The sequence below is a fragment of the Arthrobacter sp. B0316-1-20 genome, from assembly GCF_059091865.1.
The window spans coordinates 1-114,590 of the sequence record NZ_JBNHHC010000021.1; the positions used below are offsets into that span (position 1 = coordinate 1).

A 114,590-nucleotide genomic window follows, 5' to 3' on the forward strand; every position below is an offset into this window, starting at 1 on the left:
CGCCTTTGGTCGGTCACCGGTGGCGGGGCCTTCGCGGGGGCGCGGGTGCCTTTGGTCGATCACCCGGGGCGGACGGCGGGATCTCCACGCAGGCGCAAGCGCCTTTGGTCGATCACCGGAGACTTACTCGATGACGTCGATGCCGTTGTCGCTGAACTCGGCCAGGGTCTTCTCCACGCGCTCGGCGTTGATGCCCGCCGAGAGCGCCAGGTTCACTGAGGTGGCGTATCCGGCCTGTACGGCATCCAGCGCCGTCTGCCGGACGCAGTAGTCGGTCGCCAGTCCGGCCACCACCACTTCATCCACCTCGTGCTCCTGCAGCCAGTCGTCCAGGCTGAGTGCCTCGGTCTCTTCTTCTTCCTCTTCGCCGTCGCGCTCGCCGGTGGCTACTTCGTCGGCCGGAGCCAGCAGGCCGTCGAAACCGGAGTAGCCGGCGTCGTACTGGCCCTTGCGGAAATAGGCGTCGATCCGGTCGGTGTCCAAGTCAGGGTGCAGGTCGGCTCCGCGCGTGCCTGCCACACAGTGCCGTGGCCAGCTGTCCACGAAGTCCGGTTCGTCGGAGAAATGGCTGCCCGGCTCCACATGCCAGTCCTGGGTTGCCACCACGACGTCGTAGTCATCCGGCCGGCTGTCCAAGTGCTCGCTGATGTCGGCGGCAGTCTTCGCACCGCCGTCGACCGCCAGGGTTCCTCCCTCGCAGAAGTCGTTCTGGACGTCGACGATGATCAGTGCACGTGTCATGACAGCTCCTCGAATTCGGTGGGAATGGCGGGCTCGCCGCGCTGCAGCCGGTGTACGGCGCCGGGCAGTTCGGCCATGGAAGCGGTGTGGCGTTCAGCGGCACGGCGGACTCCTTCGGCGCCGGTCCAACCGTCCGCCAGCTTGCCGTTGGTGACAAATTGATGCAGCAGCGGCCGGTCGTTGCCGTCGTCCAAAGGCCGGTGGCCGATGCCGACTACCTCGGCAGTGGCAGCGCCCTTTGGATTGAGCCGGCGCAGCGCGTATTTGCGTCCGCCGACGGAAATCTTGTTCTTCGACGCCTTCGCCACCGAGACCTGCTCGCCGTCCGGGCCCTCGCGGCTGACCAGTTTGTAGACCATGCTGGCGGTGGGCGCACCGGATCCGGTGACCAGGGCGGTGCCGACGCCGTAGGAATCCACCGGAGCCGAGGCCAGAGCGGCGATGGCAAACTCGTCCAGGTCGGAGGTGACGGTGATGCGGGTGTGATGGTTGCCCAGGTCATCGAGCAACTTGCGCACCCATTGCGCCTGGGCGATCAGGTCGCCAGAATCCAAGCGCACGCCGCCCAACTCGGGACCTGCCAAGTCCACGGCCGTACGGACGGCGGTCTCGACGTCGTACGTGTCCGCCAGCAGGGTGGTGCCCACACCCAGCGAAGCCAGCTGCGCTTCGAAGGCCTGTTGCTCGGTGTCATGCAACAAGGTGAAGGAATGGGCGGCGGTGCCCACCGTCTTGACGCCGTACCGGTAGCCGGCTTCCAGATTGGAGGTGCTGGAGAAGCCGCCAATCACCGCAGCGCGGGCCGCGGCCACCGCTGACTCCTCGTGCGTGCGCCGGGACCCCATCTCGATGCAGGGCCGATTGCCGGCCGCTCCGGTCATCCGCGACGCAGCCGAGGCGATGGCGCTGTCGTGGTTGAGCGCGGACAGGATGAACGTCTCCAGCACGCATGCCTCGGCGAAGCTGGACTCCACAATCAGGATCGGCGAGTACGGGAAGTACGCCTCGCCCTCGGCATACCCGTAGATGTCGCCGGAAAAACGGAAATCGGCCAGCCAGTCGATGGTCTTCGCGTCCACCACGTCCGTGCGGGCAAGAAAATCCAGCTGGTCCTCGGAAAAAGTGAAGTGTTCAATTCCTTCCAGGACCCGGCCCGTGCCGGCCACCACTCCGTACCGTCGCCCGTCGGGCAGCCGTCTGGCGAAGGCCTCGAAGACAGAACGCCGATGGGCTGCCCCGGAGTGCAGGGCGGCCTGGAGCATGGTCAGCTCGTAGTGGTCGGTGTACAGGGAGGTGCTGGGGTGCCCCCAGCCAGCTGCAGTGTTCACATCCCCGACTCTAATCCTGTGTTCGCCGTCTGAGTACTTCGGGGCGGCCGGCGGGTCCCGAAGCAGCGCCTGCCTACAATGGAAGCCATGACCGTGAGCATGCTTCCCTCCTGCACTACCGTGTTGGACGCGGATATCGAGACGTCCCGCCGCACGGAATCGTCCGAACTCACGGCCAAAGACGTCCCGTGGGTCGTCATCGTGTGGAACGATCCGGTCAACCTGATGAGCTACGTCAGCTATGTCTTCCAGAGTTACTTCGGCTATTCCGAGGCCAAAGCACACAAGCTGATGCTCGAAGTGCACCAGCTGGGCAAGTCCGTGGTGGCCACCGGCAGCCGCGAACAGGCCGAGCGGGACACCGTGGCGATGCATTCGTTCGGCCTGTGGGCCACCTACCAGAAGGCGGACCAGGCGTAGATGGCCAAGGCATTCAAGCGCACGCGCAAGGGGATTACCGGCTTCCTCGAGCCGGCCGAGCGGGACCTGATCGGGAAATTGTTCGGGGACGTGATCTCCTTGCTGGAGGTTGACCGGCAGGACGAGGATCCGCTGGCGGCGATGGTGGGGCTGGACCTCGACGCCGCCAAACCCCAGGATGCTGCCCTGCTGCGGCTGCTCCCCGACGCAGTGGAGCACGACGACGGCGAGGCGCTGGAGTTCCGCAGGCTCACCGAGCGCTCACTGCGCGAGGACAAACTCGGGGCGCTGCGCGCCAGTGCGCTGCTGCTGGAACACACGCCGCTGCAACTGACCGATGAGCAGGCCCGGCTGTTCGCACGCGCCACCAATGACGTCCGGCTGGTGCTGGCCGAGCGGCTGAACATCCGCACCGATGAGGACGCGCAGGCGCTGCATGAGATCGACGACTGGTCCCAGGCCGAGGACCTGGAGACCTATCTGGCACTGGTCTATAACTTCATGACCTGGCTCCAGGAAACGTTGATGCAGGCTCTGCTAGACGGACTGGAACGCCAATCCGGCCACGAGCGCTGAGTTCCGCGCCGCCGCGCACGAGCGCTGAGCTCCGCGCCGCCGGCCACCACCGCCTAGCTCCCCGCCGCCGCGCACGAGCGCCTAGCTCCGCGCCGCCGAGAAGCGAGGCCGCTGGACGACGCGAGCGTGTGAGATGGCTTACAGAAGCCGTGCAGAAGTTCGCCCAACCGGCCGCCAACGTCTTATCCTCTAGTGAACATGAGCCCGGAAAGGCAGTGACCCCAAAGATGTTGATCCAACCCGCAGCCCCGATCGGCATCTTTGATTCCGGGGTGGGCGGGCTGACCGTGGCCCGGGCGGTGATCGACCAGCTGCCGAACGAATCCATTTTGTACGTGGGGGACACCGCGAACGGCCCCTACGGTCCGCTGCCGATCGCCGAAGTGCGCGCGAACGCCCTGGGCGTGATGGACGAACTGGTCGACGCCGGCGTGAAGCTCTTGGTCATTGCCTGTAACTCCGCCTCCGCCGCCGTGCTGCGCGACGCCCGGGAGCGCTATACCGCCCGCTACGGCATCCCGGTGATCGAGGTGATCCAGCCGGCCGTCCGCCGCGCCGTCGCCTCCACCCGCAGCGGCCGGATCGGCGTGATCGGCACATCGGCCACGGTCGGCTCCCGCGCCTACGAGGACACGTTCGCCGCCGCGCCACACCTGGACGTGACCTCGGTGGCCTGTCCGCGTTTCGTGGAATACGTGGAAGCCGGCGTGACCGCGGGGCAGGAACTGCTGTCTACCGCCGAAGAGTACCTGGAGCCGCTCAAGCGGGCCGACGTGGACACCTTGGTGCTCGGCTGCACGCACTATCCGCTGCTGACCGGCGTCATCTCCTATGTCATGGGCGACGGCGTCACGCTGGTGTCCAGCGCGGAAGAGACCGCCAAGGACGTCTACCGTTCACTGGTTTCCCACGATTTGCTGAGGCCGGAAGGAACGCCGGGCCAGCACCACTTTGTTGCCACCGGCGATGCCGCCTCCTTCGAGGTGCTGGCCCGCAGGTTCCTGGGACCCGAGGTGATTGCGGTAGAGCATGTGGACCACGTGGCCGCACAATATCCCACCGGTAGCATGGCCCGGATTACTCCGGAAATGATTGCCGCCGCGCGCGCCGGCGTGCCGTCGGAACCCAGAATTTCGCCGTTTGCCGCCACGGCGCGGCAGCCCGGCCAGGGGGAGCGGGCATGAACCTGACCATCATCGGCTGCAGCGGCTCGTTTCCCGGACCACAGTCCCCGGCGTCGTGCTATTTGGTAACTGCCGACGACGGTGAACGCATCTGGCGCATCCTGTTGGACCTGGGCAACGGCGCCCTGGGGACCGCGCAGCGTTACATGGAGTTGGAGGATATCGACGCGATCTTCCTGAGCCATCTGCACCCGGACCACTGTATGGACCTGTGCGGACTCCACGTTGCGGTGCGTTGGAATCCCGGCGGCTGGGCCAAGGGCCGGATTCCGGTGTGGGGGCCGGCGGCCACCGCGGATCGGATGGCTACAGCCTACGGACTGGAGCTGGACCCCGGCATGACCGAGGAGTTCGATTTTCACCACTGGGCCGAACGGGAACCGGTGAAGCTGGGGCCGTTCACCATCACGCCCTATCCGGTGCGCCATCCGGTGGACGAGGCCTACGCCATCCGTGTCGAGGCCACTGAACCCACACCCAATGGGCCGGTGACACGGGTGCTGGCTTACTCCGGTGACACCGACAGCTGCCCCGGGTTGGTTGAAGCAGCCACCGGCGCGGACATGTTCCTCTGTGAGGCCGCCTTCCACGAAGGCCGCGACGACGCGGTCGACGGCGTGCACCTCACCGGGAAGCGCGCCGGCGCAGCCGCCACCGAGGCTCAGGTCCGGCGGCTGCTGCTGACCCACCTGCCGGTTTGGAACGATTCGGTGCGGACCGTCAACGAGGCCCGCGAAACCTACCAGGGCGATTTGGCCGTGGCTGTAGCCGGCGTCAGTTACGTCGTCTGACTCGGGCAGCTTGTGGCGCGGCGCCTGCGCGCCGAAGCCTGCGCCGTCGTGCCTCAGCCGCACGGCCCGCGCCGCGGCGCTTGACTCGCACCACCTGAACCGCGGCGTTGACTCGCCCGGCGCACGGTGCGAGCCGATAGGCTGGTGCCATGACTGATGTTGATTCCAGCTCCGCCCTGCCCGCCGTCACTGTCCGAGCCGACGGCCGGACGCCTGAGCAGCTGCGTCCGATCAGCATCACCCGCGGCTGGTCCAACCAAGCCGAAGGCTCTGCGCTCATCGAATTCGGCAACACCCGCGTGCTGTGCACCGCCTCGCTGACCTCGGGTGTTCCGCGCTGGCTCAAGGGCGAGGGCCGTGGCTGGGTCACGGCCGAATATGCCATGCTTCCGCGAGCCACCAACACCCGTTCCGACCGCGAATCCGTCAAGGGAAAGATCGGCGGGCGTACGCACGAAATCTCCCGCCTGATCGGCCGTTCGCTTCGCTCGGTGATCGACACCAAGGCACTGGGGGAGAACACCATCGTGCTTGACTGCGACGTGCTGCAGGCCGACGGCGGCACCCGCACCGCCGCCATCACCGGCGCCTTTGTTGCCCTCGCCGATTCATTGCACTGGGCCAAAGAGCAGAAACTGGTCGCCCGCTCGGCCCGGCCCCTGACCGACACCGTGGCCGCCGTGAGTGTGGGAATTATCGACGGCGTGCCGATGCTGGACCTTCCTTATGTTGAAGACGTTCGCGCGGAAACCGACATGAATGTGGTGGTCACCGGATCGGGTCAGTTCGTGGAGGTCCAAGGCACCGCCGAAGGCGCGCCGTTCGACCGTACAGAGCTCGACGCCCTGCTGGACCTGGCTCTGGCCGGCACTGCCCAGCTCTCCCAGATCCAGCGCGACACGCTTTCGGAGACGCTCGGAGAAGTCATCCGTGGCTGAAGCAGGGGCTGGACAGGGCGGCGCACTGAGCTCACAGGGCGCCCAAGACCCCCAGAGTGCACCGGGCACCGGACCCCGTCTGGTCCTGGCCACCCACAACCAGGGCAAGCTGCGCGAGCTACGCGAACTGCTGCGGAACCAGATTCCGGGACTCGACGTGGACACCCAGGTGATCGACGCTGCTGCAGCAGGTGCGCCGGACGTTGCCGAAACCGGACTGACCTTTGCGGAAAATTCCCTGTTGAAGGCGCGAGCGGTTGCCCACGCCACCGGCCTCGTGGCGGTGGCAGACGACTCAGGCTTGGCCGTGGACGTACTTGGCGGCGCACCAGGAATCTTTTCCGCCCGATGGGCCGGGAAACATGGCGACGACGAGGCCAACCTGCGCCTCCTGTTGGCCCAGTTGGCCGACATCGCGCCCGAGCATCGAGGTGCCGCATTCGTCTGCGCCGCGAGCGTTGTGTCGCCGCGGCTGGAAGCCGTCGAAGAGGGCCGTCTCGACGGCGTCCTGCTGACCGAACCTCGCGGCTCGGGAGGTTTCGGCTACGACCCCATCCTGCAGCCGGCCGGACTGGACCGCAGCTGCGCGGAACTGCAACCGGAGGAAAAGAACGCCATCAGCCACCGCGGCCAGGCGTTCCGCGCGCTGCTGCCGCACCTCGTCGCGGCCCTGAGCTAGCGCTGCGCTGCGTCTCGGTCGCGGGGCTGAGCTAGCGCGCTGCGCTGCAAATAGACAGGCGCCGCCGGCCAGGCAACCAGATACGCGCGATATTCTGGCATCGCCTAGTTACGGCGCACTCGACGGGCAACTGCGTGCGTTGCTCAGGCCCTTCGTCGAAGCTGGCCGCCTGACACCTGCCTCAGACACCTGGGGCAGGGACGGTAGGGCTCCGTTCGGGCAATCCCGTCCGGTTAGCGAACCAGGGAGCCCCACAAGGGTGGGCCTTTAGTTGGTTTCGTATCGTGGCTCTGCCATCGGACACCGCTTTTCGTCTGCAACAGCCTTCGGCCCTTGGCAGCCCGGTGGCCCACCCGCAGGTAGATCTGTGAACATCTAAACCAGGCCGACGCTAGAGACCCGTGGCACCCTGTCATCCGAAAGTGTCCGACCCGGCTTATAGGCTGTGTTCAGTAAGCAGTTCTGTACCAAATGTTGGCCATCGGGTGTGGTTTTCCGGTGGTGTCTGCGGGCTTTGTCCCGTGAACGTTCGTAGTCGAAGCCGTGCCCCGCGGGGTGCTGAAGATTGAGACGCGTGAGAATGTTTGATCCGGCAGCACCGCAACCTTCCGCCGCAGCCCCGGCTGACCCCGGCACCATGCCTGCGCCCGGCGCTGTCGAACCTGCGGCCGCCGTTCACGGTGTCGCGGTTTCGTTGCCGCCGGTTGATCTTGAGGCGTCCGCGGCGGAGTTGGTGGACCAGCTCACCGCCAGGGAGGATGCCAAGGACGCGATCGCCGCGGACCAGGCCAGGCTGATGGTCGCGCTGGAGCAGCGGATCCGCGCCGAGCGTGCCGCCGCCGGCGTTCCCGCTGCGCGGCGGGGTGAAGGGATCGCCAAGCAGGTCGGGTTGGCGCGCCGGGAGTCCCCGCACCGGGCGGCCCTGCTGCTGGGCCGGGCCAGGGTCCTGGTCAACCAGATGCCGCACACACTCAGAGCACTTCAATCGGGGAGGTTGAATGAGTGGCGGGCGGCGATCCTGGTCCGGGAAACCGAGTGCCTGAGCCCGGAGCACCGCGGCCGCGTGGACCGGGAACTGGCCGGGAACCCGGACCGCCTGCACGGGATGGGGAACCGGCAGCTGGAGGCCGAAGCCAAACGGATCGCGTACCGGCTGGACCCGTGGGCGGTGGTCGGCCGGGCGGCAAAGGCCGAAGCGGACCGGCATGTCTCCTCCCGGCCCGAGCCGGATGTGATGGTCGCGGTCCGGACCCTGCTGCCCGTTTCCCAGGGGGTGGCCGTGATGGCCGCGCTGCATCAGGAAGCGGAGCGGCTGCGCAATGCCGGGGATCCCAGGAGCAGGGGCCAGATGATGGCCGATACCGTGTTTGAACGCGTCACCGGGCGGAGCACCGCCGACCCGGCCCGGTTGGAAGTGCAGTTGGTGATGACCGACCGGGCGCTGCTGCAGGGCGGGACCGAACCGGCCTGGCTGACCGGCTACGGCGTCGTCCCGGCCCAGTACGCCCGCGACCTGATCCGCCTGCCGCAGGCCCCGCCGGACCAGATCCCGCCGGGCCCGCCTTGCAGCGGCTTCGGGCAGAAGGCGCCGCCCGCGGGAACCGAGCCGGGCTGGAAGACCGCCCGCGAGCAGGCCCGGCAGGACAGGCTGCGGAACCTGAAAGTCGGCGGCGTGGAGGATGTCTGGATCCGGCGGCTGTATACCGCGCCGGGGACCGGGCAGCTGCTGGGCATGGACTCGAAGGCCCGGAAGTTCCCCGACGGGATCCGGCGGATGGTCATGGCCCGGGACGCGTTCTGCACCGGTCCGTGGTGCGATGCGCCGATCCGGCACATCGACCACATCGTCGCCTACGCCGAGGGCGGGCCCACCAGCCTGGCCAACGGGCAGGGGCTGTGCGAGCGCTGCAACCAATCGAAGGAAGCCGACGGCTGGTCCGCCAAACCCCTGCCCGGGCCCCGGCGCAGCGTCAAGACCACCACACCCACCGGCCACACCTACACCTCCACCGCCCCACCCCTGCCCGGGGCAACGGTGGACGGACCGCCGCCCCTGCCCATCCGCAAACCCGGAGACATCGAAACGCCGGAACCAACCGAGGGTCGAGCAGGAGGAGGCCAAGCTGGACGAGGCCAAACCGGAGGATCGGGTGACACGGAAGCGAGGCATGTGGCCGAACGCCGCAGCCATGCACGCCAGGAACTGGCGAAGTGCCGCCGACGCGCACGGCTGATGCGCCGTCGTAATCCTCACGCCCGGCGGACCATCGATTTTGGTTGATACGGGCTACGGCGACAGCGTCCGGCTGTCTCTGGTGGTCGGTGTAGCCGAACCCGGTTCGGACTATGGGGCGGGGTAAGGCAAACTTGTAGGCGATGAGCATGATGACCCTTTCCTCCCTGTCAGGCCACCTCCCCGCACAAACCTCTGGCGATACCAGCGCACTCACTGGTGTAGCAGATTGGGCTGTCGGCTTGATGGAGACCATTGGTGCCCCTGGTGCCGGACTGGCCATCGCGTTGGAGAACCTTTTCCCTCCGCTGCCCAGTGAGGTGGTACTCCCGCTGGCCGGCTTCACTGCGAGCCGCGGCAGTTTCAGTCTCATCGAAGCACTGATCTGGACCACACTGGGCTCGGTCTTCGGCGCCTGGGCGCTGTACGGTCTGGGGGCTTGGCTGGGCCGGAGGCGGATGCGCGCCATCGCAGCCAAACTTCCGCTGATCGACCTCGAAGACGTGGACAAGGTCGAGGCTTGGTTCAACCGACATGGCTACAAGGCGGTGTTCTTCGGGCGGATGGTCCCCATTTTCCGAAGCCTGATCTCCATCCCCGCTGGCATCGAACGCATGCCCGTCGCCAAGTTCCTCTTACTGACCAGTGCCGGCAGCCTGATCTGGAACACCATCTTCGTGCTCGCTGGCTTCTATCTGGGGGAGAACTGGCACATCGTGGAGCAGTACGCGGGCATCTTCCAAAAGCTCGTCATCGTCGTCGTTGTTCTTGCCTCGCTCTACTGGCTCACCACGAGGATCCGCAAGATCCGGAACCGCCGGAGCTAGCACCCACGGCCTCTCGCGGGTCTGTTTCTGAAGGCCTGCGATTGGCCAGGGCTGCCCTGCGGTGTGTCGGCTAAGTCCGATACCTTTCCTGAGCGCCCCGCCTGCCGTCGCTGCGGAGCGCCGCTCACGTACCCGTGCACCTTCCGGCCTCCGCCGGCTGCCTCCCGCCCTAGCCCGGCCTCTGTGCGTGCAGCCACCCCGCCAACCTGCCCGAATCTCCCGCTTGCCCATTCGGCAGGGCGCAGCTGCGTGCCCAACGGCGTCACTCCCACTCGCTATCCGGGGAGGCACTCGCGGTCCGAACCAGCGCGAACCCGCCGCCCCGACCAGCGCGAACCTGGCCCTACGCCAGGGTTGACCAATCCGCTCGTCCGGTACACCCAGCGCCTGAATTCACGACCACCTTCTTGACAAGCGATTCCAGCGTTGTATGGTTAGCTACATCAGTAACTAACCCCTGCACCGAACGACCAGTGGGGGCGACCAAGGAAGGAGCGGCTGTGATCGACGATTCAAGGCCGATCTTCCTGCAGATCGCGGAGCTCATCGAGAACGACATCGTGGACGGGACGCTTGCCGAAGAAAGCCAAGTGCCATCCACGAACGAGTTCGCAGCGTTCTACCGGATCAATCCCGCCACTGCAGCGAAGGGAGTCAACCGCTTGGTGGACGACGGGATTTTGTACAAGAAGAGGGGGATCGGCATGTTCGTATCGGCCGGCGCCCGCTCCCGGTTATTGGCCCAAAGGCGCGACGACTTTTTCAGGGAGTACGTCCAGCCAATGACCCGGGAGGCACGAAAGCTGGGCATCAGCACCGCACAGCTGACAGAAATGCTCCACCGCACCGAGTCCACCAGCGACATGACAGAGGGAAGCGTGTCCCGATGAACAACCTGACCACACCCGCCATAGAACTGCGGCAGGTGACCAAGACGTACCGCGATGCCAAGGCGCTGGACAACGTCAGCCTGCGCTTGGAAGGCAACCGGATCTACGGCCTGTTGGGCCGCAACGGAGCCGGCAAGACCACGATGATGTCGGTCCTCACCGGCCAGGGATTCCAGAGCAGCGGCGAAGCGCTGGTCTTCGGCCAGCACCCCTATGAGAACGACGGCGTGCTGTCCCGGATTTGCTTCATCCGTGAATCGCAAAAGTACCCCGATGATTTCAACGCACGGCAGGCCTTCAAGTCCGCGTCCATGTTCTTCAAGCACTGGGATCAGGCGTTCGCGGACCAGCTGGTCGAGGAATTCCAGCTGCCGCTCAAGCGGCGGATCAAGAAGCTCTCACGGGGCCAGCTCTCCGCCGTCGGCGTGATCATCGGGCTGGCGTCCCGCGCAGAAATAACGTTCTTTGACGAGCCGTACCTGGGGCTGGACGCGGTGGCACGGCAGATTTTCTACGACCGGCTGGTCGAGGACTTTGCCGCGCACCCGCGGACGATCATCCTCTCCTCGCACCTGATCGATGAGGTGGCGAACCTGCTGGAGCATGTGGTCCTGATCGACCGCGGCCGGATCATCTTGGATGACGACGCCGAGGCCATCCGCGGCACGGCCGTCACGGTTGCGGGCAACGCCTCTGCTGTCCAGTCCTTCGCCGCCGGCCGGGAGGTGCTGCATCGCGAGTCGCTGGGCTCGTTAGCTTCGTGGACAGTGGAAGGCCGGCTGACGAACGCCGAGCGTGCCGAGGCGGCCGAACTTGGCCTGGAGCTGGCCCCGGTGTCGCTCCAGCAGTTGGTGGTGCGCAAGACCATGGCAGCAACCGATGCTGTCCTCGATACCGACTCCGAGCTGGAGGTCCTGAAATGAACCGCGTCGTCAACGTTGCGCGCATGCAGCTGATCAACAAGTGGACCTTCCTGGGGATCCCAGCGATCATCATGCTGTCAGCCTTCCTGATCACCCTCGCCATCTGGGCGATGATCCCAGCCAGCGGCGAGACGTTCTACTCCGGGGCTTCGCAGGCGGTGATGTGGTATTTCTTCGCGTTAGGCATCCAGTCGCTAACCCTCACGTTCCCGTTCTCGCAAGCCATGAGCGTCAGCCGGAGGACCTTCTACATCGGTACCGTAGGGCTGTTCGCGACCGTGGCGCTGGTCATCAGCGTGCTCTACTACCTGCTGGGCCTGGTGGAAGTGGTCACCAACGGCTGGGGTTTCAACGGACAGTTGTATGCCCTGGGCTGGATCGCCAGTGAGCATGCCGTGGTGCAGATCCTGTTCTACTTCATCGCGATGGTGGTGCTGTTCATGATCGGTTTCTGGTTTGCCACCATCTACAAGCGCTGGCAGGCAACCGGGATGTTGGTCACATGGATCGCCATTGCTGTGGTCCTGATCGGCCTGCTGGGGCTGACCAGCTGGCAGGGTTGGTGGCCGGTGGTGGGGCAGTGGTTCGTGGCCCAGACGCCGCTGAGCGTCTCCGGCTGGACGGCGCTGTTCTGCGCGGTTCTGGCGGTGGGCTCCTACCTGACCCTGCGGCGCGCCACCCCCTGATCCCGGGCCTGATCACCGCGCAAGACAGCAGTCGCACGGCGGTTCCCGCACACCATGCGGGAGCCGCCGCGCCGCGTGGTGGCGGACCGGAACTGTCCTGGCCATCAATTAGGGTTGAGCCCGTGGCAGTTGACTTCACGGCGATTGATTTCGAGACGGCAAACGGGTTCAGGGGCTCACCATGCTCCGTCGGCTTGAGCAAGGTCCGTGGCGGCCGGATCGTCGAGGAAGCCTCGTGGCTGATGCGCCCGCCGGAAGGTTTCGACCATTTCGATCCGCGCAATGTCCAGATCCACGGCATCACTGCCGGCATGGTTGCAGCGAAGCCGCGTTTCGGGGAAGTGTTCGCGGACATGGCAGATTTCATCGGCTCCGACGTGCTGATCGCCCACAACGCCGCCTTCGACATGGGAGTCATTCGGTCGGCACTGGAAGTCTCTGAACTTTCCGGCCCGGCCTACGACTACGCGTGCACGGTCATCCTGTCGCGGCGCAACTACTCGCTGGTGTCCTATTCGCTCCCGTTCGTGGCCGAAGCGGCGGGCGTGCCGTTGCTGAACCACCACGACGCGGTGGCAGACGCCCGGGCCTGCGCCGGCATCATGATCGACATTGCCCGCCGGAATTCGGCCGAGAACATTCCGGACCTGCTGACGGCGATGCAGTTGCGCACCACCCGCCTTGAGGCGTATATCCACGGAACGGCAGCCGTCTCGAAACCCACGCGGACTGCGCTGGAACGCCAAACGCTGGCGTCGGCCGGGGGCGCGGCACCGTCTTCCGCCTGGACGTACTGGCCGGACGAGGGCAGCAATCCCGAACCGAACCAGCACGCCGACGATTCCCACCCGTTGTACGGCCAGACTGTGGTGTTCACCGGCAATTTGGGCCTGTCCCGCCAAGAGGCGAAGAACCGGGCGGCGGAACTGGGCGCGCGGCCGGCCAGCAACGTGACCCGCAAAACCACGGTACTGGTGGTCGGAGACGGCTTCGTCGCCTCGGATCTCAAAAGCGGCCGGGTCACGGCTAAGGCGCATAAAGTGCTGCAGCTGCACGGCAAGGGCCAGCAGATCGAGGTACTCTCCGAAGGCGAGTTCCTGCAGATGATCGGCGGGCGCTGGCCCGCGCACAGCGCCTGACTGGAAGCGCCTGACTGACAGCGCCTGACTTGGAGCGCCTAGCTCAAAGCTGCAGGCGGACCCCGGTGAGCTCTTCGGACAGGTCGATCAGCCGGGAGGCAGCGTTGCGCTCGCGGGCATGCCGCTGCGGCTCAACGAGGGCGGGGTGCCCGGTCATCTGGAAGCGTCTGTCGGGTCCCCAATAGTCGCCGTTATGCACACCGTCGCCGGCCGTCGCCTCCACCAGAGGCCACGCTCCCGCGTCCTTGCCCTGCGCCACCAAGCCGAACAGCAGACGCGGCCAGCCGGTGGCCGGCTGCGACAGCTGAAGTCCGGGCCGGTCGGGCGTGAAGTACCTCCGGGCGTACCCCGGATGCGCCACCACGGACGAGGCGGGCGAGGCCACCGCCTCGAGCCGGTGCGCCAGTTCGAAACCGAAACTCATCACCGCGAGCTTGGACAGGGCGTAGGCCCGGTAGCTGGAGTACTTCGCCGGAATCGCTGCCCGCCGGAAGTCCGGGCGGACCCAGCGGTGGCTGATGCTGCCCACGTGCACCACGCGGCCGCGGCTGAGGGTCAGTGCAGGCATCAGCCGGGCAATCAGTGCGAAGTGGCCCAGATGGTTGGTGCCGAACTGCAGCTCAAAGCCGTCGGTGGTGAATTGCAGCTCCCGGGAGCCGATGACGCCGGCGTTGGCCAGCAGGGCATCAATCCGCCCGAGACCAGCCAGGTCCTCCGCGGCTTGCCGGACCGAGTCCAGATTGGCCAGGTCGAGCCGCTGGAAGCGCACGTCGGCCCCGGCCACAGTGCTCCGGACTGCTTCCATCGCAGCGCGGCAGCGCGCTTCGTCGCGGGCGGCCATCACCACCGTAGCTCCGGCCGCGGCCAGCTGCTCGCTGGCGAAATAGCCAAGGCCGGCACTGGCGCCGGTCACGATGATCGTCTTGCCGTCCTGGCGGGGCAGGGCGGCCGGGTCGTGGCGCATGCCTTAGCCCTGGGTCTGTTCCAGGAAACGCGCCGCCATGCCGAGGATGACGTCGGGTCCCTGCAGGGCTGCCAGCCATTCGGCGGGCAGCGCAGTTTCACCGTAATAAGCGCCCAAAAGGTTGCCGGCCAGGCTGCCGGTAGCGTCGCTGTCACCGTCGTGATTGATCGACGTGGCGACGCCCCTGCGGAAGTGTTGAACCGGCGTCGTACTGTCCGCAGTAGCCAGGACCGCGTACAAGGCGATGGATAGAGCCTCTTCGGCCGTCCGGCCTTCGCCGAGCGCCGCGGTCAGGTCGGCAGGTGCCACGGCTCCGTGGGCGGAGAGCTCGACGGCGGCCCGCAGGCGCGCGGCCAAGTCGGCGGCCCCGGCGTCCTGTTCGGTCCGGGCCAGCATGGCCACGGCGGCGCCCGGCAGGGTGGCTTGTTCATGCACCAGCAGCCGGATCAACGTCGCCAACGTAGCGGCGCTGCGGTGGGCCGCTGGATGGCCGTGGGTGAGCGCAGAGCCGTCGGTGGCCAGCCGCTGAACGGTCTGGTCGTCGACGAACGGCAGCAGTCCGAAGGGCGCGGACCGCGTTACGGTGCTGCCGTCTTGAGCGTCCGGATTGACCGGCCGTGCGCGGGTTCCCATCTCGCCGGTGGCCAGCCCGGACAGGCAGGCCTCGGCCGGCGCGCGCCGCGCATGCAGCACCGACTGGCCGTCGATCCAGCGGGGCAGCGGCTCCGGCGCATTCTCAGGGAAGCGGCCCTCCTGCGTGTTGTACCAGCGGAGGTAGGCGAGCCAGAGGCAGGCGGCTTCGTCCGCGGCGGTGCCGGCGTTGGCCCACTCCAGAGCCTCAGTCAACCCGTCGAGGGTGTACAGCGTCAGTTGCGTGTGATCGGTGAAATGCCCCGGCTCGGGTAGTTGTGAGAAGCCCCGCAGCCCGTCGGGCCCGAAGCGCCCGGCGACCGAATCGTATGAGTCTGATTTAACGGCTGCCCCCAGCTGGTTTCCCAGCGCGCCGCCCAGCAGGCAGCCGCGCACCCGCGAGGCGTAGTCCGGGACAGTGTGCGCAGTCGGGTAGCTGGACCGGGAACCGGGGAGCGGGGCATCGGTAATCACGATTACCAGCTTAGGCGTGAGCTCGGAACATTTCGCCCGCAGCGCTTCCGGGAAGCGTTCAGGGTTTTCCCAGAACCCGGTGACAGAGTGGAGTAGTTTTGAGTCAATCGCCGGCGTCCCGCCGGCCCGGCAGAAGGACAGTATCCATGGCAGCAGCCCATCCGGCGGCGTCGGCCCCGGCCGTCCCCGCCGCCCCACCCCGGCTTGGCGAAGGACGCAGCTACTCGGCCCGGATCGGTGCCGAGCTGGCCGGTTCGTTCTTGCTGTTTTTCGGTGCGCTGGGAATCGGCATGTTCAATCCGCAGGGCACTTTCGGTGTTCCCTTCGGCTTCGGCTTTGCCGTGGTTGCCGGCATGCTCGCCTTCGGCTACATCTCGGGCGGCCACTTCAACCCGGCCATCACGCTGGGCAGCGCGCTCGCGGGGCGCACTTCCTGGAAGTCGGTGCTGCCTTATGTCCTGGCGCAGCTGGTCGGCATGTCGCTGGCAGCCGTGGTGCTGTGGGTCATTATCGGCAGCCATCCGGCCGGCGCGCAGTCGGCCAGTGTGTTCGCTTCGATCGCCAACGGCTACGCCGGCGGTGATGAGCTGGGCTTCTCGATGGCCGGCGTTTTCCTGGCCGAAACCATCGCGACCGGCCTGCTGGTGGCCGTCTACCTGGGCGCGACCTCGTCCCGCGAGCGGCTGCGCACCGCCCCCTTCGCCGTCGGCCTGGTCTTCGCCGTGCTCACCGCGGTCATGCTGCCCATCTCGAACGCCGGCCTGAACCCGGCCCGCTCCACCGCCGCGGTGTACTTCGCCGGCGGCGGCTCGGTGGGCGAGCTGTGGCTGTTCTGGGTGGCGCCGCTGCTTGGTGCCCTGATTGCCGGGCTGCTGTACCGCAGTGCCGAGATGGTGCCGGCGTCGCGTAGGAAAACGGACGACGGCGGTGCCCCGGTTGTGTCTGCCGCCGCACCTGTGGAGGGCGCGACCGCCGGGCTGGAGCCAGGCAGGAGTGATGTTCCCGACGTCGCTGTAGAAGACCAGCCGGACGAGCCCGCTCCCGCGGACGACCAAGGCGCGGCTGAAGCCCGCGATTTCTTTGACCGCAAGTCGAACCGGCCCCGCCCGGACACCGATTAAGCTCAAGCGGTAACGGCAACGGCACGTCCCGATTCGGGGGCGTGCCGTTGCGCTTGCCCGAAACTGTCCTGACCGGCGGTTAGCTTTGAAGCATGAGGTTATTGCACACGTCAGACTGGCATTTGGGGCGCTCATTCCATGGCGTCGGGATGCTGGAGGCGCAGCGCGCATTCGTCGACCAACTCCTGGAAACCGTGCGGGACGAGGAGATCGATGCAGTGCTGATCGCCGGCGATGTGTACGACCGTGCGTTGCCTGGTGTGGACGTTGTCAACCTCTTTTCCGACGCGCTGTCGCGCATCCGTGCCGCCGGAGCCACCGTGATCATGACCAGCGGCAACCACGATTCGGCCACCCGGTTGGGCTTCGGAGCCGGCATCCTGGCCCACGGGGGCGTCCATGTCCGCACCCGGCTGGACCAACTGGCGGATCCGGTGGAGCTGGACCTGCGCGGTGCCACCTTGGCCGTATACGGCATTCCCTACCTCGAACCGCGGATGTGCGCGGAAGAACTTGGCGCTGAAGCCCCCAGCCATACCGCAGTGACGCGCGCGGCCCTGGACCGTGTCCGTGCCGACCTTCGACAGCGGAAAACCCGCGGCCCGGTTCACTCGCTGGTCATGGCGCATACGTTCGCCAGCGGCGGCATCAGCTCGGACAGCGAGCGAGACCTGAGCATCGGGGGAGTGGGAGCGGTTCCGCTGGACCTGTTCGACGATCTTGACTATGTGGCGCTGGGACACTTGCACGGACGGCAGAAGCTGAACGAGACCGTGCGCTATTCGGGCTCGCCCCTGCCGTATTCCTTCTCCGAGGCCGGGCATGAGAAGGGTGGCATCATTGTCGAGTTCACGGCGGACGGGCTCAGCTCCATTGAAAACGTCTCCTGGCCCGCCCGGCGGAAGCTCGCCGTACTCAAGGGGAGCATGAAGGACCTGCTGGAATCCGCAGACCACGCTTGGGCCCAGGATGCGTATTGCCAGATCACCGTCACGGACGACGAACGGCCGCTGAAGGCCATGGAACGTCTGCGCGAACGCTTCCCGGACACCTTGGTGCTGAACTTTGAGCCAGCATCCGGACCGCGGCGGGACACCATGAGCTACAGCCAACGCATTGCCAAGGCCCAGGACGATCTGGAGGTCTGCTGCGGATTCCTGGACCATGTACGCTCCCGGCCTGCTGACGAAGCCGAACGCGCGCTGCTGGCTGAAGCACTGGCTGCGGTGCAGGCTGCGGAGGTATCGGTATGAGAATCCACCGGTTGGAAATACAGGCCTTCGGGCCCTTCGCGGCCCGGGAAATAATCGACTTCGACGAGCTCAGCTCGCAGGGGCTGTTCCTGCTGAACGGCCCGACCGGTGCCGGCAAGACCAGCATCCTGGACGCCATCTGCTTTGCGCTGTACGGGTCTGTTCCCGGCGCCCGCCAGCAGGGCAAGCGGCTGCGCAGCGACCACGCCGCACCGGAGGCAGAACCCGAAGTTGTCTGCGCGTTCTCGGCGCGCGGCCGCCGCTTTGAAGTGACCCGCAATCCGCAATGGGAACGCCCGTCGTCCCGGGCGCGCTCCGGTTCGGTGACGGAGCAGGCGCACACCCTGCTGCGCGAGAAGGTCAACGGCGCGTGGATCCAGAAAAGCGGCCGCAACGACGAGGCCGCCGCGGAACTGCTCTCCGTCTTGGGCATGAGCCTGGAACAGTTCACCAAGGTGGTGCTGCTGCCGCAGGGCGACTTCGCTGCCTTCCTGCGGGCCGACGCCAAGGAACGCCGGCCGTTGCTGCAGCGCCTCTTCGCGACCGACCGCTACGAGGCTGTGGAGCAAACGCTGGTGGAGGAGGCGGCCAGGGCGCGCTCGGCTTATCAAGCCGCCGTCGCGGGAGCGGATCAACTCTTGGAGCGGGCAACGGAGGAAGCGGCACGGCACCTGGCTGCCGAGGACATGCCGAACCAGCCGCTGCCTGCTGCGGACCTGCTCGCCGCTTTTGAAACCTCCATCGCCTCCGCTGCGGCCTCGGTCGAGGCTGCGGCAACCCGCGCCCAGGAAGACCTGGGCCAACTGCGGGACACCATCGGCAGGCGCGAACGGGCGCTGGCTGACCACGCGGCTCTGGCGGAACTGGAGAAACTCTCCGTTGAGCACCGCCAAGCCGCGGACGGCCATGCCGCCTTAACCGAAACTCTGGCCGCGCACCGGTCCGCGGAATTGTTGGCATCGCCGATCCGCCACCGCGACCAAGCCTCGCTCGCGATGGAACGCGCGGCCAAGGAATTCTTGGACCGGATTGACGCGGCAGAGACCCATCCGCTCTATGCGATTTTCGTTTCCAGCAGGCCGGAACCCGACGACGCCGGGCAGGTGCTGCTCGACGAGGCGACCCGTCAACTCTCCGCCGAGCTGGGACGAATCCGGGCTTTGCTGCCTGAGGAACAGCGGCTGCGAACGGCCAGTGTGGAGGTGCAGCGATTGGAGCGCCGCACCGAGCAGCTGGCGCAGGACGTAGTTGCCGCCACCACCGCACAGGAACGGCTCGCCGCAACTCGCCGCGACCTGCAGGATGAACTGGCCGCATTGGCGGCAACCCCTGACGACGTCGGCCTGCTCACGGAGCGGCTGGAACAGGTCCAGCAAATCCGGGATGCCGTGGCCGACCATGCGGCCTGTCTGGCCAAGACAGAAGCCGCTCGCGCAAGCCGCGATGCAGCACACGCCCGGCACCTCGAGTTGAAGGAAGCTTGGCTGTCGCTGCTGGAACAGCGCTTGGACCAGGCGGCAGCCGAGCTCGCTGCCACCCTTGCCGACGGTGATCCCTGTCCGGTGTGTGGCGGCTTCGAGCATCCCCAACCAGCGGTGGCGACCTCCGGCCAGCTCGTCACCCGCGCGCAGGAAGCGGAAGCCCGGGATCAGCAGGCGGCCGCAGAGGCACGCTACTCCGAGGCCCGCGAGGCCTGCGCCAAGCTAGAGCAGCAACTCTCCGCCTTGGCCTCGCGCGGTGGGGCGACCGACGCCGCCGAAGCAGCCGCAGCCGTGGCAACTGCCCGAGCGAGCCTGGACCAAGCACTTGCGGTGCGGGACCGGCGCGCGAAGCTGCAGGAAAGTTCCGCCGCCGCCACGCAGCAGCTCGAAGAAATCGGGCAGCAACTGTCGGCTTTGGCTGTTGCCAAGGCCAGTGCCGATTCCGAGCTCAAGGCTTCCACGGAACGCCGGGACGATCTGGAACGGAAGCTGCGCGAGGCGCTTCCGGACGGGAACAGCCTGCACGAACACGTGGCTTCCTTGTCCCGCCTCGATCAGCTTTTGGCGGACGCCTTGGGCATCCTGGGACAGCACCGCCACTGCAGCAACTCCTTGGAGCAGGCGGAGGCCGATCTCGCTTCGGCGATCGACCAATCAAACTTCGCCACTGAGGACGAGGTACGGGTGTCGCTGCTGGCACGGGCACAACTGCAGGCCCTGGAGCAGCGCCACAGCGCGCATATCGAAGCAGGCCAGCGGCTGCAGGTGCTGGCATCCTCCGAGCCGGTCATCCGTGCCCGCCAGGCCCTCGAGAACGGCGAAGTCGCGCCGGGAACCGAGGAACTGGACGAGGCACGCGCGCAAGCCGAAACCTTGGACCGCAGGGTTCGAGAACACCAGGTCCGGCACGGCGTGCTGGCTGCCTCGCAGGAACAGTTGGCGATCTACCGCCGGCGTTTCGACGAGGAACAAATCCGCTTGGAACCGATTGCCGCGCGACACGAACTGCTCCAATCAGTGGCGGACACGGTCAGGGGGCTGGGCGAGAACGAACGAAAAATGACCTTGACCACTTATGTCCTCGCCGCCCGGTTGGAACAGATCGCGGCCGCGGCTTCCGAACGACTGGTCGCGATGACTGACGGCCGGTACACGCTGGTCCACGACGACTCCAAATCCGGCAATAAAAAGTCCGGACTTGGTCTGCACGTCAGTGACGAATGGACCGGCCAGCGGCGCGACACCGCTACGCTCTCCGGAGGCGAGTCCTTCATGGCCTCGCTCGCGCTGGCCCTGGGCCTGGCTGACGTCGTCCAAGCTGAAGCTGGCGGCGTGGACATTGAAACGCTCTTTGTCGATGAGGGGTTCGGCAGTCTGGATGAGCAGGCCCTCGAACAGGTGATGGATGCCTTGGAGGGACTGCGTGACGGCGGCCGGGTCATCGGCTTGGTCAGCCATGTGGCAGAAATGAAGCAGCGGATCGGCGCTCAACTGCAAGTCACAAAGGGACGCCACGGCTCGACCGTTCGCACGGTGCTCACCGGCGTCGCGTGACCACCGGTATGATGATTGTGTTATCCGGGTTGTGCGCATCGGGAGGCGGGACGATGCGCGGTTAAACCAACGGAAAAAAACTATGACATTTCCTGATTCAGACGCGCCCGCGCGGGAACACGCAGCGACCGGCGGTGCCACTCGTCGACGCAAGCTGCGAAATCCCTTCGGCCGCTACGCTCGTCTGGCCCGACTGGCGGGAACGTCCTTCCTGACCATCGGCTTCCTGGCCCGACTGCCGTTGGCCATGCTGACAGTCGGCGCCCTGACTCTTGTCACCGTGACCACCGGGTCCTACGCCGCGGGAGGCTTCGCCGCCGGTGCCGTGGGAATCGGTTCGGCCGCCGGGGCGCCGCTGTTCGGCTACCTTGCCGACCGGGCGGGACAGCGGCCGGTACTCCTGATTGCCGCCGCCGCTCACACCTGCGCCATCGTCCTGCTGCTGACCTGTGTCTACGTCGGCCCCAGCGGGGCCGGAACCGCGGCCGTGCTGGCCGCGTCATTCCTCGTCGGGGCAACTTGTCCGCAGGTGGGCTCGCTGGCGAGGGTGCGCTGGATGGCGATGACGCGCAGCGACAAGCCTGCGCTGGACACGGCGCTGTCCTACGAAAGCACGGCTGATGAACTGACGTTCGTGTTGGGGCCGGCGCTGGTCGGACTGTTGGCCGCGCTGATTGCGCCATGGCTGCCGTTCGTGCTGGCCGCCGCTCTGACCGTCACCATGGTTACCGCTTTTGCCATCCACCCCACTTACCGCTCGGTGGTCCCGGTGACCCCCGAACTGGTCAAGGCCCATCCGGAAGCGGCTGCGGCAGCGACGCCGGTGCGGATTAACTGGCCGTTGGTCGCCATCCCGGTGCTGGGCATGGTGGCCATGGGCACGTTCTTCGGGGCCACCCAGAATGCGCTCAGCGCTTTCGGCGGCACCTTTGGCGCGGCCGACGCGGCGGGCCTGCTGTACGCTCTGCTGGGACTGACGTCGGCCTTCGGCGCCCTTTCGGTGGCCTACTGGCCAGCGCGGTGGACACTTGCCTGGCGCTGGGTGGTCTGTGCTGCGTTGATGACGGCATTCTGCTTCTTGCTGCTGCTTCCGGCCGATGTGCTGCCGATGATTTTCGTGCTGCTGCTGGTGGGCGTGCCGGTCGGACCGACCATGGTCACGATCTACGGCATCGGCAGCCAGGTCGCTCCGGACGAGCGCCTAGGCACCGTCATGACGCTGCTGGCCAGCGGCGTTGTCCTGGGTTCTGCGCTGGGTTCGGCTTCAGCGGGTGCAATGGCAGAAACCTGGGGACATTCCGGTGCCTTCTTGGTCTCGATTGCCGCCGCCGGGATGCTTCTGGTTCTCGGTTTGGTCGCCGCCGCCGTCGTCAGTCGCCGGCGGCGCTGAGGCCAGTCAGCGCAGTTCTGCCTCGATGGTGGCAGCAGAGCGTTTCAAAGCCGCCGCGATCTCCCGGTCGGGAGTATCGGTGCGGATATAAACCACAGCTATGGCCGCCGGCAGCTGGCCGGGAACGGCAACCGGCACCGCCACCGCGGAGACACCCGGGATGACCTCGTCATGGCTGACGGCATAACCGGTTTCCTTGGCCAGTTGGGCTTCCGGCCGGATCTGTTGTCCCGGAGCATGCTGCTCCCACTGTTCCCGGGTCAGCGCGGACTGGATGGCAATTCCCGGTGCTCCAGCGGCGAAGGAATGACGCGTACCGGGGTGCTGGACCAATGCCGTCGCGTGGCGCGGTTCCACGGTGAACAGCGTGACGCAATCGCGCTGATCCCACACAGCGATAAAAGCGGTCATCATCAGGTCGTTCGCCAACGTGGTCAGCTCCGGCAGTGCTGCCGACTGCAAGTCGCGCGAGACACCGCGTGCCAGCGCGGCCAGCCCCGGCCCCGCCTGCACACGTCCGGCTGAATCCCGCATCAAGAGCGAGTGGTCTTCGAGAGTGCGCAGGATCCGATAGGCGATGGAACGGTGCACTCCCAAAGCTTCGGACAGTTCGGCGATAGTCATTGGCGCCTGTGCTTCGGCCAAGATCTCCAGCGCTTGGATGCCGCGCGACAGGGTCTGCGAGTGTGCGGCGGCGGGTTTGGTGGGAGTCTGGCTCATCGGACCATCCTATGGAGAGTGACTGCGGGAGAGCGGATACCGGGAAGCGGACACAACGTACTGTGCCACGCCTCACATCCTCCATTGTTCTATATCAGGACGAAGCGTCCAAATATAGAACGGGTGTGGCAGGTGCCTTATTCGCTGGTGGAAACATGCAGCCCTGCCGCGCCGGACGACGTTACCCAATTGATATAGCGCCTCTACGTGTTGTGCATTACGGTCCGGTAATATGGCTCGGGTCACATTACCGACCGTTCGGTAAATCCCGTTCTGTGAACACCACGGAGAGAATATGTCCACGTCAGAAGAGCTGGCAGGCAACATCAGCCCAGCAGCCCGCCACGAAGAGCGCAAAGTGCTCGCAGGCACCCTTGTCGGTACCACGATCGAATGGTACGACTTCTTCATCTATGCCCAGGCCGCCGGATTGGTCTTGGCCTCCCTGTACTTTGCCCCTTTGTCGCAGGAGAGCTCCGGCCTGGCCCAGATTGTCTCTTGGGCTTCGCTAGGTATTAGCTTCCTGTTCCGTCCGCTCGGCGCCATCGTCGCCGGTCATTTGGGAGACCGTCTCGGCCGCAAGATGATGCTGGTCTTTACGCTGGTGCTCATGGGTGCAGCCACCGCCCTGATCGGCGTGCTGCCGACCTACGCGCAGATCGGTATCTGGGCGCCCATCCTGCTGGTCTTCCTGCGGATCCTGCAGGGCTTCTCCGCCGGCGGTGAATGGGGCGGTGCTGCCCTGATGTCGGTTGAGCATGCGCCGGTCAACAAGCGCGGTTTCTTCGGCGCGTACCCGCAAATCGGTGTTCCGTGCGGCATGATCCTTGCCACCGGCGTGATGTGGCTGCTCAGCAGCATGCTCACCGAAGAAGCCTTCATGAGCTGGGGCTGGCGCGTGCCGTTCCTGTTCTCGATTGTGCTGATCGTCGTCGGCTACTTCATCCGCCGCTCGGTGGACGAGTCCCCGGTGTTCAAGGAGATGCAGGAGCGCAAGAAGGAATCGGCCGCTCCGCTGGGCCAGTTGTTCAAGCACAATTGGAAAGAGGTCATCCTCACCGCGCTGATCTTCGTCGCCAACAACGCCGCCGGCTACCTCCTGATCGCGTTCTTCGCTTCCTACGCCACCAAGCCGGTGGATGCCGGAGGGCTGGGTATGGACCGCCCGTCCGTGCTGTTGGCAACCACACTGGCTGCCTTCGGCTGGTTGATCTTCACCATGTACGGCGGCATCCTCTCCGACAAGATCGGCCGCATCCGCACCTTCCAGATCGGCTACGTGTGGGTCCTGCTGTGGCAGATCCCGATGTTCATGCTGATCGACACGGCCAGCATTGTGCTGATGGGCATCGCGATGTTCGTCCTGACCATCGGCCTGGGCCTGTCCTACGGCCCGCAGTCGGCGCTTTACGCTGAGATGTTCCCGGCCAACGTCCGCTACTCCGGCGTATCCATCGGTTACGCCATCGGCGCGATTCTGGGCGGCGCGTTTGCTCCGCTGATCGCCGAAGTGTTGCTGGGCGCAACCGGAACTACCATCTCCATTGGCATCTACATCATGGTGCTCTGCGTCATCTCGCTGATAGCCGTCTCCGTGGTCAAGGAGACCAAGGGCAAGAACCTGCGGGTGGAAGACGCCCACCAGGAGTACCTGCAGCAGCATCCTGAGGCGCGGGACTCCTACTAAGGATTCAGCAAGCGAATTCACGCGGACCGCCGCCGGTACTGGTTACCGGCGGCGGTCCGCTGCTTTATGGGCTGCGTGCATCCGCTACTGGGATCGCAGCTACTGGGGGAGCACCGCCAGGACCTCGTCGTCGCTGACTTGGTTGAAGAGCCGGTAGGCCTCACCGACGGCCCGAAAGCCCCGCGGCTGACGCAGGCAAAAGACGGCATCGGCCACTTTTCCCAGTTCTGCGCAGGTCTGGGGAGGCCCTACCGGGACGGCGACGACGATCTCCCGCGGCTTGCTTTGCCGGACGGCTTTGATCGCGGCCTTCATCGTGGCGCCGGTCGCCACTCCGTCGTCGCAAAGGATAACGGTGCGGCCGCCGACCTGTGAGGCCCTTCCGTGCAGGTACGCTTCCTGGCGGCGCTGCAGTTCGGCATGCTCCGCGTCCTGGACGGCTTGGAGGCGCTGCTCGCGGTAATTGCGGCGGCGTAGTTCGGCCACAATGTGGTCCACCATAACGACGGCGGTGTGCCCGCCGTGTGCGGCCAAAGCTCCGAAGGCCACCTCTGGTTGATCGGGAATCCCCAACTTGCGGACAATGAGCGCATCAAAGTCAGCGCCGAGTTCATTCGCCAGAACAGCAGCCACGGGAACGCCGCCACGGGCCAGTCCAAGCACGGTGACGTCGCTGCGCCCGCGGTAGTCAGCCAACTCGGCCGCCAATTGATGCGCCGCATCGGACCGATCGGCAAAAGGGGAAGGCGCCGCGCTCAACAGTCCCACGGCCTCCAGTATCCTCTCCCTTGCGCGAAGGGGCGAGAGATGCGGGACCCGGGGCGAGCGGGCTGTGCCGACTGGGCGAGGACTGGCTGGATGGATGGCCACGGGGCGCGCCGGGCAAGCCCCGCCCCTCGCGAACTCCGGACGGCATCATAGTGGTTGCGCCGGCGCAATCGTTTGAGGACGGGATGGGTAGTTCTCCCCATCGCGGCGGCGGGACCGCCCCGATAAGCTCGAATCAACGGTCGGGCTCGGAACGGGGGCCCGCACCGCATCGGCCGGACTTGGGTCCGGGCGTGGAAGAGCCGGAGCCGCAGGATTCCCCCCAACGCCTGCTGCTCCGGCCCTTTCGTTTAACCGGGGCCTGAAGCCTGGTTGGTGTCTTCAGCCGTAGTTGGCGCCGAATCCGTTGCGCCGATAGGAACTCCGTGCGGTTGACCTTCAGGTAGAGACCAGTGCCAGTGCTGCTGTGCTTGAGTCGATGGAGAGTGCTCTGACGGGTTCACTTGTATCCGGCTTCCCTGGCGCCCGCGCAATGCGGCGAGGATCGTCCCGCAGTTAGCGAGGGGGTGCGAGATGGCATCCAGGGCCTTTGCCTGCGCCGCACCTTGACGCGGGTGGATTGGATGGACAGAAAACTTCCCTGAACGGGTGGATGCCCCTGACGCGCATTAGTGGCGTCAGGGGCATCTACCCGTTCGGATATCGAGAGGCGGCGCTATTTCTTGAGAGCGTCCGCATCTTCGACGAGCAAATCGTCGAACTTCTCTAGATCTTCGCTGAGACCTGCGTACACTTCGGGCTTCTTAGACTTGAGGTAAGCGCCGTAGATGATGCCGCCGACGACGGCGAGCACTAATATCCACGGCAGCACGAGCACATAGGGTTCCTCGGAACCTGCCACGAGCGGGAACTGAACAATCGCCATGATGCTGAAGACCGCTAGTGCGATAAAGCCAATACCTGGTGCGATCAAGGTCGTCCAGAGTCTCGGGTCGTGCTTTTTGCGGAAGTAGACAACGACTGAAAGAGCGGCGATCGCCTGCACGATGATGATCGAGAGTGTCGCGAAGCCGAGACCCACCGGAACGAGTGTGAGGATCGACGGCAGATCCGGGAAAGTGAAACGGAAGATCGCCGCGATGACCAAGGCAAAAATCAGGTTGGTCAGTAGCGCGCGCTGCGGCGCTCCCTTCGAGTTGGTCTTAGCCAGCCACTGCGGCAGCACACGTGCGCGACCGAGCGAGAAGAGGTAGCGTCCGGCCGAGTTATGGAATGCCAGCTGTGCGGCGAAGAGGCTGACCACGACGAGCACAAGGGCGATGACGACGAAAACTGGCCCAAGATGCTTGTCGATGAGCATCAGTGTGAGGTCGCCCGCCTCAAGATGATCCATTGCCGTCGCCTGCGCAATGTCGGGACCGATCGAACTGACGATCGCCCACGCGGCAAACGCATGCATGAGACCGATGATGATGATGGCCGCGTAGGTCGCTTTGGGAATGGTCCTGTGTGGATCCTTCGCTTCCTCACCGAAGAGCGCCGTTGCCTCGAAGCCGATAAACGCGGTGGCCGCGAGCAGCAGGCCAATCCACAATGATCCGCCCATAACGATTTCAGGCGTGAACACCGAAAAATCGAGGCCCTGCTGGAAGAGCACGGAGAAGCCGAACACGAAGACCATGATGATTTCGAGCACGAGCGCGACACCCAGAACGACGGCGCTCACATGAATACCCGAGATGGCGAGCAGGTAAACGAGTACGAAGAGCACCGAACCGGTCAAGAACCAATCGAGCGTGAACGCCTCACCGAAGAGTTCGGGCATGACGACCATGCCGGCGAAGAAGCCGATGGTTCCAAGGGCGCCGGCCACGAAGGCGTTGTAACCGATCGTGGCGATGATTCCAGTGATGAGGCCCGCAGTCTTGCCCAAACCTTTTACCGCGATCGCGTAGAAGCCACCAGCGTTGGTCAGCTCCTTAGTGATCTGCGCGTAGCCGATCGCAAAGAGCAGCAGGGCCGCTGCGACCATAAGGATTGCGACGGGAACACCGCCGCCGTTGCCGTGCGCGATCGCGAGCGGGAGCACGACAATGAGAACCGTGACTGGAGCCACTGCAGCGAGAACGAGAAAGACAATCGCACTTACTCCAAGCTGGTTGCGTGCCAACACTTCGGTGTGTTTCTCAGACAACTGAACTCCATTCGAATGAGTTGTGGTGAATATCGGAAGTGAATCGCACGGCCAGTGGCGAATCTTTACATCGAGGTCTCGGCCTACGACGCAGATGAGCTGTCAGTCAACTACCCTGACCGTGCAGCCCATCTAGCTCCCGGACTAATACAGCCAGTTTGCGCCGGATACCGCGGTTCTGGCTTGTCATTCCGCGCATGAAGCTAGACAATGCGTGCCCGAAAGTCACTGTTTTCCCGGCTGTATGGCGCTGGCGGCGGTTATGCCGGGAAGGAGGAACGGCCGGTGTAGCCATAGTCGGACAGCAGGTTGACTCCGTTGACGGCGCGGGACCGGCGGGAGGCCAAGTAGCCGACGCTCCAGGCAATGTCGTCGCCCGACTGGAGGGGAAAAGACGGGTTATCCATGGATTCGCCCAGGCCGCGGCGCGCCATGGGCGTATCAACAATCGACGGGCAAACACTATTGACCCGGATCCCATACTCGTCGAACAGTTCTACGGCCAGCGCCCGTGTCATTTGGACGAGTGCGCCCTTGGACGCGTTGTACGCGAGCATGCCCGGCACCGCGACGAAGCCGGAGTCAGAGCCGACGATGGTCACGCTGCCGCCCTCTGCGCGCCTGAGGAATGGAAGAGCAAACTTGACCGCAAGGAATGTGCCGACGACGTTGACGTCGAGGACCTCCCGAAAGCTCTTGGAACTGACGTCCTCGCACGCCGCTCCCATTTCACCCTCGATACCCGCGCAGCAGACGAGCGCGTCGATGCCACCCAACTCGCCGGCGATTCCTCCCATCGCCTCTTCCAGTTGAGGGTCTTCGGCGACATCTGCGCGTGCGGACACGACTCGCGACGGTCCGACGAGTTCGAGTTCAGAGATGGCCGCGTCCAGCCGGTCTTGGTTCCGGCCGACGATGCCAACCTGTGAACCTTCCAGTGCGAATAGCCGCGCCACGGCGAGGCCGATGCCGGACGAACCGCCCGTTACGACGACGCGTTGCGGCAGGTTGCTGCCCTGAGTGGCTGAAAGTGACATGTGTGCTCCAACTCCTTAGGCCCGGCGATCGCCTGGCTCTCGGCTTTCGCGGATTGGTTGTGAGACAAGTTACTAACAGTGGGCGCGCGACGGAATAGCAGTCCAGTCACTAGACTTGAAGTCTGAATAGTAGATGGGGGCAGCCCCTATTCCTTTTGACTGGACTGGGGGTATAGTCGCGGTTACACATCCCAGACTTCGGAGCGAGGAGCCCCATGCCACAGCTGTCCCGTGAGGAAGCCCTCACTATCGCCCGCAACGCTCTACCGATGTTCGGGATAGCGGAAGACGCCGTGATCGACTTCGTCAAACATCGCGAAAACGTCGTCTTCCGCGTGTCCGAGGGGTCAGCCGCCTATGCGCTCCGAATTCATCGGCTGGGTCATCGGACTGACGACGAAGTAGGCACCGAAGGCGCTTTCATGACCGCTTTGGGCGCAGAAGGTTTCCCTGTTTCTGCAGTCGTCCGGACCGTTGCGGGCGCCCTGTTCGCGCCTGTTCCTGACAGTAGAGGGCGGACTCACCACGTCGATGTACAGAGGTGGGTTGCAGGCGGCGAGCCCTTGGGCGATGCCGGAGCGGCATGGCTTGGCGAAGAAGCCATGCCGGTAGAAGTTTTCGCGCGACTCGGCGAACTCTGCGCCACGTTCCATCTGGCATCGCGTCGAATTGGGAAGGTTTCCGGTTACTCCAGGCCGGCGTGGGACGCCGAGGGGCTTGCCGGAGCGGCAGCCCTGTGGGGTGATCCCCGCCGGCTGGCGAGGACCAATGATGAACGCGATGCGATCGACGCGGCCGTGCGACGCATCGTCCAACGCCTGGATCAGTTGGGAACTGCGCCCGAAATCTACGGCGTCATCCATGCTGACTTCACGCCCGAGAACGTTCTGACCGCGGGGGGACAGCACGTCCTCATTGACTTTGACGATTTTGGAGAAGGCTGGTGGCTGTTCGATCTGGCCACCATTCTGTTTTGGTACCACCGTCACCCTCAAGCCGTGGAGTATCGCCAGGCGCTGCTGGCCGGTTACCGGAAACAAGCGGACATCCCGGAGCGTGCCCTCGACGACTTGGACACGTTCATCGTCGCCCGGGGCCTCACCTACCTGGGATGGGCCGCCGACCGACCGGGAGATGAGACCAGCGTCTTTCTGCAGTCCGAGGTTCTGCCCGTGGTCGTGGATTTGTGCCGTGAGTACGTGGCTGCCGAAAGGCAGCGGCAGGAAGGGCAGCATACCCCGCAGGAAGCTAGCCTCCTCGCCCGCCGGGCCGCGACCATCGGACCCTACTCGCCACTTTTCTACGACCGGCCGCTACACTTCGTGTCCGGTGACGGAGTGTGGTTGGTTGATTCGGAGGGAAACCGCTACCTCGACGCGTACAACAATGTTCCGCAGGTCGGCCATGCAAATCCTCGGGTTGCAGATGCCGTATGCCGGCAGCTCAAAACGCTCAATGTCCACACGCGATACCTCAGTGAACCAATCGTGGACTACGCCGAGCAGCTCTTGGGCACCTTCGACGCACCGCTTGAACGCGTCTACTTCACGAACAGCGGATCCGAGTCGAACGAGCTTGCCATCCGGATTGCAAGGCATATGACCGGCCGCAGCGGCGTGATCGTCACCGACCACAGCTACCACGGCAACACGATTGCGCTCGCCGCGCTGACGACCGGGTTGACCGTCTCGGAGCCATTTGGCGACCACGTGCGGCCTATACACGTACCGGATCTCGATAGCGAGGGGGAGCACGCGGATTCAGGAGTCATACTGGACCGCGCTTTGGCGGCGATCGACGAGGCCATTGCGTCCCTTGTCGAATCCGGCCACGGCGTGGCTGCCCTCCTCATCGAGCCGGCGTTCTCCACCGAGGGTCTGCCCCGTGTGCCTGCGGGGTACCTCGAGGGGGTCGTCGAACGGATTCGGGCGGCCGGCGGCTTGGTTATTGCAGATGAGGTCCAGACCGGGCTGGGCCGTTTGGGTGATGTTTGGTGGGGGCACCAGGCCACCGGCATCGAGCCGGACCTGGTCACGCTCGGCAAGCCGTTGGGCAATGGCTACCCGCTCGGCGGCGTGGTCACCACCGCAGCAATCCTTGAGTCCTTCAGCAGCGCCAACATGTACTTCAATACTTTTGCCGGCACCGCCACCGCTGCGGCCGCCGGCCAAGCCGTGCTGAACGAGATCACCCAACACGGTTTGATTGCCCGCTCCGGCGCACTCGGACGGCACGTCGCCCGCCGGCTCGAAGACTTGGTGACCAGGCATCCCCGGGCCGCCTCTGCGAAGGGGCGAGGTCTGTTTTTCGGTTTGGAACTTGTTGACGATGCCGGCCGACCGGATTCCGGCTTGGCCAAACGGATCGTCGAAGCTCTCGTGCGGGAAGGGATCCTGATCAGCCGCATCGGCCCGAACGACAACATCCTCAAGATCCGGCCGCCACTCGTGATTGGCCGAGACGAGCTGGACCGCGTCATAGACGCCCTCGACGTGGCACTCGCCGCGGAAACCCGTGCAGAAGCCGTCCACGCATGAACGCCGACGATCGTTCGAGTCCGTCCACGGCACGCCGCGGGGATAGTGAATCGGGAACCCAGCTTGCTGAGCTGCCCCTCCCGCTCCGCAAGCGGCAGCAGTTGCAAACCCGTCACGACTTGGTGCGCTCAGCCATTGACATCATCGATGCCTTGGGAGAGAAGTCGGCCACGATCGATCGGATTACCGCACGGGCCGGAACGTCGCGGGCAACCCTCTACGCACATTTTCCGGGGGGCCGTGCCGACGTGCTGGCCGAGGCCTATAAGACCGTTGGCCAGGATTTGATAGAGGCAGCGGAGCGAGACGCCTCAGGGCAAGACGATTGGATCGAAAAGCTTTGCGCCTACCCGCGTGCCATGCTCGCCCTTGCCGCTCGGCGCGAGCTGGGCTTCTTCTACAACGTCTCGGGGCCCCAGCACTTCGGGATCGGCAAGCGCCGAGGCAGCGCCTCGCAACATACCCTCGACATGTTTGTCGGCGAGCTCCAGCAAGCCCAGGAACGCGGGGACCTGCGTGCGGACATCGATATCGAGGCGGTTGCAGGGCTCCTCATCGGCGCCATCCGCGAAGCCGGAATTGATGCTGCCCGTGAACCAGCAACGGCGTCCCGGAACCTCACAGCGTTCCGTCAGCTTCTGCAAGCCGTCGCCGGCCGCTGACTCGCTCAGCTGCGCCGGTACGTGCTGGGCGGGACCCCGAAAGCACCGCGAAAGACCCGGCTGAAATGGGCCGCATCGGTGAAGCCCCAGCGGGTCGCGATGGCACCGACCGGGCGGTCGGCCTGGAGCGGATCGCGCAGGTCCCGGCGGCAGCGTTCGAGTCGCCGGGCGCGGATCCATCCGGCCACCGTGGTACCGGCGTCGTGGAAAATGCTGTGCAAGTGCCGGGTGGAGATGAAATGGGCTGCGGCGATGGCTGCCGGAGACAGCTCCGGGTCGCCCAGGTTCGCTTCGATGTGCTGGCGGATCCGCGCGAGCAACTCGCCATGGTGGCCGCGCTGTGGGCCGTTCCCACTACGCAGTTCGCTGTCGAAAAGGGTGGCCAGCAGGTCTACCGCGTTGTGGGCCAGCCGGTGGCCGCTGGGGCCCGATAGCAGCTCAAGGTTGTCCGCCAGTTGCACCATGAACGGGCTGATCATCCGGCCGATGCCGGCATCCCCGGCCATCCGGACAGCCGTGAGTTCGGCTACCGACTCGGTCGGCAGATCCAGCGCGTCGTGCGGGAACATCAACACCAGGGTGCGGAAATCGTCGTCGAACTCCAAGGTGTAGGGCCGGTGGGTGTCATAGACCGCCAGGTCACCAGGACGCAGCGTGGCTTCGCGGTTGTCCTGGATAAGGATGCCGGTGCCGGACAGTTGCAGGTTGAGCTTGTAGTAGAGCCGGTCGGACCGCGTGATCAGCGCCGGCGTGCGCAGCACCTTGTGGCTGTTCGCCGTCACTTCAACCACGGACAACTCGTCCAGAACCCGGGAACGCAGGCGGCCCTGGAACCCGGTGGGGGAGTTGGTCCGGGCCTGCAGGGGCACAAAGGACTCGGAAATCAGCGTGTTCCACTCGGCGAACGAACGGGCTTCGGCAACCTGCACCACGGAAGTGGGCTCGGCAGGCAAGGACGGCTCAGAAGACGCAGCGGGCTCGGCAGCCCCGGCAGGCATGGACGGGGCAGCGGGCTCGGCAGGAACGGAACCACGGAAATGGCTGGCGGTCTCGGCTATGCCTGATCGGCTGGGGGTGCTGCGTTCGGGATCGGTAATCGTCACGGTGGCCCCTTCACATGGAACCTGGCTTGGGTGTGTCTTGCGACACAGTCTCCATACCATAGCCTCTGCGCGACCGGGTTGTCATCTATTTTCCACAACCGGCGAAAAAAGAATCGGATCAGGATTCTGCTGAAACCATTCGAAGCCAGCTGTCCAGATGCTCGGTCAGCTGTTCAGGCGAGTGGTGTTCCGGGGTGAGGGAGGCGGTGATCTGCGCACCCAACAAAAAAGACATCAACTGGCCTGCCAGTACGTCATCGCTGGCATGCGTGCGGACGTCGCCAGCCTCCCGCGCCTCGGCCAGAAAGCGCATGAAGTCCACCCGCCAGCGTTCCATCGAATCGGCATGGAGCCTGGCCTTGTCCGGGTCGATGAGCGCCTTTTGCCAGAACGGAATGACCAGCCGGGCCTCGCTGATGGTCACATCGGTGACGGGCAGCACCTCCAGGCAGTAGCGGCGTAAGGCGTCCAAGCCGCTGTGGCCTTGGATCGAATCGGCCACCCGCCGGTTTGTTTGGTCGAAGACGTAGCCGAAGGCAAAGGCCAGCAGGTCGTCCTTGGTGGGGAAGTAAGGCTTGAGGGCGCCGTTGGCAAAGCCTGCCTCCGCGGCAATTTCCCGCATGGTGGCACCGTCGATGCCGTGCCGGGCGATGATCCGCCACGTAGCCTGGACCAGGTCGATCCTGCGCTGGTCGTGGTCGACAATCTTTGGCACCGGCCGCCTCCTATATAAAACGTGCGTAGAAAAACCCTTGCCATGAATCCTACTGAGGGTTATTCTCTACGAACATAGAAAAAAGAACGTGGTGTCGATCACAGCTGTTGTTCGGCTCGCGTCTACCCCCCCAGCCATTTCCGAAAGGGCCGCTATGACCACCGCTGCTGCAGCCACTGTTTCCTCCTATGCTTTGGCCTCCGCCGAGGAAATCACCGCCGTCCGCACCATCCTGGCCGAGGCGGGGCTGGCGGGGGAGAACACCCGCTTCGCCTACCTCGGGCTGCTGGACCCGCCGCGCCGCCGGGACGAAGCGACGGTTGACCGGCGTTTCCGGGCCTTCCTGCTCGACGTCACCGGTGCGGCGCCGAAGGACGTGACCGTCTCCGTTACGTCCGGCAAAGTCCTGACGGTGGCCGAGCTGGACACCTCGGTGACCGGCGAACTGCCCGTGCTGGAGGAGGAGTTCGAGGTGGTTGAAGCCATCCTCTCCACCGATGAGCGCTGGCTGAAAGCCATTGCCGACCGCGGTCTGGAGATCGACAAGGTGCGGGTCGCGCCGCTGTCTGCCGGCGTGTTCGAGTACCCGGAGGAGAAAGGCCGGCGGATCCTGCGCGGCCTGGCGTTCTACCAGAACTTCCCCGAGGACAGTGCCTGGGCGCACCCCATCGATGGGCTGGTGGCCTACGTGGACATCGTGAACAAGACCGTTGACCAGGTACTGGACTTCGGCGTCATGCCCGTTCCCGCCGAGCACGGCAACTACACCGATCCGGAGCTGACCGGCGAGCTCCGCACCACGCAGAAGCCCATTGAGATCACCCAGCCCGAGGGCCCAAGCTTCACGGTCACCGGCGGCAACCACATCGAGTGGGAGAAGTGGTCCTTCGACGTGGGCTTCGACGTCCGCGAAGGTGTGGTGCTGCACAACATCGGCTTTCAGGACGGTGACCGCACCCGCTCCATCATCAAGCGGGCTTCCATTGCGGAGATGGTGGTCCCGTACGGCGACCCGTCGCCGGTGCGCTCCTGGCAGAACTACTTCGACACCGGCGAATACCTGGTGGGCCAGTACGCCAACTCGCTGGAACTGGGCTGCGACTGCCTGGGCGAGATCACCTACCTCTCGCCCGTGATCGCGGACGGCTTCGGCAACCCGCGTGAAATCCGCAATGGCATCTGCATGCACGAAGAGGACTACTCCATCCTGGCCAAGCACTCCGACCTGTGGACCGGGATCAACTACACCCGCCGCAACCGGCGCATGGTGGTCTCCTTCTTCACCACCATTGGCAATTACGACTACGGCTTCTACTGGTACCTCTACCTGGACGGCACCATCGAGTTCGAGGCCAAGGCCACCGGCATCGTCTTCACCAGCGCCTACCCGGGCAAGGGCTATGAGTACGCCTCCGAGATGGCCCCGGGCCTGGGCGCGCCGTACCACCAGCACCTGTTCAGCGCCCGCCTGGACATGGCGCTGGACGGCTTCACCAACCGGGTCGAGGAGGAGGAAGCGGTGCGGGTTCCGCTCGGCAAAGGCAACGAGCGGGGCAATGCCTTCACTCGCCGTCGTACTCTGCTGAAGACCGAGTCCGAGGGCGTCCGCGAGGCGAACATGCCCGCCGGCCGGACCTGGCACATCTCCAACCCGGAATCCACCAACCGGCTGGGCGAGCCGGTGGCTTACAAACTGATGCCGCAGGGCCAGCCCACGCTGCTGGCCGATCCGGAGTCGTCGGTGGCCAAGCGCGCAGCCTTCGCGGCCAAGGACCTGTGGGTCACCCAGTACGCCGAGGACGAGCGCTACCCGACCGGCGACTTCGTGAACCAGCACGCCGGCGGCGCCGGGCTGCCGGCTTACGTCGCGCAGGACCGCAAGATCGACGGCGAGGACATTGTGCTCTGGCATACCTTCGGCCTGACCCACTACCCGCGGGTGGAGGACTGGCCGATCATGCCGGTGGACACGGCCGGATTCAGGCTTCGCCCGGACGGCTTCTTCGACCGCAGCCCCGTGCTGGACGTGCCGGCGAACACGCCTGCCGCCGGCGGGCACTGCCACCGCTAACCAGGCGGTGTGGAGATGACCGCGGTTGCGCAGTGGAAATCCAGGGCAAAGCACGACGGCGGGGCGTGGCTCGTGCGGCTGGCCCGGCTGTGCGCCGTGGTCGCCTTCATCTCCATCGCCGCACACCTGTGGATGGCCTGGCAGCACCTGCACACTCCCTGGCAGAGCCTACTGATGCTGGTCATGGCCGCGTTCTGCCTGCCGTGCGCGCTGAAAACCTGGCGCCACGGCGGGGCGGATCCGGCCCGGATGCTGATGTTCGCTGCCCTGGCCATGGCAGCCTTCCACACCCTGCTGCTGACAGGCACCGGCACCCATGGCGGCGGCCACGCCGGGCACGGTTTCGCTTCAGCCGGGAGCACTGCGATCGCTGCGGGCCCCGACGGGAGCCTAGCCGGGTCTGCAACCACGGCCGCGGTCCTGCCGCACACCGAAATGATGCTGGGCGTCATCCTGCTGGAACTGGCGGCGGCCATGTCGGCCGCCATCTACCTGCACCGGCTTCGCCAGCGTCAGTAGAAGCTGCCTCCCGCCCTTACGTTGAGGCAAACGTAAGGGCGGGAGGCGGTTCATCGTTTGGCAGGCGAGTGCTCCCGGCGTATGAATGAGGAGTGACTCCCGACTCCGACTCTGCTCCAAAAGACCGTCCCGCTGCCGGCATTTCGGTCGGCCCCGACGGCGCCGAGACCGGTTTTGAGCCGGATCCCGGCCGCTGGCGGATCCTGGCGGTGCTGCTGGTGGCCATCTTCATGTCGCTGGTGAGCGTCAGCATCGTTAATGTGGTGCTGCCGTCCATCCAGATCGGGCTGGGTGCCTCCGACTCGGACCTGCAGTGGGTCCTCTCCGGCTATGCCCTGACCTTCGGCGTGGTGCTGGTGGCCGCCGGCCGGGCGGGCGACATATTGGGCCGCGGACCGTTGTTCATCGCGGGCGTCGCGCTTTTCACCCTCTCCTCGGTGGCCGCCGGTCTGGCTCCCGACCCGCTCAGCCTGAACATCGCACGGTTTCTGCAGGGGCTGGGTTCCGGACTGCTGAATCCGCAGGCCGTGGGCATGATCCAGCAGTACTTCCGCGGGGCCGAACGCGGCCGGGCCTACGGCGCACTCGGCAGCGTGATTGGCATTTCGGTGGCCATCGGGCCGTTGCTCGGCGGGATGATCATTGAGCTCGTCGGTGTGCAGCAGGGGTGGCGCTGGACCTTCCTGGTGAATGTCCCGGTCGGGATCCTCGCCATCGTGCTCGCGCTGTTGTGGTTCAAGCCCCGGCGCGCCGACGGCCGCTCCGAGGCAGCCAAAGCCGATCGCGACTTGGACCCTCTCGGCGCGGTGCTCCTGGGTCTGGCGGTGCTGGCGCTGCTGCTGCCTTTTGTGGAACGCGGGAGCGGGCCCTGGATCTGGCTGCTGCTCCCCGGCGGTGCGGCACTGCTGGCGGGATGGACGTGGTGGGAACATGCCTACCGGCGGCGGGGCCGGAGCCCGATGGTGGACCTTCGGATCTTCCGCACGCACAGCTTTTCGAACGGCTCCTTGATCGCCGGGCTGTACTTCATGGGTGTGACCAGCGTGTGGGTCTTGGTGGCGCTTTACATTCAGCAGGGTTTGGGCGGCACCGCGCTCGAGGCCGGGCTGATCGGCCTGCCCGCCGCCCTGCTCAGCGCGTATGCATCGCACTGGTCGGGCAAGCGCGTGCTGGAGCAGGGGCGGCAATCGATCGTCGTCGGGATTCTCTGTGCACTGCTGGGGCTGGGCCTGACCATCGCCGTCATCCAACTCGAGGCGGCCGGCGTGCTCAGCATCTGGTGGATGCTGCTGACGTTGTCCTTCATCGGAATGGCACAGGGCCTGATCATTACTCCCAACCAGACGCTGACACTGGCCGAGGTGTCCTTGGAGTATTCCGGCAGTGCCGGGGGAGTGCTGCAGACGTCGCAGCGGATCGGCACCGCGGTGGGCATCGCGGTGATCACCGCCGTCGCCTTTGCGGTCCAAGCCCAAGCAGGCTGGACCGCTGCGATCACCGCGGGCCTGTGCGTCACCGCCGTGTCGGTCCTGGGCACGCTGGTGATCGCCGTGTCCGATGCCCGTCGCAGCTCGCGCGCCGCCATAGCGGAGTCAGGACGCAGCTGATCCGGACAGCCGCGGATCAGTGCTGGCGGACTTCGATCTGTCCCTCGCGGACACGCGTTTCGTAGGCAGGCTGCTCGGAACTGGCAGGGCCTCTGACTACGCTGCCATCCGCCAGCCGGAAAGTGCTGCCGTGCCAGGGGCAGGTGATGCACCCGTTGTCCACGGTTCCCTCCTCCAGTGGTCCGCCCATGTGGCTGCAGACGCTGTCCAGGGCTTGGAGAGTGCCGCCGCTGCGGTAAAGCACCAGCGAGAGGTCGCCGACCTGCGCTAGGTGCGGCGTGTCATCGGCCAGTTCGCTCTCGGCAAGGACACCGGTCCATTCGGCTGGCCCCTCCCGCCACGCCGTGTGGTTGACGTTGACACCGCGTGAATAGCTTAAATGCCCGCCTAGGTAACCGCCGGTCATGAGTAAACCGAACCCGCCCAAGGCGATCACCTTGGCGATTCCGCGCCGGCCGCTGCGGCGGGCCACCAATGATGCCGTGAAGCAGACCAGCGCCGTCGCGTTCGCGGCGGCATGCACAATTCCCACCCGTCGGTCCTCGCCCTGCGTATCTGACCAGTCGTTGAGCCCGGCCCAGGCTGTGGGCGCAGCCGTCAGGATTCCGGCCGTGACCAGCAGATCGGCGGCCGGTTCAGCGCGGCGGCCGCCCACCGTGTCGAGCAGCGTCGCCATGCTCCACGCGCCGATGGGCAGGTCGGTCATGAGCGGGTGCAGCGGATGCCCCAGGAAGCTGCCGCTGAGGACATTCCTGACCGGCCGCGGCTTCACCAGCCGGCCCACCAGGCCGGCCACCGGCTGGGCCACCTTGTCCAGGGCTTCGGTTTGTTCGATCCGTGCCATCAGCTTGTGCAGAGCAGACATGGGCGTTCCTCTTCCCCGTAGAGTGATGGCCAACGGGAAAGCCCGCTGGCCGACTGACCGGCCCCCAGTAGCTGCCAGTGTTGCACCGGCGGGCGGAAGCGGCAAGGGTAGGCAAACGCCGGTGGGCGGCCTCCGTGCGGAAGCCGCCCACCGGCGTCGTTATTCAAGCGGGCTTGACGGAACTAGACCTGGTTGCCGATCTTGAAGCCCTTGGCGGCCTGGCCGCGGAAGGTGCCATCTTCGTCGTCCTCACGGGTGAAGGAGAAACCGTCGGCACCGATGGTCACCTCCATCTCGGAGTTGTCGGTGCGCTCGACGACTTCCTGCGGGTTGCCGTCGAGGTCCAGCACCAGGGAGGCCTCGGTGTACCAGGACGGGACCACCGGGTTGCCCCACCAGTCGCGCCGCTGGTTGTCGTGCACATCCCACGTGATGACGGGGTTGTCCGGGTCGCCGGTGTAGTAGTCCTGGGTGTAGATCTCCACACGGTGGCCGTCCGGATCCAAAATGTACAGGTAGAACGCGTTGGACACACCGTGGCGGCCCGGGCCGCGCTCGATCCGGTCCGACATGCGCAGCGCGCCCATCTTGTCGCAGATCTGGATGATGTTGTGCTTCTCATGCGTGGAGAAGGCCACGTGGTGCATGCGAGGGCCGTTGCCGCCGGTCAGGGCGGTGTCGTGCACGGTGCCCTTGCGGTGCATCCAGGCGGCGTAGGTCACGCCGTCGGAGTCCTTGATGTCCTCGGTGACACGGAAGCCCAGGTCCTCCAGGTACTTGCGGCCGCGCGGGACGTCCGGGGTGACCTGGTTGAAGTGGTCCAGGCGCACCAATTCGCCGGCGGAGTAGAGGTCGTAGCGCATGTGCAGGCGCTCCACGTGGTCCACCTCGTGGAAGAACTCGTACGGGAAGCCCAGCGGATCCTCCACCCGCAGCGAGTCCCCGATGCCCTTGACGAAGCCTTCCTTGCGGCGCTCGGTGCGGCAGCCCAGCTCCTTGTAGTAGGCCTCGGCGCGGTCCACATCCTCCGGGCTGCGTACCCGGTAGGCGAAGGCGGCGACGGCCGCGATCGGGCCCTTGCGCAGCACCAGGTTGTGGTGGATGAACTCTTCGAACGAGCGCAGGTAGATCGCTTCGTCGTCTTCGTGGGTCACGTGCAGGCCCAGCAGGTCCACGTAGAACGCACGGGACTTGGCCAGATCGGTGACCACGATCTCCATGTAGGCGCAGCGCAGGATGTCCGGGGCGGGGACGGAGGGCTTGGGGATTTCGTTGCTCATGTTCTCTCCTTCGAGCGGTGGGGGTAGGGGTTAGGCGTCCGGGATAGCGGCGGCGTCCTCGGCCTTGCCGAAGACCGGATTGTGCACCTCGCCGAGGTTGATGTGGACAGCCTGCTGGTCGGTGTAGAAGTCGATGGAGCGGTAGCCGCCCTCATGGCCCAGGCCGGATGCCTTCACGCCGCCGAAGGGGGTGCGCAGGTCGCGGACGTTGTTGGAGTTCAGCCACACCATGCCGGCCTCGACGTTCTGCGCGAAGTTGTGCGAGCGCTTGAGGTCGTTCGTCCAGATGTAGGCGGCCAGTCCGTACTTGGTGTTGTTGGCCAGCTCCAGGGCCTCCTCGTCCGTGTCGAACGGGGTGATGGCCACCACCGGCCCGAAAATTTCCTCCTGGAAGATCCGGGCGTCCGGGGCCACATCGGCGAAGACGGTCGGCTGGATGAAGTTGCCTTCCGGGAACTCCGCGGGGCGGCCGCCACCGGCGGTCAGGCGGGCCTCCTGCTTGCCGATCTCCACGTAGGACATGACCTTGTCGAAGTGCTCCGGGTGGACCAGGGCGCCGACCTCGGTGGACTCCTCGTGCGGCAGGCCGACCTTCACTCGCTTGGCCTGCGCCGAGTAGCGCTCGACGAATTCGTCGTAGATGCTCCGCTGGACCAAGATGCGCGAGCCGGCGGTGCAGCGCTCGCCGTTGAGCGAGAAGACGCCGAAGATGGTGGCGTCGATGGCGGCATCCAGATCGGCATCTTCGAAGACGACGGCGGGGGACTTGCCGCCCAGCTCCATGGACAGGCCCTTCAGGTACGGGGCCGCGTTGGCGAAGATGATCTGGCCCGTGCGCGACTCGCCGGTGAAGGAGATCAGCGGGACGTCCGGGTGCTTGACCAGGGAGTCGCCGGCGAAGCCTTCCTCACCGTAGCCGTGGACGATGTTGAAGACGCCCTCCGGCAGGCCGGCTTCCTCGAAGATCCCCGGCCACAGGGACGCGGAGAGCGGGGTGAACTCGGCCGGCTTCAGGACCACGGTGTTGCCGGTGGCCAGTGCCGGGCCCAGCTTCCAGGACTCCAGCATGAACGGGGTGTTCCACGGGGTAATCAGGCCGGCGACGCCGATCGGCTTGCGGTTCACGTAGTTGGCTTGGCGTCCGGGGACCTTGAAGGCGTCGTCGTGCTGGGAAACGATCAGGTCGGCGAAGAAGCGGAAGTTTTCCGCTGCGCGCTGCGCCTGCCCCAGGGCCTGCTTGATCGGCAGCCCGGTGTCGAAGCACTCCATTTCGGCCAGTTCCTGGCCGCGGGACTCGACGATGTCGGCGATCTTGTGCAGCACGCGGGAGCGCTGGCGCGGAAGCATGGTCGGCCAGGGACCGTTCTCGAAAGCGTCCTTCGCGGCGGCGACGGCCGCGGCGACGTCGGCGACCTTGCCGGAGGCTGCCTTGATGTACGGCTTGTTGGTGACCGGGTCCAGCACGTCGAAGGTGTCGCCGTCGATGGAGTCGACGAGCTTGCCGCCGATGTAGTGCTGCAGATGGGTGGGCAGGTTGTCAGGAACAAAGTGCTCGGCCATGATGGTCCTTTCCATTGGGGGTTGCGGTCTCGGGTGGTCGGTGGGGTCTAGAGGGGCGAGGGCGGCATGCCGTCCGCGGCCAGATAGGCATTGAGCGTGTTGGTCCGGTGGGCCCGGGCCGCCTTCTCCACTTCGCTGGTGCTGGCACCGGCGTCGATCAGATCCAGCAGGTGCTCGTGTTCCTCCACGGAGGAGCGGGCACGGCCGGGAATGTGGCTGAAGCTGGAGGCCCGCATCGCGTTGAGCCGGTTCCAGCCCCGGTGGACCAGGTCCAGGATGTGCGGATTGGGGCAGCGCTCGTACAGCACAGCGTGGAACCTGTCGTTGAGCTGGGTGAAGCGGGGCGGATCGAAGTCCTCCAGGCAGCGGCGCAGCTCGGCGTTGATCGCCCGTGCTTCGGCCAAGTCCACCGCGGAAAGCAGCGGAGCGGCCAGCGCAGTTGCCGCTCCCTCGATCACGGCCAGCGTCTCCATCGTGTGCAGATACAACTCGGCATCAACGGCTGCTACAGTCGCGCCGATGTTGCGCTCGAAGGTCACCAGGCCCTCGGCCTCCAGCCGGCGGATCGCCTCGCGCACCGGCACTGTGCTGCAGCCCAGCTCCGCGGCGATGGTGCCGAGGACCAGCCGGTACCCGGGCACCAGCTCGCCCTTGGAGATCCGCTCGTGGAGCAGCTCGTAGGCCTGCTCCGATTTGCTGGGGGCCAGGGTGGTCACTTCGGCTGCTCCGCGACCCATGCGTCGTACCGGGCGCGCCATTCGGCGTTCATCGGGAACAGGCCCTCGATCTTGTGGCCTTCCTTGACCATCTCGAACACGAAGGTGTCCTGGCGTTCCTGCTCCACGACCTCGTCGGCGATCTCCGCGGCCAGTGCCGGCGGGATGACCAGGATCCCGTTGTCGTCGCCGACGATGATGTCGCCGGGCTGAATGGTGGTGCCGCCGCAGGCGACGGTGACGTCGGTGTCCCACGGGACGTGCTTGCGCCCCAGGACCGCCGGGTGGGCGCCGTTGTAGAAGGTGGGGATGTCCAGGGCCGCCACCTCGGAGAGGTCGCGGACGCCGCCGTCGGTAATGATGGCTTCCGCACCGCGCACCTGGGTGCGCAGGGCCAGAATGTCGCCGAGCGTGCCCGAGCCCTTCTCGCCGCGGGCCTCCATGACCAGGATCTCGCCGGGGCCGATGGCGTCGATGATGCGCTTCTGGGCGTTGTAGCCGCCGCCGTGGGACTTGAACAGGTCCTCGCGGTTGGGCACGTAGCGCAGCGTGCGTGCCGTGCCGATGACCTTCTGGCCTGGCTTGGTGGCCAGCAGGCCGTCAACGCTGACGTTGTTCAGCCCACGCTTGCGCAGTGCGCCGGAGATGGTGGCGGTGGCGACCGAGAGCAGCTTGGCCTTGACGTCCTCGGTCAGCGCGGACTTGCCGGTGATGGCCGGGGCCAGCCCGGCGGCTTCTTCGCTGCCGAAGGCATCGATCCGGTCCTGGTCGGTGACCTTCGGGGTGTTGCCGAAGGACGCGAATTCCGCCTCGCCCTGGGTGACCGTGGTGGACAGGCGGCCGGTGCTCAGCCCGGCGGCTTCGTCGGATACCTCAACCTCGACGACGTCGCCCGGCACGATCACGGACGAGCCGGCCGGCGTGCCGGTGAGGATGACATCGCCCGGGTGCAAAGTCATCAGCTGCGACAGGTCGGCCACGATCCGCGCGAAGGAGAAGATCAGCCCGGCGGTGGTGTCGTCCTGGACAACTTCGCCATTGACCCAGGTGCGGATCCGGAGCGCGTCCGGGTTGACCGAAGCGGCCGGCAGCAGGGCCGGGCCGATGGGGGTGAAACCGTCGCCGGACTTCGAGCGGATGTTGGAGCCCTTGTCCGCGTACTTGATGTCGTAGACGCCCAGATCGTTGCTGGCAGTCACGTGGCCCACATAATTCCAGGCCTCCTCCACCGAGACGCGGCGGGCGGGCTTGCCGATGATGAGGGCGATTTCACCCTCGAAGGCCAGCAGCTCGGTGTTGGCGGGACGCTCCACGATGCCGCCCGAAAGGGCCAGCGAGGAGGAAGCCTTCATGAAGTACGAAGGGTTGGCGGGAACCCGTCCGCGCTGTGCCGCCCGGGAATTGTAGGAGAGGTGTACGGCCAGCACCTTGCCGGCGTCCTCCAGGATTTTGGTATCCACCGGCTGCAGCGTGGCGGCAGACTGGGTGACGTTGCCTTCGGACAAAACATCCTCCTGTGAAGTACGAAATCGTATACGATCCATCATCGCGTGTGGCAGAAGCCACGTCAAGGGGGTGGCGAAACATTTCTCGACCGATCGGTCGGCGCCGCCCTGTTTTGCCACAGCCTGACGGCGGGATCGGTGGCGCAACCGTATTTCCCTGGGAGAATGCCGCACCACCTTGGTCGGGTGGGGAGGCTCACGGCCCGGACGTCTTGTTTCTTTCGGGGGGCAGCCTAGAGTGGATGCATACGCATGGATTAGCATGCGTACAGCTCAAGGAAGTGATTGTGTACATGAAGGCTTGGCAGTTTACAGAAACCGACGCACCTCTCTCGCTCAATGAAGTTGCTGCACCGGAACCTGCTGCGGATGAAGTTGTCCTGGACGTCAAGGCCGCTGGGCTGTGCCACAGCGATGTCGGGTTCCTTGATGGCACGTTGACAGCGCTGCTTCCGTTCAGGCCGATCACGCTCGGCCATGAAATAGCTGGTATTGTCTCAGCCGTCGGTGCGGATGTCACCACTTTCTCGGTGGGTGACCGAGCCGTTATTCCCGCCGCGATCGAAGGGCCCGGCACCTCGCTCGACGGCGGCTTTGCGGAGAAGGTGAAGGCCCCCGCACGGCTGGTGGCACCGTTGCCCGAAGGCGTCCCTTTTGACCAGGCAGCGGCCGCGACGGATGCGGGCATGACTTCCTACCACGCCATGATGGTTCAGGGCGGTCTCAAGCCGGGGATGAAGGTCGGGGTTATTGGCCTGGGTGGTCTGGGATCCCTCGGAGCGCAGACGGCGATCGCCAACGGCGCGGAACTTTACGTGGCCGAAATCAATGAGAAGGTGCACTCGATGGCACTCGACATTGATGCCACAGCAGTAGCCAAGGACATCCGGGACTTTGCCGACAAGGAGTTGGACCTAGTGGTCGACTTTGCCGGCTTCGGTACTACCACCGCCGGCGCCGTTGACGTCGTTCGTCGCGGCGGCCGCGTCGTCCAAGTGGGGCTCGGACGGAGCGAGGGCACCATCAACCTCCAGCAGCTCACGCTGAACGAAGTAGAGCTGGTAGGTTCCCAGGCAGGAACGCTGCAGGACTGCGCCGACGTGCTTCAGCTGATGGCAGACGGCAAGCTGTCGGCCCACATCAGCCAGATTTCCTTCGGCGAAATCGGAGAAGGCATCGGCAAGTTGGCCCGCGGTGAGGTTATTGGCCGGCTGGTCGCCTTGATCGACTGATCCAGCGGAGTCTCCAGACTCCTAGCCACTCAGATAAGGCACCTCCAGCCCGGCTGGGGGTGCCTTAGTGGGCTAAGTGCCCGGTTCAGCCCACGCTGGGCGCGCGGTTTGGCGGCGCGGGGATGGCCAGATTCCCGGTCGTATTGCCGCCGGTACGCTCTTCGGGCGACCCTGCGGAGGGCGGCCCGGGGATGGGCAGCCCAGGGGTGGGTAGCCCGGCTATCGGGGCTACAGCCGCGGCGGCTGCGGCAGCACCGTTGACGGCTCCGTCGGAACCGGGCGAACCGAACGAGGGCGAAACCACAACCGACTGTTCGGGCAGCGGGGCTTCGGCCAGGTTCCGCAGGCTCACGGCAACCTCGTGCGCGGTCGGACGCACGTCCGGGTTGCGGTTGGTCATCCGGGTCAGCAGTTCTTTCCAGTGGTCAGGGAGCGAGTCCGGCACCTCCGGGTCGCGCAGCAGCCGGGCCAGGGCGGCCTCCATCGGCGTGCCGGAAAAAGCCTTCTGGTGGGTGAGGCATTCGAGCAGAACCAAAGCCAGGGAATACACATCGCTGGCTCCGGTGACGGGGTGGCCCAACGCCTGTTCCGGGCTCAGGTAGTTGGCGGTTCCGATGGTTGCGCCCTGGGCGGTGGCCATGCTGGCTTCGACCATCCGGGCGATGCCGAAATCCGACAACTTGGGATGGTGGCGCGTGTCTGCGGCGTGCCCGTTGGCCAGCAGGATGTTGGCGGGCTTCACGTCGCGGTGAATCACGCCTTGGTCGTGGATGTAGTTCAGTGCGTCGGCCAAATCGGCGCCAATCTGCGCTGTTTCGACGGACGTCAGCGGTCCGTTGCGCAGTCTGCGCCGGAGGTCGGCTCCTTCAATCAGTTCCATCACCAGGAAACTGGTGGTGGCGCCGTCGTCGGCGGTGTGCAGGCCAGCATCCAGCAAGGTGACCAAGCCGGGGTGGTTCAGCGTGGCCAGCAGCAACGTCTCGGTGTGCTGCCGCCGGTACTCGTCGTCATCGGGCGTCGTCGGAGCGAACATCTTTACGGCCACGTCGCGGCCCAAGGATTCATCCACGGCCCGGTATACGGACGCTGCCCCACCGGTGCCGATGAGCTCCCGTGTCCTGTAGCGCCCGCCCAGGATTGTCTCCATCAAGCCTCCACGCCCCAGGATTTTGCTGTCGTCGGCAATTGTACCGATGATCAGCCTGCTTCGCGTCTACGGTTTGGTGCCAAAAGGGTTATCCGGCGAGGAATTCGATGGCGGCGGTCTTAAAGGTGCGGGAAGTCACCGCATTGGCATGCGTCCGGGCGGGCAGCCACATCAACTCGGCTGCCTCGGCAAGCGCGGCCAGTTCAGGAGCGGTGGTCGCCAGATCGTCCCGGTCGCCGGCCACCAGCAGGACCGGCATTTTCGGCACGGCTTCGGCGGGCACGAACGGTTCCGTCTTGACCGCTTCGATCATGGTCATCAGCGCGAAGATGTCGTTAGTCGGCACCAGCTTGGCCATCCGCAGCAATTCAGCGGTGTTGACGTCGTCGATCGGCGTCCCGTCGGCCAGGAAGCGCTGGGCGGCGTGCAGGTCGAAGTCGGCCAGCGGGTCTGCGCTGCCCGGGCCGCCGAGCACCATCCGCCGGACCAGTTCCGGCTGGGTGGCGCCGAATTCCCAAGCCAGCCGCGCACCCAAGGAGTAGCCGATCAGGTCCACTCCGGTGTCGCCGTCGTCCTCTTTCAAGAGACGGACCTTGGCGTCCTGGATCAGCTGCAGCAGGTCGGCCCGGATCCGGCTGGGCGTGTAGGCGTCCATTTCTTCCGGGGCCGCGCTTTCGCCGTGGCCGGGAAGGTCCACCGTCACGACGCGTCGGCCGGCCTGGGTCAGCGCCGTGATCCAGCCAGCGTCCTCCCAGTTGAGTTTGGCGGAGGAGGCAAAACCATGGAGCAGGATCACTGGCCGGCGAGGGCCTTCGGTGCCCTCGGCGGCCTCGTGCACCCGCACGTGCAGGTGCGGGTCGACGCCTTCAACGGTGTGCACCCGGTGGGTTCCCATGCTTAGTCCTCGTCGTCGAGCGCCGCGGTCAAGCGGACGCGGCGCCTGGGCGCTTCTTCCTTCGGTACGGTGCCCACAATACCGGCGGTGTCGTCGGGAACCTCGAAGACGATCAGCGGTTCGCCCACTTTGATGGTGTCTCCGGGCCCGCCGTAGATTTTCACGACCTTGCCGGCCTGCGGCGAAGGCAGCTCAACGGCCGACTTGGTGGTTTCGACTTCCACCAGCGGGTGGTTGCGCTCGATCTGTTCGCCCTCGGCGACCAGCCACTCCAGCACGGTCGCCTCAATCAGGCCTTCGCCCAGATCGGGCAGGGGGAACGAAATTTCAGCCACGGCGATACTCCAATACTCGCTGGATCCCGAACAGGATGCGGTCAATGTTGGGCACGTACTCGTCTTCCAGATCTCCTGACGGGTACGGTACGTCGAATCCGGTCACCCGCTCAACGGGTGCACGCAAGGTGCCAAAGCAGCGCTCGGTGATCAGCGCCGCCACTTCGGCGCCCAGGCCGGAGGTCAGCGGCGCTTCATGGACGACGACGGCGCGTCGCGTCTTCGCCACGGATGCTGCCAGCCCCTCGGCGTCGATGGGCTTAAGCCAGCGCAGGTCCAACACTTCGATGTCGATGCCGTCTTCGGCGGCGAGCTCGGCCACTTGCAGGCAGCGGGCCACCATGGCACCCCAGGCCACCAGCGTCAGGTGCTTGCCTTCGCGGACAATCCGGGAGCCTTCGGGGGAATACGTGTCCACCCCGGCGGCGGTGTCTACCGGCCCTTTCTGCCAGTAGCGGGACTTCGGCTCCATGAAGATCACGGGGTCCGGCCGGGTCGCGGCGTGCTTGAGCAGGTGGTAGGCCTCGTTCGGGCTGGACGGCGAGACCACCTTCAGGCCGGGTACGTGGGCGAACAGCGACTCCAGCGACTCGCCGTGGTGCTCCGGAGCGCGGATGCCGCCAAAGCTGGGTACCCGCAGCGTGATGGGCATCGGCATGGTGCCGCGGCTGCGGTAGTTCATCCGGCCCACCTGGCAGACGATCTGGTTGATCGCCGGGTAGGCGAAGCCGTCGAACTGCACCTCGGGGATCGGGTGGTAGCCGGCCATGGCCAAGCCCACCGACATGCCCAGAATGCCCGATTCGGCCAGCGGAGTGTCGAAGACCCGGTCCTCACCGAACTGCTTTTGCAAGCCATCGGTGATGCGGAAAACGCCGCCGAGCAGTCCAACGTCCTCGCCCAGCACCAGTGCCTTGGGGTTGTCCTGCAGTACCTCAGCCAGCGCGCGGTTCAGTGCCTGCTGCATGGAGAGGGTTTCGACGGCGGTGGCGGTGGCAAGGCCGGGTTCCACCACGTCGGCGGAGGCCTGCTGGGCATCGGTGTCGGACGTATTGTCGATGGCGGCTTCGAGGTCGCTGAGGGTGGTGTGCTCAGACATGTTCGGACTCCTCTCGCCAGGCGCGTGCCTGGGCCTTCAAGGCATGGGTGGGTTCCTGGTAGACAAAATCGAACATCTCCGTGCCGGGGCGGGAGCCCAGTGCTCCCACACCGTTGCGGATCCGTTCCTCTTCCGCATGGGCTGCTTCGAGGGCTTCGGCAAAAAAGTCCTCGCCGGCGATGCCCTCGGCCAGCAGCCGGCTGCGCATCCGGGCCAGCGGATCCTCGCCGCCGTCGGCGCGTTCCTCGGCCAGCGTGCGGTAGCGGCCGGGGTCGTCGCTGGTGGAGTGCGGGCCGCGGCGGTAGGTCATGGCTTCCACGATGGCCGGGCCGTTGCCGGCGCGGGCGTGGGCCAGGGCGGCAGCCGTCGCCTGGTGGACGGCCACCACGTCGTTGCCGTCCAGCTGGAGGGACGGCATGGCGTAGCCGGCGGCGCGGGCGGCCACCGAGCCGCCGGCCACCTGGCGCTCGGTCGGCACCGAGATGGCGAAGCCGTTGTTTTGGATGAAGAAGACCACGGGGGCCTTCATGACGGCGGCGAAGTTCATCGCTTCGTGCACGTCGCCCTGCGAGCTGGCGCCGTCGCCGAAGTAGGTGATGGCCACGCCAAGCTCGCCGGCAGGGGTGCCGGAGAGCGTCTGCCCGTGGGCCCAGCCGACGGCGTGCAAAACGGAACCGGCCACCACGGCCTGGATCGGCGCGAAGCGGGAGGCCTGGGGATCGTAGAGGCCGCCGTGCCAGCTGGCCTTGTGGGTGGACATGTACTCGACCATGTCCACGCCCACGGTCCGGGCCACGCCCATTTCCCGGTAGGTCGGAAAGACGAAGTCGCGCGCCATGTCCAGCGCGTAGCCGCTGCCGACCTGAGCGGCTTCCTGGCCCAGCTCCGGTGCGTAGCCGGGGATCAGGCCCTGGCGCTGCCAGCGGATGGCCGATTCGTCCAGATGGCGCACCGCCACCATCAGCCGGTAGAGCTCTTTGAGGTCTTCGGCGGACAGGTCGGGCTGGGCCGACGGGTCCAAGGCAAGGATGTCGCTCATGCCTGCTCCTCCACGTAGTTTCGGTGCCGTGGGCCCACCGCAGCAGCGGCGGTCCGACGGCGTCGGTTGCTTACCGTGACGATAGTCACCGAGGGGAGGGTTCGCAATATGCAACAGAATAGCCGCACAACGTGCACAGTTAGTCCGTTGCCATGGGCGACGCTATGGACAGATTGCTAAGAGATTCAGGGGAGGGTGGAACTTTTTGCAGACTTTCTGCGGGCGTTGATTTTCGCCGCTGCGGCGATGCCGGCGATGAGTGCCAAGGTGGAGAGCAGCTGGATACCGGTGGCGGGGGAGAAGAAGCCCAGCACCAGGATGGTGGACAGCAGGGCCAGGCCGATGTAGGTGAGGACCGGGAAGCCGCGCATCCGGAACGGCAGTTCGGCGCCGTCCCGGTCCGCCCTGCGGCGCAGCACCAGCTGGGACAGCAGCACCATCGCCCAGACCACCAGGCAGGTGGAGCCGACCACGTTCAGCAGCACCGGGAGAACCCTTTCCGGGAAGATCAGCTCCAGCACCGTGGCAAGAAAGCCGAACGCCACCGAGGCTAGCACGGCCCGGACCGGCACCTGCCGGCGGGTGAGCAGCCGCAGGCTTCCGGGCGCCTCGCTCCGCTCCGAGAGGGAAAAGATCATCCGGGAGGCGCCGTACAGGTTGGCGTTCAGCGCCGAGAGCAGGGCAATCGCCGCGACCAGAGTGATGGCGACATCCGCCCCGGGGATTTGTGCGGCCGACAGTACCGCAGCGAAAGGCGATGACAGCGCCTCCGAATCCCACGGCACCGTCAGGGCGATCACCAGCACGGACCCGAAGTAGAACACCAGAATGCGCCAAACGACCGTGCGGATGGCTTTCGCGACGCTGGAGCCTGGGTTTTCCGTTTCTGCGGCGGCCACCGCCACAATCTCGGTGCCGCCGAAGGCAAAGATCACTACCAGCAGCCCGGCGCCGATTCCGGCAATTCCATGCGGGGCGAAGCCGTCATCGCCGAAGATCACGCCCAGCCCGGGGGACGGAACGTTCGGCAGCCAGCCGAAGAGCAGGGCGGCGCCGACGGCGAGGAAGGCCAGGATGGCGGCGACCTTGAAGATGGCGAACCAAAACTCGAACTCACCGTAGTTGCGCACGCCAAACAAATTAACCACCGTGAAGACCACCATGAACACCAGCGCCAGCAGCCAGACCGGCAGCACCGGCCAAACCGTTGCCAAGAGTCCGGCTGCCCCCACCGCCTCTGCCGCGATGACCACTACCAGCTGCAGCCACCAGAGCCACCCTATGGTGGCGCCGGCAGTGCGGCCGAGCGCCTTTTCCGCATAGGTGGAGAAGGCCCCGCTGCTGGGGTTGGCCGCCGCCATCTCGCCAAGTGCCCACATCACGATGATGACCAGTGTCCCGGCCAGCAAGTAGGAAACCAGCACGGCCGGGCCAGCGGCCTGGATGCCGGCTCCGGAGCCGAGGAAAAGACCGGCACCGATGGCGCTGCCGAGACCCATCATGATCAGTTGCCGCTGTTTCATGCCGCGGCCGAGTCCCGAGGGCGGCGGACCGCCGGGGGCGCGGTGGTGTGTGGTGTTGGCTAGCGATCGCGGCATCGACTGTCCTGTTGTTTGGTGAAATCAGCCCGTAGGCTGACAATTTGTCTAGATGTTTCCCGCACTTGCGGTCACCGAACGCGAAAGGACGCCCAGCGTCATGCAGATCGACTCTCTCGATGCGGACATCGTCACGCTGTTCACGGAGGACCCCCGGATGTCCGTGCTGGAAGCCTCGCGGGTACTGAAAGTAGCGCGTGCCACAGTACAGGCCCGGTTGGACAAGATGCAACGCGCCGGCGTGACCTCGGGCTGGGGGCCTCGGCTTTCGCCCGAAGCGCTGGGCTATGTGGTGCGCGCCTATTGTTCCTTCGTGATCCGGCAGGAATCGGGCCACGACGCAGTGGCGGCAGCGCTCGCCGACATTCCGGAAGTGTTGGAACTGCATACCGTGTCCGGCGAAAGCGACCTGCTGGCCTGTGTGGTTGCCCGCTCGAACGCCGATTTGCAGCGCGTGCTCGATCAGGTGATGGCGACCAATACGGTGCTGCGCTCTTCTTCCGTGATCGTACTCAACAGCCACTTCCAGGAGCGGACGCTTCCGCTGGTTAAGGCTGCTGCGGATCCTCGCTGACCCTGGTGCTACGGCTGTTGGCGCCGTCGTGAATGTCGGCGTCGGGGATCACCGCCGCTCGGCCGAGCCCGGCGGCGGTTCCAGCGACTGCAGCGAACGTGGCAGGAAAGGCCACTGTGCCCGGAGCCAGCAAGGCGATCGTTCCCCACGTGAGCGCGGCCAATCCTGTGGCAAATGCCAGCACATGGATCCACTGTGGGCGCACGGGGCGGAGCAGCAAGCTGAGTACCAAGGCGAACGGCGCGCCCAGGAGTACGGCAAAGAAGAAGCTGACCATCAGCACCAGCGCCCAGAAGCTCAGGGCCGCCGAGCTGGGGGACACCACCGTATCGATAATGCTCACGGTCAAGGAAAAAACGAACCACGCTCCGAAGGCCACCAGCCAGCCCTTGATGAACGCGTACCGATTCAGCACCACCCGGTGGTTCGCCGGCCGCGGTTTGGCGCCGTAGCGGCGGCGGAGGATCTCGTCATTGTCCGGCCACTCAAATCGACGGCGCTGCTCCTCCGGCTGCATGGCTGAAGCCTAGCGCCTCAGTCCGACGTGGTCGGCTCGGGCTTCTCCAGTCCAGCGAAGGGGGCGAGGTCCCGACGGAAGGCCTCGATGCTGCTTTCCGGCAGCGCGGTGGCGCCATAGCCAAATTCGATCGATTGTGTGGCCCAGCCGTGATTCTCGGCCTCCGTCGCTGCCTTGCCCGAAGGGTCGCGGGATACATCCGTCAAGGTGATCCACAGCCACTGTGAGTCTGTCCGCGCGCTCCCGCTCCAGGCCCAGTATCCATCGGGGTCGTCGGTTCCAAACTGTTCGTCCTGTTCCTGCCGCCAGGATTCCTCGTCGCCGTACGGCGAGGACTCGTGGTCCAGCACCACTGCATCGAAACCATGGTCGGCGACGATTCCATTCACGATGGCAACAAGGCGCCGCCAGTCCTGTGGCGCCGGGGGAACCGAGTCGCTGATGCGGGTGACCGAGTTGTAGGTCAAAAAGGCCGAGTCGCCTCCGTACCCGTTTCCTTCCTGTGGGAACCAGTCCGCTTCACCATGACTCTTCCAATGCAGGTCGAACTCGCTGCTCAAAGCGGATTCCACCTCGTGTACCAGGTCTTCGGCCAGCGGTTCGATCCGCTCGCGGCTCGGGCCTGACAGGATGTCGTCCGCGTCGATGTAAGCGTGGCCCGGATAGTCGCGCCAATCTACTGTGACTTCGCGGCCGTTGGAGTCGACGTACCTCGATGTGGGCGAGGCGGAACAGCCGCTTAGCAGCACCATGGCCGCTAGGACGCTGGCGGTGGGCGCGAGCTTCCCCACCCCGGTTCGTGCGGTTCTCATCCCAGCCTTCCGGTGGCGAAACATGCAGCTAAGACCCACGTTATCCGGCGGGCGGCAAATTCAGGTGAGGGCACGGCAAATCGGTGAGGGCGGGGTCCACGGACCGTGCCTTCACCGATTTACCGTGCCTTCGAGCTCGCCTCCGCGCGGATGGCCGGCCGGCGGGTCTCCCACGTCATATTCGGCGCCCACAGGGAGTCGATGGGGTCAGAATGACCATAACGCGCTACCATCTGTTCTAGTCAAGATGACTTTTACTCAGATCCCGTGAAGGAGGTGGCCATGGCGCTCTCTTCGGCCAACGTGTCCGAGCGCGCACAGCAGCCGCCGGAACTGGCCATTTCCACGGTCATCTTCGCCCTCCGCCCGGACGCTGAGACGGGCCGCCCCACGTTGTGGCTGCCCTTGGTCCGGCGCACCCGCCAGCCGTTCCGGGATCAATGGGCACTGCCCGGCGGCCCCTTGAGTCCGGATGAGTCGCTACAGGACGCTGCCGCCCGGAACCTGCAGGAAACCAGCGGACTTCAGCCAAGCTACCTGGAACAGCTGTACGCCTTTGGCGGTCTGGACCGCTCGCCAGCGCAGCGCGTGGTCTCGATTGTCTACTGGGCGTTGGTAAAGCCGGACGAGGCGGCGATGGCCCACGAAACCGAGAACGTCCGGTGGATGCGCGCCGACGACCTCGGGCAACTGGCGTTCGACCACAACCAAATTGTGGAGTACGCGCTGTGGCGATTGCGCAACAAAGTGGAATACAGCTCCATCGCCTATTCCTTCCTGGGCTCTACCTTCACCCTCGCGCAGGTCCGGGAAGTCTACGAGGCTGTGCTGGGCAAGCAACTGGACCCGGCGAACTTCCGCCGCCAGCTGCGTGCCACGCCGGATATTGAGCAAACCGACGAGTACCTGCAGGGCGGCCGGCACCGGCCGCCCAGGCTCTACCGCTACACCGGCAGCGCCGCCCGGCTCAGCGGCAGCCCGCCCGCCTAACGCCATCCCCACCAATCCAGGCTTGACCAACTGCTCAGAACAACGGAGAACACCATGCCATCGGTCAACAGCACCATCCAGCTGATCACCCGCGAGGAAGCGCAGGCCGTCGGCCCGGGCGCGCCCGCTTCCACCTGCACCCCCGGGCTGGACAAGGGGCCATGGTCCTTTGACGCAGCTTCGGCGAGCGGGGCATGGGCGCCGTCGTACGGGCCGGGCGCCTCGTTGGCTGACCTGGCACCGGCGGCGACCCCGCGGCAGGGCGAGATTCCCGCCGAATACCGGCTGGCCAGCGACGCAGAGCTGGAGCAGCGGATCCTCGCCGCCAAGGACAAGCTGGGCGAGAAGCTGGTGATCCTGGGCCACTTCTACCAGCGCGATGAAGTGGTGAAGTACGCCGACTTCGTGGGCGATTCCTTCCAGCTGGCCCGGGCCGCCAAGGAGAAGCCGGAGGCAGAGGTCATTGTGTTCTGCGGCGTGCACTTCATGGCCGAAACCGCGGACATGCTCTCCGGCCCCGACCAAGCGGTGATTCTGCCGAACCTGGCGGCCGGCTGCTCGATGGCAGACATGGCGGACATTGATTCCGTGCAGGCCTGCTGGGACCAGTTGACCGGCGTGCTTGGCAGCGGGCCGGACGCGGATGGCAAGGTCCCGGTCATTCCGGTCACCTACATGAACTCCTCGGCAGCGCTCAAGGGTTTCTGCGGCGAGAACGGGGGGATCGTCTGCACCTCGTCCAACGCCGAGACCGTGCTGGAATGGGCCTTCGAGCGCGCCCACCGCGTGCTCTTCTTCCCGGACCAGCACCTGGGCCGCAATACCGCCAAGGCCATGGGTGTGCCGCTGGAGCAGATGCCCATGTGGAACCCTCGCCAGGCGCTCGGTGGCAACGACGAAGCCACGCTGCTGGACTCGCGGGTGATCCTCTGGCACGGTTTCTGCTCGGTACACAAGCGCTTCACGGTGGACCAGATCGACAAGGCCCGCGCCGACTACCCGGGCGTCCGGGTCATCGTGCACCCCGAATGCCCCATGCCGGTGGTCGACGCCGCGGATGAAGCCGGCTCCACGGACTACATCCGCAAGGCCGTGGCCGCGGCCACCGAACCGACCGTCTTCGCCATCGGCACCGAGATCAACATGGTCAACCGGCTGGCTGCCGAATACCCGCAGCACACCATTTTCTGCCTGGACCCGGTGATCTGCCCGTGCTCCACCATGTACCGGATCCACCCGGGCTACCTGGCCTGGGTGCTCGAGGCCTACGCCGGCACCGGCGGGCTGCCCGGCGGCGAAGTGCTCAACCGGATCACCGTGCCCGACTCCGTGGCCGTCCCCGCCCGCGTGGCGCTGGAACGGATGCTGGCAGCCAAACCATGAACAGCAATCCGGCCCGACGCATCGCGGTGGTGGGGTCCGGCATCGCCGGGCTCTACGCCGCCGCGCTCGCCGCGGAACGGGCGGATACCGCCGTCACGCTGATCACCAAGAGCTCGCTCGCCGAGTCCAACACCTGGCATGCGCAGGGCGGCATCACGGCGGTGACCCCACAGGGCATCGCGGCGGGGGATTCCGTGGCGGCCCACAGGGCGGACACGCTCACCGCGGGCGCGCAACTGAACGACGACGGCGCCGTCCGCCTGTTGTGCGACGGTGCGGCGCGGGAGATCACCACCTTGGAAGAGTGGGGTGTGGCCTTCGACCGGCACGACGGCGGGTTTTCGCTGGGGCTCGAAGGCGCGCACTCGGCGCCGCGGATTCTGCATGCCGGCGGGGACCGGACCGGCGCCAGCATCGCCGAAGCGCTGATCCGGGTGGTCCGCCGCTTGGCCGAAGCCGGCCGGCTGGACATTTTCGAGCACACCCTGGTGCGGCGGCTGCTGACCGACGCCGGCCGCGTCACCGGGGTGGAGGTGGCGGAGGTGAGGTCCGAAGGCGGCGGTGCGGTGCCCACGGAGCTGGACACCGACGTCGTGATGTTGGCGACCGGCGGGGCGGGGCAGCTCTTCCCGGCCACCACCAACCCGGCCACGGCCACCGGCGACGGCGTGGCGCTGGCCTGGCACGCCGGTGCGGTGCTGGCCGACCTGGAGTTCATCCAGTTCCACCCCACCCTGCTGGACCCTGCGGCCACCGGCGGCAAGCCCTTCATGATCTCGGAGGCGGTACGCGGTGAGGGCGCCGTGCTGGTGGATGCTGCAGGGGAGCGGTTCATGCCAGCGCTGCACCCGGCCGCCGAACTGGCTCCGCGGGACGTGGTCTCGCGTTGCATCCACCAACAGCTCAGGCTGCAGGAGGAACGCGGACTGCTGCCGCAGGTCTTCCTGGACGCCACCGGCGTGGAGCAGGAGAAGGGCCCGGGATTCCTGGCCGCGCGGTTCCCGCTGATCGACGCGACGGTCAGGTCGCTCGGTTTCGACTGGGCCAGCCAGCCGCTGCCGGTCCGCCCGGCGTCGCATTACTGGATGGGCGGCGTCCAGACCGACGCCGATGGACGGACCTCGGTGCCCGGACTCTTCGCGGTGGGCGAGGTGGCCTGCACCGGAGTGCACGGTGCCAACCGGCTGGCCTCGAACTCGCTGCTCGAGGGGCTGGTCTTCGCCCGCCGCGCCGTCGCCGCGATGGACCGGCCGGAGAAGACGCCGGTGTTCGAGGCGGTGCCGCTGGAGGTGGGCGTTCCGCTCCGTGAAGCAGGGGTCGACGATCCCGGCACCGTGCCGGCCGCCGGAACCACACCGTGCAGCCGGAAACAGATCCAGGCCGTGATGGCGGCCGCCGCCGGCGTGGTCCGCGACGGCGCGGCGCTGCAGCAGGCGGCCCGTCAGCTGGCCCGTTGGCACCTGCCGGCCACCGGCGCCGGCTCGGCCGAGGACACCGCCCTGCTGACGGTGGCCCGGCTGGTGGTGACGGCCGCCGCCGCACGGCGGAACAGCATCGGCGCCCACTTCCGCAGCGACCACAGCCAGGCACCCGCGGACCGGGCGCGGCTGGCCTTCGTGAATGCCCGCACGGTTGGTGCGCTCGCCGACCAGTCCCCAACGTCCCAACGAATCCTGCAGGAGCAGCCATGAAACAGATCCAGCCGATCGACGGCACCGCCTTGGAGCGGATTGTCGCCGGGGCGCTCGCCGAGGATGCGCCGTGGGGCGACATCACGTCCAGCACCCTGATTCCGGCCGACGCCACGGCCACGGCGGAGCTGGCTGCCCGTGAGCCCGGCGTCTTCTCCGGCGGTCCGGTGCTGGCCGAGGTGTTCCGGCAAGTGGATCCGTCCGTGCAGGTGGAGCTGAAGACCGAGGACGGTGCCGCCTTCGACCTCGGGGAAGTGCTGGCCGTGCTGTCCGGAAACGCCCGCGCCCTCCTGCTGGGCGAGCGGGTGGCCCTGAATCTGCTGCAGCGGCTGAGCGGGATCGCCACCCAGACCGCGGCCTTCGTTCGGGAAGCTGCCGGTACCGGGGCCCGGGTGGTGGATACGCGCAAGACCACGCCGGGACTGCGGGCGCTGGAGCGCTACGCGGTGCGCTGCGGCGGCGGGCACAACCACCGCTATTCGCTCTCCGATGCGGTGATGGCCAAGGACAACCACCTGGCGGTCCTCACGGCGGGCGGCAGCCGCGACCTGACCGAGGCGCTGCGGGCGGCGAAGGCCAAGCTACCGCACACCGTGCACTTCGAGGTGGAGGTAGACCGGGCCGAGCAGATCGAGCCGGTGCTCGCCGCGGGAGTGGACACCATCATGCTGGACAACTTCAGCGTGGACGAGCTCCGATCCGGCGTCCAACAGGTGGCCGGCCGGGCGTTGGTCGAGGCCAGCGGCAATGTCCGGCTGGAAACCGTGGGCGCGATCGCACGCACCGGGGTGGACATCATCTCCTCCGGCGCGCTGACCCACAGCGTCCGGTCGCTGGACCTGGGCCTGGACATCCGCATTGCCGCGGATCCCGCTCACGGCGAGGCACCGTCGTCGTGATTTATCTGGATGCCGCGGCCACAGCGCCGGTGCGCCGCGAGGTACTAGAGGCCATGTGGCCGGCGCTGACGCAGGACTTTGGCAATCCGTCCAGCCACCACACCGTGGGAGAGACGGCACTGCGGGCGCTGGACTATGCCCGCGGCAAGGCGGCGGGGGTGCTGGGCTGCCGGCCCGCGGAGATCATCTTCACCTCCGGCGGGACCGAATCCAACAACCTGGCGATCAAGGGGATCGCGCTCGCTGCCCCGCGCGGCAGGCACATTGTCACCAGCGCGGTGGAGCATCCGTCGGTGCTGGAGGCGGTGGACTACCTCGTCCGGTTCCACGGCTTCGAGGCCACGCGCGTGCCGGTGGATGCCGCGGGCACGGTCCGCGTAGACGCATTGGAAGCAGCGCTGCGCGAGGACACCACGCTGTGCACGGTGATGTACGCGAACAATGAGGTGGGCACTATCCAGCCGATCGCCCGGATCGGCGGACTCTGCCGGGCCGCGGGAGTGCCGTTCCACACTGACGCCGTGCAGGCCGCCGGCTGGCTGGACCTGGACGTCTCGGCTCTGGGCGTGGACGCGCTGAGCGTGTCCGGGCACAAGCTGGGCGCCCCCAAGGGCTGCGGCCTGCTCTACGTGGCCGGCCGGGTTCCGCTGGAGCCGGTGCTGCACGGCGGGGGACAGGAACGCGGCCGGCGGTCCGGCACCGAAAACGTGGCCGGCGCGGTCGCCGTGGCCACAGCGCTGTCGCTGGCCAACGGAGACCGGGCGGCCGACGTGCAGCGGCTCACCGGCTACCGCGACTACCTGATCGACACCGTGCTGCGCGAACTGCCGGGGACGGTGCTGACCGGGCACCGGACCGATCGGCTGCCGGCCAGTGCCTCCTTCTGCTTCCCCGGAACCTCCGGCGAGGCGGTGCTGCTGGAGCTGGAACGCCGCGGCGTGGTCTGCTCCAGCGGTTCCGCCTGCGCGGCCGGGTCCGACGAGGCTTCGGCCGTGCTGCTGGCCATGGGCATCGACCGGGCGGTGGCGCAAACCGCAGTGCGGCTGACGTTTACCGCCGGCGTGAAGGAATCCGAGATCGCGCTGGCAGCCCGTTCCGTGGTCGCCGCGGTCAAAGAGGTCCAGTCGCTGCGGCGCTGAGACGGTCCCGGAGCACGGGGGAATTGAACCCCGACCCGGATACCGCTGTCCGCCCTCCGGCGGGTAGGCTCCTGCCTCGGCCGTGGGTGGGCCCAAGGCTGCGCGCCGCAGGCGGCGAATGGGACACGGCACGGGGAGCTCTACCGGACGGTCAGCACTGTGGCTACGGTAGGAACCTAACCGGAGGGGGAGCAGGCCATGAGGACAGGGAATGTACTGGGCCGTGGTGCTGTTGCGGCCCTCTGCCTGGCGCTGGTTTCCGGGTGCGGTCTGCTGCCAACCAACGACGGCGGTGCCTCGGCCAGCGCGGATGCGTCACCTGCGGCGGTGGCGGGCGGCGGCGGTACCCCGGGACCCGGGGCGCCGCAAGCGCCGGTGCGCAAAGCCACCATCGAGGGCTGGAAGGTGTACACCGACCCCGGCCGCGTGCTCAGCTTCGAGCTACCCGCCGACTGGGTGGTGCAGCGGCAGGTCAAGCCCAGCCAACCCTCAAACCACGGACTGCATCTGGATATCCGAGATTCGTCGGGCAAGCTGGCCGCCCAGCTGCACACCCGGCTGAAGCTGCCGAAGGCCACCTGCGGGGCGGGCGGCGTGACCGAACTGCGCGTGCTGCTCAGCAAACCGGCGAAGGTGCCCGCCGTGAAGTCCGCTGACACCGTGGAGCCGGTGTTCGTTTACCGGACGCTGCTGGGCTACAAGTACTTCGGTTCGTATGGGCTGACTGACAAGCCGGCCGGCGACGGTTTCCAGGCCTGCACCGTGGAAAACACCGTCGACGGCCCGAAATCTGTGGGTACCTACTCCTTCGGCACGGCAGTGCGCCACGGCACGCCGGCGCCAGGCGAAAAGACCGACCTGCTGGACACGTACGGACTGATCGCGGAGGCGGAGCGCCTCATCACCACCAAGCACTTCAAGACCGTGCAGCAGATCATCATGACGTTGCAGATTTCCGACGACGGTCCTGCCTGAACCTTTGCGGCTGGCACGGCTCGCGGACGCCATGCGCACTAAGGCCCGGTTGCTGCCGCATCAGCGGCAGCAACCGGGCCTTTCCCCTGCACCTACTCACCCGGCGGGCCTGCAGCCAAGCACTGTGGCGCCGGGCGCACGCAGCGCTGGTTCGCTCGGGTCAGTCGTTCTTCAGTCCGGCTTGCAGTTTGTCGGTCAGCCCCTGGAGCTGGCCGAATTCATCCTCGGTGAGCAGCGGCGCCAGCATGGAGTGCAGGTGCTTCACATGCTCGCGGCCGATTTCCTTCTGCAGCGCGCGGCCTTCGTCGGTCAGCGAGATCTCAATGCCCCGCTGGTCGTTCTGCGCCGTGCGACGGAGTACCAGGCCTTTCTTTTCCAGCCGGTCCACCATCCTGCTGAGGCTCGGCTGGCTGATCAGCAGCGCTTCATTCAGCTCGTTCAGCCGGCTCCAGCCGCCCGGGCACAGACTCAGGTTGAAGAGCACGTCGTACTCCCGCATCGCGAGCTTCTTGAACTCGGGCAGCTGCTGCATCCGGCGCATGACCGCCACCTGGGTGCGGAACAGCGATTCCCAGGCAGCCGCCGTCGTCCTGATATCAGGGATGGTGGATTCAGCCATTGGCCACCGACTCGGTGGCAGCCTGCTTGGCGTAGCGCGCGGCCTTGCGGCTGGCGTGCGTGGGGGCGTCGGGGACATGGGCCGGCTTGCGGGCGGCGAATTCCTTCTTCAGTACCGGCAGCACCTCTTCGCCGAACAGGTCCAGCTGCTCCAACACGGTCTTCAACGGCAGACCGGCGTGGTCGATCAGGAACAGCTGGCGCTGGTAGTCGCCAAAGTAGTCGGCGAAGGCCAGGGTCTTTTCGATGACCTGCTCGGGGCTGCCCACGGTCAGCGGAGTCTGCGCGGTAAAGTCCTCCAACGACGGGCCGTGCCCGTAGACCGGTGCGTTGTCGAAGTACGGGCGGAATTCGTTGACCGCATCCTGCGAATTCTTGCGCATGAAGAACTGGCCGCCCAAGCCCACAATGGCCTGGTCGGCGGTGCCGTGGCCATAGTGCTCGTAGCGCTCCCGGTACAGGCCGATGAGCTGCATGTAGTGCTCCTTCGGCCAGAAGATGTTGTTCGCGAAGAAACCGTCGCCGTAGTAGGCGGCCAGTTCGGCGATCTGCGGGGTGCGAATGGATCCGTGCCAGACGAAGGGCGCGACGCCGTCCAGCGGCTGCGGGGTGGAGGTGTAGTTGTGCAGCGGCGTGCGGTGCTTGCCCTGCCAGTTGACCACCTCTTCATCCCAGAGCTTGCGCAGCAAGGCGTAGTTCTCCACGGTCAGCTCCAGCGAGTCCTGGATGTTCTTGCCGAACCAGGGGTACACCGGGGCGGTGTTGCCGCGCCCCAAGACCAGGTCCACGCGACCATCGGCCAGCTGCTGGAGCATGGCAAAGTCCTCGGCGATCTTCACCGGGTCGTTGGTGGTGATCAGCGTGGTGGCGGTGGAGAGCGTGATGCGCTCGGTTTGCGCGGCAATGTAGGCCAGCAGGGTGGTGGGGGAGGACGAGAAGAACGGCGGGTTGTGGTGCTCGCCGATGGCGAACACATCCATGCCGATTTCTTCGACCTTCTTCGCGATGGCCATCGCTGCCTTGATCCGCTCGCGTTCGGTGGGCATGCGGTTGGTGGTCGGGTCCAGGGTGACGTCGCTGACGCTGAATACGCCGAGTTCCATGATCTACCTCTCGTGGTGCTTGCTTCGGAAACAGTTTACATGCATTTGCATTCACTGATTCAACGGCCCGCAAGGTGTCGAAAATTCCCGCGGCGGCGTGGGGCTGGTCACGCCACAATCCACGCCAGCGGCTTGCCTGCCCGGCAAAGCCGGCGCGAGCGTCCGGTATCCGGGCCCGAAGGCTTACCAAGGATCCGAGGCGCTGTTACCTTGGAACCGTCCGAGCAGGCCCAGTTGTCAGGAGGATGAATGAACGACGCACCGAACCGTAACGCGTTGCCTCTCCCGGATTACGACCACATTCCCCAAGGGACGCTGCCCACCAGGATTACCGGGCTCACGGAAGATCAAGTTGGCGAACTGCTGGCCTATGAACGGGAGCACGGTAACCGGCTCCCGGTTGTCCAGGTCCTTGAGCAGCGGATGGAAGCGCTCCGCAACGGCGCTGAACCGTCGGGACCAGCGGTACCGGATATGCCCGAGGTCAGCGGCGGCCGTTCCGGATCCCAGGTCTTGCCGGAGACCAGCGGACCAAACGTTGTCCCGCCCTTCCACGGAAATCCTGCCCACCAGTCGCAGCCGGAAAAGTAAACGGGCCCGGGTCGCCGGTCGGCACCCAGTCAGGCAGGACCCGGGCCAGCTTTCAGCCTTGCTGGTCCGCGAACTCGGCCAACTGGCGGCGCAATGCGGTCAGGATCCGGTCCAGGTTGACCGCGATGTAGCCGGCTGCGGTGCCCGGGGTTTCCGTGCTGACTGAACCGACCAGGTCCTGTACCAGCTGCTGATGGGCCGCGCCGGCGGCGTCCAGCTTCTCCTCCAGGTCCTCGGCAGCCAAGCTCCTGACTGCCTCTGCGGTGGCAGCCAGCGCCTGGGACATGGGTTCCAGCACGGGCGAGGGGATGTGCAGGTGATCGTGCCAGATCACCGCGCCGAGCACATCGGTGATGTCCTGGGTGTGGAACGCTGCCCGTTCCAGCGTGCGCAAATTGCTCCAGTCTGCCTGCAGGTCCCGGTCCTGGAACCTGCGCCGCGGGTTTGCCTTGCGGCTGCGGTCGGCGGTCTGCACGGCCTGCCGCACCTGCTCGCCCAGCCGGACAATGTTCTCTCCGTTGGAGGCCCAGTCCTCGCGTTCGGGCGGCCAGTCCTCCAGCAGGGCTTCGGACATCTCCTCCAGTTGGCCCGCCAAGTCGGATTGCAACTGCTGCAAGCTGCGGCCCACTGCGCTGAAGTTCAGCGGCGGGAACAGCAGGAAGTTCACGGTAATGCCGACGAGGACTCCCACCGCCATCTGCACGGCGTAACCGAGCGAGTAGTCGCCGGCGTCGGAGCCGCCCACCAGCAGGACGAACAGCGCAGCCATCGGAACCCAGTCCCTCCCGGCGCCGAGCCGGGGCAGCCCGGCGACCAGAACGCCCAGGAACACCAGCAGGCCCACGGTCAGGACGTGCGGACCAACCGTCAGCAGCAGGAGCCAGGCCAGTCCGATACCCAGCAGCAGTCCGGCCAGCGTCTGCAGGGACGTCTTCAAGGAGTCCGCAACGGTGGAATACATGCTGATCAGCGCACCGAGTGGGGCGTAGTACGGGTAGTCAGCCACCTCGCCGGGCATCTGCAGGGCGATGAGCCAGGCAAGGGCGCACGCCAAGGCCGTCTTGAAAGCCAGCTGGATCCGCTGCCAGCCGCCTATCTGCTGGCCGTACCTGCGCACCGGCGCTGGAAGGCGGTCCACGAACCCGCTAATGGCCCGGGCCAGCCTACCGGGCGCGCCGGCGTGCGCGGCGTCAGATTCGGGCATGCACTGCACCTTCCGGGGCTCGCGGCACCGGCCGGGGTCAGCGCCCGGCCGGAATCAGTTCTGCCTCGAGTGTATTGGTCTTGCTCGCCCGGCGCTCGTGCCTGCCCTCAACCAGCCGGTACAGCACCGGGACCAGCACCAGCGTCAACGCGGTGGAGGAGACCAGGCCGCCGATCACCACCACGGCTAGTGGTTGCGAAATAAAGCCGCCTTCGCCGGTCAATCCCAGCGCCATCGGCGTGAGCGCAAAGATGGTGGCCAGCGCGGTCATCAGGATGGGCCGAAGCCGCCGCCGCGCACCGTGAGTGATGGCATCCGCCACGCTCATGCCGGGCTGCCCGTCGTGCGGGCGCCGGTACTGGTTGATCAGATCGATCAGCACGATCGCATTCGTCACCACGATGCCCACCAGCATCAGCATGCCGATCAGCGACGGCAGCCCCAGTGGAATCTGCGTGAGCACCAGCAGCCCGATCGCGCCGGTGGCCGCGAACGGAATGGAGACCAGCAGGATCAGCGGCTGGACCAAAGACTTGAAGGTCGCCACCATGATCACGTAGACAATCGCGACGGCGGCCAGCAGCGCCCAGCCCAGCTGCGCGAAGGATTCGGCCTGCTGGGTGGCCGCGCCGCCCAGGCTCGCCGTGACGCCGGCTGGCAGTTCGGTGCCGTTCAGAGCCGCCGCTACCTCTGAGCTGAGCGCACCCAGATTGTCCCCCTCCGGGGTAACGGAGACGACGGCGGTGCGTTCGCCTCCGCTGGCACTGATCGACGTCGGCACATCGGTTTCCTTCACCGTGGCCAGATCGGTCAGCGGCACCGGTCCGGCAGCCGTCGGCAGTTCGACGTCGCGCAGTTCCTCGATGCTGGAGAAGTCGCTGCCTTCGCCAATGAGCACCGGGAAGTCGGTGGTGCCGATCCGCACGGTGCCGCCAGGCAGCGGGCTGATCGATGACGCCAGCAGGCCGGCGACCTGTTCCTCGTCCAGGCCGGCAGCCACGGCCTTGGCCCGGTCCACAGACACCTGCACCACGGGTTCGGCCGCCGACAGGTTGCTGGACACCTCCGCGGCTCCCGGCAAGGCCCCCAGCCGGTCCACCAGCTGGTCGGAGGCGTCCTGCAACTGGCCCGGCTCGCTCGCGGAGATCTCCACATCCACGGTGCTGGAGGTGCCGAAGCCACCGCCCTGCGTGCCCAGCGTGAACGTCGCGTCACCGGGCAGATCCTCGACGGCGGAGCGCACCTTGTCGCGCAGCGCCGCCTGGTCGATGCCTTCCTCGGTGATCACGGTGTACTGGGCCACCGAGGCACCTGCGGAAAGGAACGTGCCGACGCTGCCGCCGGCGTTGCCCATGGTGACCTGGACGTCCTGGATGCCGTCCATGCCTGCCAGCAGCTTCTCGACCGGCACCGACGCCTTATCGGTGGACTCCAAACTGCTCCCGGCCGGCATCTGCAGCCGCAGACTGAAGCTGTTCTGGCCGCTGTCGCCCAGCAGATTGGTCTGCATCAGCGGAACCATGGCAGCGGTGCCGGCCAGCACCAGCAGGGCCGCTAGGGTGGTGACCACCGGGTGCCGCTGTGTGCCCGCGAGCACCGGCAGGTAGCCGCGCTGCAGCAGGGACCGCCGTTCTTTCTCCGAAGCCGCTTCACGCACCGCCAGCGCGTCGGGGCGCGACTGCGGCTGTGGCGACTTTACGAACCAGTACGCCAGCACCGGCACGATGGTCAGCGACACCGCCAGCGAGGCGAGCAACGCCAGCGCCGTCGTGACGGCGAAGGGGCGGAACAGTTCACCGGCCAGATCGCCGACGAAGGCGATGGGAAGGAAGACCGCCACCGTGGTCAGCGTGGAAGCGGTGATTGCACCGGCGACTTCGCGCACGGCCGCCAGGATGGCGTCTCGCTTGGCTTCGCCGTAGTTCAGGTGCCGGCGGATGTTCTCGACCACTACGATCGAGTCGTCCACGACGCGGCCGATGGCGATGGTCAGCGCGCCGAGGGTGAGGATGTTCAGCGAGTAGCCCAGCGCATTCAGGCCGATGAACGTGGCCAGCAGTGACAGCGGGATGGAAATCGCGGTGATCAGCGTGGCGCGCACGGAGAGCAGGAAGATCAGGATGATCAACACCGCGAAGCCCAGCCCCAGCAGGCCCTCGGTGGTCAGGTCCTTGATGGACTTTTCAATGAACGGGGCCTGATCGAACACGGTGGTGATCTGCGCGCCGTTGCCCAGTTCCGCCTCCAGCTCGGGCAGCATCTCTTTGACGGCATGCGAGATGGTCACCGTGTCGCCGTCCGGCGTCTTGGTGACGGCCAGCGCCAGCGTTAGTTCTCCGTTGGTCCGCGTGATCGAGGTCCGCTCGTCGTCCGCGAGGGAAACTTTGGCCACGTCGCCGATGGTGGCCGGGGCTGCACTTGTGGCCTCCGGTTGCTGGCCGGGCTGTGCCTGGCCCGGCACGGTGTCAGGGACCGGAACCTGGCCTTGGTCCGCGGCGTTACCGGGCGGAGCTGGCTGGCCTTGGCCGGGGAACTGTCCCGGAGCCTGCCCCGCCGCCCCCGGTGAGGAAGGAGCGGAAGGCTGCTCCGCCGTCCTTGGTTCAGCCGGGGCGAGCGGCAGGTTTTCGATGGCTTTCAAGCTGTCCAGCGGACTGCCGATCTGCACCGAGAGGCTCTTGCCGTCCTGCTGCACCGCCCCGGCGGGGACCAGCCCGCCGCTGCTGGCCAGGCTGTCGACCAGCGCGGACACGCCGACGCCGGCCTTCGCCATGGCCTCGTCGTCGGGCAGGATGGCGATGTGCCGGCCGGGGCCGCCGGAGACCTCGGCGCCGCGCACGCCGGCAATGTTCTGCAGCCGGGGCACGGTCAGCCGGGTCAGCTCGGTGCTCAGCTCGCTCAGGTCCACGTCGGAAGAGACCGCCATGAAGACGATGGGGAAATCGTCGATGCTGCCGGCCAGCGACAGTGGCGAGACGTCATCGGGCAGCTGCTGGCGGACGTTGGAAATGGCGCGGTCCACCTGGCTGCGTGCACGGTCCAGATTGGTGCCGTAGACGAACGTAAGGTTGACGGTGGAGAACCCGGTGCGCGACACCGCCGAGGACGACTCGAGGCCCTCCACGGCGGTGAGCGCGCGCTCCAGCGGTTCGCTGACCTGCTTGTCCACCACTTCCGGGGACGCGCCGGGCATGGAACTGACCACAGTGACCCGCGGAAACTCCAGCGAGGGGATCAGTTCCTGCTTCAGCGAGCCCATGGTAATCACGCCGAAAACGGCCACAAAGACCGTAATCAGCGCGATCAGCGCCCGGTTCGCCAAGGACAGCGTTGCCAGCTTGTGCATGGGTTGAAGCTTAGTTTGTCAGGGCCGGGCCGCCGCAACGGGACCGGAGTCAGGCGAGCTCGAGCACCTTGTTGGTGTCGGCGGTGATCTCGGCCAGCAAGGAGGGGTTTTCGTTCAGCTTGGCGCCGTAGCCGGGGATCATTTCCTTCAGCTTGGGCTCCCAGCCCTTGAACTCCAGCGGGAAGCAGCGTTCCAGCAGGCTGATCATGATAGGCGCCGCGGTGGAAGCTCCGGGAGAGGCACCCAACAGCGCGGAAATGCTGCCGTCGGCGGAGGCGATCATCTCGGTGCCGAACTGCAGGGCGCCGCCCTTCTTCGCGTCCTTCTTGATGACCTGGACCCGCTGGCCGGCGGTGATCAGTTCCCACTGGTCGCCCGCAACCTCGGGGTGGAAAGCACGCAGGGCCTTGTTCTTGCCCTCGCGGGTCTTGAGCACCTCGGTGACCAGGTACTTGACCAGGCCGAAGTTGTCCTTGGCCACGGCGAGCATGGGGACCAGGTTGGACGGGCGCACGGACAGCGGCAGGTCCAAGAACGATCCGGTCTTCAGGAACTTCGGCGAGAAGCCGCCGTACGGGCCGAAGAGCAGGGAGCGCTTGCCGTTGACGAAGCGCGTGTCCAGGTGCGGCACGGACATGGGCGGGGCGCCCACGGAAGCCTGCCCGTAGACCTTGGCGTTGTGCGCGGCAATGACGGTTTCGTCCGTGCAGCGCAGGAACTGGCCGGACACCGGGAAGCCGCCGAAGCCCTTGGACTCGGGGATGCCCGAGCGCTGCAGCAGGTGCAGTGCGCCGCCGCCCGCGCCGATGAAGACAAAGCGGGCGTTGACCTTGGTCTTTTCGCCGGTGGCGTTGTTCTTGACTTCCAGCGTCCAGCGGCCGTCGGTGTTGCGGGAGACGTCCAGCACGCGGTGGCCGTAATTCAGTTCGACGCCGTTGGCCACCAGGTAGCTGGCCAGTTTGCGGGACAGCGAGCCGAAGTCCACATCGGTGCCGCCGATGACGCGGGATGCTGCCACACGCTGCTGCGGGTCGCGGCCGCCCATGATCAGCGGGGTCCACTCGTTGATGGTGGCGTGGTCTTCGGTGAACTCGATCTGGTCAAACAGCGGTTCGTTCTTCAGCGCTTCGTAGCGGCGCTTGAGGTAGTCCGCGTGGTCATCGCCCCAGACAAAGCTCATGTGCGGCAGCGGGTTGACGAATTCCTTGGGCGAAGAGATGTTGCCTTCGCGGATCATGTGCGACCAGAACTGGCGCGACACATGGAACTTCTCGTTGATGCCCACGGCCTTGGCGGTGGGCACGGACCCGTCAGCAGCGGCAGGGGTGTAGTTCAGCTCGCAGAGTGCGGCGTGCCCGGTGCCGGCGTTGTTCCACGGGTCCGAGGCTTCCATGCCCACCTCGTCCAGGTTCTCGAACAGGCTGATGCTCCAGTCAGGCTGCAGCTGCTTGATGAAGGAGCCGAGGGTGGTGCTCATGATGCCGCCGCCAATCAGCGCGACGTCGACGTTGTTGGATGATCCCGAGGGGGTGTTTGCAGTCAACTTCAATCTCCAATAGCAGCTTTGCCAGCATTGAGAAGCCTAGCGCGATGCCACAGCGAGACTAAAATCTGCCGTCTCCGTTGTGACCCAATAGACAGACGCAGCGGGGATGCCGTAGTGAAGCAGCAGGGAAACTGCACGGTAAGCCGCTGCGGCAGCAGCTTCACCCAGTCTAGGCCGGGACCAGCTGAATCAGGTTGTAGACCTCGTCCAGCATCGGGCTGGCCGGGTAACTTTGCACCCGTGGCCCCATGGCCAACGCCGAAATCGGGAACGCCAGCGGCACGGCGGGGACCGCGCGGGCCAACTGCTCGTTGATGCTGTAGTAAGCGTCCACGCGGTCTTCGCCCTCAGGCAGGGTTTTGGCGCGGGCGATCTTGCTGCGGATCTGCGCGCTGTCATAGCCGAACTCCAGCGACTCGCTGCCGAAGAGCGGGCCCACGAAGTTGTCCGGGTCGCGGTAGCTCCCGCTGATGCCGGCTAGATGCAGGGCATGGTCGTCGGTGCCTTGCACCGCTTCCAGATAGCCCTCGTCCCACGGTACCGGCATCGGCTTGATAGTGATTCCGACGGCGGTGAGCTGCCGGCTCAGCTCCGCGTACACCTTCTCCGGCGTGGGCAGGTAGGCCCGGGTGACGTCTAGCGGGTAGTAAAAGGTGAGTTCAGCGCCGTCGTACCCGGCCTCGGCCAGCAGCTGCCGCGAACGCTCCGGGTCGTACTCGTAATACGGGATGGTCTCGTTGGTTACGCCCAGGCTGCGCGGGATGAACTGCTTGGCCTCGGTGGTGCCTTGCAGATAGAAGCTGTCGATCAGCGTCTTCCGGTCGATGGCATGGGCGATGGCCTGGCGCATGGTGATGTCCTTCAGCCCGTCGGCAGCCTGGTTCATGCCCAGATAGGCCACCGAGAACGGGTCGCGCTGGAGGACCTGCATGCCGGCCCGGACCAAGTCCGCGTAGGTGGCCGGGGTGACCAGGTCGTAGCCGTCGATGTCCCCGGCGGCCAGTGCGCGCAGCCGGGCGGCCGGATGCGGCAGCGTCTTAAAGACCACCGTGCGCACGTCTCCGGCCGCACCCCAGTACCCGTCGTAGGCGGAGAGCACCACACGGTCCTGCTCCCAGTTGGCGAAGGCGAACGGGCCGGTGCCTACCGGCGCCAGCCCGTAGCGGGAGACTTTGTTGCCGCTGCGCTCCTCGGTCAGCCGGTCGGCCGCCCCCGACTTCAACGCGGCCGGCGAGGAAATGGCGAAGGCCGGCATGGCCAGCGATGCCACCAGCCCGGTGAACCGGCGTCTGAGGTTCAGCTGGACCTCCAGCGGCCCCACCACGTCACAGCCTGCGTAGAGCGATTCGCCCTCGTCATCGGCCAACGCGCCGAAGACCGACCGGAAGGCCAGTCCGCCTTCCACCGGCTGGGCGCCCTTCGGCAGCCGGTACCAGCGTTCGAAATTGGTGCGGACCGCTTCGGCGTCGAATGCGGTGCCGTCGTGGAAGGTGACGCCTTGGCGCAGCTTGAAGCGATAGGAGCGGCCGTCGTTCAGCTCGGTCCATTCCACGGCCAGCCGCGGCGCCGGCACACCGGTCGCCGGATCCACGCCGATCAAGGTTTCCAGCATCTGCCGGGTCACGCGGTACGACTCGGTGTCCAGTGCCAGCGCGGGGTCCAGGGTTACCGGAGCGGCGGCGATGCCCATGGAGAAGGTGGTGTCCTCGGGCGATGCCGTCCGCGGGCCGGCCGTCGTCGTGGTCGGGAGGGGCCGGGTGGGTCCCGAGGTGCAGCCGGCGAGCAACACAGCCGCTGCCGCTGCGCCGGCCTGCAGCACGGTGCGGCGCGCGGGAAGTGGTGTCACGCTTCGGGCTCCTCAGGGCAGGGCGGGAATGATCCTCAAGTCTAATCGACGCCGGTCCCGCGCCTGAGCGCCGAATTCCCGATGAGAGGTAGGCCACATCCGGCTCCTGATGGGGCAGGATGGACTCATGACCGAACATGCCGACGATGCAGCGCTGCTCGAGGTCCGCGACCTGGCCGTTACGTTCCGCACGACCTACGGGGAAGTCGCCGCCGTGGAGGGCGCCTCGCTACGCTTGGAACAGGGCCAGACGCTGGCGATCGTGGGGGAGTCCGGTTCCGGGAAGTCCACCACAGCCATGTCCCTGATCGGACTGCTGCCGGGCAACGGCCGGGTGACCGCCGGGAGCATCCGCTTCGACGGCCAGGAGCTGGTGGGGCTGCCGGAGCACCGGATGCGGGCCATCCGCGGACGCCAGATCGGCCTGGTCCCGCAGGATCCGATGTCCAACCTGAATCCGGTCTCCAAGATCGGCTCGCAGGTGGCGGAGACCCTGCTGGTGCACGGCATGGCGACCAGGCGTGATGTTGACCGGAAAGTGGTGGAGGTGCTGGAGGCCGCGGGGCTGCCCAACGCCAAGGAGCGTGCCAAGCAGTACCCCCATGAGTTCTCCGGCGGCATGCGCCAGCGCGCCCTGATCGCGATCGGCCTGGCCTGCCAGCCGCGGCTGCTGATCGCCGACGAGCCCACGTCCGCGCTGGACGTGACCGTGCAGCGCACCATCCTGGACCAGATCGATTCGATGACCCAGGAACTGGGGACGGCCGTGCTGCTGATCACCCACGATCTGGGGCTGGCAGCCGAACGGGCCGCCGAACTGGTGGTGATGCACCGGGGCACGGTGGTGGAGGCCGGGCCGGCACGGCAGCTGCTGGAGGACCCACAGCACCCGTATACCCAGTCGTTGGTGAAGGCGGCGCCCAGCGTGGCGGCGGTGCGCCTGTTGCCGGGCGCTTTTATCTCCAGCCCGGAGACGCGGGCGGATCGTGCCGAGAAGGTCTTCCACCACGACGCCGGAGCACCCTCCTACGCGGCGTCTACCTTGGCGGAGCACGCCGCCGCCCGGCCCGTGGCTGAAGCGGTGGCCGGGCCACCCGCTGGAACCGGAACCCGGACCGCAGACAACATCGTGGAGCTGCGCGACCTGACCAAGGTGTACAAGATTCGCGGACAGGCCGAGGATTTCTATGCCGCAAAGAACGTCACACTGGATGTTCCGCGCGGACAGACCGTCGCGATCGTCGGCGAATCGGGCTCCGGCAAGACCACCACGGCGCGGATGCTCCTGAAGCTGATCGAACCGACCAGCGGCACTATGACCTTCGACGGCATGGATGTGGCCACCCTGTCCAAGCCGCAGCTGCGGGAATTCCGGCAGCGGGTGCAGCCGGTGTTCCAGGATCCTTATTCCTCGCTGAACCCGATGTTCACGGTCGAACGGATCGTGGACGAGCCGCTGTCCACTTACAAACGCGGCAACGCCAAGGAACGCGCTGCCCGGGTCCGTGAACTGATGGATCAGGTGGCCCTGCCGCAGAGCATGCTGCGCCGCTATCCGTCCGAGCTTTCCGGAGGCCAGCGCCAGCGCGTCGCGATTGCCCGGGCGTTGGCACTGAAGCCGGACCTGATTGTCTGCGACGAGCCGGTGTCGGCTTTGGACGTGCTGGTCCAGGCCCAGATCCTGAAGCTGCTCGGCGACCTTCAGTCGGAGCTGGGGCTGAGCTACCTCTTCATCTCGCATGATCTTGCGGTGGTGCGGCTGATCTCCGACTACGTCTGCGTGATGAAGGACGGCGAACTCGTCGAGGCGGCCAGCTCGGAGGAAGTCTTCACCAATCCGCGGCACCCCTATACCCGGCGGCTGCTGGCCTCCATACCGAGCAACGAACTGGAGATCGACGCGGAGGATCCGGAGATTGCGTCCTGAGCCAGCCAAGCCCGGCTCCAACCCGGAGCCAGAAGATCACCGGCCGGAAGGTTTCGGCTTCCGGACGGGCGTGAGAAGCGCCGCCGTCGCCACCGGTTTCGCAGTCTTCGTGCTGCTGATCGGCACCGTGCTGCTGGCTTTCGGCGCGATCATCTTCGTGGGGCAGGGCCAGTGGGGCGCCGTCTGGCTGTTGGTGGTGCTGGAACTATTCTTCATCGCGGGCTTTGCGGCCATGCTGCATATGGCCCGCCAGCGGCGCCGCAACGGAGGGCAGCCGCCGGCAACTCCGGCCGGCTGAACCACTTCAGCCAAGGGGCCGCAGGCGCCGTGGGATTACTTGGCCCGGGTCTTCGGATCCAAGGCTTCGCGCAGCGATTCGCCCAGCAGCGTGAAGCCCAGTGCGGTGATGGCAATGCAGAGGCCGGGCAGGAAGGCCAACTGCGGGGCGATGCCGAGTTCGGCCTGCGCATAGGTGAGCATCCGGCCCCATTCGGCGGTTTGTGGCCTCCCGCCGCCCAGGCCCAGGAAGGAAAGGGCGGCGGCATCGATCACCGCGGTGGCCAGGGTCAGCGTGGCCTGGACGATCACCGGGCCCAAACTATTGGGCAGCTGGTGGTTCATGATGATGGCGCCTCGGCTGAGGCCCAGCGTCTGCGCCGCCAGCATGTATTCAGCGCTGCGCTGCGAGATCATCGACGAGCGCAGCAGCCGTGCGAAGATCGGCACCTGCGCGACGCCGATGGCAATCATCACCGCGAAGGCACCCTGGCCCAGGATGGCCGCAATCGACACTGCCAGCAGCAGGTTCGGCACAGAGAGCAGGATGTCGACGGCCCGCATGATCAGGTTGTCGATCTTGCCGCCGACGCCGCCGGCAATGATGCCCAAGAGCATGCCGCCGGCCAGTCCGATGGCCGTGGACATGACGCCGATGATCAGCGACGCCTGCGCGCCCCAGATCAGCTTGCTCAGAAGGTCGCCGCCAAAGCGGTCCAGCCCCAGAGGGAAGCCTTCCACTTCGCCGAATCCGGGGATATGGGTGGGCGTGATGTAGGTGCGGCCGGGCAGCTCTTCGCCGCCGTAGCGGGCCAGCAGCGGGGCCAGAAGCGCCACAAGCAGGAACAGTCCCACAATGACGGCGCCGGCGATGGCCTGCGGGTTCTTGCGCAGCCGGCGGAAGGCGTCCTTCCAGAGGCTCGTGCCGCCACTGTCGCGGACGACGGGCACCGGAGCGGCGACGTCAGTATCGCCGCCGGGCTGGGGAGGAAGAGTTGTGCTCATCAGACACGCACCCTCGGGTCGATGATGCTGTAGGAAACGTCCACCAGCAGGTTGATCAGTGAATAGATCAAGGCAATGAAAATAATGAACCCCTGCAGTACCGGATAGTCCAGATTGAAGATCGCGTCGCGCAGGAACCTGCCGATCCCGCTGAAGGCGAAGACCGTCTCGGTCAGCACCGCGCCGGAGACCAGCAGTCCCAATTGCAGTCCAATCGTGGTGGTCACCGGAAGCATGGCATTGCGTAGCACGAAGCGGTTGCGGATGGTCTTTTCCTGCAGCCCTTTGGCTCTGGCCGTGCGGACGTAGTCGGCGTTCTGGACCTCCAGCACGGAGGCCCTGGTGATGCGGACAATAATGGCCAACGGAATCGTGCCCAGGGCGATGCCGGGCAGGATCAGATGCATGAACGCGTCCCATGCTGCGTCCCACTCGCGGGTGAGGATGCCGTCCAACACGTAGAAGTCGGTCACATGCGTTGCATCGATGCGCGGATTTTGCCGCCCGTCGGTGGGGAACCAGGGCAGCTTGATGGCGAACAGCCACTTGAGGATGAAGGCCAGGAAGAAGACCGGCACGGTGATGCCGATCAGGGACAGGACGACCGAGGAATGGTCCGGCCATTTCCCATAATTCTTGGCTGCCTGATAGCCCAGCGGAATTCCGATTCCGACGGCGAAGATCAACGCCACGACGGTCAGCTCAAGCGTCGCCGGAAACCGGCTGCCGAACTCTTCAAGCACCGGCCGGCCGGTCAGGATCGAGGTGCCGAAGTCACCTTGGAGCAGCTTCCCCATGTAAACGAAGTACTGCTCGATCAACGGCCGGTCGAAGCCGTAGAGCTCATTGATCCGTGCCACGGCATCGGGAGTGGCACGGTCGCCCAACAGTGCGGTGGCCGGGCCGCCGGGCAGGCTGCGCACCCACAGGAAGAGCAGCAGCGAGAGCCCGATGAGCGTAGGGATGAGCAACGCAAGGCGTTTGCCAATGACTCTGAGCACAGTATCCTTCCGGCGCCCGGTGGACGCGGCGCCTCGTCCTGTTGCCGTGGGGTGGTAACGCCGGGACCCGCAGCTGGCGGGTCCCGGCGGCTGGAGTTACTCGGACAGTTTGATCATGTTGAAGACCTCGTCATTCACCGGGCTGGCCGGGTAGGTCTCCACCCGGGGCGCGAAGGCGAGCGACGGGGCCGGGTGCGCCAGCGGGATGGCCGGGACGTATTCAGCGATGTCGGCGTTGATCTCCTCGTACAACGGCGTCTGCTCTTCCACCTTGCTGGTGCCGCGGGCCTCGGCCAGCTTGTCGAACAGTTCCTTGTTGTCGAAGCCGAACTCCGGCTTCTCCTGGCCGAAGAACACACCGACGAAGTTGTCAGTGTCGTTGTAGTCGCCGGTCCAGCCCAGCAGGTGGATGCCATGGTCCTCGCTGGCTTGGACCTTGTCCAGGTAATCCGGCGCCCACTTATCCGGCTGCGCCTTGATGGTGATGCCCACTTCCTCCAACTGGGCGCTCAGGTTGGTGAACACCTGCTCCGGCGTCGGCATGTACGGCCGTGAAACGCCCGTCGGGTAGTTGAACTCCAGCTCCAGCCCATCCGCGTAGCCGGCCTCTGCCAGCAGTTCCTTGGCCTTCGCCGGGTCGTAGGGGTAGGTGGTGACGTCCTCGTTGTAGCCGTTGACCATGTCCGGCACGAACTGCGAGGCGACCTTGGTTCCCTCGGGCAGCGTCTGCTTGACCAGCGCGTCCTTGTCAATCGCGTAGGAGAGCGCCTGGCGGACCTTCAGGTCGGCCAGCGGCTTCACCTTCTGGTTGAGCCCCAGATACAGGATGGTGAAGGGATCGCGGGGGACGATCTTGAAGCCGGCGTCCGCGAGTGCCTGGGTGTCGGCCGGGGCGACCAAGTCGTAGCCGTCGACCTGTCCGGCCTCCAGGGCCTGGCGGCGGGCGTTCGGGTCGTCGATGATGCGGAAGATGATCTTGTCGATCTGTCCGCGGTCGCCCCAGTAACCGTCGAAATAGGACAGCTCAAGCGACTGGCCGGCCTCCCAGCTGTCGAACTTGAACGGTCCGGTGCCCACCGGATGCCCCTCGGCGTATTCGCTCAGCACCGGCGCCTCGGCCGAGCCGCCCACTTCGTCGGCCTTGAACTCTTCCATCGCTGCCGGGCTCTGCATCGCGAAGGCGGGCAGCGACAGCGCGGCGATGAATCCCGCGAACGGCTTGGCCAGCTTGACGGTGACTTCGGTGTCACTGGCTGCTTCACACGAGTCGTAGACGGCGGTTTCGGGGGAGTCGGAGTAGCCCTTGAACAGCGAGCCGTAGTAGTAACTCACAGCCTGGGACTGCTGGACGCCGGTGAAGTTGTACCAGCGGTCGAAGTTGAAGCACACCGCGTCGGCATTGAAATCGGTGTCGTCGTGGAACTTCACGCCTTCCTTCAGCTTGAAGGTGTAGGACAGGCCGTCGTCGGACGCTTCCCAGGATTCGGCCAGCAGCGGTGCCGGATCGGCCGTACCGGGCTCCACTCCCACCAGGCCCTCGAAGATCTGCCGGCTCACGCGGAACGATTCGCCGTCGCTCGCGTACGCCGGATCCAGCGACTTTGGATCGGAGGATGCCGCGAAAACGAACGTCGAGTTGACGCCGCCTTCGCTTGCGGCGTCCGTTCCGCCGCCGCGCTCGCTCTCGGCACAGCCGGACAGGATGAGTGCGCCGGCGGCCAGGCCGGCTATAGCGGCTGCTGTGCGCCGGCCTCGGCGCGGGCCACCTGAAGTGGTTCCAGTGAATGACATGGACTGCTCCTCGTGGACGTGAGGTGGGGCGCCGACCGTGTGTGCGGCGACCGGCGGAGCCGCGCTATGGCACGGCTCCGCTTGATGAGAGCTTAGTCACATGAAAGATCGAAAGCATCGGTTTCACGTTCCGGCGTGGGACAAATAGCATCACAATTTGATGACAGCGCCCTGCAAGCACGACGGCGGCGCGCGTCTACCGTCGGCAGGCGCGGGGCCGGCGCGGGGGTGGTGCGGCCGGGGCGTTAACCCGAAGAGCCCCGCAGCGTCCAGGCTGCGGGGCTCTTGCCGGCGGTGCGCAAGGCGGGACTTGAACCCGCACGTCCGAAGACACTGGAACCTAAATCCAGCGCGTCTACCAATTCCGCCACTCGCGCATGTGTTCCGGGCAGGAACGGAACAGCAATTAGTCTACCGGCATCGAGGCAGACCTCCGGCAGGGTCGCCGGACGAAGGCGGGCCTAGTTGTCCAGGCCCAGATCGCGGCGCAATTTAGCCACATGCCCGGTGGCGCGGACGTTGTACTGGGCCAGAGCCACCTTTCCCGCCGGATCCACCACGATGGTGGAACGGATCAGGCCCTCGTAGACCTTGCCGTAGTTCTTCTTTTCGCCCCAGGCTGCATAGGCCTCGGCCACTGCATGGTCCTCATCGGAGAGCAACGGGAAGTTCAGTTGCTCGTTCTCGGCGAATTTCACCAGCTTGGGCAGCGGGTCGGGGGAGATACCCAGCACCGCGTAACCGGCGCCCTTTAACGAGGCGAGGCTGTCGCGGAAATCGCACGCTTGCTTCGTGCAGCCCGGTGTTGACGCAGCCGGATAGAAGTAGACCACAACGTTTTGGCCACGATAGTCGGCCAGCGATACGGTGTTGCCCGCCGAGTCCTGAAGTGTGAAATCCGGCGCGATGTCGCCGGTAGACAGTCGTTCGGCCATGGGGCAGCTCCTTAGCGATTTAGGGTTTCATCACCAGCATAGCCAAGCCAGACCACTGACAGGGCGGGCAAGGTACGTATACTTGAGGGCATGCCAGATTTGAAAAATTGGCCGATGCCACGGTTGCTCTCCACCGCTGCGCGGCTGGTCGAGCACGAGTGGAACGACAAGCTGGCCGGCCTCGGACTCACCCACGCCGGTGTCATCGCCCTTGAGGTGCTGGCCGCCGACGGCGAGATGACCCAAGCACAATTGGCCAACCGAGTACGCGTACAGGCCCAGACCATGGGGAAGACGCTGGGCCGGCTTGAAGTTCACGGGCACATTGTCCGGGCTCGCAGCGAGGTAGACCGACGGCGCCAAATCGTGCAGATCAGCGACGAAGGGCGCCTGGCGCTCAAGCAGGCCGCCGAACTGGAGCGCCAGCTAAGCAGTGGCAGCGGCGACCAGATGGACGAGCTCAAAGAACGCCTGACGATCATTATCCGCAGACTGGGCAACACCCGTTTCGGCATCGGGGCGGCCGAAACCATCGACTTGGGCGAGCTCGAAAGCTTCGAGGACGGCGACTGACCCGCCCCTCTCGCAGACGCGGCCAAGACCTTTACCAGCGGGACGCTGACGCCCGCAGGTAGGTGCGGAACCCAGCAAGATCCGCCACCACGTCGGCGGCCGATTCCCCTCCGTGCGTGATGCCAGCAGACTGGCCGGCGTAAACAGGAGCCGTGGCGACGTCCGCATTCCGGCGTGCTCCCTCCATCTCCTCCGTGATCGACGACGACCCGGCCACTTCGTCCTGCAGCCCTTCCAGGTCGCCGGACCAGCGGTCGCTGAACTGGTTGCGCAGCGCCCGGCCGCCGAACTCGGCAGGCCACGGCACCTTCTGGGCGATGTCGAAAGCACGGGTGTAGACCGTCTCTTCCGTGCCGGCGCGGGCGATGGCTTCCTTGACCTGGGCGGGGCTGATTGATTCGGCGCAGGCCGCGAAGCGCGTGCCGATCCATGCCCCCTGCGCGCCGGCAGCCAGCACAGCCGCCACACCGCGCGCCGTGGCGATCCCGCCGGCCGCCAAGACCGGCTTGTCCGTCTGGTCCAGCGCCAGCTGCAGCAGCGGTAGGGTCGCCACGTCATTTCGCCCGTGTCCGCCGCCTTCGCTACCGCGGACCACGACGACGTCGATGTCGCCTTCCAGCGCACGCTGAAGATCCGCCGCGTTACCCACTTGCATGGCAACCAAGGCACCGGCCTCGTGGGCCATCGACGCGGCCGCTCCGGGATCTCCGAAGCTGACAGAGAGCAGGTCCGGTTGGTGCTCCAGCACCACGCGCAGCGGCTCCAGCGACTCCTCCAGCACCCATGCCATCAGCCCCGCTCCCCATGGCTTGCCCGAGGCTGCAGCCAAGGTGAGCTCGCGCTCCAGCCAATCGGTGGCCACGCTGCCGCCGATGCCCACCATGCCCAGTCCGCCGGCGGTCGAAACCGCCGCAGCCAAGCGGCCGCCGGCGGCCCCGGCCATCGGGGCGTTGAGCAGCGGTTGGGTCAGGCCAAGGCGGCTGCACAGATCAGCGGAAGCTGGGGAAGCGCTCATGCTCGGGGGTTCACCAGGATTTTCACATGCTCCTCGTTGTTATTGATGAGCTGGTCGAAGCCGCCGGAGATCAGGTCGTCCAGCGGGATCTTCGCGGTGATGAACGGGGCCAAATCGAGCTTGCCCTCCTGTACCAGCTTGATGGTGCTGGGATGGTCGTTCGCGTAGCCGATGGTGCCGCGCAGGTCGATCTCTTTGAGCACCAGGGAAGGCATGTCCACGTCGGGTTTGTGGCCCCAGATGGAAACGTTGACAATGACGCCGCCCGGCCGGACGGCATCCATCAGCATGTTCAGGACAACCGGGACCGAGCTGCACTCAAAACCGACATCGGCTCCCTTTCCATCGGTTAGGTCACGGACCCGCTGGGCGACATCGCCTTCCCTCGGGTCGAACACCTGATCCGCGACCCCAGTGTCCCGGGCCATCTTTTTGCGCGCCTCGCTGAGTTCCGAGATGTAGACGGTCAAACCGGAGGCTTTGAGGACGGCGGCGGTCAGCAAGCCGATGGGCCCTGCTCCGCCGACAATAGCGGTGTCGCCAGACTGTGCCTGGCTGCGCACGAAGGCGTGGTGTCCCACCGAGAGCGGTTCGATCAGCGCCGCCTGGTCCAACGGAATATCCCCGATCGCATGGACCCAACGCCGCTCCACCACGATTTTCTCGGACAGTCCGCCGCCCCGTCCGCCCAAGCCAATGAAGTTCATGTCCTTGGACAGCTGGTATGCATGGCCGGGGCCGGTCTCGACGCCGCTATGGATGATGTAGGGCTCCACAACGACGTTCTGGCCGACTTCCAGGTCGGTGACTCCGTCGCCGAGGGCCGTGATGGTTCCAGAGAACTCGTGCCCCATGGTCACCGGTGCCTCTTCGCCCGAGATGGGGTGCGGAGAGCCCTTGGGCGGAATGAAGATCGGTCCTTCAAGGTACTCGTGCAGGTCGGTGCCGCAAATGCCGCACCACGCCACGTCGATGGCAACCGTTCCGGCTTTGAGCTCCGGTTCTGGAATGTCCTCGATCCGGATGTCCCTCTGATCGTAGTAGCGCGCAGCTTTCATCACGGACCCCTCCAACGCAGGCTGGACCTTCATCCTACTGACGATGCGCAGCTTGGTGAATGGGAAATCCGTGCGGGTACAAGCTGGCGTCACTGGTAACGGCGGTGCGGAGTTTCTGCGCGGGTAGTCCGGCGGCCTTGCTGCCTCGGGGCAAAAAGAAACCCCGTCCGACGAAGCGTTTCGCTTGATCGGACGGGGCTTGTCCGTGCACCCCCCGGGACTCGAACCCGGAACCCATTGATTAAGAGTCAATTGCTCTGCCAGTTGAGCTAGAGGTGCATCTGTTCCTGAAGGTTTCAGCAGCGGTTTCCCTCTGCTTTTTCCCTCGCAACGACATGTAACTCTAGCAGGACATTTCCGCGAAAGTGAAATCGAGCGGGCCTTTGTAGCCTACTTCACAGGAATGGACAGCATCCGGTCATTGCCGGTGCCGTTGGTCAGAACCCAGAGCCCTCCGCCCGGGGCAGCAGCGACGTCGCGCAGCCGGCCGTAGGTGCCAGCGTAAAACGCCTCGGGCTCGCCGGCCTCGGTGCCGTCCAACTCCACCTTCCACAGCCGCTGGCCGCGCAACGCGGCGATCCATGCGGTGCCGTCCACCAAGGCCATGCCGCTGGGGGAAGCGTCCGCAGTGGACGGCCAGACCACTTTGGCGTCGATAAAGCGATCGTCGCCGGGAGCGCCGGTCACCTCCGGCCAACCGTAATTGCCGCCGGCTTCGATCAGGTTAAGCTCATCGTCCCGGTCCGGGCCGAACTCGGTGGCCCAGAGCCTGCCGTCCGCGTCCCAAGCCAGCCCCTGCACGTTGCGGTGGCCGTAGCTGTACACCGGGCTGTCACCGAATGGGTTCCCGGGCGCGGGGTCGCCGTCGGGAGTGACGCGAAGGATCTTGCCGCCAAGCGAGGATCGATCCTGCGACCGGGAGGAGACTGCGGCGTCACCGGTGGCGATGTAAAGGTAGCCGTCCGGGCCGAACTTGATTCTGCCTCCGTTGTGGTTCCCGGCTTTGGGGATTCCCGTCACGATGTCCCGAGGGTCGCTGAGCTGGTTGTCTTTCCAGCGGTAGCTGACCACACGGTTGTCCTCCGGCGAGGTGAGGTAGACGTAGAGCCGGGCATCGGCGTCGAAATCCGGGCTGGGCTCCAGGCCCAGCAAACCTCCCTCGCCGGTGGTTTCCAGCGGGGACTCCACAGGTACTGAGGCCACGGTTTTGCCGTCCACTACGTGCTTGATCAGGCCGGTGTTGTTCTCCGAGATGAGGGCGCTGCCGTCCGGCAGCACCGCAATGGACCAGGGCTCGTCCAGCCCGGAAGCGGCCGTGCCCACCTCCGGGGCGGACGCGGCGCTGCCGCCGGTGTTCGGGGTCCCGCTTACGCCGCCGGTGCACCCGGCCAAGACGGAGGCAAGCACCACTGCCAACCCCAGCCCGGCACATCGCAGCGGCGTGGCGCGGTTTTTCCTCTCGGCGTGCACTCGTTATCCCCTTCGCCGGTCCGGCTCGTCTCCGTTCTCAGCTGCGACGGTCGGTTCGATGACCGCTTCGCCGGCATAGCCGAGCCATTCGGTTTCATCGTAAAGCGGTTCGGCGGTGGGCGGCGATTGCTCGGCCGCGGCGTCCTCGACCTCGGCTGGCGGCGGTTCCTCGGCGCCGGCACCCTGCGAGGTGGTGGTGCCGGCCGGGGAGTCCGGCATCGTCTCTTCCACCACCATGTCTTCCTCGGTAGCCGTCTCGGGGACTTCTTCCTCGTACATGGCGTCGGCGACGTGCTCTTGCCGGTTGCCCGCGTCCCCAAGCGGCCGGTCGGCGTCGGTGTCGCGGGCCTGCCGCTCCTGGTCCCGGGCTGCAGCGGTGATATCGCCGTCGTTCTGTTGGTGGCCGGCCGTGGCCGGCTGCTGGGCTGCGCGGGGTCCACTCTCGGCGGAGGGGAGTTTGCGTTTGGTGAGGTTGGCCGGCGCGTGGGCCAGGGCTCCGGCGTCGGTGGAGTTGCGGGAGAACCGCCACCAAAGCAGGGCGGCGACGCTGGTGACGACGACGAACCCGATGGCCCATCTCCTGTCCACGGACTTCACCTTCCAGATGATGGTTATGGTGCAACTGGACCCGACGTTACGTGCGGTGGAGAACGATGTCCATAGAGCCGGCGGCCCGGTCCGGAGGACTGGCCCGTGGCTGGCCAAGGCCGGAAAATCAGCCCTGAATGCGGCTATTGAGGCCGGGGGAGCGGCAGCCTAGGCCCGGAAGATCAGCTCCGCCATGAAGCGGTGGAAGTCGGGCTGGTCCTCGGACTGGTCGATCGTGCGCCCCTCACCTGGCAGCTTGCCGTCGGCCTGCACGCCGAAGCGGAACGTCTGGCCAGTGCTGGTGCCCACTTCGTACTCACCGCCGCCCAGCTGGACGGCGTGCGACAGGTTGGTCATGTTGATGGCCACGGGGATCCCGCCGGCGGTCAGACCGGTGCCGTCAAACGGCGCGACGACCAGTTCCTGCGGCCGCCAACGGTAGCCGATCACGTAGCAGTGCCCGGTGCCGCCACCCGGTGCACCGTGCACGGTGTCACGGCGGCTGCTGCCGAAGACCAGGTTGTAGTCTCCGTAGTTGGGAATTTGGGAATCAAAGATGGCGCTGAGCGCGTCCTTGAGTTCATCGCTGGTGGGCATGGTGGCCTTCAAATCTGCGGGGATGGGCTGGGTGGACGGCGCCTGCAGTGGCGGAAGCGAGCAATGCTTTCCGCCAGCCTGGGCGCCGGACCCACAAAAAAGCGCCTGGCCCTTGTGGTGCCCGGCGCTCGATTGCGGTGGTGGAGGTCAGACGGCGTCGACCGCTTTCACCGGCATGGCCGAGTGGTCGGTCTGCCACGCGTGGCTGCGCGGTACGGGCCCGTGGTCACGGCGAACAACTACGGCGAGGCGCGCCAGGACGGCGGCTATCCCCATTACGGTCAGGGCTACTGAGACTGTCATGCCTACATTCTCGACTGCTCAGACCGTCAAGTTCAATCTAATGTTTCTTAGCACACTCTGTAGGATCGCTTTATGGACATCAGGCGGCTCCAAATTCTGCGGGAACTCGGCGACCGGGGGTCCGTCGTCGCGACAGCGGCTGCGATGAAGGTCACAGCTTCCGCAGTGTCGCAGCAGCTCAAGGTGCTGCAGGAGGAAGTGGGCGTCACACTGGTGGAAAAAGCCGGCCGGGGAGTGCGCCTGACCGAGGCCGGGCTGGCGATGGCAGCGGCTGCCTCGGACGTGTCTGCCGCGATGGAGCGGGCGCAGGCCACCGTGGACGGTTACCGCAGCGGCTGGCAGAACCAAATCCGTGCCGCGTTCTTTCCCAGCGCCGCAGAAATGTTCCTGCCGGGCTTGATGTACCGGCTGCAGGAGATCGAGGGACTGCACTTCGAACCGTGCATGGAGGATCCCTCCGTGGACGGCTTCCTGCGGCTGGCGGCTGACTATGACCTGGTGCTGGCGCACAGCCAGCAGGGCGTGGAGGCCTTCGCCCGGAGCGGCATCACCGTGTTGCCTTTGCTGGACGAACCACTGGATGTGGCCCTGCCAGTCGGGCATCCGTTGGCCCAATTCGACGCCCTCAAGCCCGAGGATGTGGTCAGCTATCCGTGGATCGGCGTGCCCCCGGGATTTCCCTTTGAACAGGTGTTGCGGCAGATCGAAGCGCGCACCGGCCGGCTGGCCAAGCGGACCACGCGCTACGCGGACCTGCGCGTCATGGAGGCCATGGTGGCCGCCGGGCACGGGCTGGCAATCGTGCCGCGCTTCACATCGCGGAAGGCGCAGACGGCCCGCGGTTTCGTGATGCGTCCGCTGGAGGGAATCCGTGCCAACCGAAGCATCGTGGTGTTGGCCCGCAGCGATGTAGCCGAACGCAGCAGCGTTCACCGGGTCATCGGCATGCTGCAGCAGGAGGCTGCCGCGATAGCCAGTCAGCAGGGCTGAGGGGCGGGCCCGATGAAGTCGCCTGTCCACGGTGTGCTGCTGGCGGCGGGCGCCGGGCGGCGGCTGGGCCGCGGGCCGAAAGCGTTGCTGGCCGGCACAGACGGGGTCCCGCTGGTTTCGAGGATCGCGGAGGTGCTCCGGCAGGGCGGCTGCGCCAGCGTGGCGGTGGTATTGGGCGCCGGCGCGGCCGAAGTGCAAACGGCCACGGACCTGGCCGGCTGCGCAGTTCTGGTCAACGAGCAGTGGAGCGAAGGGATGGCCGGCTCGTTCCGCCTCGGCGTGCAGAGCGCTCGGCCGGAGCAAGCGGTGCTGGTTGCGCTGGTGGACCAGCCCGGAATCAGCCCGGAACTGGTGGCCCGCCTGATCCACACGGGTCTGCCGGGGCGGATCATAGCCGCCGGCTACCGCGGCCCGGACGGAAAGCTGCGCCGCGGCCATCCGGTGCTCTTCGCGCCCGGCTTGGCAGCCCAGGCAGCAGAGCAGGCGACGGGCGACGCCGGTGCGCGCCCCTTCTTGTCGGCGCACCCCGAACTGGTGGAACTGGTGGACTGCTCGGACCTGTCCGACGGCGGAGACATCGACACGCCCTCTGATCTGGGCCGGCTCGGTTAGCGGCCGGCGGCCGGATCTCGGCGCGGTTGGATCTCGATGCGCCCGCAAGCGGCCTTACTCGATCACCGGGGTGCGGAGGCGGGCCGCCTTACTCGATCACCGCCCGGCCGATCCGTCAGCTTTTTCGTCAGGGCGGGGTAAATCGGTGAGGGCAGCGTCCATGGCCCCTGCCCTCACGGATTTAGCCCGCCCTCGCCGCTGGGACAGGGGGCAACTTCGGGTGCAACCTTGCTCGATCACGGCGCGGGTCAGTACTCTACTTTGTCCGGCAGCCGGTCCCAGAGTCGGAACGGGGCCAGGTAATCGGTGGTTTCGTAGCCGTCTCGGACCACGGGCATCAACTGCTTGTCGCCCTCGGGGCCGAAGTAGTCGTAGAACAAGGCATCGTCGAAGCCGGAGCTGGCGGCGTCGTCGCGGTCGGCCGCATACACAACCCGATCGATCCGCGCCCAGAGCGCAGCGGCCAGGCACATCGGACAAGGCTCGCAGCTGGAATACAGCACCGCGCCGGCCAGATTGAACCCGGTCGCCGCGGCGGCGCGGCGGATGGCCACCACTTCCGCATGCGCCGTCGGATCGTTCGTGGCGGTCACACGATTCACTCCGTCGAAGATCTGTCCGTCCCGCGTGACCACCGTGGCGCCAAAGGGGCCGCCGGACTTGCCGACGTTCTCCACGGCGATTTCAACGGCGCGGGCCAAGTACTCGTTGTTTCCGGCTTTCATGGGCGCAGACTAACAGGAGAGCGTGGCCAACACCACAGATGTGGGCGCGCCGGTGCCGCCTTGGCAACCGCGGCAAGGCACCGCCGTCGTAATATGCCCTGAACACTGCGGCGTGGGTCATAGAATCAAACCCATGAGCGCGGACGTAACCCCTGATATCAAGCCCCGTAGCCGGGTAGTCACCGATGGCATCCACGCCGCTCCGGCGCGCGGGATGTTCCGAGCAGTGGGAATGGGGGACGACGACTTTGCCAAGCCGCAAATCGGCGTCGCCAGTTCCTGGAACGAGATCACCCCCTGCAACCTGTCCCTGAACCGCCTGGCCCAGGGCGCCAAGGAAGGCGTGCACGCCGGCGGCGGCTTCCCGATGCAGTTCGGCACCATCTCCGTCTCCGACGGCATTTCCATGGGCCACGAAGGCATGCACTTCTCGCTGGTCTCCCGCGAGGTCATCGCGGACTCGGTCGAAACCGTCATGCAGGCGGAGCGGATCGACGGTTCGGTGCTGCTGGCCGGCTGCGACAAGTCCCTGCCCGGCATGCTGATGGCTGCCGCCCGGCTGGATCTGGCGTCCGTCTTCCTCTACGCCGGTTCCATCATGCCCGGCTGGGTCAAGCTTGAGGACGGCTCCGAAAAGGAAGTCACCCTCATCGACGCGTTCGAAGCCGTCGGTGCGTGCGCTGCCGGGAAGATGAGCATGGAAGACCTTACCCGCATCGAAAAGGCGATCTGTCCCGGCGAAGGTGCCTGTGGCGGCATGTACACCGCCAATACCATGGCGTGTATCGGAGAGGCGCTGGGGATGTCCCTGCCCGGCTCCGCCGCACCGCCCTCCGCCGACCGCCGTCGTGACGAATTTGCCCGCAAGTCCGGCGAGGCGGTGGTTAACCTGCTCCGTAAGGGCATCACGGCCCGCGACATCATGACCAAGAAGGCGTTCGAGAACGCGATCGCCGTCACCATGGCCTTCGGCGGCTCCACGAACGCCGTGCTGCACCTGCTGGCCATCGCCCGCGAAGCGGAGGTGGACCTGACGCTCGAGGATTTCAACCGGATCGGCGACAAGATCCCGCACCTGGGCGACCTCAAGCCGTTCGGCCGCTACGTCATGACCGACGTCGACAAGATCGGCGGCGTCCCCGTCATCATGCGCGCGCTGCTCGACGCCGGCCTGCTGCACGGCGACTGCCTGACCGTCACCGGCAAGACGGTGGCCGAGAACCTGGCCGAGATCAACCCGCCGGACGTCGACGGCAAGATCCTGCGCGCGCTGGACAACCCGATCCACAAGACCGGCGGCATCACCATCCTGCACGGCTCGATGGCTCCCGAGGGTGCCGTGGTCAAGAGCGCCGGCTTCGACGCCGATGTCTTCGAGGGCACTGCCCGCGTGTTCGAGCGTGAGCAGGGCGCGCTGGATGCGCTGGACAACGGCCAGATCAAGGCGGGTGACGTGGTGGTGATCCGCTACGAAGGCCCGAAGGGCGGTCCGGGCATGCGCGAAATGCTGGCCATCACCGGCGCGATCAAGGGTGCCGGGCTGGGCAAGGACGTGCTGCTGCTCACCGACGGCCGGTTCTCCGGCGGCACCACCGGCCTGTGCATCGGGCACGTGGCGCCGGAAGCGGTCGACGGCGGCCCGATCGCCTTTGTGCGCGACGGCGACCGGATTCGCGTGGACATCGCGGCCCGCAGCTTCGACCTGCTGGTGGACGAAGCCGAACTGGAAACCCGCCGGGTGGGCTGGGAGCCGTTGGCGCCCAAGTTCACCACCGGCGTGCTGGCCAAATACGCCAAGCTCGTGAATTCCGCCTCCACCGGCGCCTACTGCGGCTAGCCCGCGGCGGTTCAGCCATGAGTGCTGAACCACGACGGCGGGGCGAGCCGCCCGGCGCAGGCGCGCCCCGCCGTCGTACTGAGGGGAGTTGGGTTAAGTCCATCTTTTGGACTCGAATGCCCAAATAATGAGACACTGATGTCTCAGGTTGACACTGATATCTGCGTGGCAGAAACTGAAGCCATGCAAAGCGTATCCGTGGTCGTCCTTATCAAGCGCGTGGCGTAAACGCCCGTCTGGTTCGACCACGTCACGCGCTAAACCCCATCGGAGCCAACCGGCTCGACGGGGTTTTTTTATTTGCAGAAGAGCACAGGGCCTTCTTCCGCTCGCGGAGGACGGCAAGCACATCGCCAGAAACGAAAGATCCGCAAAGGAAAATCCGATGACTAAGGGATCGCCAATCAGCCCCTCGCTGATGGCCAACAAGGCGCCGGCCGCGGCCGACGCTGTCAGAACCAAAGATGTAGCTGCCTCTGTCTCTTCCGTCGTGGACGGCCTCAGCCCGGTAGTCGGGCCGAACAACATCGTGCCGCCCACGGAAATGACCGGCTCACAAGCCGTTGTCCGTTCGCTGGAAGAACTGGGCGTCGAAGACGTCTTCGGGTTGCCAGGCGGGGCTATCCTCCCCACCTACGACCCGCTCATGGATTCGGCCAAGATCAACCATGTCTTGGTCCGTCATGAACAGGGTGCAGGCCACGCCGCACAGGGTTATGCCATGGTCACCGGCCGCGCCGGGGTCTGCATTGCCACCTCCGGGCCGGGCGCCACCAACCTGGTCACCGCCATTGCCGACGCGCACATGGATTCGGTGCCGATGGTGGCGATCACCGGGCAGGTGTCCTCGGCCGTGATCGGCTCGGACGCGTTCCAGGAAGCGGACATCGTCGGCATCACCATGCCGGTCACCAAGCACTCCTACCTGGTCACCAAGGCGCAGGAGATTCCGCGCGTGCTGGCCGAAGCCTTCCACATTGCCACCACCGGCCGCCCCGGCCCGGTGCTGGTGGACATCGCCAAGGACGCCCAGCAGTCCATGATGACCTTCTCTTGGCCGCCGAAGATCGACATCCCCGGCTACCGCACGGTGGTGCGCGGTCATTCAAAGCAGGTCCGCGAGGCGGCCAAGCTGATCGCCGCGGCCGAGCGCCCGGTGTTCTACGTGGGCGGCGGTGTGATCAAGGCCCACGCCGCCCGGGAGCTGCGTGAGCTGGCCGAGCTGGTGGGCGCCCCGGTGGCCACCACGCTGATGGCCCGCGGCGTGTTCCCGGATTCGCATCCGCAGCATGTGGGCATGCCGGGCATGCACGGCTCCGTCTCCGCGGTGACCGCGCTGCAGCAGTCCGACCTGCTGATCACGCTGGGCGCCCGCTTCGACGACCGCGTCACAGGCGTGCTGAGCACGTTCGCCCCGGGTGCCAAGGTGATCCACGCGGACATCGATCCGGCGGAAATCTCCAAGAACCGCACCGCCGATGTGCCGATCGTGGGCTCCGTCAAGGAGATCATTCCGGAATTGGCCGATGCCTGCCGCGAGCGGTTCGCCGCCGAAGGCACGCCCGACCTCTCCGCATGGTGGGCCATGCTGAACCGGCTCCGCGAGACCTACCCGCTGGGCTTCGCCGAACCCGACGACGGCTTGGTGGCCCCGCAGCAGGTGATCCAGCGGATCGGCGAGCTGACCGGGCCGGAAGCCGTCTACGTTGCCGGCGTGGGCCAGCACCAGATGTGGAGCGCGCAGTTCATCAAGTACGAGCGCCCGCATGCCTGGCTGAACTCCGGCGGCCTGGGCACCATGGGCTACTCGGTGCCGGCCGCGATGGGTGCCAAGGTCGGCAACCCGGACCGCGTGGTCTGGGCCATCGACGGCGACGGCTGCTTCCAGATGACCAACCAGGAACTGGCCACCTGCCGGCTGAACAACATCCCCATCAAGGTGGCGGTGATCAACAACTCTTCGCTGGGCATGGTCCGCCAGTGGCAGACCTTGTTCTACGACGGCCGGTACTCCAACACCGACCTGAACACCGGCCACGACACCGTGCGCGTGCCGGACTTCGTCAAGATGGCGGATGCTTACGACTGCGTGGGCCTGCGCTGCGAACGGGTGGAGGACATCGACGCCACCATCCAGCAGGCACTGGCGATCAACGACCGTCCGGTGGTGATCGACTTCGTGGTCAGCCCCAACGCAATGGTGTGGCCGATGGTCCCCTCCGGCGTGAGCAACGACCTCATCCAGATTGCCCGCGACATGACCCCCGTATGGGAAGAGGAGGACTAGGCATGGCCCGCCATACCCTTTCAGTGCTGGTGGAGGACGTCCCGGGTGTGCTGACCCGCGTCGCCAGCCTCTTCGCCCGCCGCGCGTTTAACATCCATTCTTTGGCAGTCGGCCCCACGGAAGCTGACGGGTTCTCCCGCATGACCGTGGTGGTCGAGGCCGAGGGGGACCTGCTGGAGCAGGTCACCAAACAACTGAACAAGCTCGTCAACGTCATCAAGATCGTCGAGCTGGTTCCCGAAACTTCCGTGCAACGCGACCACATCCTGGTCAAGGTCCGCGCGGATGCCGCAACACGGCTGCAGGTAACCCAGGCAGCAGATCTGTTCCGTGCCTCCGTGGTCGACGTGTCCACCGACTCGTTGGTTGTGGAGGCCACCGGCACCGCCGATAAGCTCGAGGCCCTGCTTGCAGTGCTGGAGCCGTTTGGCATCCGCGAAATTGTCCAATCCGGAACGCTGGCCATTGGCCGCGGCTCCCGCTCGATGAGCGACCGCGCGCTGCGTTCCGCCTGATTCCTTTCCACGAAATACCCAACAGGAGAAACTTAAGTGACTGAGCTGTATTACGACGACGACGCCGACCTCTCGATCATCCAGGGCCGCAAGGTCGCTGTCATCGGTTACGGCAGCCAGGGCCATGCCCACGCCCTGAGCCTGCGCGATTCCGGCGTGGACGTCCGCGTTGGCCTGGCCGAGGGCTCTAAGTCCCGCGCCAAGGCCGAGGCCGAGGGGCTTAAGGTCCTCTCCGTCGCCGACGCGGCCGCCGAGGCCGATGTGATCATGATCCTCACCCCGGACCAGGTCCAGGCCAAGGTCTACGCCGAATCCATCGCGGACAAGCTCGAAGAGGGCAACGCCCTGTTCTTCGGCCACGGCTTCAACATCCGCTACGGCTTCATCAAGCCGCCGGCCAACGTCGACGTCGCCCTGGTCGCCCCCAAGGGCCCGGGCCACATCGTGCGCCGCGAGTTCGAAGCCGGCCGCGGTGTGCCGGACCTGATCGCGATCGAGCAGGACTTCACCGGCGGCGCCAAGGCGCTGGCCCTGTCCTACGCCAAGGGCATCGGCGGCACCCGCGCCGGCGTCATCGAGACGACCTTCACCGAAGAGACCGAGACCGACCTGTTCGGCGAGCAGGCAGTGCTCTGCGGCGGCGCTTCGCAGCTGGTGCAGTACGGCTTCGAGACCCTGACCGAGGCCGGCTACAAGCCGGAAATCGCCTACTTCGAGGTGCTGCACGAGCTCAAGCTGATCGTTGACCTGATGGTCGAGGGCGGCATCGCCAAGCAGCGCTGGTCCGTCTCCGACACCGCCGAGTTCGGCGACTACGTTTCCGGCCCCCGCGTGATCACCCCGGAGGTGAAGGAAAACATGAAGGCTGTCCTCGCGGACATCCAGAACGGCTCCTTCGCCAAGCGCTTCATGGACGACCAGGCCAACGGCGCCAAGGAATTCCTGGAACTGCGCCAGAAGGGTGAAGACCACCCGATCGAGGCCACCGGCCGCGAACTGCGCAAGCTGTTCTCCTGGATCAAGTCCGACGACGACTACACCGAGGGCGTCGCAGCCCGTTAGTCCCGTGCCACGGCCGGCGCCCGCTGCGGGCGCCGGCCGTCACTTTTTGGCTTCCGGTGGTTCCGGCGTTACCCGCGCCGGGTCCGCCGGTGCCGGTAACAACTGGGGGAGAAGGCCGCAGCCGTTCTAGACTGGAGGCACCCCCATCGATACGCACGGCCATCACCATGCATGCAGCGAAGGAACAACCCCTGTGGAAAAACCAGTAGTTCTCCTTGCGGAGGAACTCTCCCCAGCTACCATCGAAGCCCTCGGGCCCGACTTCGAGATCCGACAGACCGATGGAGCCGACAGGTCCCAGCTGCTGGGTGCGATTGCCGACGTCGACGCCATCCTGGTTCGCTCCGCCACCAAGGTGGACGCCGAGGCCATTGCCGCGGCCAGGAACCTGAAGATCATCGCCCGCGCCGGCGTGGGCTTGGACAACGTGGACATCAAGTCCGCCACCCAGGCCGGTGTCATGGTCGTGAACGCGCCGACCTCCAACATCATCTCCGCCGCGGAACTGACCATCGGACACATCCTGGGCCTGGCCCGCCACATCCCGTCCGCCAACGCCTCGCTCAAGGGCGGCGAGTGGAAGCGCTCCAAGTACACCGGCACCGAGCTCTACGAAAAGAAGATCGGCATCATCGGCCTGGGCCGCATCGGCGCCCTGATCGCCGCGCGGATGCAGGCTTTTGAGACCCAGATCCTGGCCTACGACCCGTACGTGACCAGCGCCCGCGCCGCCCAGCTGGGCGTTCAGCTGGTCAGCCTGGACGAACTGCTCGAGCAGTCGGATTTCATCACCATCCACATGCCGAAGACCCCGGAGACCGTGGGCATGATCGGCGCCGAGGCCTTCGAGAAGATGAAGGCCAGCGCCTACGTGGTCAACGTGGCCCGCGGCGGCCTGATTGACGAAGCCGACCTGTATGACGCGCTGAAGGAAGGCAAGATCGCCGGCGCCGCCATCGACGTCTTCGTCACCGAGCCCAGCACCGACCTGCCGTTCTTCGAGCTGGACAACGTAGTGGTCACCCCGCACCTGGGCGCCTCCACCGCTGAAGCCCAGGAAAAGGCCGGCATCTCCGTGGCCAAGTCGGTGCGCCTGGCGCTGGCCGGCGAGCTGGTGCCAGACGCCGTGAACGTCGCCGGCGGCGTGATCGCGCCGGACGTCCGCCCAGGCATCCCGCTGATCGAAAAGCTCGGTCGCATCTTCACGGCGCTGACTCACGACTCGGTGACCCAGATCGACGTCGAGGTCGCCGGCGAAATCGCCGAGTTCGACGTCAAGGCGCTGGAACTGGCCGCGCTCAAGGGTGTGTTCAAGGACGTCGTTTCGGAGCAGGTCTCCTACGTCAATGCCCCGGTACTGGCCGAACAGCGTGGCATCAACACCCGCCTGATCACCACCACCGAGTCCGAAGAGTACCGCAACGTGCTCACCATCCGCGGTGCGCTGTCCGACGGTTCGCAGATCTCCGTATCCGGAACGCTGACCGGCCCCAAGCAGATCCAGAAGATCGTGGCCATCAACGGCTACGAAGTGGAAATGGCGATCAGCGAACACGTCATCGTGTTCCTCTACGAGGACCGTCCCGGCGTCATTGGCACGCTCGGCCGGCTGCTGGGGGAGCAGGACATCAACATCGCCGGCATGCAGGTCGCCCGCAATGAGGACGTCAAGCAGGCGCTGGCCGTGCTGACCGTGGACAGCGCCCTGCCGCAGGACCTGCTGGACCAGCTCAGCGCTGAAATCGGCGCCGTGGTAGCCCGCGAAGTGGACCTGAAGGACTAACGTTTCCGACGCGCTCAAGCCCGCCCGGTCCTTGCTGTACACGTAGGGGCCGGCGGGCTTAAGGCATGCACGCGGGTCGATTCCTCGACAGCGCGCACCTCATGAGAACCTTAATGCCGGGTTAATGTGACCTTTGACCTCATTGCCGCCGTATGGAGTGATTTTTTGGAAATCCGGTTCAACGCCGCGTCGCGCTTTCTGCGCAGCCGGTCGCTCGTGCTCACGGTTGCCGTCCTCATAGCCGCGATGGTTCTTTCCATTTTTGTCCAGGGCCGGGCACAGGCAGCGTTGACCCGGGTGGTGGACGAAAACACCCGCGGCGTCTACGACATCCTGGTCCTTCCCGGTGGCACTGGCGGGGACGAACTGCGCCAGCCTGACTTCCTTTCCGGCACCGGCGGCATTGCTGCGTCTGACCTTGACCAGGTCCGCGGGATCGACGGCGTTTCCGTCGCCGCACCGATTTCGCTGGTGTCCAAGGTGGTCCAGGACATCGAGTTCCCGCAGCTGAAGGCCACGGACTACGTCGGCTACAACCCGAATATCGAGCAGTACCTGAAGTCGCAGGGAATCCAGGACGCCGTGCCTGAAGCCGAGTGGCCGGAGCCAGCCTCCGTGTTCAACGAGGAAGCGACCAACTACCGGATCACCGCCAAGGCCGTCAGCTCCGACGGCCTGAACGACACCGTCTTGTTCGAAACCGCCGCCGAAGGCTCACTGGGCCAGGCGAAGCTGGAGGAACTGGACGTTCCCGGCGGCACCAGCCTGCGCACCGTGGCTCCCAAGGGCGAGACCGGAATCAAGTTCCCGGACCCGGCCGGTGGCAGCATGCACGGCGACTTTGACACCACCATCGCGCTGCCGATGCTGCCGCAGATCACCGAAACCGTTGTTGCCGTGGATCCCGCCGCCGAATCCGCGCTGCTCGGCGAGGCCGGCGACTTCCTGGCTCCACTCAAGCAGGCACCGGAAGCCAGCGACCGCAACGCCCAGGAACTGGGCCAGTATTTCTCCTCGCAGTTCGGCATGGGCATGTTCGCCGAGGGCGGCGAAGGCGCCGCTATCGATGGGCACCCGTTCCAGTTCTGGAGCCCGTTCTTCGTCCAGTACCAGAACGCGGTGGAAGCCGGCACGCTCGACGACGAGTCGCAGGTTATCCCCATGGTGGTCCGGTCGGGCACCGAACTGGACCTGACCTACTCGGTCACCATCGAAGAACTGGACGACGCCGGCAACACCGTCAAGGAAGTCGGCACCGTCAGCAAGGAGCTGGGGGAGGGCTACCTGCCCTTCGCGTCCAGCAAGCCGTTCCAGCTGCGCTGGCCAGGCGGCGAGGACTACAACTACCTGCTCGGTTCCGGCGGCGTCCAGATGGTCGCCGGGCTGCACCAGCCTCCGGTCTGGACCACTGACTTCATGTCCAACCCGGACTACGCCCTCGGCGACGCCGCCAGCAACGGCAGCGCGGAACAGACTGCCAAGCCCCAGGGCTGGATCCAGGTCAACAAGCTGCCGGAGAAGACCCTCCAGTGGCAGCTGGAACCGGACCAGAGCCAGCGCGCACCGGTGGAAGAGCAGTCGTACCGCAGCACCGTGGATTCCGGCAGCGATTCGGCCACTCCGCTGCCCTTCGTCTACGGCACCTTCGACGCCGCGGCCGTCCGGGAGGCCGCCGGCGACGTGAACTACCTGCCGTTGGGCGGTTACGACCCGACGCCGGTGACGATCACCAAGGACGCCGACGGCAAAAAGATCGACGAAACGGTGATGAAGCCGGGCCTCAGCGGTGCCGGCCTGGCCGTGCAGTCCGCCGGCGCCATCACCGACTTCGCCGGGCTTGCCGCAGTACGCGGCACCAGCGCGGACGAAGCCGTGATCGACGCCGTCCGGGTCCGCGTCAACGCCGGCGGTTCATGGGCCGACGCCGAAGACCAGATCAACGCCGTCGCCGCCGCCATCGAGGACCTTGGACTGGATACCCAGGTCGTCGCCGGTTCGGCGCGCGAAGACGTCTCCATCTACGTTCCGGACTACCACAAGGACGCATCCGGCACGGTCAGCGACCTCGGCACCGTGCAGCAGTCCTGGGTCCGCCAGGGCGCCGCCGGCGAAGTCCAAGGTGCCCTGAGCGCCTCCAGCGCAGCGCTGCTGGCCCTCACCGTCGGCGGTGCCGCCCTGTTGACCGCCGCAAGCTCCGTGGCCTTCACCCGCTCGCGCCGCACCGAAGCCGTGACGCTGCGGGCCATGGGCTGGAACCGGCGCCGCATCCGGTCCTGGTTCCTGAACGAGTTGCTGGTCGGCGGCGTGGCCGTGCTCGCGGTGGCGGTCATCGCCAGTGCCATCAGCCGCAGCGCTGTGACCTTGTGGGTGTCGCTCATCGCGCTGGTGGTTTACGGTGCCTCCGCGTTCATTTCGGCCGCCATGCTCAAGCCGCACCCGAAGGCGGATACCGAACCGTCCGGTGCCGCCGGCGTGCCGTCCGTCAAGACGCCGCTGCAGTTCGCCGCCCGGCAACTGAGCACTAATCGGTTCAACACCGTGGCCATTGCCTTGGCCGTGGCCGTACTTGGTGCCGCGTCCGGAGCCCTGGTCGCAGTGCTGGCCGACATCCCGCGCGCAGCCGGCAGCACCGCGCTCGGGTCGCTGGCGGCGTCGCAGCTGAGCGGCCTCAACGTTGCGCTGGCGCTGCTCGGCGTCGTGACTGCGCTGCTGTTGGCGCTAATGACCACCCGGTTTGAAGCCCAGCGCAAGCGCGAACAGTTCGCCATCCTGGGCGCCATGGGCTGGACGCCCACGCTGCTGCTGCAGGCCCGCCGCGGCGAAGCCGGCATCACCGCAGCCATCGCGCTGCCGCTGGCGATCATCGGCGCCGTCGTAACTGCCCTGTTTATTGCACCGCACGCCGCGGTGTGGGCCGCTGCCGCTGGCATTGTGGCAGTGCTCCTCTGGTTTGTTTTGATGACAAGGACTCGGAAATGATTGAAGAACGCCTGACCCGCGCTGCCATCAAGGAGCGCACCGAGGACCACGCCATGCCGGTGGAGCTGCGAGGCATCACCATCCGGTACGATGGCGGCGCCGAACCTCTGGTGATCGCCGAGGACTTCGACCTTGGCCTCGAAGCCGGGACCATGCACTGCCTGGCCGGCCGCAGCGGCTCCGGCAAGACCAGCATCCTCACCGTGGCGGCCGGGCTCCAGCAGCCCACGGCCGGCGAGGTGTTCTGGCAGGGCGACGCGCTCAGCGCCATGGATGACGACGAGATCTCCGACCGCCGCCGTGCCCTGATCGGCTACGTGGACCAGGGCGGGGCGCTGATCGACGGCATGAGCGCGTTGGAGAACGTGCTGCTGCCGGCCGTTCCCGACGGCCAGGTCGAAGAGCGCACCGAGATGGCCAAGGACCTGCTGGACCTGGTCGGTCTGGGCCGCCGCATGCGGCACCGCCCCGGCCAGCTCTCCGGCGGCGAACGCCAGCGCGTCGCCATCGCCCGCGCTCTGATCCTGGGCACCAAGGTCCTGGTGGTGGATGAGCCCACCGCCAACCTGGACCGCGAACAGGCCAACAAGATCATCCACATCCTGAAGGACACCACCCAGGACGGCATCGCCGTGCTCGTGGCCTCCCACGACCAGGAACTCATCAAGGCCGCTGACAGCAGCACCAAGATGAACTAAGGCCAAACCAGGTCACTTCTGGCTGACGGAGTCTGGACCCCGCCAGCTTGGGGAGCCTTAGGCCCGCGGACTCCGGCGGGCCTGGAGACTTGGCAGGCGCGGGCCCGCCGGAGGCTCCGCCCCTCTGCCCTCTGCCTGCGAAGGCGGGGAAAATCTGTGAGGGCAGGGCCCATGGACCCTGCCCTCACAGATTTTCCCCGTCTCGGCGGCGTACTGTTCCAGAACGGGGCACGGCGAACGGTTTCCAGCTACGCCGCCGGCTGGCTGGCCCGGAGCGCCCTGTTGTACGCATGGACAAGACGGCCCCTCAAGGCGTCGTCGTCGCTCAGATCCTGCCAGCGGACGCGGATAAAGTTCCAGCCATCCTCCATGAGCGACGTCTCCCTTTTCCGCTCTTTGAGCAGTACGGACCCCGTGGCCACCCCGCCGCTGTATTTGGTGTCGCCGTCGAACTCGAGAATCAACTTGATGTCAGGCCAGGCCATGTCGGCCCGGTACCTGCCGTGGGACGTCTCGAGCTCATACTGCAATACCGGCGGGGGAAAGCCCCATCCGATGACTTTCAGCCGCAGCCGGGATTCGCCAGGAGACTCGCTTAATCCGCTCGCATCCGACATCACCTGCCGCGCCTTGCTGATGTTTCGGAACCCTGCCTGGTCCTCGATGATGGCCCAGATCTTTGCCTGCTGAGCTCCGGACCGGAGCGCGGAATCAGCAATGACAGTCGCCAACTCAAACGGCAGCAGCTTTGCGCAATCAACCACGGTACGTTCCCTGGTCGTTAGGAGGAGTCCGTCCTGCTCAACCCACTGACCAGCTGGGATAGTCATCTTGTGGCGTACCACTCCCACTGAATTGTCCCCGTGCCGCGACCTCTGGGCTACGTGTATTTCCGTCGGTGCGTTCCATACGTCTAAGCCCCATAGCCGTGCCGCCGAAACATGGCTGTAGATCAAGGCTGATCGCGTTGCTCGGTGATGAGCCCGCACAACCCAGGTATCGCGTTCCCACGACTTCAGCGTTCGCCAGAAGGGGGCGGAAATGTAGACCCCGTGCCTCAGCCGGAAGATGTTTCGCTCCCGCAGCGCGGCGCGGACGTCGCTTTCTTCAAAGCCAGCAGTGCGCAATTCCGAAAATGTTTTCAGCTGGCCGGGAGGAATATCCAGCCGCGGCGTCATTGAGGAAGGCATGGCAACAATCTGCCTGCGCGCGGGACCTCAGTCCATAGCCCCGCAGATGCTGTGGATGACCTCCCTCGGTCAAGTTGCCGTATTGGTGCGGTGGCCATTGATCCACTACTCGAATCCAGCCCCGGGCCTTTTTCGACAACCGCCGAACGCAGAGGGTAATTTCATAGGGTGACCTCCTCTGAGCCCAAGACCCCGTACTACATCACCACGGCCATCACGTACCCCAACGGCGTGCCGCATATCGGCCATGCCTACGAGTACATCGCCACGGACGCGATGGCCCGCTTCAAGCGGTTGGACGGCTACGATGTGATGTTCTTGACCGGCACCGACGAGCACGGCATGAAGATCGCCCAGACGGCGGCCAAGGAGGGCATCTCGCCCAAGGAACTGGTGGACCGGAACACGGCGGCGTACAAGTCCGCCCACCAGGTCCTGGAAATCTCCTACGACCGGTTTATCCGCACCACCGATCCCGACCACTACGAGGCCTCCCAAGCTGTCTGGAAGAAGATGGAAGAGGCCGGGGACATCTATCTGGGTAAGTATGAGGGATGGTACTCGGTCCGCGACGAGGCCTACTACGCCGAGGACGAGACCGAGCTCCGCGAGGACGGCAAGCGCTACTCCATCCAGACGGACACGGAGCTGACCTGGACCGAGGAGGAGAGCTACTTCTTCCGGCTCTCCCAGTATCAGGACAAGCTACTCAAGCTCTATGAAGAGCAGCCCAGCTTCGGCGCGCCCCGGAGCCGCTTCAACGAGGTCATCAGCTTCGTCAAGAGCGGACTGGAGGACCTGTCCATCTCCCGCACCACGTTCGACTGGGGCGTCCCGGTGCCGGGCAATGACAAGCACGTCATGTACGTCTGGGTGGACGCGCTGACCAACTACCTCACCGGCGTCGGCTACCCGGACACCGAGTCCGAGTCCTTCAAGAAGTACTGGCCGGCCGATGTCCATGTGATCGGCAAGGACATCTCCCGTTTCCACGCCGTCTACTGGCCGGCCTTCCTGATGTCCGCCGGGCTGGAATTGCCCAAGCGGGTGATGATCCACGGTTTCCTGAACAACAACGGCGTCAAGATGTCCAAGTCGCTGGGCAACGTGGTGGCGCCGGCTGATTGGGTTGCCCAGTACGGCCTGGACCAGGTGCGCTTCTTCCTGCTGCGCGAGGTCCCCTTCGGCGCGGACGGTTCCTACAGCCACGACGCCGTAGTGGGCCGGATGAACGCGGACCTGGCCAATAATTTGGGCAACCTGGCCCAGCGTTCGCTGTCCATGGTGGCCAAGAACTGCGAGGGCAAGGTCCCGCAGCCCGGCACGTTGGCGCCCGAAGACCACGAACTGCTGGCCCGCGCCGAACGCCTGTTGGAGAAATCGCGCGCGGCCTACGAGGTGCAGGACTTCCACGGCTCGCTCGAGGCCATCTGGACCGTGCTCGGCGACACCAACGCCTACTTCGCGGAGCAGGCTCCCTGGGTGCTGCGCAAAACGGACGTGGAGCGGATGAACACGGTGCTCTACGTGACGCTGGAGGTGCTGCGCATTGTCTCCATCCTGGTCCAGCCGGTCATGCCCACGTCCGCCGGCAAGCTGCTGGACGTGCTGGGACAGCACGACGACGGCGCCCGCGACTTCGCGGCGATCGGCTCGGCGTTGGTGCCCGGCACTCCGCTGCCGGCTCCCACGCCGATCTTCCCGAAGTACGAGGAACCGGCCGCCAGCTAGCCCCGGCCCGCGGCAAGCAACCTGCCCCGCGGTCCTCGCTTCGCACGAAGCGGCTTCGCCTAGGACGAAGCGAGGAAACGCCGGGCCGCAGTGGAATTCATCATCCGTTCCACGCGTTTCTGCTGGGCCACCGCCTGCGCCTCCAGTTCTTGGAAGCGGAGCGCATCCAAGCGGGGATCGCTGGGCGCCAAGGCAGCCAGGAGTTGCCACATGCACTGCTTGCCGCGCAGGGCGGACATCAGCGACTCAAGCTCCAACTGGGTTCCCACGCCGCCTGACGCACGCGTCGGATTGAGCGGATTCAGCTTGCTGATGGCGGCCCCGGCCATCGAGCCGAGCCGCTTGAGCTTGTTGCGCCGGTGGCCGAAGCTGCGGTGCAGCGCCTTCAGTTCCTTGCGCTCGGCAGAGAGTTCATCCCGCAGCTTCCGGAACTCGGCTTCGTGGGGAGTGCCCGCCCAAGCCTGGCGGACGGCGTCGAACAACTGCACGCCGGCCGCCGAGCCCAGCAGGTGGTAGTCCAGATACGACGCGATGTCCTTCTGGTTCAGCGTGCCTGTCACCAGTTTGTCAGCGGCCATGGCCTTCCTTTCTGCTGCCTGTCATCTTGAGCGGACGGATTCCGCCGTCGTTGTTACGAGTGTCCTTACCCACCAGAGCCCGAACTCATTCGCCCAGTTCCTCCGGGCGGCGGAACCTGGTCCTCCTGCCGTGGGCACCGCGGTTCCAGAGCCAAGTGATCACCCAGAGCACCAAGCCCAGGCCGATCATCAGGCCGGCAATCTGGTACTCGATGGGATCCTGCGCCCACGGACCCACCAGGAAGAGGCAGGTGAACATGCCCAGGAAGGGCAGCACCGTGGGGGTCCGGAAGTGCTTGCGGTCCACCGGGTTCCGGCGCAGCACCAGCACGGCCAGATTCACGACGGTAAAGACGCCCAGCAGCAGCAGCGCGGTGGTGCCGCCGAGGGCAGTGACGGTCTCGGCGCCCATCACATTGGTGACCACGAAAATCAGGACAAAGGCGATCAGCGTGGTGAAGATGATCGAGGCCCACGGGGAACGGCGGTTCGAATGCACTTTGCCCAGGAAATGCGGCAGCACGTCTTGGCGGGCCATGCCGTAAAGCAGGCGGCTGGCCATCAGCATGTTGATCAGCGCTGTGTTGGCCACCGCGAACATGGACAGGAACGGATAGAGCACGTCCACCGGCAGGCCCGGCGCGCCGACCTGCACAACTTCCAGCAGCGGCGTTGGGCTCTCCGACAACTGCCCGATCGGCACAATGGCCACCGCGGTGATGGACACCAGAAGATACACAATCATGGTGATGCCTAGGCCGGTGAGCATGACCTTGGGGAAAATTTTGGACGGGTCCTTTGTTTCCTCGGCCATGTTGACCGAATCCTCGAACCCCACGAAGGAGAAAAAGGCCAGGGAAGTGGCGGCGGTGATGGCAAGGAAAACGCTCTTATCATTCGAGGTTTCGAAGACCATCACCCGGCTAAAATCCACATTGCCCTGGCTCATCGCCCAGAATCCGATCAGAATCACGATCAGCAGGCCGGTGAACTCCACCAGGGTCAGCACCACGTTGAACTTCACCGATTCGCTGACGCCGCGGAAGTTGATGGCGGCCAGGACGGCCATGAAGATGATGGCCACCCAGGTCACCCCGGTCTGGTCCCAGTCCAGATTGAAGCCGGCAATGAAGTTCTCGCCCAAGAACTTGGCCGCGGTGGAGGCCGAGGTGATGCCGGAACTGAGCACGGCGAACGTCACTAAAAAGGTGAGGAAATGGATCCCGAAAGCCTTGTGCGTGTAGAGCGCTGCGCCCGCCGCTTGCGGGTACTTGGTCACCAGCTCCAGATAGGAGAACGCGGTGATGGTGGCCACGACGAAGGCCAGCAGCAGCGGCGCCCAGGCCGCGCCGCCCACTTCGCCGGCCACCTGCCCGGTCAGCGCATACACGCCGGTTCCCAGGATGTCGCCCACGATGAATAGCAGCAGAAGTTTGGTGCCGAGGGCCCTCTTCAGCTCCGGCTGCTTCTTGGTTGCGGTGGATCCGCTCACGATCGACCTCCGTCCACGCGGCGCTTGTCGCTGGTTATCGGGCCAACGTAGCACTCGGCACAGACGATGTCTGCGGCGCGGACCCGCGCGGGGGAGGAGCACGCCCAATTGCTGTTGCCTAGGCCTGCAGGGGTCCAATCGGTAGAGTGTCGGCTACTCCGTTGTGGAAGGACGTTCCGATGACTTACAAAACGTTGTCGCTCAACAGTCTGCGCCCTGCTGCGGGCGCTGCGGTCTTCCACGGCTCCGAACACGGCGCGCATGCGTCCTTCTTCGTCAATTCCCGCGGTGCCGAACGCCACCGCCACCCGTATGAAGAGATCTTTGTGCTGCTCGACGGCGAGATCGACTTCACCATCGACGACGAGTCCGGCCATGCAATCTCCGGGACCGTGATTGTCATCCCCGCCCATACCTGGCACGAGTTCACGGCCACCACCGCCGACGGCGTGAAGATGGTCAACATCCACCCCGTCGCAGAGATGAAAACGGAATGGGCCCAAGTGAGCCCGTAACCTCGGGAAGCACTATTCAGCAGGCGCCCTTGTCGAGTGTGAAAAGGGCGCCTGCTGATTCTTCATGCGCGGACGGCGCGGGCCTCGGCTGTGTAGGACGGCGACGACGGTGTCCGGCTTGCCTGCCCCAGTCCCGGTCAGCCGACTAGAGCGTCGCCAGGCCTTCCACGGGGGAGAGGCGCGCGGCGCGGCGGGCCGGCATCACGGAGGCCAGCAGCCCGGCCACGACGGCGACGGCCAGCACGGCCAGCAGTTGCAGCCACGGCACGTCCGGCACCACGGTGGCGAAGGCTCCCAGCGCGGACTGCGCGCCGAGCCAGCCGTACACCGCGCCCAATGCCGCCCCGATCAGCGCGGCGACGCCGGCGATCAGCACCGCCTCCAGTGCCAGCATGCCGCGCAGCTGCGACTTGGTCAGTCCCAGTGCCCGGAGCAGCGAGGACTCCTGCGTGCGCTCCAGCACGGAGAGCGAAAGCGTGTTCGCCACTCCGACCAGCGCGATCAGCACGGCCACGGCCAGCAGCCCGGTGACCACCAGCAGCAGCACATCAATCACCTGGTTGAATGCGGCCCGCTCCACCGCGGCGCCGGAGATCTGGTATTCGTTGACATCCAGTCCCGCTGCCAATTGGGCGCGCAGGTCAAGCAGGGCCCAGGAGTCCAGCTCGCGGTCCACCGAGACCCACAGCTGCGGCAAGGACGAGTAGTAGTCCTCGCTGTCGGCGGCCGGCAGCTGCGGCACGCCGATCTCCGCGGCCACAGCGGAGGAGATCAGCGGCGGCAGCGTCCGGCTGTCCGCCTCCACCACGGTCAGTTCCTTGGAGCCGTGGCTGCCGGTGACGGTCAGGGTCTTCAGTTCGGAGCCCTGCGGCATCAGCACGGTGTTCCCGTCCAGCACCAGCGTCTTGTCCTGCAGCAGGTCCAGCTGCTCCGGCGCCAGCTGGTACACCCCGGTGCGCGACCCGTGCACCTCGGCGTATCCGCCGTTCGTGACCAAGCCGGCGGCCGCAACGCCGTCGTAATTCAAAGCGGTGGCCGCCGCCGAAGCATCCAGCGGCCGCCCCTCCAGCGTGAGGTCGCCAACGGACAGGTCCACCGGATACTCCGCACCCAACTGGCCGTCGAAGGCGGTCCGCGAGGTCTGCGCGCCGGTCATCATCATCGCCACCAGGGTCACACCGATCAGCAGCGCCGTGGCGGTAGCGGACGTGCGGCCGGGGTTGCGCACGGCGTTGACCGCCGCCAGCTTCCCCGGGACGCCGGCCGGCTTCGCCAGGGTTCCCACGGCGGTGACCAGCGGCGGGATGAACAGCGTGGCGCACATGAGCAGCCCGATGAAGGAGAGCATGCCGCCGGGCAGCGCGATCAGCAGGTTCGCCGAGGCCGCGCCCAGAGCCAGCACGACGGCGCCGCCCACCGCAAGCGCGACGCCCACCGCGAGCCGCACCTTGCCCTTGCGGTTGCCGGCGCGGGCCTCGTCTGCGGGGCGCAGGGCGGCCAGCGGGGCCACGCGCGTGGCGGCGCGGGCCGGAGCCAGCGCGGCCAACACCGTCATCAGGATCCCGACCACCAAACCGATGATCACGGCGGACGGGGGAACGGCGAGCGTGGCGAATTCGGTGTCGGGCTGCCGCTGGAGTACTGCTACGATTCCGGCCATCAGGCCCACCGCGCCGAGCACGCCCACCACGGAGGCGGTAATGCCCACCAGCACGGCCTCTGCCAGCACGGACCGGCGGATCTGCCGGCGGTCGGCGCCGATGCAGCGCAACAGGGCCAGCTCACGGGTCCGCTGGGCGATCAACACCGAGAAGGTATTGGCCACCACCAGGGCGGAGACCAGCAGGGCCACCAGCGCGAACGCCAACAGGACAATGGTCAGCTGGTCGGCGCCGCCGGTCAGGCTGGCCACCACTGCCTTGGTCTGTTCGGCGGCCGTGTTCACCGTGGCCTCCGGGAACCCGGCGTCGGCCAGCGCGGCGGCCACAGTTTCCTTGACCCCGGTGGCGTCGGCGTCCGCGGCCAGATCCAACTGGATGTTGCGCAGCCACATGTTGTCCTCGCCCGCCAACTGCTGCTGCAGGGCGTCGCTGGCGAAGAGCTGAGGCTGGCCCATCATGAACGGGTCCTTGGACGGCTTGACGATGCCGGAGACCGTCAGCGCGGTCCCCGCGCCAGCCACGTCCTCGGCGGCGACCATGCCGGCAGGCGGAGCCAGCTCCAGCTGGTCGCCCACAGACAGGCCCTGCTTCTCGGCGGTTCCGGCGTCCACGGCAACCTCGCCGTCGCCCGGGAGCGCGCCGTCGAGCAGTTCCAGGTTTTCCAGCCCGGCCGGCGCGGTGTTCTGCAGAGCGCCGTAGCTGGCACCGGCGGCGGAGCCGAAAGCGATGGAGGCCTGCCGGTGCGGGTACGCCTCGGCCACGCCCGCCGCTCCGGCCGCGGCATCGACCGCGGCGTCGTCCAGCTGCTTGTCCGGGCCCTCCGAAACCACCAGGTCGGCGTTGCGGAACGTGGCGCCGATGCTGTTGCCCAGCGAGGCTTCCGTGGAGGCGTTCACCATCAGCGTGGCGGTGAGGAACCCCACTGCCATCACCACGGCCAGCCCGACGGCGATGAACCGCCGCGCGTGCTGCCGCACCTGTGCGAGTGCTACCTGCAGCATGGCTTAGGCCCCCAGCTTGGCCAGCGCGGCCAGGATGGCGTCGGTGTCCGGGCGGTCCAGCTCGCCGACCAGGGCGCCGTCGTTCATCAGCACCACACGGTCCGCGTAGGAGGCCGCCACCGGGTCGTGCGTGACCATGATGATGGACTGGCCCATCTCCTGGCAGGACCGGCGCAGCAGCGAGAGCACTTCGGCGCCCACCTTCGAGTCAAGGTTGCCGGTCGGCTCGTCGCCGAACACCACGTCCGGGCGGGTCAGCAGCGCCCGGGCCACGGCCACCCGCTGCTGCTGCCCGCCGGACAGCTCGTGCGGGCGGTGCGCCAACCGGTCGGTCAAACCCAGGGTCTTGGTGACGTAGCTGAACCATTCCTTGTCCACCGTGCCATTGGCCAGCGAGATGGGCAGCGTGATGTTCTGCTCCGCGGTCAGCGTGGGCACCAAGTTGAACGCCTGGAACACGAAGCCCACGCGCTCGCGGCGCAGCTTCGTCAGTTGGGCGTCGTTCAGTCCGGTGATCTCCGTGCCGCCGATCCAGATGTTGCCCGAATCGGCGGTATCCAGCCCGGCCAGACAATGCATCAGGGTGGACTTGCCGGAGCCGGACGGGCCCATGATCGCGGTGAACGTGCCGGCGTCGAAGCTGGCGTCCACATTCTTCAGGGCGTGCACGCGGGTATCGCCCGTGCCGTAGGTCTTGTTCAGGCCGCGCGCGACCGCGGCCGAGGCGGCGCGGTCCGGGGCAGCGCCGCCGAGTGATGGCTCAGTTCTTGTGGTCATACCCCTACGGTAGGGAATCGGTGCCCCGGTCCGGATCCGCCGCCGGGCTGGTCTTTTGCGCCGCGCCGCTCATACCCAGGGTGGAGAAACCGCGCCCGGTGCCTGCGTATGGATCCCGGACGTGGCCACCGGCAACCGCACGGCAGCGCCCATCAGCAACCGCACCGGCATCGCCCATCAGCAACCGTCAGGCAGCAGCGCCCTCCGGCAAACCGCCAGGGCGGGGTAGATCGGTGAGGGCGCCGTCCGTGGAGGGTGCCCTCACCGATCTACCCTGCCCTCGCCGGAACGGACGGCTCCGAAGGCTGGACCGTACCGGCCGCGAAGACCGGCCGGTGGTCGACCAAGCGAGCGCCAGCGAGTGCGTGGAGACCCGAACTGTGCTCACCAAGCGAGCGCCAGCGAGTGCGTGGAGACCGGACCGGCACGAAGGCAAAATCTGACCAGGACACGCGGGAAGTGGTGAAACCTTTGTGCTTTGAGCGGCGCGACGGAATTATGGGGGCATGAAGCTTGCCCGACTCGCCGCCGTGCCCCTTGTCTCCCTGCTGGTCCTGACCGGCTGTGCCCCGAAGGAGCAACCTGCCCGGCCGCTGACTTCGGCCACGGCAACCCCCACACCGACCTCCGGCGTGGAAACAGGAAAAATGCCGGCCGCGCTGGCCGAACTGGCTACCGCAATCTACGAGGGCGGCGATCTGAAGGCCAACAAGCGGACCGCCGCTGCGCTCGCAGACCGCAAACCGGTGAACTCCAAGATCACCGTGAAGGCGGCCACCGGCGAATGGAACAAGCAGAAGATGGCCGTCCTGACTTCGGGCAAGGACGTGACCCTCGCCGTCGACAAGGACGGCACCTGGACCGCAGTCGGTGGCTGGTGGCCGTCGCTGGACATCAAGAAGCCCGTCCTGGGCGGCAAACGCCACGTCCTGGTCATCGGTTCCGACGCCCAGAAGAGTAAGGGCGAGAAAGTTCGCGAAGCGCGGGCCGATGCCCTTCAGGTGGTCGGCGTGGACGGCAGGGGCGGCGGCGGAATCCTGGGCATTCCGCGTGACCTCTGGGTGAAGATGCCAGGCGGCGGGCAGGCGAAAATCAACGCGGCCATGATGCAGGGTGGGCCCGAGGCGCAGCAGAAGGTCGTCAGGGACGTGACAGGCCTGAAGGTGGAGGGTTACATCCTCACCGGTTTCAAGGGCTTCGAAAGACTGGTCGATGACATAGGCGGAGTTACCGTCGACGCCCCCATGCCGGTGCTTAACGTCAAGGCGGGAAAGAGCAAGCTCGACGGCGAGACCGCGCTGGACTTCGCCCGGGAACGAAAGACCCTGCCGGGCGGCGACTTCGACCGCTCGGCGCACCAGGGCGTCCTGCTGCTCGGATTCGCCGCACTGGCAAAGATGAACGGTCCGGCCGGGCTCGTCGACCTGCTCTCCGCCGCAGATCCGCTGGTCGAGACCAATTTGACCGCGGAGCAGGCGCTGACGCTCGGCGCCTGGGCCTACAAGGCGGATCCGCGCAAGGTCGGCGGCGAAGTGCCCGAGCCCCCATTCGGGTACAGCGCAGACGGCCAGTTCATGCTGCCCCTGGATGCGAAGACACGCCAGATCTTCGACTCCTTCGCCGACGGCAACCTGTAGCCCGGACGAGAGCCTGGCCGACTGAAGCCCGGTCAACCGTAGCTCGAACCGGTCGGGTCCCCGGGCGCGCGGCACCTTACGGCGCAACCACCCCGGTCTCGTAGGCGATCAGCACGGCCTGCACCCGGTCGCGCGCGTTCAGCTTGGCCAGAATGTGGCCCACATGCGTCTTCACCGTCGCCTCGGACAGGAACAGCTGCCCGGCGATTTCCGGGTTGGACAGTCCCTGCGCGATCAGCGCGAACACTTCGCGCTCCCGGGGCGTCAGCGTCTCGACGGCGGCCTGGCTGCGGCTGGCCGCCGGGCTCGGCGCGCGCAGCAGCGGTGCCACGTGTTCCAGCAGCCGCCGGGTGGTGGACGGCGCGATGACCGCGTCGCCCCGGTACACCGTGCGGATAGCGCCTAGCAGTTCCTCCGGTGGTGCGTCCTTGAGCAGGAACCCGCTGGCGCCGGCCTGGATGGCGGCCAGCGCATATTCATCCAGGTCGAACGTGGTCAGCACCACCACCTTCAGCTGCGCCCGGTCCGAACCGGCCGGCTGCGCGGCGGCGGTGTCCAGCAGCCTGGTGGTCGCCTCAATCCCGTCCATGCCCGGCATGCGCACATCCATCAGCACGACGTCGGCGCGCACCTTGCCGAGTGCGCTCACGGCTTCGCGCCCATCACCTGCCTCCGCCACCACCTCCAGGTCCGGCTGGGAATTGATCAGCATCTTGAAGCCTCCGCGGACCAGCTGCTGGTCGTCAACAAGGGCAACGCGGATAGGGGAGTCGGTCATCGGGATCTTTCTGGGTCGGGCTGGGGGAGCAAGGTGGTGTGGCGGACAGCTTGGGACCGGCGGGGAGGTTGCCGCCGGCCACGTCCGGCCTCAGGCTTCGGTGTACGGGATGAAGGCGCGGACCTGGAATCCGCCGCCGGTGCGCGGTGTGGCCACGACCGTTCCATCGTAGAGCGCCAGCCGTTCGGCCATCCCGGTGAGGCCCTGCCGGCTCCCCGCGGTGGCCGGATCAGCGGCGGCGCCACGGCCGTCGTCGTTAATCTGCAGTTCCAAGCCGCGGACGGTCCACTCCAGGCGTACCTGCGCGGAGGCCTCGGTCCCGGCGTGCTTGAGGACATTGGTCAGGCCTTCCTGCACCACCCGGTAAGCGGTCAGCTCGGCACCCGCCGGCATCAGGCGCCTGGGTTCGCCGAACTGCTCCAACTGCACGCCCAGCCCGGACCGGCGGACCGTGTCAACCAGGGTTTCCACGTCGGCCAGCGTCGGCAACGGCCGGGTGGACGCGATTTCGTCTCCGCGCAGCACGCCGAGCAGCCGGCGCATGTCCTGCAGCGACGTCCGGCCGGTTTCGGCGATGGTGGCCAGGGTCCCGGTGGCAATGGCGGGGTCCTGCGCGCTGGCGTACCGGGCGCCGTCGGCCTGCGTGATGATGACGGAGAGCGAATGCGCCACGATGTCATGCATCTCGCGGGCAATGTGGCTGCGCTCATCGGCGGCGGCCAGATCGCGCTCCTGCTGCCGTTCCACCTCGAGCCTGCGGGCCCGGTCTTCCAGCGCTTGCACAGTCAGCCGCCGGTTGCGGACCAGATCGCCAAACATCCAGCAGGCGAGCACTAAGGCGTCGACCGCTACCAGGGCCAGCAAGTAGAACGGCGCGGTGCCGCCGGTGAACGGGTCGGTGATGCCATAGCGGATCACATACATTGCCCCGCCCAGCAGCGCCAGCACCAAGCCGCCCAGGCTGGCCCAGCGGGGGCCGTACGCCGCCAGGGAGTAGACGGTGACCAGCACCAAAACCTGCGCGGGCAGCGGCTCGCCGATGAAGGCCACGTTGAGCAGGGCCGCCGTCGCCATTGCCAGTCCCGACTGCCCGGGATGCGTGCGGCGCCACGCCAGCGGAACAACCAGCATGGCGGACAGCACGAAAGCCGCCAGCTGGGCCATCGCCACATACGGCAGCACAAACACCACCAGCGCGGCCAGCATCACGATCAGGTCGACCTTGCCGGTGTTGGCCTGGAGCCAGCGGTAGATTTTGTGGTGCACGCCCATGATTCCCAACTCTAGGATGCCTGCTTCGGCCGCCGCGTCATGCCCAGGTCTGAGACTGGCTGTCGTCCCTCCCCGCTGCCGTTCACATAGTGGGACGGTTTGCCCAGAATGTGGACTCCATCCCTAAAATAAGTCCATGAGCGCAGCGACTAAGGCATTCTCTTTGGCAGTTATCCCCGGCGACGGCATCGGTCCGGAGGTCGTGGCGGAGGCGGTGAAGGTCCTCGAGGCGGCAACCGCCGGCGGCGAGGCCACCTTCGAGCTGACCGAGTACCCGCTGGGCGCCGAGCATTGGCTGGCCACCGGGGAGACCCTGCCGGAGGAAACGCTGGAGCAGCTCCGCAAGCATGACGCCATCCTGTTCGGCGCCGTCGGTGCTGCCCCGGGTGACACCCGCATCCCGTCCGGCATCATCGAACGGGAGATGCTGCTCAAGCTGCGCTTCTCGCTGGACCATTACGTGAACTTGCGCCCGGCCAAGCTGCTGCCCGGGGTAGCCAGCCCGCTGGCGAACCCCGGCGAGGTCGACTTCGTCGTCGTCCGCGAAGGCACCGAAGGCCCGTACGTGGGCAACGGCGGTGCGCTGCGCGTGGGCACACCGCACGAAATCGCCACCGAGGTCTCGGTCAATACCGCTTACGGCGTTGAGCGTCTGGTCCGCGATGCCTTCCGCCGCGCCTCCGCCCGCCGCAAGAAGCTCACGCTGGTGCACAAGCACAACGTGCTGGTCCACGCCGGCCACCTGTGGCGCCGCACCGTGGAGACCGTCGGCGCGGAGTTCCCGGACGTCGCCGTCGACTACCTGCACATCGACGCGGCCACCATTTTCATGGTCACCGACCCGGCGCGTTTCGACGTGATCGTCACCGACAACCTGTTCGGCGACATCATCACCGACCTCGCAGCGGCGATCACCGGCGGCATCGGCCTGGCGGCGTCGGGAAATATCAACATGGACCGCACCGCGCCGTCGATGTTCGAACCGGTCCACGGCTCGGCGCCGGACATCGCCGGCCAGCAGAAGGCCGACCCCACGGCGGCCATCCTGTCCGTGGCGTTGCTCCTGGAGCACCTGGGACTGGCGGACTGCGCCGCCCGTGTGCAAAAGGCGGTGGAGGACGACGTCGCAGCCCGGGGGAGTGCCTCCCGCACCACCGCGGAAATCGGCGATGCCATCAGTGCCGCTTTGGCAGTAGGCTAGTTAGCGGTTACTAACCAAAACCCTTTATTGACGCACAAGGGCGTGCCCTCACCGCGGAGGAACCCATGACTGAAACCCTCGAATTCACCCAGCAGCTTTCGGAGCGTCCGAAGAGTGCCGAGGAGCGCGCCGCCATTTTGGCGAACCCGGGCTTCGGCAAACACTTCACGGACCACACGGCCGTGGTCGACTACAAGGTCGGCGCAGACGGCAGCGGCGGCTGGACGAATGCGCGGATCGAGCCCTACGGGCCCATCATGATGGACCCGGCCGCGGCGGTGCTGCACTACGGCCAGGAGATTTTCGAGGGCCTGAAGGCCTACCAGCACGACGACGGATCCGTCTGGACCTTCCGTGCAGAGGCGAACGCGGCCCGGCTTAACACCTCGGCCCGCCGGCTGGCGCTTCCGGAGCTGCCCGAAGAGACCTTCATCGAGTCGCTGCGCCAGCTGGTCACCACCGACAAGGCGTGGGTTCCCACCGGCGACGGCGAAGCGCTGTACCTGCGTCCGTTCATGATCGCCACCGAGGCGTTCCTGGGCGTGCGCCCCGCGCGCGAGGTGTCCTACCGCGTGATCGCCTCGCCGGCCGGCAACTACTTCGGCGGCGAGCTCAAGCCGGTATCCATCTGGCTCTCCGAGCGCTACTCGCGCGCCGGCGAAGGCGGGACCGGAGAGGCCAAATGCGGCGGCAACTACGCCGCGTCGCTGGCTGCCCAGCTGGAAGCCGAAGCCAACGGCTGCCAGCAGGTGCTCTTTTTGGACAAGTTCAACGACAACGCCATCGAGGAACTCGGCGGGATGAACGTGTTCTTCGTCTTCAAGGACGGCAGCCTGGTCACGCCGGAACTCAACGGCCACATCCTGCATGGCGTCACCCGCTCGTCGGTGATCGAGCTGGCCAAGGACCGCGGCCTGGATGTGCAGGAACGCAAGATCACCATCGACGAATGGCGCGACGGCGTGGCCGCCGGTGACATCACCGAAGCGTTTGCCTGCGGCACCGCCGCCGTGATCACGCCGATCGGTGAGCTGAAGGCCGACGGCTGGTCCATCGCGTCCCCGAGCGCCGGTTCCGGCGAAGTGGCCATGTCCATCCGGCAGGAACTGCTCGGCATCCAGACCGGCGCGGTGGAGGACTCGCGCGGCTGGCTCACGCGCCTGGCCTAACCACCGCTTCCTTTCCAAAGCCCACCGGGCCACACTGGGTCCATGACCGGGGTGGCTTACCTGCTTGCCGTGATCTTCGGCTTGGTCCTGATCGCCGTCGGGATCGCTGAGGCGTTCTACTTCCGCCACCCGCGCTTCCACAGGCTGTTCCTGATCCGACCGCAGGATGTGGCGGCGGTCCGGCTTTGGACCATCAACCTCGGCTTCTACAACATCGTCTGGGGACTGGTCCTCATCGTCGGGGTCTTCATCGCCGCCGGCGGCAGGACGGCCATCGGCGAGACCATGGTGGTGTTCACCTGCATCGCCCACGTGGTCCTCGGGGTGGTGCTCTGGTTCTCCGAACGGCGCCTCTGGCAGAGTGCTCTGGCCCAGGCCATCCTGCCGCTGATCGTCCTCCTCCTGATTCTGTTCTGAGCCAGGAGGAGGACGACGGCGGGCCCGCCTTCCGCAGGAACCTCCGCCGTCAGTGCGGTTACCGCGACCGGGCAGCAGCCTTGCGCTCGGCGGCCTTCCGGGCCTTCTTGGAAACCGGCTTCAGCGCCTTGCGCTCTGCCTCTTCGGCGGCAATCCGGTTTTTCCGGGCATCCACCAGATCGTTCCACAGCGCGGAGGCAAAGCTGCCGCCGTCGCGCGCGTACACCTCGTACGGGAAGGACGCGAAGATTCCGGCCGGCGCGGCCGCACCCGGAAGCTCCTTGCCGCTCGTCAGCGCGTAGGCGTCACCCAGCGCCCACGTCTCCGACAGGTAGCGGGCCAGATTGTCGCGAATGAAAACAATGGCGTCCTGGGCGTCCGCAGCCTGCTCCAGCAAGGTCTGCAGGCGTGCCGCCAGCAGACCCGATGCCGCGTCGGAGAGACTCGCACCGCCTGCCGCCGCAGCCTCAAGCTCGGCGGTGAATTTTTTGACCGCGGTTTCCCAGTCGGTCGTCTCGCGGTTCTTCCGCCAGGTGGGAAACCAGACAATGTCCCCATTGGCGTGGTTGTGGATGTGCTGCATCCCGCTATTGCGCTCTGCCGCCGCATGGTCATGCTCGGCCACGTCGTACTCGGCCAGCAGTTCTGCCAGGGACGTGGTGTTCTTTGTATTCGCCATGGAATTTTTCCTATCGTGCAGCAGCAATGGGTCCATCAGGGCAACCCCGCTGCCGCGCGGACTTATTCCGCGGTGAATCCTGCAAGCCTGGCCTGGCTGGCCTGGTGCCCCGCTGTTACACGGCGGTTTTGTCGACCTCCAGCGTCGCCAGACGTTGGGCGTGTGCCGCCAGCCAAATCCGCGCTTCGGCCTCGTCGTCGAAGTACCGGGCAAAATCCTCATCGTCGAAGATCCGCAGAAAGAAGTTCGCCAGCACGCGGTCCACCGGCCCATTGCCAAGCACCGCCAGCGCCACGGAGGGCGTGAAGGACTGGGCGATCAACCGCACCTCCGATGTTGCCCAGCGCACGCCGGCGATCCGCAGCAGCACCACCACCCGCCGCTCGCCGACCACGTCGAAGAGGCGGTCAACTACCTGCTGTGCCAGTTCGGCGTCGATGCTCAGGCCGCGATGGAGCGTCAGCACCAGCAGTCCGTCGTCGTCCAGTTGCACATCGAATGTCGAGTGAACTTCCTCCAGCACTGATCCCCCCGTCCGCCGGTGATGTGGTCACCCTCCGGCCATCGTCGTGCCGCCGTCAGCGGCCCGTGCAGGCCCTTAGCTTATGCGACCGATGTCACATTTCCGCTCGGTCCGGGCGAATATGAACCGATCCCTTCATATGGCGTGCATATTTACGACGGCGCCGCGGCGTCCGGTCAGCAGTTCTGAGACGCTGGGCCGGGGAGATGCGAGGATGGCTCTGTGACCGCTGAACAGAACCCCGTCTTCGTCCGTAGCAGCGACTTGACCCGCTACCGCTTGGCACCCAACCCGGGGCCGATGAGCTTGGATGGTACGCAGTCGTACCTGATTGCGGCGCCGGAGAGCAGCGGAGTGGTCGTGGTGGATCCGGGGCCGCTGGACGAGGTCCATCTGGCCGAACTGGCGGCAGCAGGTGACGTGGAACTGGTCCTGATCACCCACCACCACATCGACCACACCGAGGCCAGCGAGCGTTTCCATCACCTGACCGGTGCCCCCGTGCGGGCGCTGGACTCGGCGCTGTGCTTCGGTGCGGAACCGCTCAGTGAAGGCGAGGTGATCAGGGCTGCCGGCGTCGACATCCACGTTCTCGCCACGCCGGGGCACACGGCCGACTCGGTCAGTTTCCATCTGCCCGCCGACGGCCCGCACGGCTCGGTCCTCACCGGCGACACCATCCTCGGGCGCGGGACCACCATCATTGCCCACCCGGACGGCCGGCTCGGCCCGTACCTGGATTCACTGGCCCGGCTGGAGGTCCTCGGCCCGGCCCAGGTGTTGCCGGCCCACGGCGGCACGCTGCCGGATCTGTCCGCAATCTGCCGTGAGTACGCCAGCCACCGCCAGCTCAGACTGGACCAGATCCGCGCCGCCCTTGAGCAGCTCGGCGCCGACGCCAGCGTCGACGACGTGACCGACCACGTCTACACCGACATCGACGCCGCCGTCCGGCTCGCCGCCGAAACCTCCGTCGCAGCCCAGTTGGAGTACTTGCGCGGCGACGGAGGCGTTCCCGAGTAAAGGTTTACTTGATCTTGGCTGTAGACTTGGACGTCACCGAAACGGACATGTAGCCCGACTTCGCTGCGGTGACCTTGACGCTGATCTTCTTACCTCGGTCCTCTGCCGATGCCTTGTAGCTGGACTTGACTGCCCCCTTGATGGACTTGCCGTTGCGCAGCCACTGGTGGGAGTACTTTGAACCGGACGTCCATTTGCCGGCCGTGGCGGTCAGCTTCTTGCCGACTTTCGCCGTGCCCGAGATTGTCGGGCTCTTGCTGTTGCTCAGCTTCGGGTTGACCACCTTCGCGGTCTTGGCTGTGGTTACTGTGAGGGGCTTGTGGTGTGTCTTGGTACCGGTCACGGTCAGGGTGACGCGCTTGCCCACATCAGCAGTGGCGAGCTTGTACGACGAACGGGTGGCGCCCTTGATTGTCTTGCCGTCTCGCTTCCACTGGTAGGACAGTTTAGTCCCGGCCGTCCAATCGCCGGTCGAGACCTTCAGCGTCTGGCTGCGGATAGCCTTGCCCGAGATTGCTGGGCGCTTGCTGTTCGAGACGTTGTATTGGGTGATGACTGCGGTTTGCGGCGTTGTT

The 114,590-nt window shown here is 66.2% G+C and carries 99 protein-coding genes, 2 tRNA genes and 2 pseudogenes (1 of these 103 running past the window's edge); 51 read left to right on the forward strand and 52 right to left on the reverse strand.

From position 1 onward, the window contains the following. Positions 1 to 123 precede the first annotated feature (123 nt). Positions 124 to 741 (reverse strand): isochorismatase family protein, encoded by a 618-nt coding sequence (locus tag AC5RW2_RS27045; protein WP_493964336.1) that lies wholly within the window; start codon positions 739 to 741, stop codon positions 124 to 126. After that, positions 738 to 2,069 carry a nicotinate phosphoribosyltransferase gene (locus tag AC5RW2_RS27050; RefSeq protein ID WP_493949875.1) on the reverse strand — a complete coding sequence of 444 codons (1,332 nt, stop codon included), beginning with the start codon at positions 2,067 to 2,069 and terminating at the stop codon, positions 738 to 740. The genes AC5RW2_RS27045 and AC5RW2_RS27050 overlap by 4 nt, the downstream gene beginning before the upstream one ends. Positions 2,070 to 2,156: 87 nt before the next feature. Between AC5RW2_RS27050 and clpS the strand changes: the two genes are divergently transcribed. From clpS to AC5RW2_RS27110, 12 genes are all read left to right on the forward strand, one after another. Beyond that, entirely contained in the window at positions 2,157 to 2,489 is a 333-nt protein-coding gene (clpS, locus tag AC5RW2_RS27055; protein ID WP_414958557.1) for an ATP-dependent Clp protease adapter ClpS, read from the forward strand. Beyond that, entirely contained in the window at positions 2,490 to 3,065 is a 576-nt protein-coding gene (locus tag AC5RW2_RS27060; protein ID WP_493964335.1) for a DUF2017 domain-containing protein, read from the forward strand. Between the two features lie 227 nt (positions 3,066 to 3,292). Then, entirely contained in the window at positions 3,293 to 4,249 is a 957-nt protein-coding gene (murI, locus tag AC5RW2_RS27065; protein ID WP_493964334.1) for a glutamate racemase, read from the forward strand. Next, positions 4,246 to 5,040 carry an MBL fold metallo-hydrolase gene (locus AC5RW2_RS27070; protein WP_493964333.1) on the forward strand — a complete coding sequence of 265 codons (795 nt, stop codon included), beginning with the start codon at positions 4,246 to 4,248 and terminating at the stop codon, positions 5,038 to 5,040. Before murI ends, AC5RW2_RS27070 begins: the two co-directional genes overlap by 4 nt. A gap of 149 nt (positions 5,041 to 5,189) precedes the next feature. Then, a complete protein-coding gene (rph, locus tag AC5RW2_RS27075) occupies positions 5,190 to 5,978 on the forward strand; it encodes a ribonuclease PH (RefSeq protein ID WP_493938889.1) in 789 nt (262 codons plus the stop codon). A 25-nt stretch (positions 5,979 to 6,003) separates the two neighbouring features. After that, positions 6,004 to 6,657, forward strand: coding sequence for an RdgB/HAM1 family non-canonical purine NTP pyrophosphatase (gene rdgB, locus AC5RW2_RS27080; protein WP_493964349.1), 654 nt, complete (start codon positions 6,004 to 6,006; stop codon positions 6,655 to 6,657). A gap of 580 nt (positions 6,658 to 7,237) precedes the next feature. After that, positions 7,238 to 8,938, forward strand: a complete 1,701-nt coding sequence (locus AC5RW2_RS27085) for an HNH endonuclease (protein ID WP_493964348.1) — start codon at positions 7,238 to 7,240, stop codon at positions 8,936 to 8,938. 104 nt (positions 8,939 to 9,042) lie between these two features. Continuing rightward, positions 9,043 to 9,717: a DedA family protein gene (locus AC5RW2_RS27090; protein WP_493964347.1), complete on the forward strand. Its 675-nt coding sequence runs from the start codon at positions 9,043 to 9,045 to the stop codon at positions 9,715 to 9,717. A 500-nt stretch (positions 9,718 to 10,217) separates the two neighbouring features. After that, positions 10,218 to 10,607 (forward strand): GntR family transcriptional regulator, encoded by a 390-nt coding sequence (locus tag AC5RW2_RS27095; protein ID WP_493949880.1) that lies wholly within the window; start codon positions 10,218 to 10,220, stop codon positions 10,605 to 10,607. Next, on the forward strand, positions 10,604 to 11,530 hold the full coding sequence (locus AC5RW2_RS27100; RefSeq protein WP_493964332.1) for an ABC transporter ATP-binding protein: 927 nt from the start codon (positions 10,604 to 10,606) through the stop codon (positions 11,528 to 11,530). Before AC5RW2_RS27095 ends, AC5RW2_RS27100 begins: the two co-directional genes overlap by 4 nt. After that, on the forward strand, positions 11,527 to 12,216 hold the full coding sequence (locus AC5RW2_RS27105) for a hypothetical protein (protein ID WP_493949882.1): 690 nt from the start codon (positions 11,527 to 11,529) through the stop codon (positions 12,214 to 12,216). The genes AC5RW2_RS27100 and AC5RW2_RS27105 overlap by 4 nt, the downstream gene beginning before the upstream one ends. Before the next feature lie 122 nt (positions 12,217 to 12,338). Next, positions 12,339 to 13,355, forward strand: a complete 1,017-nt coding sequence (locus tag AC5RW2_RS27110; protein WP_493949883.1) for a 3'-5' exonuclease — start codon at positions 12,339 to 12,341, stop codon at positions 13,353 to 13,355. A 43-nt stretch (positions 13,356 to 13,398) separates the two neighbouring features. On the opposite strand, the gene AC5RW2_RS27115 is transcribed toward AC5RW2_RS27110, so the two are convergent. Both AC5RW2_RS27115 and AC5RW2_RS27120 read right to left on the reverse strand, forming a co-directional pair. Next, entirely contained in the window at positions 13,399 to 14,319 is a 921-nt protein-coding gene (locus AC5RW2_RS27115; RefSeq protein ID WP_493964331.1) for an SDR family NAD(P)-dependent oxidoreductase, read from the reverse strand. Between the two features lie 3 nt (positions 14,320 to 14,322). Next, positions 14,323 to 15,423 (reverse strand): ADP-ribosylglycohydrolase family protein, encoded by a 1,101-nt coding sequence (locus AC5RW2_RS27120; RefSeq protein ID WP_493949885.1) that lies wholly within the window; start codon positions 15,421 to 15,423, stop codon positions 14,323 to 14,325. Between the two features lie 146 nt (positions 15,424 to 15,569). Here AC5RW2_RS27120 and AC5RW2_RS27125 point away from each other — a divergent pair, with 146 nt between their 5' ends. The 4 genes from AC5RW2_RS27125 to AC5RW2_RS27140 all read left to right on the forward strand — a co-directional run bounded on the left by AC5RW2_RS27125 (position 15,570) and on the right by AC5RW2_RS27140 (position 22,222). Further along, complete coding sequence (locus AC5RW2_RS27125; RefSeq protein ID WP_493964330.1) at positions 15,570 to 16,544, forward strand: MIP/aquaporin family protein; 975 nt, start codon at positions 15,570 to 15,572, stop codon at positions 16,542 to 16,544. Positions 16,545 to 16,636: 92 nt separating this feature from the next. Then, positions 16,637 to 17,797, forward strand: a complete 1,161-nt coding sequence (locus AC5RW2_RS27130; RefSeq protein WP_493964329.1) for an exonuclease SbcCD subunit D — start codon at positions 16,637 to 16,639, stop codon at positions 17,795 to 17,797. After that, entirely contained in the window at positions 17,794 to 20,832 is a 3,039-nt protein-coding gene (locus tag AC5RW2_RS27135; RefSeq protein ID WP_493964328.1) for an AAA family ATPase, read from the forward strand. Before AC5RW2_RS27130 ends, AC5RW2_RS27135 begins: the two co-directional genes overlap by 4 nt. A gap of 82 nt (positions 20,833 to 20,914) precedes the next feature. Beyond that, positions 20,915 to 22,222 (forward strand): MFS transporter, encoded by a 1,308-nt coding sequence (locus AC5RW2_RS27140; RefSeq protein ID WP_493964327.1) that lies wholly within the window; start codon positions 20,915 to 20,917, stop codon positions 22,220 to 22,222. A gap of 6 nt (positions 22,223 to 22,228) precedes the next feature. Here AC5RW2_RS27140 and AC5RW2_RS27145 read toward each other — a convergent pair whose 3' ends face one another. After that, positions 22,229 to 22,942, reverse strand: a complete 714-nt coding sequence (locus tag AC5RW2_RS27145) for an IclR family transcriptional regulator (RefSeq protein ID WP_493964326.1) — start codon at positions 22,940 to 22,942, stop codon at positions 22,229 to 22,231. A gap of 295 nt (positions 22,943 to 23,237) precedes the next feature. Between AC5RW2_RS27145 and AC5RW2_RS27150 the strand changes: the two genes are divergently transcribed. Further along, complete coding sequence (locus AC5RW2_RS27150; protein ID WP_493949891.1) at positions 23,238 to 24,629, forward strand: MFS transporter; 1,392 nt, start codon at positions 23,238 to 23,240, stop codon at positions 24,627 to 24,629. 99 nt (positions 24,630 to 24,728) lie between these two features. Here AC5RW2_RS27150 and AC5RW2_RS27155 read toward each other — a convergent pair whose 3' ends face one another. The 3 genes from AC5RW2_RS27155 to AC5RW2_RS27165 form a co-directional block, all read right to left on the reverse strand. Beyond that, positions 24,729 to 25,397: a phosphoribosyltransferase gene (locus AC5RW2_RS27155; RefSeq protein WP_493964325.1), complete on the reverse strand. Its 669-nt coding sequence runs from the start codon at positions 25,395 to 25,397 to the stop codon at positions 24,729 to 24,731. A 715-nt stretch (positions 25,398 to 26,112) separates the two neighbouring features. Further along, positions 26,113 to 27,591, reverse strand: coding sequence for an APC family permease (locus AC5RW2_RS27160; protein WP_493964324.1), 1,479 nt, complete (start codon positions 27,589 to 27,591; stop codon positions 26,113 to 26,115). A 260-nt stretch (positions 27,592 to 27,851) separates the two neighbouring features. Then, positions 27,852 to 28,628: an SDR family NAD(P)-dependent oxidoreductase gene (locus tag AC5RW2_RS27165; protein WP_493964323.1), complete on the reverse strand. Its 777-nt coding sequence runs from the start codon at positions 28,626 to 28,628 to the stop codon at positions 27,852 to 27,854. Positions 28,629 to 28,897: 269 nt separating this feature from the next. Between AC5RW2_RS27165 and AC5RW2_RS27170 the strand changes: the two are divergent. The 3 genes and pseudogenes from AC5RW2_RS27170 to AC5RW2_RS27180 all read left to right on the forward strand — a co-directional run. After that, positions 28,898 to 29,620, forward strand: a pseudogene (locus tag AC5RW2_RS27170) (phosphotransferase enzyme family protein); the annotation flags it as partial. 6 nt (positions 29,621 to 29,626) lie between these two features. Beyond that, positions 29,627 to 31,165 carry an aspartate aminotransferase family protein gene (locus tag AC5RW2_RS27175; protein WP_494074782.1) on the forward strand — a complete coding sequence of 513 codons (1,539 nt, stop codon included), beginning with the start codon at positions 29,627 to 29,629 and terminating at the stop codon, positions 31,163 to 31,165. Then, positions 31,162 to 31,827, forward strand: a complete 666-nt coding sequence (locus AC5RW2_RS27180; RefSeq protein WP_493964321.1) for a TetR/AcrR family transcriptional regulator — start codon at positions 31,162 to 31,164, stop codon at positions 31,825 to 31,827. Before AC5RW2_RS27175 ends, AC5RW2_RS27180 begins: the two co-directional genes overlap by 4 nt. Before the next feature lie 5 nt (positions 31,828 to 31,832). On the opposite strand, the gene AC5RW2_RS27185 is transcribed toward AC5RW2_RS27180, so the two are convergent. Further along, positions 31,833 to 32,825: an AraC-like ligand-binding domain-containing protein gene (locus AC5RW2_RS27185; RefSeq protein ID WP_493964346.1), complete on the reverse strand. Its 993-nt coding sequence runs from the start codon at positions 32,823 to 32,825 to the stop codon at positions 31,833 to 31,835. A gap of 223 nt (positions 32,826 to 33,048) precedes the next feature. Continuing rightward, complete coding sequence (locus tag AC5RW2_RS27190; RefSeq protein ID WP_493964320.1) at positions 33,049 to 33,645, reverse strand: TetR/AcrR family transcriptional regulator; 597 nt, start codon at positions 33,643 to 33,645, stop codon at positions 33,049 to 33,051. Positions 33,646 to 33,799: 154 nt separating this feature from the next. Here AC5RW2_RS27190 and AC5RW2_RS27195 point away from each other — a divergent pair, with 154 nt between their 5' ends. The 3 genes from AC5RW2_RS27195 to AC5RW2_RS27205 all read left to right on the forward strand — a co-directional run bounded on the left by AC5RW2_RS27195 (position 33,800) and on the right by AC5RW2_RS27205 (position 37,842). Further along, entirely contained in the window at positions 33,800 to 35,716 is a 1,917-nt protein-coding gene (locus AC5RW2_RS27195; RefSeq protein ID WP_493964319.1) for a primary-amine oxidase, read from the forward strand. A gap of 9 nt (positions 35,717 to 35,725) precedes the next feature. Further along, complete coding sequence (locus tag AC5RW2_RS27200; RefSeq protein ID WP_493964318.1) at positions 35,726 to 36,235, forward strand: hypothetical protein; 510 nt, start codon at positions 35,726 to 35,728, stop codon at positions 36,233 to 36,235. A 140-nt stretch (positions 36,236 to 36,375) separates the two neighbouring features. Beyond that, positions 36,376 to 37,842 carry an MFS transporter gene (locus AC5RW2_RS27205; RefSeq protein WP_493964345.1) on the forward strand — a complete coding sequence of 489 codons (1,467 nt, stop codon included), beginning with the start codon at positions 36,376 to 36,378 and terminating at the stop codon, positions 37,840 to 37,842. A 16-nt stretch (positions 37,843 to 37,858) separates the two neighbouring features. On the opposite strand, the gene AC5RW2_RS27210 is transcribed toward AC5RW2_RS27205, so the two are convergent. From AC5RW2_RS27210 to AC5RW2_RS27230, 5 genes are all read right to left on the reverse strand, one after another. Further along, the gene (locus AC5RW2_RS27210; RefSeq protein ID WP_493949901.1) at positions 37,859 to 38,707 is read right to left on the reverse strand and encodes a Rieske (2Fe-2S) protein; all 849 of its coding nucleotides are present in this window, start codon (positions 38,705 to 38,707) and stop codon (positions 37,859 to 37,861) included. A gap of 182 nt (positions 38,708 to 38,889) precedes the next feature. Next, positions 38,890 to 39,987: a 3,4-dihydroxyphenylacetate 2,3-dioxygenase gene (gene hpaD / locus AC5RW2_RS27215; RefSeq protein WP_493949902.1), complete on the reverse strand. Its 1,098-nt coding sequence runs from the start codon at positions 39,985 to 39,987 to the stop codon at positions 38,890 to 38,892. Between the two features lie 30 nt (positions 39,988 to 40,017). Beyond that, positions 40,018 to 41,547: a 5-carboxymethyl-2-hydroxymuconate semialdehyde dehydrogenase gene (hpaE, locus tag AC5RW2_RS27220; RefSeq protein WP_493964317.1), complete on the reverse strand. Its 1,530-nt coding sequence runs from the start codon at positions 41,545 to 41,547 to the stop codon at positions 40,018 to 40,020. A 47-nt stretch (positions 41,548 to 41,594) separates the two neighbouring features. Further along, positions 41,595 to 42,284, reverse strand: coding sequence for a GntR family transcriptional regulator (locus AC5RW2_RS27225; protein ID WP_493949904.1), 690 nt, complete (start codon positions 42,282 to 42,284; stop codon positions 41,595 to 41,597). Next, positions 42,260 to 43,732, reverse strand: a complete 1,473-nt coding sequence (locus tag AC5RW2_RS27230) for a fumarylacetoacetate hydrolase family protein (RefSeq protein ID WP_493964344.1) — start codon at positions 43,730 to 43,732, stop codon at positions 42,260 to 42,262. Before AC5RW2_RS27230 ends, AC5RW2_RS27225 begins: the two co-directional genes overlap by 25 nt. A 47-nt stretch (positions 43,733 to 43,779) precedes the next feature. Here AC5RW2_RS27230 and AC5RW2_RS27235 point away from each other — a divergent pair, with 47 nt between their 5' ends. Next, positions 43,780 to 45,000, forward strand: coding sequence for a zinc-binding dehydrogenase (locus AC5RW2_RS27235; protein ID WP_494074781.1), 1,221 nt, complete (start codon positions 43,780 to 43,782; stop codon positions 44,998 to 45,000). A gap of 85 nt (positions 45,001 to 45,085) precedes the next feature. Here AC5RW2_RS27235 and AC5RW2_RS27240 read toward each other — a convergent pair whose 3' ends face one another. The 6 genes from AC5RW2_RS27240 to AC5RW2_RS27265 form a co-directional block, all read right to left on the reverse strand. Then, positions 45,086 to 46,147 carry a serine/threonine-protein kinase gene (locus AC5RW2_RS27240; RefSeq protein WP_493964315.1) on the reverse strand — a complete coding sequence of 354 codons (1,062 nt, stop codon included), beginning with the start codon at positions 46,145 to 46,147 and terminating at the stop codon, positions 45,086 to 45,088. 88 nt (positions 46,148 to 46,235) lie between these two features. Beyond that, entirely contained in the window at positions 46,236 to 47,042 is an 807-nt protein-coding gene (locus AC5RW2_RS27245; protein ID WP_493964314.1) for an alpha/beta fold hydrolase, read from the reverse strand. 2 nt (positions 47,043 to 47,044) lie between these two features. Then, positions 47,045 to 47,377, reverse strand: a complete 333-nt coding sequence (locus tag AC5RW2_RS27250; protein WP_493941388.1) for a biotin/lipoyl-containing protein — start codon at positions 47,375 to 47,377, stop codon at positions 47,045 to 47,047. After that, positions 47,370 to 48,344 carry an alpha-ketoacid dehydrogenase subunit beta gene (locus AC5RW2_RS27255; protein ID WP_493950097.1) on the reverse strand — a complete coding sequence of 325 codons (975 nt, stop codon included), beginning with the start codon at positions 48,342 to 48,344 and terminating at the stop codon, positions 47,370 to 47,372. The genes AC5RW2_RS27250 and AC5RW2_RS27255 overlap by 8 nt, the downstream gene beginning before the upstream one ends. Before the next feature lie 124 nt (positions 48,345 to 48,468). Further along, positions 48,469 to 49,515, reverse strand: coding sequence for a thiamine pyrophosphate-dependent enzyme (locus tag AC5RW2_RS27260; RefSeq protein ID WP_493949909.1), 1,047 nt, complete (start codon positions 49,513 to 49,515; stop codon positions 48,469 to 48,471). A 185-nt stretch (positions 49,516 to 49,700) separates the two neighbouring features. Further along, positions 49,701 to 51,113 (reverse strand): amino acid permease, encoded by a 1,413-nt coding sequence (locus tag AC5RW2_RS27265; RefSeq protein ID WP_493964313.1) that lies wholly within the window; start codon positions 51,111 to 51,113, stop codon positions 49,701 to 49,703. Between the two features lie 100 nt (positions 51,114 to 51,213). Here AC5RW2_RS27265 and AC5RW2_RS27270 point away from each other — a divergent pair, with 100 nt between their 5' ends. Continuing rightward, positions 51,214 to 51,687 carry an Lrp/AsnC family transcriptional regulator gene (locus tag AC5RW2_RS27270; protein ID WP_353917095.1) on the forward strand — a complete coding sequence of 158 codons (474 nt, stop codon included), beginning with the start codon at positions 51,214 to 51,216 and terminating at the stop codon, positions 51,685 to 51,687. Here AC5RW2_RS27270 and AC5RW2_RS27275 read toward each other — a convergent pair. Both AC5RW2_RS27275 and AC5RW2_RS27280 read right to left on the reverse strand, forming a co-directional pair. Continuing rightward, a complete protein-coding gene (locus AC5RW2_RS27275) occupies positions 51,662 to 52,204 on the reverse strand; it encodes a hypothetical protein (RefSeq protein WP_493964312.1) in 543 nt (180 codons plus the stop codon). The genes AC5RW2_RS27270 and AC5RW2_RS27275 overlap by 26 nt on opposite strands. Positions 52,205 to 52,221: 17 nt before the next feature. Then, positions 52,222 to 53,016 carry a hypothetical protein gene (locus tag AC5RW2_RS27280; RefSeq protein WP_493964311.1) on the reverse strand — a complete coding sequence of 265 codons (795 nt, stop codon included), beginning with the start codon at positions 53,014 to 53,016 and terminating at the stop codon, positions 52,222 to 52,224. Between the two features lie 282 nt (positions 53,017 to 53,298). Here AC5RW2_RS27280 and AC5RW2_RS27285 point away from each other — a divergent pair, with 282 nt between their 5' ends. From AC5RW2_RS27285 to AC5RW2_RS27310, 6 genes are all read left to right on the forward strand, one after another. Next, positions 53,299 to 54,006 (forward strand): NUDIX hydrolase, encoded by a 708-nt coding sequence (locus tag AC5RW2_RS27285; protein ID WP_493949913.1) that lies wholly within the window; start codon positions 53,299 to 53,301, stop codon positions 54,004 to 54,006. A gap of 54 nt (positions 54,007 to 54,060) precedes the next feature. After that, positions 54,061 to 55,389, forward strand: a complete 1,329-nt coding sequence (nadA, locus tag AC5RW2_RS27290) for a quinolinate synthase NadA (RefSeq protein WP_493964310.1) — start codon at positions 54,061 to 54,063, stop codon at positions 55,387 to 55,389. After that, positions 55,386 to 57,080, forward strand: coding sequence for an L-aspartate oxidase (gene nadB / locus AC5RW2_RS27295; protein ID WP_493964309.1), 1,695 nt, complete (start codon positions 55,386 to 55,388; stop codon positions 57,078 to 57,080). Before nadA ends, nadB begins: the two co-directional genes overlap by 4 nt. Further along, a complete protein-coding gene (gene nadC / locus AC5RW2_RS27300) occupies positions 57,077 to 57,979 on the forward strand; it encodes a carboxylating nicotinate-nucleotide diphosphorylase (protein ID WP_493964308.1) in 903 nt (300 codons plus the stop codon). Before nadB ends, nadC begins: the two co-directional genes overlap by 4 nt. Then, positions 57,976 to 59,118: a cysteine desulfurase family protein gene (locus AC5RW2_RS27305; RefSeq protein WP_493964307.1), complete on the forward strand. Its 1,143-nt coding sequence runs from the start codon at positions 57,976 to 57,978 to the stop codon at positions 59,116 to 59,118. Before nadC ends, AC5RW2_RS27305 begins: the two co-directional genes overlap by 4 nt. 198 nt (positions 59,119 to 59,316) lie before the next feature. Then, the gene (locus AC5RW2_RS27310; RefSeq protein ID WP_493964306.1) at positions 59,317 to 60,093 is read left to right on the forward strand and encodes a hypothetical protein; all 777 of its coding nucleotides are present in this window, start codon (positions 59,317 to 59,319) and stop codon (positions 60,091 to 60,093) included. 160 nt (positions 60,094 to 60,253) lie between these two features. Here the strand turns inward: AC5RW2_RS27310 and AC5RW2_RS27315 are convergent, their stop codons facing one another. Then, positions 60,254 to 60,712 carry a MarR family winged helix-turn-helix transcriptional regulator gene (locus tag AC5RW2_RS27315; protein ID WP_493949919.1) on the reverse strand — a complete coding sequence of 153 codons (459 nt, stop codon included), beginning with the start codon at positions 60,710 to 60,712 and terminating at the stop codon, positions 60,254 to 60,256. Next, entirely contained in the window at positions 60,705 to 61,814 is a 1,110-nt protein-coding gene (locus AC5RW2_RS27320; protein ID WP_493964305.1) for an LLM class flavin-dependent oxidoreductase, read from the reverse strand. Before AC5RW2_RS27320 ends, AC5RW2_RS27315 begins: the two co-directional genes overlap by 8 nt. Positions 61,815 to 62,063: 249 nt before the next feature. Here AC5RW2_RS27320 and AC5RW2_RS27325 point away from each other — a divergent pair, with 249 nt between their 5' ends. Then, on the forward strand, positions 62,064 to 62,405 hold the full coding sequence (locus AC5RW2_RS27325) for a DUF8129 domain-containing protein (RefSeq protein ID WP_493964304.1): 342 nt from the start codon (positions 62,064 to 62,066) through the stop codon (positions 62,403 to 62,405). A 52-nt stretch (positions 62,406 to 62,457) separates the two neighbouring features. On the opposite strand, the gene AC5RW2_RS27330 is transcribed toward AC5RW2_RS27325, so the two are convergent. The 4 genes from AC5RW2_RS27330 to AC5RW2_RS27345 form a co-directional block, all read right to left on the reverse strand. After that, on the reverse strand, positions 62,458 to 63,609 hold the full coding sequence (locus AC5RW2_RS27330; RefSeq protein ID WP_493964303.1) for an FUSC family protein: 1,152 nt from the start codon (positions 63,607 to 63,609) through the stop codon (positions 62,458 to 62,460). A gap of 37 nt (positions 63,610 to 63,646) precedes the next feature. After that, the gene (locus tag AC5RW2_RS27335; RefSeq protein WP_493964302.1) at positions 63,647 to 66,952 is read right to left on the reverse strand and encodes an efflux RND transporter permease subunit; all 3,306 of its coding nucleotides are present in this window, start codon (positions 66,950 to 66,952) and stop codon (positions 63,647 to 63,649) included. Between the two features lie 49 nt (positions 66,953 to 67,001). After that, on the reverse strand, positions 67,002 to 68,495 hold the full coding sequence (locus tag AC5RW2_RS27340; RefSeq protein ID WP_493964301.1) for a malate:quinone oxidoreductase: 1,494 nt from the start codon (positions 68,493 to 68,495) through the stop codon (positions 67,002 to 67,004). Positions 68,496 to 68,667: 172 nt separating this feature from the next. Further along, entirely contained in the window at positions 68,668 to 70,344 is a 1,677-nt protein-coding gene (locus AC5RW2_RS27345; RefSeq protein ID WP_493964300.1) for an ABC transporter substrate-binding protein, read from the reverse strand. A 127-nt stretch (positions 70,345 to 70,471) separates the two neighbouring features. Between AC5RW2_RS27345 and AC5RW2_RS27350 the strand changes: the two genes are divergently transcribed. Further along, positions 70,472 to 72,271, forward strand: coding sequence for a dipeptide ABC transporter ATP-binding protein (locus AC5RW2_RS27350; RefSeq protein ID WP_493949925.1), 1,800 nt, complete (start codon positions 70,472 to 70,474; stop codon positions 72,269 to 72,271). Further along, a complete protein-coding gene (locus AC5RW2_RS27355) occupies positions 72,261 to 72,569 on the forward strand; it encodes a hypothetical protein (protein ID WP_493964299.1) in 309 nt (102 codons plus the stop codon). Before AC5RW2_RS27350 ends, AC5RW2_RS27355 begins: the two co-directional genes overlap by 11 nt. A gap of 35 nt (positions 72,570 to 72,604) precedes the next feature. Here AC5RW2_RS27355 and AC5RW2_RS27360 read toward each other — a convergent pair whose 3' ends face one another. The 5 genes from AC5RW2_RS27360 to bcp form a co-directional block, all read right to left on the reverse strand. Further along, entirely contained in the window at positions 72,605 to 73,552 is a 948-nt protein-coding gene (locus AC5RW2_RS27360) for an ABC transporter permease (RefSeq protein WP_493964298.1), read from the reverse strand. After that, positions 73,552 to 74,553, reverse strand: a complete 1,002-nt coding sequence (locus tag AC5RW2_RS27365; protein ID WP_493949928.1) for an ABC transporter permease — start codon at positions 74,551 to 74,553, stop codon at positions 73,552 to 73,554. The genes AC5RW2_RS27360 and AC5RW2_RS27365 overlap by 1 nt, the downstream gene beginning before the upstream one ends. Positions 74,554 to 74,649: 96 nt before the next feature. Next, positions 74,650 to 76,344 (reverse strand): ABC transporter substrate-binding protein, encoded by a 1,695-nt coding sequence (locus AC5RW2_RS27370; protein ID WP_493949929.1) that lies wholly within the window; start codon positions 76,342 to 76,344, stop codon positions 74,650 to 74,652. A 295-nt stretch (positions 76,345 to 76,639) separates the two neighbouring features. Beyond that, positions 76,640 to 76,721, reverse strand: a tRNA-Leu gene (locus tag AC5RW2_RS27375). A gap of 84 nt (positions 76,722 to 76,805) precedes the next feature. Then, a complete protein-coding gene (gene bcp, locus AC5RW2_RS27380; protein ID WP_493949930.1) occupies positions 76,806 to 77,279 on the reverse strand; it encodes a thioredoxin-dependent thiol peroxidase in 474 nt (157 codons plus the stop codon). A gap of 90 nt (positions 77,280 to 77,369) precedes the next feature. Between bcp and AC5RW2_RS27385 the strand changes: the two genes are divergently transcribed. Continuing rightward, positions 77,370 to 77,852, forward strand: coding sequence for a MarR family winged helix-turn-helix transcriptional regulator (locus AC5RW2_RS27385; protein WP_493949931.1), 483 nt, complete (start codon positions 77,370 to 77,372; stop codon positions 77,850 to 77,852). 31 nt (positions 77,853 to 77,883) lie between these two features. Here the strand turns inward: AC5RW2_RS27385 and AC5RW2_RS27390 are convergent, their stop codons facing one another. From AC5RW2_RS27390 to AC5RW2_RS27420, 7 genes are all read right to left on the reverse strand, one after another. Then, a complete protein-coding gene (locus AC5RW2_RS27390; RefSeq protein WP_493964297.1) occupies positions 77,884 to 78,867 on the reverse strand; it encodes an NAD(P)H-dependent flavin oxidoreductase in 984 nt (327 codons plus the stop codon). Beyond that, positions 78,864 to 79,925: a 2,3-butanediol dehydrogenase gene (locus AC5RW2_RS27395; protein ID WP_493964343.1), complete on the reverse strand. Its 1,062-nt coding sequence runs from the start codon at positions 79,923 to 79,925 to the stop codon at positions 78,864 to 78,866. Before AC5RW2_RS27395 ends, AC5RW2_RS27390 begins: the two co-directional genes overlap by 4 nt. Before the next feature lie 206 nt (positions 79,926 to 80,131). Continuing rightward, a tRNA-Lys gene (locus tag AC5RW2_RS27400) sits at positions 80,132 to 80,204 on the reverse strand. Between the two features lie 111 nt (positions 80,205 to 80,315). Continuing rightward, positions 80,316 to 81,395 carry a PQQ-dependent sugar dehydrogenase gene (locus AC5RW2_RS27405; protein WP_493964296.1) on the reverse strand — a complete coding sequence of 360 codons (1,080 nt, stop codon included), beginning with the start codon at positions 81,393 to 81,395 and terminating at the stop codon, positions 80,316 to 80,318. 3 nt (positions 81,396 to 81,398) lie between these two features. Then, the gene (locus AC5RW2_RS27410; protein ID WP_493964295.1) at positions 81,399 to 81,983 is read right to left on the reverse strand and encodes a hypothetical protein; all 585 of its coding nucleotides are present in this window, start codon (positions 81,981 to 81,983) and stop codon (positions 81,399 to 81,401) included. A gap of 168 nt (positions 81,984 to 82,151) precedes the next feature. Further along, positions 82,152 to 82,580, reverse strand: coding sequence for a hypothetical protein (locus AC5RW2_RS27415; RefSeq protein ID WP_493964294.1), 429 nt, complete (start codon positions 82,578 to 82,580; stop codon positions 82,152 to 82,154). A 147-nt stretch (positions 82,581 to 82,727) separates the two neighbouring features. Next, entirely contained in the window at positions 82,728 to 82,883 is a 156-nt protein-coding gene (locus tag AC5RW2_RS27420; protein ID WP_493964293.1) for a hypothetical protein, read from the reverse strand. A 72-nt stretch (positions 82,884 to 82,955) separates the two neighbouring features. Here AC5RW2_RS27420 and AC5RW2_RS27425 point away from each other — a divergent pair, with 72 nt between their 5' ends. Continuing rightward, positions 82,956 to 83,873 carry a LysR family transcriptional regulator gene (locus tag AC5RW2_RS27425; RefSeq protein WP_493949938.1) on the forward strand — a complete coding sequence of 306 codons (918 nt, stop codon included), beginning with the start codon at positions 82,956 to 82,958 and terminating at the stop codon, positions 83,871 to 83,873. Between the two features lie 12 nt (positions 83,874 to 83,885). After that, positions 83,886 to 84,485, forward strand: a complete 600-nt coding sequence (locus AC5RW2_RS27430; protein ID WP_493964292.1) for a nucleotidyltransferase family protein — start codon at positions 83,886 to 83,888, stop codon at positions 84,483 to 84,485. 248 nt (positions 84,486 to 84,733) lie between these two features. Here the strand turns inward: AC5RW2_RS27430 and AC5RW2_RS27435 are convergent, their stop codons facing one another. Beyond that, the gene (locus AC5RW2_RS27435) at positions 84,734 to 85,210 is read right to left on the reverse strand and encodes a nucleoside deaminase (protein ID WP_493949940.1); all 477 of its coding nucleotides are present in this window, start codon (positions 85,208 to 85,210) and stop codon (positions 84,734 to 84,736) included. A gap of 133 nt (positions 85,211 to 85,343) precedes the next feature. On the opposite strand from AC5RW2_RS27435, the gene ilvD reads away from it, so the two are divergent. The 7 genes from ilvD to AC5RW2_RS27470 all read left to right on the forward strand — a co-directional run bounded on the left by ilvD (position 85,344) and on the right by AC5RW2_RS27470 (position 96,371). Further along, positions 85,344 to 87,047, forward strand: coding sequence for a dihydroxy-acid dehydratase (ilvD, locus tag AC5RW2_RS27440; protein ID WP_493964291.1), 1,704 nt, complete (start codon positions 85,344 to 85,346; stop codon positions 87,045 to 87,047). A 385-nt stretch (positions 87,048 to 87,432) separates the two neighbouring features. Then, a complete protein-coding gene (locus AC5RW2_RS27445) occupies positions 87,433 to 89,334 on the forward strand; it encodes an acetolactate synthase large subunit (RefSeq protein ID WP_493964290.1) in 1,902 nt (633 codons plus the stop codon). Positions 89,335 to 89,336: 2 nt separating this feature from the next. Then, positions 89,337 to 89,849 carry an acetolactate synthase small subunit gene (ilvN, locus tag AC5RW2_RS27450; protein ID WP_493949943.1) on the forward strand — a complete coding sequence of 171 codons (513 nt, stop codon included), beginning with the start codon at positions 89,337 to 89,339 and terminating at the stop codon, positions 89,847 to 89,849. Between the two features lie 36 nt (positions 89,850 to 89,885). Further along, positions 89,886 to 90,911 carry a ketol-acid reductoisomerase gene (gene ilvC, locus AC5RW2_RS27455; RefSeq protein WP_493949944.1) on the forward strand — a complete coding sequence of 342 codons (1,026 nt, stop codon included), beginning with the start codon at positions 89,886 to 89,888 and terminating at the stop codon, positions 90,909 to 90,911. Between the two features lie 193 nt (positions 90,912 to 91,104). Beyond that, the gene (serA, locus tag AC5RW2_RS27460) at positions 91,105 to 92,694 is read left to right on the forward strand and encodes a phosphoglycerate dehydrogenase (protein ID WP_493964289.1); all 1,590 of its coding nucleotides are present in this window, start codon (positions 91,105 to 91,107) and stop codon (positions 92,692 to 92,694) included. A gap of 126 nt (positions 92,695 to 92,820) precedes the next feature. Then, positions 92,821 to 95,673, forward strand: coding sequence for an ABC transporter permease (locus AC5RW2_RS27465; protein WP_493964288.1), 2,853 nt, complete (start codon positions 92,821 to 92,823; stop codon positions 95,671 to 95,673). Then, positions 95,670 to 96,371, forward strand: coding sequence for an ABC transporter ATP-binding protein (locus AC5RW2_RS27470; RefSeq protein ID WP_493964287.1), 702 nt, complete (start codon positions 95,670 to 95,672; stop codon positions 96,369 to 96,371). Before AC5RW2_RS27465 ends, AC5RW2_RS27470 begins: the two co-directional genes overlap by 4 nt. Positions 96,372 to 96,619: 248 nt before the next feature. Here AC5RW2_RS27470 and AC5RW2_RS27475 read toward each other — a convergent pair whose 3' ends face one another. Continuing rightward, positions 96,620 to 97,561, reverse strand: a complete 942-nt coding sequence (locus AC5RW2_RS27475) for a hypothetical protein (protein ID WP_493964286.1) — start codon at positions 97,559 to 97,561, stop codon at positions 96,620 to 96,622. A 168-nt stretch (positions 97,562 to 97,729) separates the two neighbouring features. On the opposite strand from AC5RW2_RS27475, the gene metG reads away from it, so the two are divergent. Beyond that, positions 97,730 to 99,292 (forward strand): methionine--tRNA ligase, encoded by a 1,563-nt coding sequence (metG, locus tag AC5RW2_RS27480; RefSeq protein ID WP_493964285.1) that lies wholly within the window; start codon positions 97,730 to 97,732, stop codon positions 99,290 to 99,292. A gap of 59 nt (positions 99,293 to 99,351) precedes the next feature. On the opposite strand, the gene AC5RW2_RS27485 is transcribed toward metG, so the two are convergent. After that, positions 99,352 to 99,870: a hypothetical protein gene (locus AC5RW2_RS27485; RefSeq protein WP_493964284.1), complete on the reverse strand. Its 519-nt coding sequence runs from the start codon at positions 99,868 to 99,870 to the stop codon at positions 99,352 to 99,354. A gap of 85 nt (positions 99,871 to 99,955) precedes the next feature. Next, positions 99,956 to 101,362 carry an APC family permease gene (locus AC5RW2_RS27490; RefSeq protein WP_493964283.1) on the reverse strand — a complete coding sequence of 469 codons (1,407 nt, stop codon included), beginning with the start codon at positions 101,360 to 101,362 and terminating at the stop codon, positions 99,956 to 99,958. Positions 101,363 to 101,541: 179 nt separating this feature from the next. Here AC5RW2_RS27490 and AC5RW2_RS27495 point away from each other — a divergent pair, with 179 nt between their 5' ends. Continuing rightward, complete coding sequence (locus tag AC5RW2_RS27495) at positions 101,542 to 101,877, forward strand: cupin domain-containing protein (protein ID WP_493964282.1); 336 nt, start codon at positions 101,542 to 101,544, stop codon at positions 101,875 to 101,877. A gap of 145 nt (positions 101,878 to 102,022) precedes the next feature. On the opposite strand, the gene AC5RW2_RS27500 is transcribed toward AC5RW2_RS27495, so the two are convergent. Then, positions 102,023 to 104,539 carry an FtsX-like permease family protein gene (locus AC5RW2_RS27500; RefSeq protein WP_493964281.1) on the reverse strand — a complete coding sequence of 839 codons (2,517 nt, stop codon included), beginning with the start codon at positions 104,537 to 104,539 and terminating at the stop codon, positions 102,023 to 102,025. Positions 104,540 to 104,542: 3 nt separating this feature from the next. Then, the gene (locus tag AC5RW2_RS27505; RefSeq protein WP_493964280.1) at positions 104,543 to 105,316 is read right to left on the reverse strand and encodes an ABC transporter ATP-binding protein; all 774 of its coding nucleotides are present in this window, start codon (positions 105,314 to 105,316) and stop codon (positions 104,543 to 104,545) included. 506 nt (positions 105,317 to 105,822) lie between these two features. On the opposite strand from AC5RW2_RS27505, the gene AC5RW2_RS27510 reads away from it, so the two are divergent. Continuing rightward, a complete protein-coding gene (locus AC5RW2_RS27510) occupies positions 105,823 to 106,953 on the forward strand; it encodes an LCP family protein (RefSeq protein WP_493964279.1) in 1,131 nt (376 codons plus the stop codon). A gap of 76 nt (positions 106,954 to 107,029) precedes the next feature. On the opposite strand, the gene AC5RW2_RS27515 is transcribed toward AC5RW2_RS27510, so the two are convergent. Both AC5RW2_RS27515 and AC5RW2_RS27520 read right to left on the reverse strand, forming a co-directional pair. Continuing rightward, positions 107,030 to 107,731, reverse strand: a complete 702-nt coding sequence (locus AC5RW2_RS27515) for a response regulator (protein ID WP_493964278.1) — start codon at positions 107,729 to 107,731, stop codon at positions 107,030 to 107,032. A gap of 90 nt (positions 107,732 to 107,821) precedes the next feature. Further along, the gene (locus AC5RW2_RS27520) at positions 107,822 to 109,003 is read right to left on the reverse strand and encodes a sensor histidine kinase (RefSeq protein ID WP_493964277.1); all 1,182 of its coding nucleotides are present in this window, start codon (positions 109,001 to 109,003) and stop codon (positions 107,822 to 107,824) included. Positions 109,004 to 109,139: 136 nt separating this feature from the next. On the opposite strand from AC5RW2_RS27520, the gene AC5RW2_RS27525 reads away from it, so the two are divergent. From AC5RW2_RS27525 to AC5RW2_RS27535, 3 genes are all read left to right on the forward strand, one after another. Next, positions 109,140 to 110,204 (forward strand): 3-isopropylmalate dehydrogenase, encoded by a 1,065-nt coding sequence (locus AC5RW2_RS27525; RefSeq protein WP_493949965.1) that lies wholly within the window; start codon positions 109,140 to 109,142, stop codon positions 110,202 to 110,204. 65 nt (positions 110,205 to 110,269) lie between these two features. Then, complete coding sequence (locus AC5RW2_RS27530; RefSeq protein ID WP_493949966.1) at positions 110,270 to 111,373, forward strand: branched-chain amino acid aminotransferase; 1,104 nt, start codon at positions 110,270 to 110,272, stop codon at positions 111,371 to 111,373. A gap of 42 nt (positions 111,374 to 111,415) precedes the next feature. Continuing rightward, entirely contained in the window at positions 111,416 to 111,790 is a 375-nt protein-coding gene (locus tag AC5RW2_RS27535) for a DUF1304 family protein (protein ID WP_493964276.1), read from the forward strand. 58 nt (positions 111,791 to 111,848) lie between these two features. On the opposite strand, the gene AC5RW2_RS27540 is transcribed toward AC5RW2_RS27535, so the two are convergent. Beyond that, positions 111,849 to 112,469 (reverse strand): hypothetical protein, encoded by a 621-nt coding sequence (locus AC5RW2_RS27540; RefSeq protein WP_493964275.1) that lies wholly within the window; start codon positions 112,467 to 112,469, stop codon positions 111,849 to 111,851. A gap of 115 nt (positions 112,470 to 112,584) precedes the next feature. Continuing rightward, positions 112,585 to 112,992 (reverse strand): DUF7793 family protein, encoded by a 408-nt coding sequence (locus AC5RW2_RS27545; RefSeq protein WP_493964274.1) that lies wholly within the window; start codon positions 112,990 to 112,992, stop codon positions 112,585 to 112,587. Between the two features lie 222 nt (positions 112,993 to 113,214). Between AC5RW2_RS27545 and AC5RW2_RS27550 the strand changes: the two genes are divergently transcribed. Beyond that, positions 113,215 to 114,015 carry an MBL fold metallo-hydrolase gene (locus tag AC5RW2_RS27550; protein ID WP_493964273.1) on the forward strand — a complete coding sequence of 267 codons (801 nt, stop codon included), beginning with the start codon at positions 113,215 to 113,217 and terminating at the stop codon, positions 114,013 to 114,015. Between the two features lie 4 nt (positions 114,016 to 114,019). Here the strand turns inward: AC5RW2_RS27550 and AC5RW2_RS27555 are convergent. Continuing rightward, positions 114,020 to 114,590 (reverse strand): annotated as a pseudogene (locus AC5RW2_RS27555) (hypothetical protein) (its annotated part continues 386 nt past the right edge of the window); the annotation flags it as partial.

Bases quoted from the DNA above. Each gene is read 5' to 3' on its own strand.
- AC5RW2_RS27045 (WP_493964336.1), bottom strand. From the start codon at position 741: ATGACACGTGCACTGATCATCGTCGACGTCCAGAACGACTTCTGCGAG.
- clpS (WP_414958557.1), top strand. From the start codon at position 2,157: ATGACCGTGAGCATGCTTCCCTCCTGCACTACCGTGTTGGACGCGGAT.
- AC5RW2_RS27060 (WP_493964335.1), top strand. From the start codon at position 2,490: ATGGCCAAGGCATTCAAGCGCACGCGCAAGGGGATTACCGGCTTCCTC.
- murI (WP_493964334.1), top strand. From the start codon at position 3,293: ATGTTGATCCAACCCGCAGCCCCGATCGGCATCTTTGATTCCGGGGTG.
- AC5RW2_RS27070 (WP_493964333.1), top strand. From the start codon at position 4,246: ATGAACCTGACCATCATCGGCTGCAGCGGCTCGTTTCCCGGACCACAG.
- rph (WP_493938889.1), top strand. From the start codon at position 5,190: ATGACTGATGTTGATTCCAGCTCCGCCCTGCCCGCCGTCACTGTCCGA.
- AC5RW2_RS27085 (WP_493964348.1), top strand. From the start codon at position 7,238: ATGTTTGATCCGGCAGCACCGCAACCTTCCGCCGCAGCCCCGGCTGAC.
- AC5RW2_RS27090 (WP_493964347.1), top strand. From the start codon at position 9,043: ATGACCCTTTCCTCCCTGTCAGGCCACCTCCCCGCACAAACCTCTGGC.
- AC5RW2_RS27100 (WP_493964332.1), top strand. From the start codon at position 10,604: ATGAACAACCTGACCACACCCGCCATAGAACTGCGGCAGGTGACCAAG.
- AC5RW2_RS27105 (WP_493949882.1), top strand. From the start codon at position 11,527: ATGAACCGCGTCGTCAACGTTGCGCGCATGCAGCTGATCAACAAGTGG.
- AC5RW2_RS27115 (WP_493964331.1), bottom strand. From the start codon at position 14,319: ATGCGCCACGACCCGGCCGCCCTGCCCCGCCAGGACGGCAAGACGATC.
- AC5RW2_RS27125 (WP_493964330.1), top strand. From the start codon at position 15,570: ATGGCAGCAGCCCATCCGGCGGCGTCGGCCCCGGCCGTCCCCGCCGCC.
- AC5RW2_RS27130 (WP_493964329.1), top strand. From the start codon at position 16,637: ATGAGGTTATTGCACACGTCAGACTGGCATTTGGGGCGCTCATTCCAT.
- AC5RW2_RS27135 (WP_493964328.1), top strand. From the start codon at position 17,794: ATGAGAATCCACCGGTTGGAAATACAGGCCTTCGGGCCCTTCGCGGCC.
- AC5RW2_RS27140 (WP_493964327.1), top strand. From the start codon at position 20,915: ATGACATTTCCTGATTCAGACGCGCCCGCGCGGGAACACGCAGCGACC.
- AC5RW2_RS27145 (WP_493964326.1), bottom strand. From the start codon at position 22,942: ATGAGCCAGACTCCCACCAAACCCGCCGCCGCACACTCGCAGACCCTG.
- AC5RW2_RS27150 (WP_493949891.1), top strand. From the start codon at position 23,238: ATGTCCACGTCAGAAGAGCTGGCAGGCAACATCAGCCCAGCAGCCCGC.
- AC5RW2_RS27165 (WP_493964323.1), bottom strand. From the start codon at position 28,628: ATGTCACTTTCAGCCACTCAGGGCAGCAACCTGCCGCAACGCGTCGTC.
- AC5RW2_RS27180 (WP_493964321.1), top strand. From the start codon at position 31,162: ATGAACGCCGACGATCGTTCGAGTCCGTCCACGGCACGCCGCGGGGAT.
- AC5RW2_RS27185 (WP_493964346.1), bottom strand. From the start codon at position 32,825: ATGCCTGCCGGGGCTGCCGAGCCCGCTGCGTCTTCTGAGCCGTCCTTG.
- AC5RW2_RS27195 (WP_493964319.1), top strand. From the start codon at position 33,800: ATGACCACCGCTGCTGCAGCCACTGTTTCCTCCTATGCTTTGGCCTCC.
- AC5RW2_RS27210 (WP_493949901.1), bottom strand. From the start codon at position 38,707: ATGTCTGCTCTGCACAAGCTGATGGCACGGATCGAACAAACCGAAGCC.
- hpaD (WP_493949902.1), bottom strand. From the start codon at position 39,987: ATGAGCAACGAAATCCCCAAGCCCTCCGTCCCCGCCCCGGACATCCTG.
- hpaE (WP_493964317.1), bottom strand. From the start codon at position 41,547: ATGGCCGAGCACTTTGTTCCTGACAACCTGCCCACCCATCTGCAGCAC.
- AC5RW2_RS27225 (WP_493949904.1), bottom strand. From the start codon at position 42,284: ATGGGTCGCGGAGCAGCCGAAGTGACCACCCTGGCCCCCAGCAAATCG.
- AC5RW2_RS27240 (WP_493964315.1), bottom strand. From the start codon at position 46,147: ATGGAGACAATCCTGGGCGGGCGCTACAGGACACGGGAGCTCATCGGC.
- AC5RW2_RS27245 (WP_493964314.1), bottom strand. From the start codon at position 47,042: ATGGGAACCCACCGGGTGCACACCGTTGAAGGCGTCGACCCGCACCTG.
- AC5RW2_RS27255 (WP_493950097.1), bottom strand. From the start codon at position 48,344: ATGCAGCAGGCACTGAACCGCGCGCTGGCTGAGGTACTGCAGGACAAC.
- AC5RW2_RS27260 (WP_493949909.1), bottom strand. From the start codon at position 49,515: ATGAGCGACATCCTTGCCTTGGACCCGTCGGCCCAGCCCGACCTGTCC.
- AC5RW2_RS27265 (WP_493964313.1), bottom strand. From the start codon at position 51,113: ATGCCGCGATCGCTAGCCAACACCACACACCACCGCGCCCCCGGCGGT.
- AC5RW2_RS27270 (WP_353917095.1), top strand. From the start codon at position 51,214: ATGCAGATCGACTCTCTCGATGCGGACATCGTCACGCTGTTCACGGAG.
- AC5RW2_RS27275 (WP_493964312.1), bottom strand. From the start codon at position 52,204: ATGCAGCCGGAGGAGCAGCGCCGTCGATTTGAGTGGCCGGACAATGAC.
- AC5RW2_RS27280 (WP_493964311.1), bottom strand. From the start codon at position 53,016: ATGAGAACCGCACGAACCGGGGTGGGGAAGCTCGCGCCCACCGCCAGC.
- AC5RW2_RS27285 (WP_493949913.1), top strand. From the start codon at position 53,299: ATGGCGCTCTCTTCGGCCAACGTGTCCGAGCGCGCACAGCAGCCGCCG.
- nadA (WP_493964310.1), top strand. From the start codon at position 54,061: ATGCCATCGGTCAACAGCACCATCCAGCTGATCACCCGCGAGGAAGCG.
- nadB (WP_493964309.1), top strand. From the start codon at position 55,386: ATGAACAGCAATCCGGCCCGACGCATCGCGGTGGTGGGGTCCGGCATC.
- nadC (WP_493964308.1), top strand. From the start codon at position 57,077: ATGAAACAGATCCAGCCGATCGACGGCACCGCCTTGGAGCGGATTGTC.
- AC5RW2_RS27310 (WP_493964306.1), top strand. From the start codon at position 59,317: ATGAGGACAGGGAATGTACTGGGCCGTGGTGCTGTTGCGGCCCTCTGC.
- AC5RW2_RS27315 (WP_493949919.1), bottom strand. From the start codon at position 60,712: ATGGCTGAATCCACCATCCCTGATATCAGGACGACGGCGGCTGCCTGG.
- AC5RW2_RS27320 (WP_493964305.1), bottom strand. From the start codon at position 61,814: ATGGAACTCGGCGTATTCAGCGTCAGCGACGTCACCCTGGACCCGACC.
- AC5RW2_RS27325 (WP_493964304.1), top strand. From the start codon at position 62,064: ATGAACGACGCACCGAACCGTAACGCGTTGCCTCTCCCGGATTACGAC.
- AC5RW2_RS27330 (WP_493964303.1), bottom strand. From the start codon at position 63,609: ATGCCCGAATCTGACGCCGCGCACGCCGGCGCGCCCGGTAGGCTGGCC.
- AC5RW2_RS27335 (WP_493964302.1), bottom strand. From the start codon at position 66,952: ATGCACAAGCTGGCAACGCTGTCCTTGGCGAACCGGGCGCTGATCGCG.
- AC5RW2_RS27350 (WP_493949925.1), top strand. From the start codon at position 70,472: ATGACCGAACATGCCGACGATGCAGCGCTGCTCGAGGTCCGCGACCTG.
- AC5RW2_RS27360 (WP_493964298.1), bottom strand. From the start codon at position 73,552: ATGAGCACAACTCTTCCTCCCCAGCCCGGCGGCGATACTGACGTCGCC.
- AC5RW2_RS27370 (WP_493949929.1), bottom strand. From the start codon at position 76,344: ATGTCATTCACTGGAACCACTTCAGGTGGCCCGCGCCGAGGCCGGCGC.
- bcp (WP_493949930.1), bottom strand. From the start codon at position 77,279: ATGGCCGAACGACTGTCTACCGGCGACATCGCGCCGGATTTCACACTT.
- AC5RW2_RS27385 (WP_493949931.1), top strand. From the start codon at position 77,370: ATGCCAGATTTGAAAAATTGGCCGATGCCACGGTTGCTCTCCACCGCT.
- AC5RW2_RS27390 (WP_493964297.1), bottom strand. From the start codon at position 78,867: ATGAGCGCTTCCCCAGCTTCCGCTGATCTGTGCAGCCGCCTTGGCCTG.
- AC5RW2_RS27395 (WP_493964343.1), bottom strand. From the start codon at position 79,925: ATGAAAGCTGCGCGCTACTACGATCAGAGGGACATCCGGATCGAGGAC.
- AC5RW2_RS27415 (WP_493964294.1), bottom strand. From the start codon at position 82,580: ATGCCCACCAGCGATGAACTCAAGGACGCGCTCAGCGCCATCTTTGAT.
- AC5RW2_RS27420 (WP_493964293.1), bottom strand. From the start codon at position 82,883: ATGACAGTCTCAGTAGCCCTGACCGTAATGGGGATAGCCGCCGTCCTG.
- AC5RW2_RS27425 (WP_493949938.1), top strand. From the start codon at position 82,956: ATGGACATCAGGCGGCTCCAAATTCTGCGGGAACTCGGCGACCGGGGG.
- AC5RW2_RS27430 (WP_493964292.1), top strand. From the start codon at position 83,886: ATGAAGTCGCCTGTCCACGGTGTGCTGCTGGCGGCGGGCGCCGGGCGG.
- AC5RW2_RS27435 (WP_493949940.1), bottom strand. From the start codon at position 85,210: ATGAAAGCCGGAAACAACGAGTACTTGGCCCGCGCCGTTGAAATCGCC.
- ilvD (WP_493964291.1), top strand. From the start codon at position 85,344: ATGAGCGCGGACGTAACCCCTGATATCAAGCCCCGTAGCCGGGTAGTC.
- AC5RW2_RS27445 (WP_493964290.1), top strand. From the start codon at position 87,433: ATGACTAAGGGATCGCCAATCAGCCCCTCGCTGATGGCCAACAAGGCG.
- ilvN (WP_493949943.1), top strand. From the start codon at position 89,337: ATGGCCCGCCATACCCTTTCAGTGCTGGTGGAGGACGTCCCGGGTGTG.
- AC5RW2_RS27470 (WP_493964287.1), top strand. From the start codon at position 95,670: ATGATTGAAGAACGCCTGACCCGCGCTGCCATCAAGGAGCGCACCGAG.
- AC5RW2_RS27475 (WP_493964286.1), bottom strand. From the start codon at position 97,561: ATGCCTTCCTCAATGACGCCGCGGCTGGATATTCCTCCCGGCCAGCTG.
- AC5RW2_RS27485 (WP_493964284.1), bottom strand. From the start codon at position 99,870: ATGGCCGCTGACAAACTGGTGACAGGCACGCTGAACCAGAAGGACATC.
- AC5RW2_RS27495 (WP_493964282.1), top strand. From the start codon at position 101,542: ATGACTTACAAAACGTTGTCGCTCAACAGTCTGCGCCCTGCTGCGGGC.
- AC5RW2_RS27500 (WP_493964281.1), bottom strand. From the start codon at position 104,539: ATGCTGCAGGTAGCACTCGCACAGGTGCGGCAGCACGCGCGGCGGTTC.
- AC5RW2_RS27505 (WP_493964280.1), bottom strand. From the start codon at position 105,316: ATGACCACAAGAACTGAGCCATCACTCGGCGGCGCTGCCCCGGACCGC.
- AC5RW2_RS27510 (WP_493964279.1), top strand. From the start codon at position 105,823: ATGAAGCTTGCCCGACTCGCCGCCGTGCCCCTTGTCTCCCTGCTGGTC.
- AC5RW2_RS27515 (WP_493964278.1), bottom strand. From the start codon at position 107,731: ATGACCGACTCCCCTATCCGCGTTGCCCTTGTTGACGACCAGCAGCTG.
- AC5RW2_RS27520 (WP_493964277.1), bottom strand. From the start codon at position 109,003: ATGGGCGTGCACCACAAAATCTACCGCTGGCTCCAGGCCAACACCGGC.
- AC5RW2_RS27525 (WP_493949965.1), top strand. From the start codon at position 109,140: ATGAGCGCAGCGACTAAGGCATTCTCTTTGGCAGTTATCCCCGGCGAC.
- AC5RW2_RS27530 (WP_493949966.1), top strand. From the start codon at position 110,270: ATGACTGAAACCCTCGAATTCACCCAGCAGCTTTCGGAGCGTCCGAAG.
- AC5RW2_RS27535 (WP_493964276.1), top strand. From the start codon at position 111,416: ATGACCGGGGTGGCTTACCTGCTTGCCGTGATCTTCGGCTTGGTCCTG.
- AC5RW2_RS27540 (WP_493964275.1), bottom strand. From the start codon at position 112,469: ATGGCGAATACAAAGAACACCACGTCCCTGGCAGAACTGCTGGCCGAG.